The organism is Oleiphilus sp. HI0066 (genome assembly GCF_001635725.1).
The window spans coordinates 1-113760 of sequence record NZ_LWFH01001555.1 but is presented as its reverse complement, the minus strand read 5'-3'; the positions used below and the strand labels follow the sequence as shown (position 1 = coordinate 113760).

103 protein-coding genes and 4 pseudogenes are annotated in these 113760 nt (G+C 45.1%); 62 read left to right on the top strand and 45 right to left on the bottom strand.

Annotated elements, in window-relative coordinates; all coding sequences use genetic code 11:
- Together rne and A3738_RS30155 are read right to left on the bottom strand one after the other, a co-directional pair.
- Positions 1-2451, bottom strand: a 2451-nt coding sequence (gene rne / locus A3738_RS24585) for a ribonuclease E (RefSeq protein ID WP_082890138.1), incomplete at its 3' end; no start/stop codon positions are given.
- Between the two features lie 286 nt (positions 2452-2737).
- Positions 2738-2896, bottom strand: coding sequence for a hypothetical protein (locus A3738_RS30155; RefSeq protein ID WP_156502214.1), 159 nt, complete (start codon positions 2894-2896; stop codon positions 2738-2740).
- A gap of 216 nt (positions 2897-3112) precedes the next feature.
- On the opposite strand from A3738_RS30155, the gene A3738_RS24580 reads away from it, so the two are divergent.
- From A3738_RS24580 to A3738_RS24570, 3 genes are all read left to right on the top strand, one after another.
- Entirely contained in the window at positions 3113-4111 is a 999-nt protein-coding gene (locus tag A3738_RS24580) for an RluA family pseudouridine synthase (protein ID WP_156504475.1), read from the top strand.
- Positions 4111-4779, top strand: a complete 669-nt coding sequence (locus A3738_RS24575) for an HAD family hydrolase (protein WP_068481475.1) — start codon at positions 4111-4113, stop codon at positions 4777-4779. The genes A3738_RS24580 and A3738_RS24575 overlap by 1 nt, the downstream gene beginning before the upstream one ends.
- Positions 4780-4853: 74 nt before the next feature.
- Positions 4854-5837, top strand: coding sequence for a S49 family peptidase (locus A3738_RS24570; protein WP_068481477.1), 984 nt, complete (start codon positions 4854-4856; stop codon positions 5835-5837).
- A gap of 43 nt (positions 5838-5880) precedes the next feature.
- On the opposite strand, the gene A3738_RS24565 is transcribed toward A3738_RS24570, so the two are convergent.
- Positions 5881-6474 (bottom strand): nucleoside triphosphate pyrophosphatase, encoded by a 594-nt coding sequence (locus tag A3738_RS24565; protein ID WP_068481480.1) that lies wholly within the window; start codon positions 6472-6474, stop codon positions 5881-5883.
- A 150-nt stretch (positions 6475-6624) separates the two neighbouring features.
- Between A3738_RS24565 and A3738_RS24560 the strand changes: the two genes are divergently transcribed.
- From A3738_RS24560 to A3738_RS24495, 14 genes are all read left to right on the top strand, one after another.
- Positions 6625-7137: a YceD family protein gene (locus tag A3738_RS24560; protein ID WP_068481483.1), complete on the top strand. Its 513-nt coding sequence runs from the start codon at positions 6625-6627 to the stop codon at positions 7135-7137.
- A 63-nt stretch (positions 7138-7200) separates the two neighbouring features.
- Positions 7201-7380 carry a 50S ribosomal protein L32 gene (rpmF, locus tag A3738_RS24555; RefSeq protein ID WP_068476088.1) on the top strand — a complete coding sequence of 60 codons (180 nt, stop codon included), beginning with the start codon at positions 7201-7203 and terminating at the stop codon, positions 7378-7380.
- Between the two features lie 18 nt (positions 7381-7398).
- Positions 7399-8424: a phosphate acyltransferase PlsX gene (plsX, locus tag A3738_RS24550; protein ID WP_068476089.1), complete on the top strand. Its 1026-nt coding sequence runs from the start codon at positions 7399-7401 to the stop codon at positions 8422-8424.
- A gap of 24 nt (positions 8425-8448) precedes the next feature.
- A complete protein-coding gene (fabD, locus tag A3738_RS24545) occupies positions 8449-9390 on the top strand; it encodes an ACP S-malonyltransferase (protein WP_068481486.1) in 942 nt (313 codons plus the stop codon).
- The gene (gene fabG / locus A3738_RS24540; protein WP_068481489.1) at positions 9391-10149 is read left to right on the top strand and encodes a 3-oxoacyl-ACP reductase FabG; all 759 of its coding nucleotides are present in this window, start codon (positions 9391-9393) and stop codon (positions 10147-10149) included.
- 158 nt (positions 10150-10307) lie between these two features.
- Entirely contained in the window at positions 10308-10541 is a 234-nt protein-coding gene (acpP, locus tag A3738_RS24535; RefSeq protein ID WP_068479307.1) for an acyl carrier protein, read from the top strand.
- Between the two features lie 133 nt (positions 10542-10674).
- Positions 10675-11916, top strand: coding sequence for a beta-ketoacyl-ACP synthase II (fabF, locus tag A3738_RS24530; protein WP_068479310.1), 1242 nt, complete (start codon positions 10675-10677; stop codon positions 11914-11916).
- A 42-nt stretch (positions 11917-11958) separates the two neighbouring features.
- Entirely contained in the window at positions 11959-12828 is an 870-nt protein-coding gene (gene pabC, locus A3738_RS24525; protein ID WP_068479312.1) for an aminodeoxychorismate lyase, read from the top strand.
- Positions 12815-13876: an endolytic transglycosylase MltG gene (gene mltG, locus A3738_RS24520; RefSeq protein WP_068481492.1), complete on the top strand. Its 1062-nt coding sequence runs from the start codon at positions 12815-12817 to the stop codon at positions 13874-13876. Before pabC ends, mltG begins: the two co-directional genes overlap by 14 nt.
- Before the next feature lie 55 nt (positions 13877-13931).
- On the top strand, positions 13932-14552 hold the full coding sequence (tmk, locus tag A3738_RS24515) for a dTMP kinase (RefSeq protein WP_068481495.1): 621 nt from the start codon (positions 13932-13934) through the stop codon (positions 14550-14552).
- A complete protein-coding gene (locus A3738_RS24510; RefSeq protein ID WP_068481498.1) occupies positions 14549-15616 on the top strand; it encodes a low specificity L-threonine aldolase in 1068 nt (355 codons plus the stop codon). The genes tmk and A3738_RS24510 overlap by 4 nt, the downstream gene beginning before the upstream one ends.
- 363 nt (positions 15617-15979) lie before the next feature.
- Positions 15980-17071 carry a tRNA-uridine aminocarboxypropyltransferase gene (locus A3738_RS24505; protein WP_156502665.1) on the top strand — a complete coding sequence of 364 codons (1092 nt, stop codon included), beginning with the start codon at positions 15980-15982 and terminating at the stop codon, positions 17069-17071.
- Between the two features lie 125 nt (positions 17072-17196).
- Positions 17197-17553 (top strand): CidA/LrgA family protein, encoded by a 357-nt coding sequence (locus A3738_RS24500; protein ID WP_068477609.1) that lies wholly within the window; start codon positions 17197-17199, stop codon positions 17551-17553.
- On the top strand, positions 17553-18266 hold the full coding sequence (locus A3738_RS24495; RefSeq protein WP_068481504.1) for an LrgB family protein: 714 nt from the start codon (positions 17553-17555) through the stop codon (positions 18264-18266). Before A3738_RS24500 ends, A3738_RS24495 begins: the two co-directional genes overlap by 1 nt.
- Positions 18267-18317: 51 nt before the next feature.
- Here A3738_RS24495 and A3738_RS24490 read toward each other — a convergent pair whose 3' ends face one another.
- Both A3738_RS24490 and A3738_RS24485 read right to left on the bottom strand, forming a co-directional pair.
- Positions 18318-18896 (bottom strand): hypothetical protein, encoded by a 579-nt coding sequence (locus A3738_RS24490; RefSeq protein ID WP_068481507.1) that lies wholly within the window; start codon positions 18894-18896, stop codon positions 18318-18320.
- Positions 18897-18912: 16 nt separating this feature from the next.
- The gene (locus A3738_RS24485) at positions 18913-20541 is read right to left on the bottom strand and encodes a YdiU family protein (protein ID WP_231876753.1); all 1629 of its coding nucleotides are present in this window, start codon (positions 20539-20541) and stop codon (positions 18913-18915) included.
- A 273-nt stretch (positions 20542-20814) separates the two neighbouring features.
- On the opposite strand from A3738_RS24485, the gene A3738_RS24480 reads away from it, so the two are divergent.
- Positions 20815-21246: a TraR/DksA C4-type zinc finger protein gene (locus A3738_RS24480; protein ID WP_068481514.1), complete on the top strand. Its 432-nt coding sequence runs from the start codon at positions 20815-20817 to the stop codon at positions 21244-21246.
- Between the two features lie 59 nt (positions 21247-21305).
- Here the strand turns inward: A3738_RS24480 and A3738_RS24475 are convergent, their stop codons facing one another.
- The 4 genes from A3738_RS24475 to A3738_RS24460 all read right to left on the bottom strand — a co-directional run bounded on the left by A3738_RS24475 (position 21306) and on the right by A3738_RS24460 (position 26677).
- Positions 21306-22511, bottom strand: coding sequence for a permease (locus tag A3738_RS24475; RefSeq protein WP_068481518.1), 1206 nt, complete (start codon positions 22509-22511; stop codon positions 21306-21308).
- On the bottom strand, positions 22504-22920 hold the full coding sequence (locus tag A3738_RS24470; RefSeq protein ID WP_068475151.1) for a MerR family transcriptional regulator: 417 nt from the start codon (positions 22918-22920) through the stop codon (positions 22504-22506). The genes A3738_RS24475 and A3738_RS24470 overlap by 8 nt, the downstream gene beginning before the upstream one ends.
- 85 nt (positions 22921-23005) lie before the next feature.
- A complete protein-coding gene (locus tag A3738_RS24465; protein ID WP_231876752.1) occupies positions 23006-23623 on the bottom strand; it encodes a NapC/NirT family cytochrome c in 618 nt (205 codons plus the stop codon).
- Between the two features lie 270 nt (positions 23624-23893).
- Complete coding sequence (locus A3738_RS24460) at positions 23894-26677, bottom strand: bifunctional aconitate hydratase 2/2-methylisocitrate dehydratase (RefSeq protein ID WP_068475144.1); 2784 nt, start codon at positions 26675-26677, stop codon at positions 23894-23896.
- A gap of 499 nt (positions 26678-27176) precedes the next feature.
- Between A3738_RS24460 and A3738_RS24455 the strand changes: the two genes are divergently transcribed.
- The 3 genes from A3738_RS24455 (at position 27177) to A3738_RS24445 (ending at position 35438) form a co-directional block, all read left to right on the top strand.
- Positions 27177-32603, top strand: coding sequence for a glutamate synthase-related protein (locus A3738_RS24455; protein WP_068478124.1), 5427 nt, complete (start codon positions 27177-27179; stop codon positions 32601-32603).
- Between the two features lie 80 nt (positions 32604-32683).
- Complete coding sequence (locus A3738_RS24450) at positions 32684-34504, top strand: sulfite reductase flavoprotein subunit alpha (protein ID WP_068478126.1); 1821 nt, start codon at positions 32684-32686, stop codon at positions 34502-34504.
- A gap of 100 nt (positions 34505-34604) precedes the next feature.
- Positions 34605-35438, top strand: a complete 834-nt coding sequence (locus A3738_RS24445) for a hypothetical protein (RefSeq protein ID WP_068478128.1) — start codon at positions 34605-34607, stop codon at positions 35436-35438.
- A 31-nt stretch (positions 35439-35469) separates the two neighbouring features.
- Here A3738_RS24445 and A3738_RS24440 read toward each other — a convergent pair whose 3' ends face one another.
- The 6 genes from A3738_RS24440 to A3738_RS24415 form a co-directional block, all read right to left on the bottom strand.
- A complete protein-coding gene (locus A3738_RS24440; protein ID WP_068478129.1) occupies positions 35470-35883 on the bottom strand; it encodes a hypothetical protein in 414 nt (137 codons plus the stop codon).
- 234 nt (positions 35884-36117) lie between these two features.
- A complete protein-coding gene (locus tag A3738_RS24435) occupies positions 36118-36483 on the bottom strand; it encodes a pseudoazurin (protein WP_082878515.1) in 366 nt (121 codons plus the stop codon).
- A gap of 110 nt (positions 36484-36593) precedes the next feature.
- Positions 36594-37787 carry a putative manganese transporter gene (locus A3738_RS24430; RefSeq protein WP_068763644.1) on the bottom strand — a complete coding sequence of 398 codons (1194 nt, stop codon included), beginning with the start codon at positions 37785-37787 and terminating at the stop codon, positions 36594-36596.
- Between the two features lie 13 nt (positions 37788-37800).
- On the bottom strand, positions 37801-38295 hold the full coding sequence (locus tag A3738_RS24425) for a hypothetical protein (RefSeq protein ID WP_068478131.1): 495 nt from the start codon (positions 38293-38295) through the stop codon (positions 37801-37803).
- Between the two features lie 102 nt (positions 38296-38397).
- Positions 38398-39216 carry an SDR family oxidoreductase gene (locus A3738_RS24420; RefSeq protein ID WP_068478133.1) on the bottom strand — a complete coding sequence of 273 codons (819 nt, stop codon included), beginning with the start codon at positions 39214-39216 and terminating at the stop codon, positions 38398-38400.
- 27 nt (positions 39217-39243) lie between these two features.
- Entirely contained in the window at positions 39244-40623 is a 1380-nt protein-coding gene (locus A3738_RS24415; protein ID WP_068478135.1) for a lyase family protein, read from the bottom strand.
- Positions 40624-41273: 650 nt separating this feature from the next.
- Between A3738_RS24415 and A3738_RS24405 the strand changes: the two genes are divergently transcribed.
- From A3738_RS24405 to A3738_RS24375, 7 genes and pseudogenes are all read left to right on the top strand, one after another.
- Complete coding sequence (locus A3738_RS24405; RefSeq protein ID WP_068478139.1) at positions 41274-41882, top strand: tRNA-(ms[2]io[6]A)-hydroxylase; 609 nt, start codon at positions 41274-41276, stop codon at positions 41880-41882.
- Between the two features lie 212 nt (positions 41883-42094).
- A complete protein-coding gene (locus A3738_RS30150; protein ID WP_156502713.1) occupies positions 42095-42244 on the top strand; it encodes a hypothetical protein in 150 nt (49 codons plus the stop codon).
- Between the two features lie 6 nt (positions 42245-42250).
- Positions 42251-43303, top strand: a pseudogene (locus A3738_RS32745) (OmpP1/FadL family transporter).
- Positions 43304-43327: 24 nt separating this feature from the next.
- The gene (locus A3738_RS24390; RefSeq protein ID WP_068475615.1) at positions 43328-43732 is read left to right on the top strand and encodes a LysR family transcriptional regulator; all 405 of its coding nucleotides are present in this window, start codon (positions 43328-43330) and stop codon (positions 43730-43732) included.
- Positions 43733-43753: 21 nt separating this feature from the next.
- Positions 43754-44260, top strand: coding sequence for a LysR substrate-binding domain-containing protein (locus tag A3738_RS24385; protein ID WP_068475613.1), 507 nt, complete (start codon positions 43754-43756; stop codon positions 44258-44260).
- A 57-nt stretch (positions 44261-44317) separates the two neighbouring features.
- A pseudogene (locus tag A3738_RS32155) lies at positions 44318-44842 on the top strand (chalcone isomerase family protein).
- A 115-nt stretch (positions 44843-44957) separates the two neighbouring features.
- Positions 44958-45389, top strand: coding sequence for a secondary thiamine-phosphate synthase enzyme YjbQ (locus A3738_RS24375; protein WP_068478143.1), 432 nt, complete (start codon positions 44958-44960; stop codon positions 45387-45389).
- On the opposite strand, the gene A3738_RS24370 is transcribed toward A3738_RS24375, so the two are convergent.
- Complete coding sequence (locus A3738_RS24370; RefSeq protein WP_068478144.1) at positions 45386-47212, bottom strand: ABC transporter ATP-binding protein; 1827 nt, start codon at positions 47210-47212, stop codon at positions 45386-45388. The genes A3738_RS24375 and A3738_RS24370 overlap by 4 nt on opposite strands.
- 95 nt (positions 47213-47307) lie before the next feature.
- Here A3738_RS24370 and A3738_RS24365 point away from each other — a divergent pair, with 95 nt between their 5' ends.
- The 6 genes from A3738_RS24365 to zapE all read left to right on the top strand — a co-directional run bounded on the left by A3738_RS24365 (position 47308) and on the right by zapE (position 53248).
- Positions 47308-48639: a YihY/virulence factor BrkB family protein gene (locus A3738_RS24365; RefSeq protein WP_068478145.1), complete on the top strand. Its 1332-nt coding sequence runs from the start codon at positions 47308-47310 to the stop codon at positions 48637-48639.
- Positions 48640-48744: 105 nt separating this feature from the next.
- A complete protein-coding gene (gene traF / locus A3738_RS24360) occupies positions 48745-50070 on the top strand; it encodes a conjugal transfer protein TraF (RefSeq protein WP_068478146.1) in 1326 nt (441 codons plus the stop codon).
- Between the two features lie 289 nt (positions 50071-50359).
- Positions 50360-50902 carry a demethoxyubiquinone hydroxylase family protein gene (locus tag A3738_RS24355; protein WP_068478150.1) on the top strand — a complete coding sequence of 181 codons (543 nt, stop codon included), beginning with the start codon at positions 50360-50362 and terminating at the stop codon, positions 50900-50902.
- 13 nt (positions 50903-50915) lie between these two features.
- Entirely contained in the window at positions 50916-51203 is a 288-nt protein-coding gene (locus A3738_RS24350) for a hypothetical protein (RefSeq protein ID WP_068476927.1), read from the top strand.
- Positions 51200-51628, top strand: coding sequence for a hypothetical protein (locus A3738_RS24345; RefSeq protein ID WP_068478155.1), 429 nt, complete (start codon positions 51200-51202; stop codon positions 51626-51628). The genes A3738_RS24350 and A3738_RS24345 overlap by 4 nt, the downstream gene beginning before the upstream one ends.
- A gap of 159 nt (positions 51629-51787) precedes the next feature.
- Positions 51788-53248, top strand: coding sequence for a cell division protein ZapE (zapE, locus tag A3738_RS24340; protein ID WP_197474007.1), 1461 nt, complete (start codon positions 51788-51790; stop codon positions 53246-53248).
- 86 nt (positions 53249-53334) lie between these two features.
- Here zapE and A3738_RS24335 read toward each other — a convergent pair whose 3' ends face one another.
- Positions 53335-53730 (bottom strand): SirB2 family protein, encoded by a 396-nt coding sequence (locus tag A3738_RS24335; RefSeq protein WP_068478159.1) that lies wholly within the window; start codon positions 53728-53730, stop codon positions 53335-53337.
- A 1255-nt stretch (positions 53731-54985) separates the two neighbouring features.
- Between A3738_RS24335 and A3738_RS24330 the strand changes: the two genes are divergently transcribed.
- The 5 genes from A3738_RS24330 (at position 54986) to A3738_RS24315 (ending at position 58688) form a co-directional block, all read left to right on the top strand.
- On the top strand, positions 54986-55366 hold the full coding sequence (locus A3738_RS24330; protein ID WP_156493128.1) for a hypothetical protein: 381 nt from the start codon (positions 54986-54988) through the stop codon (positions 55364-55366).
- Positions 55367-55684: 318 nt separating this feature from the next.
- Positions 55685-55840, top strand: coding sequence for a DUF5993 family protein (locus A3738_RS32740; protein ID WP_369819829.1), 156 nt, complete (start codon positions 55685-55687; stop codon positions 55838-55840).
- A gap of 13 nt (positions 55841-55853) precedes the next feature.
- Entirely contained in the window at positions 55854-56393 is a 540-nt protein-coding gene (locus A3738_RS24325; protein WP_068478163.1) for a disulfide bond formation protein B, read from the top strand.
- 249 nt (positions 56394-56642) lie between these two features.
- Positions 56643-57518 carry a DMT family transporter gene (locus A3738_RS24320; RefSeq protein ID WP_068478164.1) on the top strand — a complete coding sequence of 292 codons (876 nt, stop codon included), beginning with the start codon at positions 56643-56645 and terminating at the stop codon, positions 57516-57518.
- Between the two features lie 270 nt (positions 57519-57788).
- Positions 57789-58688: a DUF502 domain-containing protein gene (locus tag A3738_RS24315; protein ID WP_068478165.1), complete on the top strand. Its 900-nt coding sequence runs from the start codon at positions 57789-57791 to the stop codon at positions 58686-58688.
- A gap of 309 nt (positions 58689-58997) precedes the next feature.
- Here A3738_RS24315 and A3738_RS24310 read toward each other — a convergent pair whose 3' ends face one another.
- The 13 genes and pseudogenes from A3738_RS24310 to xdhA all read right to left on the bottom strand — a co-directional run bounded on the left by A3738_RS24310 (position 58998) and on the right by xdhA (position 72838).
- Complete coding sequence (locus tag A3738_RS24310) at positions 58998-60218, bottom strand: sodium-dependent transporter (RefSeq protein WP_082878193.1); 1221 nt, start codon at positions 60216-60218, stop codon at positions 58998-59000.
- Between the two features lie 232 nt (positions 60219-60450).
- Entirely contained in the window at positions 60451-60786 is a 336-nt protein-coding gene (locus A3738_RS24305; RefSeq protein WP_068478166.1) for a zinc ribbon domain-containing protein YjdM, read from the bottom strand.
- Between the two features lie 68 nt (positions 60787-60854).
- A pseudogene (locus A3738_RS31485) lies at positions 60855-61070 on the bottom strand (cupin domain-containing protein); the annotation flags it as partial.
- A 151-nt stretch (positions 61071-61221) separates the two neighbouring features.
- Positions 61222-61896, bottom strand: coding sequence for a LysE family translocator (locus A3738_RS24295; RefSeq protein ID WP_082878194.1), 675 nt, complete (start codon positions 61894-61896; stop codon positions 61222-61224).
- A gap of 748 nt (positions 61897-62644) precedes the next feature.
- On the bottom strand, positions 62645-63835 hold the full coding sequence (locus tag A3738_RS24290; protein ID WP_068478170.1) for a urate hydroxylase PuuD: 1191 nt from the start codon (positions 63833-63835) through the stop codon (positions 62645-62647).
- Positions 63836-63847: 12 nt separating this feature from the next.
- Positions 63848-65143 carry a guanine deaminase gene (gene guaD, locus A3738_RS24285; RefSeq protein ID WP_068478171.1) on the bottom strand — a complete coding sequence of 432 codons (1296 nt, stop codon included), beginning with the start codon at positions 65141-65143 and terminating at the stop codon, positions 63848-63850.
- Between the two features lie 16 nt (positions 65144-65159).
- Positions 65160-65666, bottom strand: coding sequence for an ureidoglycolate lyase (locus A3738_RS24280; RefSeq protein ID WP_068478172.1), 507 nt, complete (start codon positions 65664-65666; stop codon positions 65160-65162).
- A 4-nt stretch (positions 65667-65670) separates the two neighbouring features.
- Entirely contained in the window at positions 65671-66012 is a 342-nt protein-coding gene (gene uraH, locus A3738_RS24275) for a hydroxyisourate hydrolase (protein ID WP_068478173.1), read from the bottom strand.
- A 284-nt stretch (positions 66013-66296) separates the two neighbouring features.
- Entirely contained in the window at positions 66297-66821 is a 525-nt protein-coding gene (gene uraD / locus A3738_RS24270) for a 2-oxo-4-hydroxy-4-carboxy-5-ureidoimidazoline decarboxylase (protein ID WP_068478174.1), read from the bottom strand.
- Between the two features lie 15 nt (positions 66822-66836).
- A complete protein-coding gene (gene alc / locus A3738_RS24265; protein ID WP_068478176.1) occupies positions 66837-67952 on the bottom strand; it encodes an allantoicase in 1116 nt (371 codons plus the stop codon).
- A 28-nt stretch (positions 67953-67980) separates the two neighbouring features.
- The gene (xdhC, locus tag A3738_RS24260; RefSeq protein ID WP_068478178.1) at positions 67981-68916 is read right to left on the bottom strand and encodes a xanthine dehydrogenase accessory protein XdhC; all 936 of its coding nucleotides are present in this window, start codon (positions 68914-68916) and stop codon (positions 67981-67983) included.
- A 36-nt stretch (positions 68917-68952) separates the two neighbouring features.
- Positions 68953-71352, bottom strand: coding sequence for a xanthine dehydrogenase molybdopterin binding subunit (xdhB, locus tag A3738_RS24255; RefSeq protein WP_068478180.1), 2400 nt, complete (start codon positions 71350-71352; stop codon positions 68953-68955).
- Positions 71345-72838, bottom strand: a complete 1494-nt coding sequence (gene xdhA, locus A3738_RS24250; protein WP_068478185.1) for a xanthine dehydrogenase small subunit — start codon at positions 72836-72838, stop codon at positions 71345-71347. The genes xdhB and xdhA overlap by 8 nt, the downstream gene beginning before the upstream one ends.
- Positions 72839-73335: 497 nt before the next feature.
- Between xdhA and A3738_RS24245 the strand changes: the two genes are divergently transcribed.
- The 9 genes from A3738_RS24245 to A3738_RS24205 all read left to right on the top strand — a co-directional run bounded on the left by A3738_RS24245 (position 73336) and on the right by A3738_RS24205 (position 84657).
- Positions 73336-74874: an ABC transporter ATP-binding protein gene (locus tag A3738_RS24245; RefSeq protein ID WP_068478187.1), complete on the top strand. Its 1539-nt coding sequence runs from the start codon at positions 73336-73338 to the stop codon at positions 74872-74874.
- Entirely contained in the window at positions 74871-75977 is a 1107-nt protein-coding gene (locus A3738_RS24240; protein ID WP_068478189.1) for an ABC transporter permease, read from the top strand. The genes A3738_RS24245 and A3738_RS24240 overlap by 4 nt, the downstream gene beginning before the upstream one ends.
- Positions 75978-75986: 9 nt before the next feature.
- A complete protein-coding gene (locus A3738_RS24235; RefSeq protein WP_068478191.1) occupies positions 75987-76913 on the top strand; it encodes an ABC transporter permease in 927 nt (308 codons plus the stop codon).
- 63 nt (positions 76914-76976) lie between these two features.
- Positions 76977-78056: a BMP family ABC transporter substrate-binding protein gene (locus A3738_RS24230; protein WP_068478194.1), complete on the top strand. Its 1080-nt coding sequence runs from the start codon at positions 76977-76979 to the stop codon at positions 78054-78056.
- 114 nt (positions 78057-78170) lie between these two features.
- Positions 78171-78950, top strand: a complete 780-nt coding sequence (locus A3738_RS24225) for a DUF5020 family protein (RefSeq protein WP_068478196.1) — start codon at positions 78171-78173, stop codon at positions 78948-78950.
- Positions 78951-79163: 213 nt separating this feature from the next.
- The gene (locus A3738_RS24220; protein ID WP_068478198.1) at positions 79164-80492 is read left to right on the top strand and encodes a uracil-xanthine permease family protein; all 1329 of its coding nucleotides are present in this window, start codon (positions 79164-79166) and stop codon (positions 80490-80492) included.
- A gap of 144 nt (positions 80493-80636) precedes the next feature.
- Positions 80637-81272, top strand: coding sequence for a TetR family transcriptional regulator C-terminal domain-containing protein (locus A3738_RS24215; RefSeq protein ID WP_068478055.1), 636 nt, complete (start codon positions 80637-80639; stop codon positions 81270-81272).
- A gap of 147 nt (positions 81273-81419) precedes the next feature.
- Positions 81420-82781 (top strand): 8-oxoguanine deaminase, encoded by a 1362-nt coding sequence (locus A3738_RS24210; RefSeq protein WP_068478200.1) that lies wholly within the window; start codon positions 81420-81422, stop codon positions 82779-82781.
- Positions 82782-83436: 655 nt separating this feature from the next.
- Positions 83437-84657 carry a methyl-accepting chemotaxis protein gene (locus A3738_RS24205; RefSeq protein ID WP_231876751.1) on the top strand — a complete coding sequence of 407 codons (1221 nt, stop codon included), beginning with the start codon at positions 83437-83439 and terminating at the stop codon, positions 84655-84657.
- A gap of 32 nt (positions 84658-84689) precedes the next feature.
- Here the strand turns inward: A3738_RS24205 and A3738_RS24200 are convergent, their stop codons facing one another.
- Entirely contained in the window at positions 84690-85730 is a 1041-nt protein-coding gene (locus tag A3738_RS24200) for an AraC family transcriptional regulator (RefSeq protein WP_068478204.1), read from the bottom strand.
- A 194-nt stretch (positions 85731-85924) separates the two neighbouring features.
- Here A3738_RS24200 and A3738_RS24195 point away from each other — a divergent pair, with 194 nt between their 5' ends.
- Complete coding sequence (locus A3738_RS24195; protein ID WP_068478285.1) at positions 85925-86782, top strand: metal-dependent hydrolase; 858 nt, start codon at positions 85925-85927, stop codon at positions 86780-86782.
- Positions 86783-86821: 39 nt separating this feature from the next.
- Here the strand turns inward: A3738_RS24195 and A3738_RS24190 are convergent, their stop codons facing one another.
- The 6 genes from A3738_RS24190 to A3738_RS24165 form a co-directional block, all read right to left on the bottom strand.
- Positions 86822-88042, bottom strand: coding sequence for a hypothetical protein (locus A3738_RS24190; protein WP_068478206.1), 1221 nt, complete (start codon positions 88040-88042; stop codon positions 86822-86824).
- Between the two features lies 1 nt (position 88043).
- Entirely contained in the window at positions 88044-89231 is a 1188-nt protein-coding gene (locus A3738_RS24185) for a methanobactin export MATE transporter MbnM (protein WP_082878394.1), read from the bottom strand.
- Position 89232: 1 nt separating this feature from the next.
- Complete coding sequence (locus A3738_RS24180) at positions 89233-90132, bottom strand: MbnP family copper-binding protein (RefSeq protein WP_068478208.1); 900 nt, start codon at positions 90130-90132, stop codon at positions 89233-89235.
- 176 nt (positions 90133-90308) lie between these two features.
- A complete protein-coding gene (locus A3738_RS24175) occupies positions 90309-90701 on the bottom strand; it encodes a hypothetical protein (protein ID WP_068501272.1) in 393 nt (130 codons plus the stop codon).
- Positions 90702-90840: 139 nt separating this feature from the next.
- Entirely contained in the window at positions 90841-91416 is a 576-nt protein-coding gene (locus A3738_RS24170) for a phosphoribosyltransferase (RefSeq protein ID WP_068478212.1), read from the bottom strand.
- 124 nt (positions 91417-91540) lie between these two features.
- The gene (locus A3738_RS24165; protein WP_068478216.1) at positions 91541-92968 is read right to left on the bottom strand and encodes a fasciclin domain-containing protein; all 1428 of its coding nucleotides are present in this window, start codon (positions 92966-92968) and stop codon (positions 91541-91543) included.
- Between the two features lie 337 nt (positions 92969-93305).
- On the opposite strand from A3738_RS24165, the gene A3738_RS24160 reads away from it, so the two are divergent.
- From A3738_RS24160 to sthA, 6 genes and pseudogenes are all read left to right on the top strand, one after another.
- Complete coding sequence (locus A3738_RS24160) at positions 93306-94082, top strand: dienelactone hydrolase family protein (protein WP_231876544.1); 777 nt, start codon at positions 93306-93308, stop codon at positions 94080-94082.
- A gap of 188 nt (positions 94083-94270) precedes the next feature.
- On the top strand, positions 94271-95323 hold the full coding sequence (locus A3738_RS24155; protein WP_082878492.1) for an ABC transporter substrate-binding protein: 1053 nt from the start codon (positions 94271-94273) through the stop codon (positions 95321-95323).
- Between the two features lie 58 nt (positions 95324-95381).
- Entirely contained in the window at positions 95382-96266 is an 885-nt protein-coding gene (locus tag A3738_RS24150) for a proline/glycine betaine ABC transporter permease (protein WP_068478219.1), read from the top strand.
- 2 nt (positions 96267-96268) lie between these two features.
- Positions 96269-97456, top strand: a complete 1188-nt coding sequence (locus A3738_RS24145) for a glycine betaine/L-proline ABC transporter ATP-binding protein (RefSeq protein WP_068478291.1) — start codon at positions 96269-96271, stop codon at positions 97454-97456.
- Positions 97457-97576: 120 nt separating this feature from the next.
- Positions 97577-98392: pseudogene (locus A3738_RS29575) on the top strand (HDOD domain-containing protein).
- Positions 98389-99765 (top strand): Si-specific NAD(P)(+) transhydrogenase, encoded by a 1377-nt coding sequence (gene sthA / locus A3738_RS24130; RefSeq protein WP_068478225.1) that lies wholly within the window; start codon positions 98389-98391, stop codon positions 99763-99765. The pseudogene A3738_RS29575 and the gene sthA overlap by 4 nt, the downstream one beginning before the upstream one ends.
- A 61-nt stretch (positions 99766-99826) precedes the next feature.
- Here sthA and A3738_RS24125 read toward each other — a convergent pair whose 3' ends face one another.
- The gene (locus tag A3738_RS24125; protein ID WP_068478227.1) at positions 99827-100816 is read right to left on the bottom strand and encodes an SGNH/GDSL hydrolase family protein; all 990 of its coding nucleotides are present in this window, start codon (positions 100814-100816) and stop codon (positions 99827-99829) included.
- Positions 100817-101247: 431 nt separating this feature from the next.
- On the opposite strand from A3738_RS24125, the gene A3738_RS24120 reads away from it, so the two are divergent.
- Positions 101248-101844 (top strand): CAP domain-containing protein, encoded by a 597-nt coding sequence (locus A3738_RS24120; RefSeq protein ID WP_082878494.1) that lies wholly within the window; start codon positions 101248-101250, stop codon positions 101842-101844.
- A gap of 59 nt (positions 101845-101903) precedes the next feature.
- On the opposite strand, the gene A3738_RS24115 is transcribed toward A3738_RS24120, so the two are convergent.
- A complete protein-coding gene (locus tag A3738_RS24115) occupies positions 101904-102308 on the bottom strand; it encodes an MmcQ/YjbR family DNA-binding protein (protein ID WP_068478296.1) in 405 nt (134 codons plus the stop codon).
- A gap of 282 nt (positions 102309-102590) precedes the next feature.
- On the opposite strand from A3738_RS24115, the gene A3738_RS24110 reads away from it, so the two are divergent.
- The 6 genes from A3738_RS24110 (at position 102591) to astB (ending at position 109410) form a co-directional block, all read left to right on the top strand.
- On the top strand, positions 102591-103133 hold the full coding sequence (locus tag A3738_RS24110) for a DUF2058 domain-containing protein (protein ID WP_068478230.1): 543 nt from the start codon (positions 102591-102593) through the stop codon (positions 103131-103133).
- 106 nt (positions 103134-103239) lie between these two features.
- The gene (locus tag A3738_RS24105) at positions 103240-104463 is read left to right on the top strand and encodes an aspartate aminotransferase family protein (protein ID WP_068478232.1); all 1224 of its coding nucleotides are present in this window, start codon (positions 103240-103242) and stop codon (positions 104461-104463) included.
- A 1-nt stretch (position 104464) separates the two neighbouring features.
- Positions 104465-105481, top strand: coding sequence for an arginine N-succinyltransferase (locus tag A3738_RS24100; RefSeq protein WP_068478235.1), 1017 nt, complete (start codon positions 104465-104467; stop codon positions 105479-105481).
- A gap of 28 nt (positions 105482-105509) precedes the next feature.
- The gene (gene astA, locus A3738_RS24095) at positions 105510-106544 is read left to right on the top strand and encodes an arginine N-succinyltransferase (protein WP_068478236.1); all 1035 of its coding nucleotides are present in this window, start codon (positions 105510-105512) and stop codon (positions 106542-106544) included.
- A gap of 9 nt (positions 106545-106553) precedes the next feature.
- Entirely contained in the window at positions 106554-108026 is a 1473-nt protein-coding gene (astD, locus tag A3738_RS24090; protein WP_068478238.1) for a succinylglutamate-semialdehyde dehydrogenase, read from the top strand.
- Positions 108027-108072: 46 nt separating this feature from the next.
- Entirely contained in the window at positions 108073-109410 is a 1338-nt protein-coding gene (gene astB / locus A3738_RS24085) for an N-succinylarginine dihydrolase (RefSeq protein ID WP_068478240.1), read from the top strand.
- On the opposite strand, the gene A3738_RS24080 is transcribed toward astB, so the two are convergent.
- From A3738_RS24080 to A3738_RS32735, 6 genes are all read right to left on the bottom strand, one after another.
- The gene (locus tag A3738_RS24080; RefSeq protein ID WP_068478242.1) at positions 109381-110415 is read right to left on the bottom strand and encodes a succinylglutamate desuccinylase; all 1035 of its coding nucleotides are present in this window, start codon (positions 110413-110415) and stop codon (positions 109381-109383) included. The two genes, astB and A3738_RS24080, sit on opposite strands and share 30 nt — an antisense overlap.
- A 29-nt stretch (positions 110416-110444) precedes the next feature.
- Complete coding sequence (locus A3738_RS24075; RefSeq protein ID WP_068478244.1) at positions 110445-111164, bottom strand: ABC transporter permease; 720 nt, start codon at positions 111162-111164, stop codon at positions 110445-110447.
- Entirely contained in the window at positions 111164-111865 is a 702-nt protein-coding gene (locus A3738_RS24070) for an ABC transporter permease (protein WP_068478246.1), read from the bottom strand. The genes A3738_RS24075 and A3738_RS24070 overlap by 1 nt, the downstream gene beginning before the upstream one ends.
- A 72-nt stretch (positions 111866-111937) precedes the next feature.
- On the bottom strand, positions 111938-112693 hold the full coding sequence (locus tag A3738_RS24065) for a transporter substrate-binding domain-containing protein (protein WP_068478248.1): 756 nt from the start codon (positions 112691-112693) through the stop codon (positions 111938-111940).
- Between the two features lie 63 nt (positions 112694-112756).
- Positions 112757-113527 carry an ABC transporter ATP-binding protein gene (locus tag A3738_RS24060; protein ID WP_068478251.1) on the bottom strand — a complete coding sequence of 257 codons (771 nt, stop codon included), beginning with the start codon at positions 113525-113527 and terminating at the stop codon, positions 112757-112759.
- A gap of 85 nt (positions 113528-113612) precedes the next feature.
- Positions 113613-113760: D-arabinono-1,4-lactone oxidase (locus tag A3738_RS32735; RefSeq protein ID WP_369819830.1), on the bottom strand; the 148-nt coding region annotated here is incomplete at its 5' end.

Below are 113760 nucleotides of genomic sequence, written 5' to 3'. Positions count from 1 at the left end.
ATTCGGTGTTGCACTTTCAGGCTCCGACGCTGCTTTTTCTGCTGGCTTTTCAGCGCTAGTTGCTTTTGCGTTAGCCGTTGCTTTTTCTGTCGAATCAGCAGTTGGCTGAGTGACTTTCTCAGCAGGCGCTGCTGTTTTGGCAACTGGTTCTGCTGCCGGAGCTTTTTCAGTAGCAGGCGTTTCAGTGCTTGCAGCTTCAGTTGCCGTCGTGTTTTCCGCTTTAGGTGCATTACGACGACGGTTGCGGCGACGATTGTTTGAGCGTGGCGCTTTCTCTTGCGTCGCGTTCGAGTCGTTTTGTGCTGCGTCCGTTGCTGCAACAGGTGCTTCTTGAGCATCCGTTGTCGCTTTTTCTGCTTCCGCTTTTGCTGGCGCTACTTTTGCCAACTCTTCATCAGAGATAGGCTCAGGGCGTGGCTTCTCGCGATACTTCTGATTGTTAGAACCTGCATTGCGTTGACGACGTGGTCGCTTGTTGGCGCTATCTGTATTGTCGTTTTGCTTGCTTTGATTCTGTTTATTGCGCGGCGCGTTTTGCTCTTTTTCAGCCGTATTTCGATCATTTGAACGCGCTTTATCATTGTTGCGCTTGTTATTGCGCTGACCTTGGCGTTCATCATTGCGCTCCCGTTTGTTATTACGGTTTTGCTGATTATTACGGTCATCACCACGCTTAGTGCGTTTAGCATTCGTTTGTCGATTACTGTTTTGGCGACGTTGGTTGTTGTTGCGATTTTTAGGAGAAGGTTTCTCTTCTTCTTTCTCGCTTTCTTCAGAGCTAAACATTGCAGAGAGCTTGCTAGCAATCTTTGCAAACAAACCGCCTTCGTTCGAAGAAGTTGGAGCTGGAGGACGAGGCGTAATCGTCTTCACTGCGGCTTCTTCTTTAACTGTTTCACGTGGTTGTGCAGCGGTGCTTTGCTCTTCTTCGTTTTGGCTAACTTCAAGTGTATAGCTTGGTGTGTCCTCAAGGTTTGCGTAATCATCTTCACGCAAACGTGTCACTTCGAAGTGAGGTGTTTCTAGATGATCTTTAGGAACAATAATGACATCAACGTTTTGCTTACTTTCAATCTCAACGATTTGCTTACGCTTCTCATTCAGAAGGAAGGTTGCAACGCTAACTGGGACGATTGCTTGTATCGCACCAGTTTTTTCTTTTGCACTTTCTTCGTAGATCAAACGCATGATCGATAGTGCAAGAGATTCAATGTCACGAATGGTGCCTTGTCCGTTACAACGAGGGCAAGTTTCTGAACGTGTTTCGCCGAGTGAAGGACGCAAGCGTTGGCGAGACATTTCTAGCAGGCCAAAGCGAGAGATCTTTCCGACCTGAACACGTGCGCGATCTAACTCAAGTGCGTCACGCATACGGTTCTCAACTTCGCGTTGGTTTTTGCTAGGGCCCATGTCGATGAAGTCAATAACAATCAAACCGCCCATATCACGTAAGCGAAGTTGGCGTGCTATTTCATCAGCGGCTTCAAGGTTTGTTTGAAGTGCTGTTTCTTCAATGTCGCTGCCTTTTGTTGCACGCGCCGAGTTGATATCAATCGAGACAAGTGCCTCTGTTGGGTCGATAACAATAGAACCGCCAGACGGCAATTTTACTTCACGTTGGAATGCTGTTTCGATTTGCGCTTCGATTTGATAGCGGCTGAATAATGGGATCTCGTCTTGGTAGAGTTTGATCTTGTTTTCATAAGCCGGCATTACAGCGCGAACGAAATTCAATACATCTTCAAATACTGCAGGTGCGTCGACCAATACCTCGCCGATATCTTGGCGCAGATAGTCTCGAATAGCGCGAATGATTACGTTGCTTTCTTGGTAGATTAAGAAAGGAGCGGGGCGGCTCTCAGACGCAGTCTTAATGGAATCCCAAAATTGAACAAGGTAGTCAAGGTCCCATTGTAGTTCTTCAGTACTTCGACCAACGCCTGCAGTGCGAACAATAACGCCCATGCTGTTAGGCATGTTTAAGCCAGACATTGCTTCTTTTAGCTGTGCGCGATCTGGCCCTTCAATTCGGCGAGAAATGCCGCCGGCTCTTGCGTTGTTTGGCATGAGTACCAAGTAACGACCAGCTAGGCTGATAAACGTAGTGAGTGCAGCACCCTTGTTACCGCGTTCTTCCTTTTCAACCTGTACGATTACTTCTTGGCCTTCGCTGATCGCATCTTTGATGTTAACGCGGCCTTTGCCAGCGCTTGGCTTGAAGTATTCTTTTGAAATTTCTTTAAGAGGAAGGAAGCCGTGTCGCTCGGCACCGAAATCGACGAAAGCAGCTTCTAGGCTAGGTTCAACACGGGTTACTTTGCCTTTATAAATGTTTGCTTTCTTTTGCTCGCGAGAGCCGGCTTCAATGTCTAGGTCGTAGAGTTTTTGCCCGTCAACGAGGGCTACACGCAACTCTTCGCTTTGAGTCGCGTTGATTAACATTCTTTTCATGAACAACGTCCAATATGGCGCTGTATACAGGAAGGGCAGAAAGATCGAGGGTTAGAATACCTACAACTGTGGCGTTAAAACGAGCATGCAAACACTAAACTCCAGGTTTTATAGCTGCTCTGTTGAACTAACATCTCATTGTAAACAGCAGGTCTTATGGTCTCTTTACAACGCAAGTCTTGTGAACTCACGGTGTCGGCCTGTGTCGTGATCATGCTTTGAATGGCTTACGAAGGCCTCTTTAAGCATCATCTAAAGATCTTTTGCGCTACGCTGTACAGCGTATTTATCCAATCATTTGTTTTGCAAACTGCGTAAAAACAAATGTTCCTTTGGGTGTTTCTCTTTTCATACCGTGAGCACAGTGAGCGCTATGCGATAGGCAGGCTTCAAGGCTTCGAACGATATGTATTACCAATGCATCACCATCATTCAACTTTGCCAACGCTTTTCTCATTGCTGTTTTTTTGCAACAAGTGCAAAGCGGCTATACTCTTTTTTCCTGCAGATTCTAGTGAAGAATGTGCGTATTTTACGGGGCTAAAGCTGTATGATTGCGGAAACGAAAATGTCGTTTCAAGCACCTTTGGATTTAAAAGGGGCCGACGCGGAAGCGAATATAGCAGTAATTGGTAGGTCGGGCAACGACTTAGAGGTGTAGGTGGCAGATCAAAAAGTAAAAGCTCAAAAACCTGAAGGACAAAAGAAGCCTTTGGGGCATGGTGTGCAATTAGTCACCATTACTGAGAAGAACGAAACTCAGCGGATCGACAATTTTTTATTGAGTGCGTGCAAGGGTGTGCCGAAGTCAAAAATTTATCGCGTGATTCGTAAAGGTGATGTGCGCATAAATAAAAAAAGATGTAAGCCAGAAACGAAGCTACAGCTCGGTGATATTGTTCGCGTTCCTCCTATGCACACAACGAACAGCGTTAACGGACAAGTTAAGGTTAGCGATTCTTTGTCTCAAGCGCTTAAAGATTCAGTTCTCTATGAAGACGATCAGCTTTTAGTGATCAATAAACCTTCTGGCTTGGCTGTTCATGGCGGAAGTGGTGTGAACTTGGGTTTGATAGAGGCTTTGCGTACAAAATACCCCGAACATCAGTTTCTTGAGCTAGTTCATCGATTAGATCGAGATACCTCTGGTGCTGTTCTGATTGCTAAGAGTCGTCCTGCCTTAAAAGCACTTCATGCGCAATTTAGAGATGATACGGTGAACAAGATTTACCATTTAGCGGTATTCGGTAAATGGCCAAAGTACAAAGTGATGGTGGATGCTCCGCTTCGTAAGAATGAGCTCAAATCTGGCGAGCGTATGGTGGTGGTGAGTGCTGACGGAAAACCGAGCCAAACGAAGTTTTCGATTCTGAATCGTTCGGATAAGTTTACCTTGGTTGAAGCAAAGCCGATTACTGGGCGTACGCACCAAATTCGCGTCCATGCCGCGTTTTCTAAACATCCAATTGTGGGGGATGTTAAGTATATTCAGAACTTGGTCGAAGATCAGGGCGGAATGGAGAAGGCGCGTTTGATGCTTCATGCGCGGGCCATAGAATTTGACTTGCCAATAAAGGGAGGCAAAACGCAACGCATGCGACTTGAAGCTGAATATGACGAGCGCTACATGCAAGCTCTTGAGAAAATGGAGTTACTTTAGTGCGATATTCAACGATTGTGTTCGATTGGGATGGAACCTTGGTAGATTCGGAGCGTCATATCGTTTCCTGCATCGCTGAATCTGCACAAGTGTGCGACCTGCCTGAGCTCAGCTACGCCCGCATGAAGAGTATCATCGGTCTCGGTATGAAAGAGGCTTTGTTTGAACTTTATCCCAATATTACTGAGGATCAGATTCAGACGTTGAGGGCGCACTATTCTAAGCAATTCCATAAGAATGAAGGTGCAGAGTTATCGTTGTTTCCAGACGTATTCGACGTGCTTAAAGAGCTAAAAGATCGAGGCTTTGTTTTAGCTGTAGCGACAGGTAAGAGTCGACGCGGTCTTGATATGGCGAAGGAGCAGAGTGGGCTAGGACAGTTTTTTGATATTGAACGGTGCGCGGATGAAACGCGATCGAAGCCGCACCCGCAAATGCTTATCGAGATTTCTGACCATTTGAAGGTGCCGCGAGATCAAATGTTGATGGTTGGTGATACGACCTTTGATATGGAAATGGCGCAGAAGGCACAGATGCCTAGTGTCGGCGTAAGCTACGGTGTGCATGCGGTGAAGAGCTTACGGCAATATAATCCGAAGCGCATTGTTGATGCGATGCCTGAGCTGCTAGCATGGCTCGTCGAATCACATGACGATATAAAGCTCTAGATTTTTTATCATGGGCGTTCTCAAGTCGATCGTTGATTAGTAATTTTGATAAAACAATAAACTAGGAGTTCCTTTTGGAAAACTCAGATAACGTAAAGGCAGTCCCTCAGCCAACTAGTTCCAACTCTAAAGAATGGAAGTTAATTGAAAAAACGGTAGCTACTTTAGGGGTTGAGCAGCGACGTACTCGTCGTTGGGGTATTTTCTTTAAGTTGCTGACCTTCGCTTACTTATTCATTTTGCTTGGCATGATGGCAAATGGTTTAAGTCCAAGCGGTATGCAGGTTGACTCCGAAAATTACACTGCCTTGATTGATGTGCGAGGAGTGATTGCAGATCAAGAAGATGCTAGTGCTGATGTGATCGTGACAGGTTTACGCTCTGCATTTGAGGCAGAAGGGGCTAAAGCGGTCATTTTGAGAATTAACAGCCCGGGCGGAAGTCCAGTTCAGTCTGGCTACGTCTATGATGAAATCAAGCGGTTGCGCGGCTTGTATCCTGAGAAAAAACTCTATGCAGTGATTACCGATTTGGGAGCCTCTGGCGCTTATTACATGGCAGCGGCTGCTGACGAAATTTATGCAGATAAAGCAAGCTTAGTTGGGTCTATTGGTGTAACAGCAGCAGGTTTTGGCTTTGTTGACCTGATTGATGAATATGGCGTTGAGCGTCGCACTTATACCTCTGGTGAGCACAAAGCATTTCTGGACCCGTTTAGTGAAGAGGATCCAGAAGAGGTGGCATTCTGGAAAACTGTATTAACTAGTACGCATCAGCAATTCATTGATAAGGTGAAAGAAGGGCGTGGTGATCGTTTGGTAGAAAACGATAAGTTATTTAGTGGATTGATCTGGAATGGGGAGCAAGCTCTTGAGTTGGGCTTGATTGACGGATTAGGTAGTTCTGGTTACGTGGCGCGCGAGCTTGTCGGTGCTGAAGATATTGTTGACTTCTCATTGCAGCCAGACCCACTCCAGCAATTTACAGAGTCCTTGGGTGTATCCATCGGCGGAGCGATCAGTTCAGTATTAGGTTTGAATACCATGCAGCTTCGTTAGATTTTTTAAAAAGCTATATAAGGCAGCTAATTAGCTGCCTTTTTTATGGGAGCATAATACCGAAGCGCTTAAGTATGTGGCATAGCTCTATTAATGGGAGGCCTATCAGAGCATTTGGGTCTTTTGTCTCAATCGCCTCAAACAACGTAACGCCTAAACCTTCGACCTTGAATCCGCCCGCACAATCATAAGATGGCTCTTTTTGCACATAGCTTTCAATTTGGGCGGATGTTAAAGGCTTAAATTTCACGCGCGTTAGATCGCAAGTGGTTTCTTCCTGCATTGTTTCGGTGTTAACGACCGAAAGAGCAGTAAAAAACGAAACCTCTTTGCCTGAGCAGAAGGCGAGTTGCTCGCAGTTCTTTTTGAAAGAACCTGGTTTATGAAGATATACTCCGTCGCAATAAGCTACCTGATCGCTACCGATAACAATGCTTTTGATTGGTGATGAGAGTGATGCCACCACATTATGCGCTTTTAGTGATGCGAGCTTTAGAGCTAAGTCTTTTGGAGAGTTGGCCGAAATAGATCTTTCATCGATCTCAGGAGCAATGCATTCAACATGAGAAAACAGCTTTTCTAATAGAGTTTTGCGGTATTTGCTAGATGAGCCAAGAATTATGCGATGGGTAGTCATTTAGTTTTCTTGAAATAGTTCGAATTGGCGCTAGTGTTTCATATTCCAAACTGATGCTGAAGCCTCAGTTGTGCACTGCTTTGAACGATTGTTAAAAAAATGTTGTTTTCTTTTGACAAGTACGGGTCTCGCCAATAGAATTGCGCGCTTATGTCGGATCACTCACTCCCAAAGACTGTCGATCCCCTTAAATACGCTGACCAAAACAAGGTTTTGCAGGGGAAAATTGCAGTGCAATGCATGCCTCGTTTGGCAGATATTGTGCTAAGTACTGAAGGGGATGTAGAAGTAATGCTTGAGTTTGATCGCGATGAGCAACATCTTAGAGTTCTCAAAGGGCACCTGAAAGCGGAATTAGCTTTGACCTGCGAGCGTTGCTTAGAAGCGGTTAACAAGGTAGTAGAGTCAGACTTTCAGCTTGGTATTGTCTTATCAGATGAGCAAGCTAAGAACCTACCTGGATACTACGAGCCGCTTTTGGTCGAGCCGGAAGTTATGCCGGTTTATGATGTGGTCGAAGAGGAATTGATCCTCAGTTTGCCGATGTTTTCCTATCATGATGATTGTAAAGCAGAGCAGTTTGGGGAAGAGCAAGAAATCGAAGAAGCACCGGAAAAAGAAAATCCTTTTGCTGTGTTATCTGAATTGAAGCTCATAAAATAGTTTATGATTTGCGCGCATTTATAGATTGCGCCACATGAGAAAGACACCTTTCGGGAGAAACGTATGGCTGTTCAACAAAATCGCAAAACTCGCTCTAAGCGTGGCATGCGCCGTTCACACGACGCGCTAACTGGTGCAACTCTTTCAGTTGACTCAACTACTGGTGAAACGCACCGTCGTCACCACGTAACTGCAGACGGTTTTTACCGTGGTAAGCAAGTTATCGAGAAAGCAGACGACTAAGCGAATTATTCGCACGCTATGACAGGAAACCTGCGCATCGCTGTTGATGCGATGAGTTGTGATCATGGCGCACAAGTGGCGGTTAATGCGTCACTTTCGTTCTTAGAACGAAACAAAACCTCTGACATTGTTTTGGTTGGTAATCAAAGCGAGTTGGAGGTTTTTTTGTTTCAGCACCCGCTCTATTCCTCATTAAAACATCGTCTTGAAATAAGCCCAGCTAACTCTGTTGTTCTTATGGATGACAAGCCCTCAGTGGTGTTGCGTCGAAAGCAAGATAGCTCAATGGCTGAAGCACTAAAGATGGCGCGTGATGGCTCAGTATCAGCAGTGGTCAGTGGTGGAAATACCGGAGCCTTGATGGCTTTAGGGCGCTCCATTTTAGGGACCTTTCATGGTGTTGATCGCCCAGCTATCACAAAGCTATTTCCGTCTCAAAATGGTGGAACCTTAGTTCTTGATCTTGGTGCAAATGTAGATAGCTCAGCTGAGCAGCTTATGCAATTTGCCTTAATGGGCCAGATACTTGCGCAAGTGATTAAAGAGAAAGAACAGGCGGACGTTGCGCTTCTTAATGTTGGTGATGAAAATATTAAGGGCAACGAGTTAGTTCGTTTGGCGGATTCTCTTATCAGAGAAGCGCCAGAAATTAACTATATTGGTTTTGCTGAGGGCGGCGATATTTTTCGAGGTAAAGCTGACGTTCTTGTTTGCGATGGTTTTGTTGGGAATATTGCACTAAAAAGCGCCGAGGGTGCGGCAAATATTATCCTTGATGGGGTGAAGGCCTTTTTTGAACGTTCATGGTTTACGCGCTTGTTAGCGAAGTTGTTGGCGCCACATATGGCTAGTGCGCTGAAACAGCTTGATCCCGATACGCACAACGGAGCAATGTTTTTAGGATTAAATGGCGTTGTGGTGAAAAGCCACGGCAACGCAAAGGTAGAAGCGTTTGTGCATGCAATTGAGCTTGCGGATCGCGAAGCACGCTCTAATCTACCTGAAAAAATTAACAAAGCACTAGAGTTCATCGCTTTCGACTAATTTGCGGTGATATAAGGAGGTTTTATGTCGTTGGTATTTATGTTCCCCGGTCAAGGATCGCAAAGTGTGGGCATGATGGCTGATTTGTTAGCATCATCAGAGAAGGCAAATCAGGTGTTTGCTGAAGCTTCTGACGCGATTGGTATCGATTTAAGAAAATTGGCGCTAGAAGGTCCTGAAGAGAGAATTAATCAAACAGAGATTACGCAGCCATTGATTCTCACCGCTAGTATCGCAGTATGGGAAGAGTGGTGTGCTCAAACAACGATTCGACCGGACTTTATGTGTGGCCATAGCCTCGGTGAGTACACCGCGCTCGTTGCCTCTGGCGCTATTTCATTGTCTGATGCCGTTAAACTTGTTCATTTGCGTGGCCAGCTTATGCAGCAGGCAGTTCCTCTGGGCCAAGGTGCGATGGCAGCTTTGCTTGGTTTGGATGATGAGACTGTTATTAAAGTATGTGAAGAGGCATCTAGTGTAGGTGTTGTATCAGCAGCTAATTTTAATTCGCCGGGTCAGGTAGTGATCGCGGGTGCGAATGATGCGCTTGAAAAAGCGATTGAGTTGGCTAGAGAAGCAGGTGCGCGCCGCGCAGCAATGCTGCCTGTGAGCGTGCCTTGTCATTGCGCTTTACTTGAGCCTGCGGGTGAAAAACTTGCAGAAGCCATCAATGCCATTTCGTTTAGCGAGCCGCAGGTTCCGATTGTTCAAAATTATACTGCGACCGTAGCAGAGTCTATTGAAGACTTGAAAGCGAATCTATTGCCTCACTTGTCTAAAGCTGTGCAGTGGACTAAATCAGTACGTTACTTGGCTGATCAGGGCGCAACGCAGTTTGTTGAATGTGGGCCAGGCAAAGTCCTTGCAGGTTTGACGCGTCGCGTCGACAAGTCACTAGAAAATTTCGCAATTTCAGATGGGCAGGGCATCACCTCAACGATTGCATCGCTCAGTGAGGAAGCGTAAATGAGTTTAAAGAAATCAAATGAGCGAAAGGTAGCTTTAGTAACTGGTGCAAGTCGCGGCATTGGTCAGGCGATCGCCAAGGCTTTAGCTTCTGATGAAAATATAACTGTTATTGGAACGGCTACCTCTGAAGCCGGCGCGTCTTCTATCTCTCATTATTTTGCCAAATGGGGTTTAGATGGTGATGGGATTGTTATGGATGTGAGCGACCCCGACTCGGTGAGCGATGGCATTGCAATGGTAACTTCAGCTTATGGAGCACCTTCTATCTTGGTAAACAATGCTGGCATTACCAAAGATGGTCTTATGCTTCGTATGAAAGAAGATGACTGGCAATCAGTGATTCAAACTAATTTGAGCTCTGTGTACCGCACATCGAAAGCAGTATTGAAGGGAATGACGAAGGCTCGCTGGGGGCGCATCATTAACGTGAGCTCTGTCGTTGCACAAATGGGTAACCCGGGGCAGGCAAATTATTGTGCTTCTAAAGCTGGGATTGAAGGTTTTACACGTTCGCTCGCGTCTGAAATCGGTAGTCGTGGCATCACGGTAAATTCAGTTGCGCCAGGTTATATTCAGACCGACATGACTGACGATTTGAGTGAAGAGAACAAGGACTTAATGTTGTCCAAAATTCCTGTGAATCGTCTTGGTAGTTCTGCGGAAGTTGCTTCAGCGGTCGCCTTTTTAGCTTCACCGAATGCATCGTATATCACAGGCCAAACCTTGCATGTGAATGGCGGAATGTATATGTCTTAAAGGCCTGATTGGAACTTGTTTCAGGGCATTGATTCAACTAGACTAACACGCAACATTACCTGACACGTGCAACTAGGGCGTAAGCAGGGAGCGTGCAGACCAGCATCAATCAAAACATAAAGCTGGTTAGCACTCCGATATAATGAAGAGAGGAAACTATGAGCACTGTAGAAGAGCGTGTAAAAAAGATTGTTTGTGAACAACTAGGTGTTAAAGAGTCTGAAGTACAAAATACTTCGTCTTTTGTTGATGACCTTGGTGCAGACTCTCTTGATACCGTAGAGTTAGTAATGGCGCTTGAAGAAGAGTTCGAAACTGAAATTCCTGATGAGGAAGCAGAAAAGCTTTCTACAGTTCAAGAAGCAATCGACTACATTATTGCTAATCAATAAGACTCGATTTGCTCTAGCAAACCGTCCATGGCGATAATGCTTTGGGCGGTTTTTTGGTTATTAAGTAAGTGTTTTTGTTATAGCTGCTGTTGGTCTTAATGCTGAGCTATAAAATCATAGGATGGAGATACCCATGTCAAAACGTCGCGTTGCTGTCACAGGTTTAGGTGCGTTAACCCCGCTCGGGAATACGGTTGCCGAAACTTGGGACAAACTAATAGCGGGAGAAAGTGGCATCGGTTTGATTGAGCGCTTTGACACGACAGATTTACCTGTAAAAATCGGTGGTGAAATCAAAGATTTCGATTTGTCAGAATACATTGATCGAAAAGAAGCGCGACGTATGGATGCGTTTATGCACTATGGCATGGTTGCTTGTATGCAGGCTGTGCAGGATGCAGAGCTCGAGTCCTTATCTGAAGAACAACTAAAACGGACAGGCGTTGCGGTAGGGTCTGGCATTGGCGGTATCGAAACGATCGAATGTACACGAGATACCTTCCATAAGTCTGGCTCTCGACGCGTATCACCATTCTTTGTGCCTAGTGCAATCATCAATATGATCTCTGGCAACGTTGCCATTAAGTATGGTTTTAAAGGTCCTAACATTGCGGTTGTGACGGCTTGTACGACAGGTACACACAATATTGGTTACGCTGCGCGAACCATCGCTTATGGCGATGCAGACGTGATGTTAGCAGGCGGAGCGGAGATGGCTACAACGCCAGTTGCAATCTCGGGCTTCGCTAACGCAAAAGCGCTTTCATCGCGTAACGACGAACCAACAAAAGCATCACGACCTTGGGATAAAGGACGAGATGGCTTTGTGTTATCAGATGGTGCGGCTTGTGTTGTGCTTGAAGAATATGAACACGCGAAAGCGCGTGGTGCGAAGATTTATGCTGAAGTGATTGGCTTCGGTATGAGCGATGACGCATTTCATATGACAGCGCCTTCTGAAGATGGCGAAGGTGCATTGACCTCAATGCAAAATGCCTTGAATGATGCAGGCATACCAGCCAGTGAACTTGATTACATCAATGCGCATGGTACTTCGACTCCCCTGGGTGATTTAGCGGAAGCGCAGGCAATTCAGAAATTAGTCGGCGATACCAATGAGAAGCTCTTAGTAAGCTCTACAAAGTCATCGACTGGCCATCTACTCGGTGCAGCTGGTGCGATTGAAGCGATCTTCAGTGTGCTTGCGATTCGTGACAATATTGCACCACCAACTATTAACGTTGAAGATAAAGAAGAAGCTGTCACGTTAGATATTGTGCCTAATCAAGCCCGCGAAGCAGAAATTAATACTGTGTTGAGTAACTCATTTGGTTTTGGTGGCACGAACGGCACCTTGATCTTTAAAGCTGTATAAGCGTTTATCTTTAGAAAACAACAATAAATTCAGAGGTTCTCAATGGGGGCGCTCCTGTATTCCTCGCTTGAGGAAGAATCTACATCTCCGCTTAGTTTGAGTAACCGCGGTCTCGCGTATGGCGATGGTATCTTCGAAACCATTCGTGTTGTTCAAGCTAAAGTGCCGTTACTAGATTACCATCGCGCCCGATTTCTCCGTGGTGTTGAGGTACTCTCTCTTGGTTCTAGTCTGGAGCTACTAGAAGCTTTTGATGATCAGCTAGAGAACGCCGTTCGTCAGCTACAATTGCACGGTCATGAGAACGGTCTGGTTAAACTCATCGCTACACGCAAAGAAGGTGGGCGTGGCTATGCGCCTATAAAGCCGAGTTCCGTTGATCTATTTATCCAAGTATTTGAATTACCTCACTACCAAGAATCTTATTATTCATCGGGGATTGAGCTTGCCTTGTGTTCGCATCGCTTGAGTGAGCAACCTATGTTGGCAGGTATCAAGCATCTGAATCGACTTGATCAGGTCATGGGGGCTCGCGAGTTAAACGGCGCGCCGGAAGGTGTCATGCTTGATCAAAAGAATCACGTTATTGAAGGCACCAAATCAAACTTAATCGCTTTGATTGATGGAACGTTTTACACGCCAGAACTGAGTGTTTGTGGAATTCGCGGTACCTTATTAAGTGCTTTGCTAGCAGGCGAGCTTGAGGAGTTCGATGGCTCTTTCACGATACAGGAGCGACAAATGACATTGGATGATCTGCATCAGGCAGATGCCTTACTCATGATCAACAGTGTATTTGGTGTATGGCCTGTTAGCCAGTTTCAGCAATCAAAATATGCGCCTTCTACACAAGTAAATAAGATGATGTCAACAGTAAAACAGCGCTTTGGTTTTGATTATGAAGTGGCTTAAATTTTTTCTCGGCTCAGTTGTTCTTTTCGCATTGCTTGGTGCGTTAGCAGTCCTTTCTTATCTGCGTTATCTCGAAAAGCCCTTACCAATCACAGAGCCTTTTGTATACGAACTTAAAAAAGGAAGCTCGTCCAACCGAGTGATTAATGATTTCCATAAATTGGGAATTATTGAATATGAAGAAGTGGCCAAGATATACGTTCGCCATAAAAATCTTAGTCCGAAACTCAAAGCCGGCGAGTTTGAAATTCAACGCGATATGACGCTGGTTGAGCTGTTTGCCTTGCTTACATCAAATCAGTATGTCAGCTATAAAGTCGTTTTAATTGAAGGATCTACATTCAAAGAAGCGCGTGCAGTGCTTGAATCAGATTCTCGCTTGCAACATGTGTTGGTAGGTTTGAGTGACAAAGAGGTACTGCAAAAACTCACAGGAAATAAATCAAGCGATCTTCCGCAAAAAGGCGATTTTGTTTTCACGCATCCCGAAGGGGCGATTTATCCGGATACTTACTTTTTCCACAAAGGTGAGAGCGATCTTTCCATTTTAAAGCGCGCGCATCAGCGCTTACTCAAAGTGCTAGACGAAGAATGGTCGAAGCGACAATCTAAACTGCCATTAGCAACGCCATATGAAGCTTTGATTCTCGCTTCAATAGTTGAAAAAGAAACCGGTAAGCCTAGCGAGCGTGAAGAAATTGCTGGTGTGTTCGTACGTCGGTTGAATAAAAAAATGAGACTGCAAACAGACCCTACGGTGATCTATGGTCTGGGGGATCGTTACAAGGGCAATATTACCCGCAAACATCTAAAAGAGCTGACGCCTTACAATACTTATCGGATTAATGATTTGCCTCCGACGCCTATTGCCTTAGCGGGTCGCGAAGCGATTCACGCTGCGTTAAATCCAAAGGCTGGAAAGACTTTGTATTTTGTTGCCAAGGGGGACGGTTCGCACGTGTTTTCCGAAACGCTGGCACAGCATAATAAAGCGGTACGAGAATACCAATTACGTCGACGAAGCGATTATAAGTCGATTTACAATTAGCTATGAGTAATAGGGGCAGTCATAAGCAGATTGGTCCCGACGAGAGAAAACGAGAATGCGTGGAAAGTTTATTACCGTCGAAGGCGGTGAGGGTGTTGGCAAGTCCAGCAATATTGAATTTATAGCGAATACATTGCGAGAAAAGGGTATCCATTGCATTGTTACCAGAGAACCGGGTGGAACGCCGCTAGCAGAAGAAATTCGTGAAGTCCTGATTGCACGCCGTGACGAGAAAGTTTGCCCAGATACCGAATTATTGTTGATGTTTGCTGCGCGTGCGCAACATCTTAACGAGAAGATCCTTCCTGCATTAGACGCGGGTACATGGGTTGTGTGTGATCGCTTCACCGATGCAACCTATGCCTACCAAAGTGGTGGGCGTGAATTACCGAGTGAAAAAGTTGCCAACCTCGAAAACTTTGTGCAAGGTGATCTGCGTCCAGATGTTACGCTATTGCTTGATGCGCCGATTGAAGTTGGTATGGCACGGGCAAGCAAACGTGCCGCGCTAGATCGTTTTGAAGAGGAAGAAATCGACTTCTTTAATCGTGTGCGTAATAACTATCTTGAACGTGCGAGCGAAGATCCTGAACGCTTCGTTATTCTTGATGCAAGCCAAACACTTGAAGAAGTACAATCTGATTTGGCACTTAAATTGAGTGAGTTGATTGAATGAATTTTGGAAGTGATAACCAAAGTGGAGCCTCAGAGCAGGTATTAAATGCCATTATTGCTGCAAATGCTGGTTCCAGCTCAAGCTATGGCACAGATGAGTGGACACACAAAGCCGAGCTGCTATTAGCCGAGATCTTTGAAACCGATCTTAAAGCCTACTTTGTTACCTCTGGAACGGCCGCCAACTGCCTTGCGCTATCCTGCCTCGTTCAGCCGTGGGATCAAATTGTCTGTCATGATCACGCACATATCTTGAATGATGAACTCACCGCTCCTGAAATGTATACCGGTGGCGCGCGTTTAACAGGTCTTGATATTGATCGTCCAAAACTAAGTCAGCAGGCATTGTTTGAGTACTTAACAACGTTTGAAGGGCATGAGCCTCATACTCCACAACCTCGCGCATTAAGTATCACGCAACTCAGCGAGAGCGGATGTGCCTACAGTTTGGAAGAAATTCAAGAGCTCACATCACTCGCTAAAAAGTATGATATGAATGTGCACATGGATGGCGCTCGTTTTGCCAACGCGCTTATCTCATTGAACTGCTCGCCTGCTGACATGACCTGGAAAGCCGGCGTCGATGTCTTGTGTTTGGGAGCAAGTAAAAACGGCGCGTTAGCGGCCGAAGCGGTTATCTTCTTCAATAAAAAACTTGCTAAAGACTTTGAATATCGACGTAAGCGAGCAGGGCATTTGCTTTCTAAAGGTCGATTATTGGGGGCGCAGTTTTGCGGTTGGCTTGAGCAAAATCATTGGCTCGATTTAGCGACACAGAGCAATGCGCAAGCACGCAAACTTGCTCAATCTATCCAGAGCAGTCGCTACTCTGAACTTGCTTGGCCAGAGCAGCAAGCAAACTTCGGAAACGAAGTCTTTGCGTTTATCGACAACGCTAAAATCAAGGAATTGCGAAACGCTAGCGCTGTGTTTTATGAATGGCCTAAGCGGTTTTTGCCAACTAAAGATCGTTCTGATGCAACGCTTGTGCGTCTTGTTGTCTCGTTTAATACCTCTGATAGTGAGCTCACTCAATTTGAGAATGTTCTTCATTCCTCTAAATAGAGAAAAAACCACAGCGGGTTCATAAGGTTTGAACCGGCGCTAGGTCTCTGACGTATCACTAACCTCACTATTACTATGTAAAGGGGTTGAAGCTTTGAGTCAGACACAACAAAATCAAACACCATCAAAGTCGCAAAATAATCAAAGCGTTAACGAAGCGAAGCGTTTGCCTTGCAGAGGTTGCACACCTTCTTGCTCAAATTATTCTAAATGCGATGGTAGACCATGGCGCATGGAACCAAGCGTTTAAATCTTGATAACTCGTCTTTCTTGAGAGAGCAGTCATTGTGTCAGGAAGCATCTTGAGCGAGTTGGCGTTACAATATGCTTTTGCATACAACGTTGCTTGCTTGAGAGCTAATTTTGAACTCACTCGAAGTCCTGTCTGAATGGGATAGTCTTCCCTCCAAATCTTTTACTAGAGAAAGCCATGTCGATGAGTTGGCGATTAGCTGTGACTGCTCAGGCTTGTTTAATCTTCTGTTGTCTCATCTTTCTATTACGCTTCCGTATCGACTTTCACGGCCCAAAGCAGTGCATTACTTTAATCTTCTGCAAGAGATTGGTTCAAACAAAATAAGTACGCTAAAGCCTGGACATTTGCTCGCATGGCGAAAAGATGTGTTGCCAAGTTCTGGAGATACTGGCCATGTGTTGATGCTGGAGAGCGAGCCAGTCCTATTGAGAGATAAGGTTTATTCAGTAAGTGTGTATGACGCGACTAAACGTTGTGATGGCGTATCGAAGCGAAGCATTGAACTGCACACGAATGAGCAAGGCGTGTTAATCGGAGCGAAGCTTCATCAAGATGAAAGCAAGGTAAAACGTATGCCTATCTATCACGCCAAGATCGAAGGCAGTCGTTACTGTTTTGGTTGCGCTTTGCCGCATAAGATGTGTATGTGTGGACACGTCGAAGCTAGCAAAGATCAAACCTCTGTCGTTATTTTTAGGCACCCAGAAGAGCGTAAAAAAACGATCTCTACGGTATCGTTAATCAAGCAGCGTTTTCCAAGCGTTTTAGTGAAAGATTCTGAGGTGTTTCCGGAGCCTCGTGCTAAAGAGCGTGAACAACAGGTGCTAATATTTCCTGGGGGCGACATTGTCGAGGCAGGCTTTGCTCAGTTAAATATGCAGGCAGAGGCTAAGAGTCTTGAACGTCAGTATATTCTCATTGATGCAACATGGCGTAAGGCGAAAAAGATACTACACCTCAATCCTTGGTTAGCAGAATTGCCAAGGGCCAGTTTGTCACTTGATAAATTGTCGAATTATTTGGTGAGAAAAGTACCATCGGAAGACGCGCTTTCAACGGTCGAGACATTTGCATCAGCGGTCGGGGATAGTGCCTTAACGACTTTGTTTGATCTGTTCATGCAAAAACAGATACAGATGATAGGTGCGGATTGTTATCGTCAGAATTACGCAGGTCATATCAATTACAGTGACGATTAAGCTGCATTGAATAACTTAGGCCTTTGTATGCCGGATATTCAGCAAACAGGCTTGAGCCGTGGATGATCTCCGTTATTATCTCGAGCTTGTGAATATTAATAATTAAAAGTTTTGGGCAGAAGAACATGGTGTTTGGCTTAGTTAGCCTGTGTCTTATTAGCGTGCTGGCCACATGGTTGGTCGATCAACTTAGTATTCCTATTCCGGGTGCGATTATTGGTTTGTTGATTGTGTTTGCTATATGTGTATTTCGTGGCAAGCCCGGCAAGTACCTAGAACGCTCTAGCCAAACCCTTACCCTGTATATCCCGCTGCTTATTCTGCCGTCTTGTATTGGCATCATGGATCACTGGCATTTAATCCAAAAAGAATGGCTGGCTATTCTGGTTGCCATCTGCGTCAGTGTACTGTTTACCTTGATTACAATGCCATGGCTATTCGCAAAGCTCGTTTCGAAAGATGAAAGAGAGCAGTCACTGTGATGGACTTTCTCTCAAATCTTGATGCTACTTCCTTACTAACAGATCTGGGGCTGATCTTGGCGACGCTGGCCACTTATTGGCTAGTGCGCAAAGCCTACGTGAAGTCGGGCTTACATCCGCTTTTACAACCCGTGTTAGCGGGTTCTGCTGTGATGATTTTGCTCTTAGTAGTGTTACAGATTTCCTATAAAGACTACTTTGCTTCGGTACAGATTATTCATTGGTTTTTAGCGCCCTCGATTGTGGCCTTGGCAGTGCCCTTGTTTTACGAAGCCAAGCATATGCGAAAGATTCTCGCCAAAATCAGCTTACTGGTGTTTGTGGGAGGGGTCGTCACTGTTGCCCTAGCTGTGGCAATTTTACTGCTCTTTTCAGCAAGCGATGAATCTGTTCTGGCAATGCTGACAAAATCCGTGACCACTGCTGTTGCGGTTTTAGTTTCAGAAGAAACAGGCGCGATTGCTTCCCTCGCTGCTGGGTTTGTGATGATTACTGGTGTCTTCGGCGCAGTCGTTGCACCCTATATATTTCAGAAGTTCTCTATCAAACGAGATGAAGAAAAAGGCCTCGCACTTGGTTTAAGTGCGCATGCGATTGGTACTGTCAAAGCCTTTGAAATTAGTCCGAAGTGTGGCGCGTATTCGATTCTCGCTATGATCGTCAACGCCATCTTCACCGCGATATTACTGCCGATCTGTTTTTGGTTGTTTTGATATCCGAAACTAAGGATCGGGAAGAAAATAAGTTTCGATTCAAACCCTTTATTATGGGCTTGCTATTGTCATAACTGTCGCAGCAAGAAATACCGAAGGAATTGTGGTGACGGCATCAATGGTTATCGTTGCTGGTGTAGCTACAATTTTTCCTGCAGTTTCTACAAACGTTGTTGGTTGTGCGATTGCAATAGGGTATTCATTCTCGAGTTTTTCTAGTGGTAACTCACCTTCGATAGTGAATAGTTTTCCACTTATTTCCCTAGATAAACGGTACTTTTTGATCAGCTCATCATTTTTGAAGCCTAGGGCTTTGATTTTTGATTCCAGCTGCTCAGGAGGGGTTGGCTCAATAAGCGTTAACGAAACTCTACCCGTGACCTGATTTTTATCATTAACTTTGAAATCTTCAAATGAAGGATAAAAATCGAAGTGTCTAGTAAGTAGTATGGCTTCAGCAAAATAGCTCTCAATTGGGAATATATATGCTTTATGTCTCGTTGTAACAACAAGCTCATTTGTTTGTTGATTTAAATAGAACCCGTTTACCCATTGTTGTTCATAGTTCGGTGCCCATAGGGCTGTTGTACATCCTGCGAGGAGTAATGTTGCGAATAAAATACGGTACATAATGACTTCTATTTATCTAAGACGAACAACTGTAATGCGACACACCGCCAGCATGGAAGTACTCGCGTGGTCTGAGCTGATAATACTTGTCTTCAATCTCTTTTGATTGCTCGTCGTAAGGATTAGAGAGTATTTCCTGTAGTTCGTGAATCAGCGAGTAATCGCCAGCTTCTGCTTGTTGATAGGCCGGAACAATGAGCCATTCACGCCAGATGTATTTCGGGTTCACCTGTTTCATTTCTTGAGCAATTTGAGATGGCTCTTTTGCCGATGCGCTCAGCGCGGCTTTCCATTGATCAAACCAAAGATTCCATTCATCCATCAAACTGTTTGCTGGCTCGCTGTAAAAACTCTTGTGCAGTGCTGAGCTGTCTTCGGGGATGTTCGAGAGCTCACGGAAGAATAGGGTGTAGTCGACAGGCGTGAGTTCCATTAGGCGAATAAGTTGCTTCACTAATGAAGGCTCGACACTTTCTAAACCTAGCTTGGATGCCCACATCTGATTGAGCTCTGCGCGCATTTTATCGAAGAACTCGGTACGTAGTTGTTCTATTACTGTATTCGCTGGTGAATCTGCATCTAAAAGCGGAGACAGTGCAGAGCTGAAGCTTTCGAAATTGACTTGCACGGCATTGGGCTGATTGAAGAACGAGAAGTGTTCTCCTCCGCCAGTCCAAGGCTGAAAGCGTTGCTCAAAGCGTTCGCAGAATCCGAATGGGCCGTAATCAAGCGTGAAACCGCCTGCCGCACAGTTGTCGCTATTGAAGTTGCCTTGGCAGTAACCAACACGCAACCAGTTGCAGACAAGTGAAATGAGGCGGTCACGAAAGGCCTCGACTAGTAAGGCTAATTGCTCATCAAAGGGCAGGGTGGTGTCGATTTCTGCAATGTATTCTCGACGGATTAAATGCTCGACGATTTGTTTTAGCTCTTTATGTGCATTGGGATGTGCATCGCTGCGTGCACGGCGTGCGAAGAGCTCGATTTGCCCAACACGTAAAAACGAGGGTGCAACGCGTGTTGAAATCGCAACCGGATTATCCACGAGTATTTCAGGATCGATAGAATCAGATTCCGGTAAATACCAAGGGCGCTCGACGACTTCTGTTTCTGATACAAATAAGCTCAGTGACCTAGAGGTCGCTACGCCAAGTGCGTGCATATGTTCTTGTGCCAAGAATTCGCGCACGCTTGAGCGCAATACAGCCCGACCATCAGCGCCACGGCTATAAGGTGTGCGACCACTGCCTTTTAATTGAAACTCCCAACGTTTGCCATTTAGTTCGGCTTCAACCACCGACAATGCGCGACCATCACCGTAGCCATTTCCCGTTCTGAATGGGCATTGCTGTGTGTATTCAGTTCCGTAAATAGAAAGGGCGTAGCCTGTGGCCCAACCATAGGGCTTCATTGGCGCAGGAAGATGTGAGGCATCTCCAGAGAACAATCGGTGAAAGTCTTCTGTGTGTGCAAAAGACTCGTCAAAGCCAAGCTCTTCAAAAAAACTTGGGCTATGCGTAATGTATTTTGGCGTTGCGATCGGAGTTGGTGTGACGCGAACATAATGCCCCGAGAATACTTGGCGTGGGCGGTGATCTTGCCCATCTTCGTTGGATTGTGGATCCGGACTTAACTCGTTTAGCAATGAGTAGTCTGTGTGTTCTGCGAGTTCAGAAAGCGATGTAATGCGCGTAGCGATGAGAATGCTCCAGGGTCATAGTAAAAACAGGGCTGACGAATTGGACAAATCATAACACTTCATAAGTGGTGTTCGTCTGTCATCGAGGAAATATTTAAATGTGTGTACTGATTATTTGCTGGGCTTGGATTACTAAACGTAATGATAATCTATTTGATATGTTATAACGTAACATTTTATAGTCACGGATAGTCTGTTTTTATTGCCTATGGGATTAGTATGAGTAAATCAAAAAAAGCCTCGGAGCAGTACACAATCGAAACGATTAAATTAGCCTCTGAAGACGAGTATATGAACGATGCGCAACTGGCGTTCTTCAAAGCATTGCTAATTGAGTTGCATGACTCTACACGAGAGAGAATTCAAGAGGCTAAAGATCAAATGTCGAGCCCTGTTGATTCGGCTGACGAAGGAGATCGTGCCTCGTGGGAAGAGCAATGTGCGATTTCTATGCGCATTGTTGACCGAGAGCAAAAGCTACTCCCTAAGATTCAGCAGTCCTTAGAGCGGATTCGGCTGGGCGAGTATGGCTACTGTATTGAATCTGGAGATCCAATCGGTATTCCGCGATTACTTTTAAGACCAACAGCTGAGTACTGCGCAGACGTCAAACAAGCACGTGAAATGCAGGAGCACGTGTTCAGAGATTAGTTAAGCTTGAGAGTAAACGAATGATGTAGCCTCGATGCTTAATCAAAGCGTTGGAAGCATTAACTTCCAGCGCTTTGATTAAGCAACCACGCAATCACAAACACTTGCGGTAGGGTTAACAGCGGTAAATAGAGTGCTGTTTTCCATGATTTGGTGGTGTCTTTGATGACCATAATTTCGGTGTAATCGGTGGCGACGCCGCCCATCAAAAAACCAAAACTATTACCGGGGGCATTGGCACGAGTCATCAAGTCGGCCGCGATAGGTGTCGAGCCTTCTGAGCAGACCTCAATGATGGTCGCAGCGACTAAGGTCGCAAATAAACCAAGCAGAGTAGGACCGAAGTAATCTTGGAAAAGCTCTAGGCTCACAAAGGCGCGAATAGCAGAAGCGAGCAACACGCCAAACAATATCCATTTGATGATAATGCGTGAGCCATTAATGCCTCCTTGAACAAAGCGTTTAAGAAGCGTTGAATTCCATGAAACACCATTCAGTTGGCGCTTAGCTTCGGGCCAGAATTTGAAATCGGGATCGTAAGGCAGTACGTTCGGGTTGCTTGGGAGTGTTCCGTTTTTTTCAAGTCGATCAAACATCCATCCGGCCGCAATTCCAATGAGCATTGAGAGCAGAATAAAGATGATCGTCCACTCTAAGCCGATTAATGCAATCATGATGATCGTGAGTGAAAGCGAGTTCCATGGGCTAGCGATCAAAAACGCCATGGTTTGCCCAAGGCTTGCGCCTTTTTTACGAAGCTCCATGCCAACCATAAGAATACCGTGACTACACAGATCGAGCAGGACGCCTGCGAAGGTTGCGCGTAATAGGCCTGTAAAGGTTCCGCCTTTACCAAGCATCGATTGCACGAAGCTCTGTGGCACTTGGCTGAGCACTCCGACCATAATCATGCCGAGTACTAAGCCCCACCACATCACATGCATTAAATCGCGTACGCTATGACTGAATGCGCCCAGCCAATGTTCGTGTGCGAGATCTAAAAAACTTGCGCCGTAAAACGCGACCACACCAAGAATAGAACCCCAAAGTAACCAATCTGTTTTATTTGGTTCAGGTGCGCAACAGTTGCTTTGTTCTTCGTCAGCTGGTGGTTTAGAGCCACAGCAAGAACTTGTCGTTTGTTGTGTGTTAGCTTCAGGTTTGGCTGCAGACTTTTCTGCGTTGCCACAGCATGAACTTTTAGTTGTTGGTTCTGACGCTTGATTAGAAGCCGAACCGCAACAGCTTGTTTTCGAATCACTCATTGTTCTCCTCCTTACTGCAGAGGGTGTTACTGCTTAGCCCTTCAATAATTGCACACTGGCTATCGTCGTTGTCATTGCAGCGTGAAGATAGCTGTTCGAGCGATTGCTTCATTTTGCTTAGCGCGGCGATTTGGGAATCTAGTTTCGTGAGTTTGTCGGTCACGAAAGCTTTGACATCGCGGCTGTGACGATTCGTATCTCGCAACAAGGCAAGCAGTGCCTTGCATTCATCTAAGGTGAATCCAGTTTGGCGTGCAGACGCCAGAAAATGGAGTTCATCAATCTGTTTGTCGGTGTAAAGACGATAGCCATTCGAAGAGCGCTTGGCACTTACAAGGCCGATGCTCTCATAGTATCTGAGTGTTTTATCGCTTAAGCCTGTTAGCTTAGCCGCTTCGCCAATATTCATATTTACACCTATCTCAATAGTGAGCGTCGGTAAGAATAAAGCTTATAGCTACTGGAAGGTCAAGCGATCTTAGAACGCTTTCTTTTTAATCGAGCGCTAGCCAGAATTTGGCATCTAGTTGCTCGGTTTCGGGTGATAAATCTGGGTTGTGCAGATCAAACTTGATATTGTTTTGGTATTTTTCCAACGGAAACGCTGCTGATGTAACAGGGTGGTTGGTCAGAAAGTCTTGCAGTGCTCCGCTACTTGAGAGAATTTGAAGTCCTTCTTCAACGCGCTTTGCCATTTGGTGCATTTTTGCAGCATCTTCGCTTTGCGCATAAAAGTCCATCGCTTCAAAGCTATGGCAAGAACGGCATGTTTCTGAAGCTTGACTCTCCATCTTATGCCACACCATTTCAGCTAGCTCTTGGCGATGTTCTTCAAACTTTTCTCCAGTATCGATTTTGCCGGTAATGAAATGATGGTAGAGGTCTTTGCCGGCCATGATCTTGGCCCAGAGCATACGGGTAGGGCTTTGTGGTATTTGGCAGTCGGCGCAGCCAGCGCGGATGCCTTCTCGGTTAATAAAGTAATGGGAGGATTGATATTCCTCAAATGGAATATCCATTTCATGGCAGCTGACGCAAAACTCGGTGGTCGAGGTTGCTTTAATGGCATAAATGCTTGTGCAAGCGAAGATCAGTAATGACAATGCCAACACCTATCAGCCCAAAAATGACGCTTTTCTTGTGTGTCATGATCCCTCTCTTTTCATACCGGTAAAGATTGGAAGCTCAGACTAGTAGATAAAATTGCTTGTATTCGGTTTTTTATTAACGAATTGTTGCTAGAACCTGTTTTTAGAGTGTATTGAACTTTAAGCGTTTTTTTTAATTATTTAGGTAATAAAAAGCCCGAGTACGTCTCCATACTCGGGCTTTCAAACGCTTTAGACCTTGGCATTTCAAGGTCTAATTTTTCTAGTCAATGACTAGCCAACAATCTTAAGTGGCACTGCCAAATCTTCAGAAGGTGGTGCGAAAGAAGTTAGGTTAATACCGTCAACCGCTTCTTTGTACTCTTCCAAAGTTGGGAAACGACCAAGAATCGTTGAAAGAACAACCATTGGCGTTGAGCCTAGTAGTGATTCACCTTTCTTCTCAGCAGAGTCTTCTACTACACGGCCTTGGAATAGACGCGTAGAAGTTGCTAGCACAGTATCACCTGCTTCTGCTTTCTCTTGGTTACCCATACATAAGTTACATCCAGGACGCTCAAGGTAAAGGATGTTTTCGTACTTAGTACGTGCTGCTTCTTTTGGATTGTCGTCGTCAAACGTGAAACCAGCGTACTTAGCTAGGATGTCCCAGTCGCCTTCTGCTTTTAGTTCATCAACGATGTTGTACGTTGGTGGCGCAACAACAAGTGGTGCGTTAAACGTAATAGGACCTTTCTTCTCAAGGTTACGAAGCATTGCTGCGATGATTTGCATGTCACCTTTGTGAACCATACAAGAACCAATGAAGCCAAGGTCAACCTGGCGGCCATCGTAGTAAGAAGTAGGACGGATAACATCATGCGTGTAACGCTTAGAGATGTCTTCGTTGTTTACGTCTGGGTCAGCAATCATTGGCTCTTCGATTGCATCTAGGTCAACAACAAGCTCTGCGTAGTACTTCGCGTTGTCGTCTGGAGCAAGTGCTGGAGCTTCGCCAGATTTCACTTCAGCGATACGCTTGTCAGCAAGCGCGATCAAGCCTTTAAGCATCTGTGCTTCGTTGTCCATGCCTTTGTCGATCATGATCTGGATACGTGACTTAGCAAGCTCTAGTGAGCCGATCAAAGTTTCGTTAGTAGAGATACAGATAGACGCTTTCGCCTTCATCTCTGCAGTCCAGTCAGTGAAGGTAAACGCTTGGTCAGCAAGTAGAGTACCGATTTGTACTTCGATAACACGACCTTGGAAAACGTTTTCGCCAGCGAACTTCTTAAGCATTTGTGCTTGAGTCGCGTGTACGATGTCACGGAAGTCCATGTGTGGCTTCATAGAACCTTTAAAGGTTACTTTTACTGACTCTGGGATTGGCATTGCTGCTTCACCAGTTGCTAATGCAATTGCAACTGTACCTGAGTCTGCACCGAACGCTACACCTTTAGACATACGCGTGTGTGAGTCACCACCGATAATGATTGCACGGTCATCTACAGTGATGTCGTTCAATACTTTGTGGATTACGTCAGTCATTGAGTGGTAAACACCTTTCGGGTCACGTGCAGTGATTACGCCGAATGCGTTCATGAATGCCATCAACTTAGGCGTGTTCGCTTTCGCTTTGTTATCCCATACAGAAGCAGTGTGACAACCTGATTGGAAAGCACCATCAACATCTGGAGAGATAGTAGAAGCAGCCATTGCTTCTAGTTCTTGGCAAGTCATTGGACCAGTAGTGTCCTGAGAACCAACGATGTTCACTTTAACGCGAACGTCTGAACCAGTATGTAGAGGAGTTTTAGACGTTACGCCAACTGCATTGCGGTTGAAGATTTTTTCAACGGCAGTTAGGCCTTGGCCTTTGTTTGAGATCTCTTTAGATGCTGCGTAAACAACAGGCGCTTCAACACCCAATGTTTCAGCTGCGAATGTTTGAAGCTTCTTACCGAAAGTAACCGCGTAAGAACCGCCAGCCTTCATGAACTCAACTTTCTGAGGCGTGAATGCGTCAGAAACGTCAGAAAGCTCTTCGCTACCGTTGTAAAGCTTCTTCGCTTTTGTATCGATAGTAAGAACAGTACCTGTCGCAACAGAGTATGCTTCTTCTAATACTGGATCGCCGTTTTCATCACGAACAACTTCGCCATTTGCGTCAGTTTTCTTAACCCAGTTTTTAAGGTCAAGACCGATACCACCTGTTACGCCAACAGTCGTCAAGAAGATTGGCGCGATACCGTTAGTACCTGCTACAACTGGACGGTTGTTGATGAATGGAATGTATGGAGAAGTCTTTTCACCAGCCCAAAGTGCAACGTTGTTAACACCAGACATACGTGAAGAACCAACACCCATCGTACCTTTTTCAGCGATAAGCATAACTTTCGCGTTCGGGTGCTTCTTACCAAGCTCAACGATTTCTTGTTGTGCTTCAGGCGTGATCATGCACTGGCCGTGAAGTTCGCGGTCAGCTCGTGAGTGTGATTGGTTACCTGGAGAAAGAAGGTCAGTAGAGATGTCGCCTTCTGCTGCGATGTAAGTAACAACGTCGATTTTTTCTGGGATATCGTCAAGCTTCGTGAAGAACTCTGCTTTTGCATAGCTTTCAAGAATATCTTTTGCGATTGCGTTGCCTACTTTGAACGCGTCTGCAAGACGTGTTGTGTCTGCATCGTACAAGAATACTTGTGACTTCAATACTTCAGCCGCTGCCGCTGCTTGCGCGTCGTCAGAAAGGGCGATGTCTAGAAGTGCTTCAACAGAAGGGCCGCCTTTCATGTGAGAAAGTTGCTCTAGCGCGAATTCTGGAGAAATTTCTGCAACTGTTTCATTGCTAAGCGCGATTTCTTTCAAGAAAGCTGCTTTTACGCCTGCCGCCGGAGTCGTACCAGGAAGCGTGTTGTAGATGAAGAAGTTTAGAGACGCTTCGCGTTCTGCATTGCCAGTGTCTTTGATTTGGGCAATGATCTCAGATAGCAATTCTGCGCTATCGATTGGTTTTGGGTGTAAGCCTAGGTCCTTCTTACGAACCTCGATCTCTTCTAAGTATTCTGAATATAAGCTCATACGAATCTCTCTCTGAAAGTTTTATTGATTGACCAGCAATCAATATTTTAAGACTAAATGGATCGGCGTCTTTTCGATGCTTCAACAGATGAAACGAGTCGCCTTGAGTAATCCTCATTATTTTAAGTTGTGTGACTGAAGAGAAACCCCAGTAATGGATTAGCCAAGAAATTTAGTCTGCACATGATTTTCTTGGGCGCGATTCTACTAATTTTTAAATTTATTGTTAAGAATAACTCGTGTTGATATTACCCATGTTCACTATACATCGGCCAAATAAGCGTTCATTTTTGTCAAAAATGTCAAATCCGAGCTAGGAACGGCGCTTTCGGCAAACTAAATGCAAATGAAAATAATTATTATTTGCGATATAGATATTCTATCGGTATTCTTCACGCCCCCGAAGATCAGCCAAATTTTGGCTTAGTAGGTTGTTTAATTATCTCCACTTGAAAATGAACAGTTAGTGAGTAGATACAGTGAAACATAGAGGTTATTGATGCGTTACTTATTTAATTCAGAGCAAGAACACTCTAGTTGCGGCGTAGGTTTTATTACGCATAAGCGCAGTGAACAAACTCATGAATTACTAGAGCATGCGCATCAGGCATTGTGCAGAATTCCCCATCGCGGAGGATTTGACGCTGAAGGTACTGGCGATGGCGCAGGTGTAAATATTGATATTTCGCTGAGTTTCTTTCGTTATATAACTGGCAACGAAAATCTAGAGCTTGGTGAGTTTGGTGTTGCTAATTTCTTCTATCCCAGAAAAGAAGAGCAGCATTCAGAAGCTGAACGTTTACTGCGCAATGTGTTCAAACAGTATCGTTTAAATATCATTTTATGGCGTGATGTTGATGTGGATACTGCAGCGCTTAATCAGAAAAGTGCGCAGGCCCAGTTAAAGATCCATCAGTTAGTATTTGAGCGTCCTTCCAATATCGATAATCAAGATGAGTTTGAACGGCACATTAATGATGCTCTCGAAGAAATCGAGTATCCGGCATTTAAGCGGCCAGAACTTGCAGGATTTTATCCCTTATCAATGAGTTCGCGAACGCAGGTTTATAAGGGGCGTTTAAATAGCTGGGAAGTTGTGCCTTATTTTAAAGATCTTAGTCATCCTAAGCACCAGATTCATACCTTATTTTTCCATACGCGTTTTTCTACCAATACAGCGCCGAATCCAATGTTTGCGCAACCATTTAGACGTATGGCGCATAACGGTGAGTTGAACACTGACCGTAAAAATCGACTGAGTGAAGATGCGATTGCACGTTCGCATAATCGAGAAATTATTTTCCCAGAAGGTCAGTCAGATTCTGCACGTCTTGACCAAACACTGGCTCGCCGCATCATAGAAGACCGTCTCGATATTGACGAAGCTTCCCTAATGATGATGCCGCCGGCATGGGAGAACGACGAGCGTATTCAAGGAAATCAGCGTGACATGCTTGAGTACTTCGCGCTTTCTGAAGAGAAGAATGACGGCCCAGCGGCACTTATCTTTAGTGATGGTGTAAAGGTTGGTGCGCGTCTTGACCGCTTAGGTCTACGACCTTTGCGAAGCGTTGAAACCAATGATTACTTAGCTGTGATGAGTGAAGCAGGGCAAATTGATTTTGCACCTGAGTCAATCATTCGTCGCGGACGTATTGAAGCTGGTGGTATGGTCTTGTTTGACCATGAGCGTAAGTGTATTGAGTATACGAACGATGTACTTGAACGTCTTTCGGACGAGCAAGACTATGGCCTTTTGTTAGAACAGGCGCGTATTCGTTTAAGCGATCTACATCCTGTCGCTCTAAGTGAAGTTGAAGTGCCGGGCAAACTAAGTGTTTCAGCCTTGCACGTGGCCTATAGCATGAACCAAGAGAGCTTTAAGTTCTTGCTTGATCCAATGCTGCAAAATGGCGGGGAAAAAATTTCAGCAATGGGTTATGGCCTAGCGCCAAACAGCTTCGCTAAAGAAGAAGGTGGCATGTCGCGCTTCTTCTCGCAGCGCTTTGCTCAGGTGACGAACCCTCCTCTTGATAGTATTCGTGAAGCGGACGGAATGACTTTGCGTGTATCGCTTGGCGCGAAACCCAACTTTGCTCAAAAAGGTGCCAAGCAGCTGACCTTACCCTCGCCTATTTTGCAACCTCAGCACCTTAAACAGATTGAGAAACAAGATGTTCTTCGTGTAGAGCGTGTTGAAACCTTATATGAGGTTGACTTGAATGACGCGACAAACAATCTAATCAAGCTTGAAGAAGCATTAGAGCGAGTTTGTAGTCACGTTGAGGCCTTAGCTCGAAATAACTGGGATATCATTGTTTTAAGTGACATCAACGTGAGTCATCATAAGGCCGCATTGCCTGCAGTATTGGTTGCTTCGGCTGCGAATCAACGCTTGATCAAACAAGGCCTGCGTTTTAACTCGAGCCTGCTGTTTGAAACAGGTCAGGCGGTAAGTACGCATGACGTTGCTTGTTTGCTTGGCTTTGGTGTCTCGGCTGTGTGTCCCTTGACCGTATTCTATCGCGCGTGCGAGCTTCATGGTGACCATGCAGCGGTTGAAGTTGCGCTTGGCAAGTATCAAAAAGCAGTCGAAAAAGCCTTGATGAAGACCATGGGTAAGTTTGGTCTCTGTACGGCTGAAAGCTATATCGGTGGTGAGTTCTTTGAATCGAACTTCCTTGATACTGAAGACGCTAAACTTAAGCAAATTTTCCCGAACATCCATGCGCCAGTTGGAGGCGTACGGTTTGCCGACATCGCACAAAGTGCAGCCGACTGGCATGCGCGTGTTGCAGATATTCAAAGCGAAAATGAGATTCCGCTACTGGGCTTGTTTAAAGAGCGTTCTGACGGTGCTGGTCACAGCTTTGGTACAACCGCTGTGCGTGAATTCGTCAATATGACGGAAGAGAGTATCGAGTATGCGGAGGAGCCAGAGTCAGGCCACCCATTACGTTTAGCAACAGATGTTAGCTATAAGAAAATGGGTTACGAGCCCTGTACGCCCGAGCAGATCGACGGTTTTGAAATCACTCCTGCATACAGACAGTTTTGTAAGGAAGTCTATCGTGAACGCGATTCACGACCTGCCGCGTTGCGTGATGTACTGTGCCTACCACTTGATTTTGCAACAGCTGCCACTGAAGAAGATTTTAAAGCACGATTAGACAGCGTTGACCTTAAAGGTAACGTGTCTTATTCGGCGCGCGGGTTGTTTGTCATCGCACGTGATGATGGTCGGTTTGAAGTGTCTCTTACAAGTTCTGACGAAGCCCGTTTGAAGGCATTACATAGCGCATTTGTTGCATTTCTGGGTGCAGAACTATGTCGCGCGCAAATAGAGAATGGTGCTTTGATTGTTGAGGTGCAGGGTGGTGAGATTGAGTTCTTTGAGTCGCTAATAACTGCGCCGGCGTCTATCGCATTAGGCGAAGTACAACCTGCGCACGAAATTACTGCAGCGCTTGCATCAGGCGCAATGAGTCATGGTGCTTTGGTTGCCAAAGCCCACGAAGCGGTTGCTCAGGGTACCAATATTGCCGGAGCGATGAGTAATTCTGGTGAAGGTGGTGAGAATTCACGTCGTTATAACACTGTAAAAGCCAGTAAGATCAAGCAGTTTGCGTCTGGTCGTTTTGGTGTTTGGGTTGGCTATCTAGCAGATCCATCGCTACAAGAAATTGAAATTAAAATCGCACAGGGAGCGAAGCCAGGTGAGGGTGGTCAGCTACCTTCTGCGAAAGTAAATGTAGAGATCGCAGCGGCACGTGGCGGTACACCTGGGGTAGAGCTAGTTTCTCCTCCTCCGCACCACGATACATACTCGATCGAAGACTTAGGCCAGTTGATTCACGACGCGAAAGCAGCGCGTGTGAAGGTAATCGTTAAACTAGTATCGTCAGAAGGTGTGGGCACGATTGCAGTAGGTGTCGCGAAAGCGGGTGCCAACGTGATCAATATTGCAGGTAATACAGGAGGTACTGGTGCCGCGCAGGTAACCAGTTTGAAAAACACGGGGCGTGCTGCAGAGCTAGGTATCGCAGAAGTACATCAAGCACTGACTGCAAATGGCTTGCGTGACCGCGTTGTGTTGCGTTGTTCAAACGCCCATCAAACAGGTTTAGATGTTGTTAAATCTGCAATGCTCGGTGGTGATTCCTTTGAATTTGGAACCACCGCACTGATGATGCTTAAGTGTGTGATGGCGAAAAACTGTAACGTGAAATGCCCAGCAGGTTTGACAACAAACCCAGAAGTATACGAAGGCGACCCACGAGCCTTGGCACAGTACTTTATTAACCTAGCGCACGAAGTGCGTGAAGTCTTGGCAGAACTCGGCTTTGCAAGTTTGCGTGAAGTACGTGGCCGTACAGATCTTTTACAACTTATTCGTCACCCGAACTTAATTGGTCAGTTGGATATGCGCGCCTTATTACGCGTACCAAATGCCAAAACGTTAGACGAAGAAGCGGTCGCGCTTGAAGCCAACTTTGAGCCAGACCAAGCTTATATCGACGAAGCCTACGAACGGTTCTTCGAAGCGCAATTGGCTTCGTTAGAAATCGAAGGCCCGCGTCTGACTAACTGTAATAAGACAACCGGTGGTCAATTCAGTATTGATGTAGAGCGCCATCTTAACTACGAACTTACTGAAGAGCAGTGCACTGCTCACCCTGCAATAGATACATTAAGCAATGGTCGAGTGGTATTGCGTGAAGACAGCTTAACGGTAGCAACACATAATTCAGCAGGTCAAAGCTTTGGTGCGTTCAATAACTCTGGTGTAACGCTTAAACACAGCGGTACCTGTAACGACGGAGTTGGTAAAGGCGCGAGCGGTGGCCGTATTATCGTTAGCAATCCTGGTGGTGGTGCGACATGCGAAGAAGGCAACGTACTGATCGGTAACTTTGCTTTGTTCGGTGCAACGGGTGGTGAGTTGTTTGTACAAGGCCAAGCGGGCGACCGTTTTGGTGTACGTAACTCTGGCGCAGTAGCTGTCGTTGAAGGTGTGGGTGACTTCTGCTGTGAATATATGACCAACGGCAGCGTGATCAATTTAGGCTCATATGGAAAAGGCTTCGGCAATGGTATGAGTGGAGGTACCGCTTATCAGTATGATCCAAGCGGCCAAATTGCAGAGCGTTGTAGCCGAGACTCAGTACGAGCGACGGCATTATCTGAAGATTCAAGCTTAATGCGTGCACAAGAAGACGCGTTGAAGTTGCACCTTGAACTGCACATTCAACATTGCGGCTCAAGCCTAGCGGCAAGCTTGCTAGAAAACTGGGACAAAGCGCGTCAACACTTCTATGTGCTGATTCCTTTATCTTTGTATCGCTACCACTGTGGTGAAGCGATTCTTGAAGCAAGTCCTCGTAAAGTCTTGTTGGAAGAGCTTTCTCAAGCATGGGGCTTGTGGCAGTTGCGTCGCATCGGTGACGCTTATAAGCGCAAGCAAGACATGTTCAATGGTGATGTTCCCGGTTATGGAGAGCGTGATAGCGGGCTTATTTACCAGTACGTGAATGCCATGGGCATCTTGCGCCGCGCCAAAGAGCTAGCAAGCAAGTCTGATTTAGTGAAATCAACACGTGTAACCAGCGACGAAATGGTGCGTCACTTAATTGAAAGCGAAGACCGAAAGCTAGTAGAGCAAATTCATAAAGACTTAAAAGCATCTTTTGAGGCCTACAGCAACGAAGCACTCGCAGCTTTGCTTGCTGATAAGCGCGTACGTGATTACAAAGAGTCACTGATGTTGCGTGAAGTGTGGGATACCCGTGCATGGGGTACAACGGTGTGGATTATTGAACGTGACCGTCAAAACAAAGCCGAGTTGGCCGAGTTTCCACCGTTGGAAGAAGCCTTAGCCAGACATTATTTACAGACCATCGCGAGCGTCATGCAACAGGCAGCTTAAGACTCTGAAGAAAAGAATTTAATAACGATTGAAATGTGCGAAGCCTCGTTTGAAGTATCTCGAGGTGAGTAGGAGGAAATATGAACGACATCGTGAATGACGTAAACCAAGTGGGCGAAAACGCCGCTACGCGTGTACCTTATTTACCGCAGGACTTGCCGTTTAACGAAGATCAAAAGCAGTGGATGGGCGGTTTTCTTGCTGGCCTACATACGCGTTTATTGATCAACAACGATGGCGCGCAAGCAGGTGCAAGTCAATCTGCGCCAGTCGCACAAAAAGCGATATCTATTATCGTTGGCACCCAGACTGGCAACTCAGAAACTGTTGCGGAAGATGCTGCCGAGCTAGCACTTTCTCAGGGTTTAGCACCTACCGTTTACGACATGGACGATGTAACGCTAGACATGCTGTCTGCCACTGAGCGCTTGCTTGTTGTAACGAGTACTTACGGCGAGGGTGAAATGCCCGACAACGCACAAAACTTGTGGGATCAGGTTGAGGCAGACGACGCGCCGCGTTTCGAGAATATGTTCTACTCAGTACTTGCCTTGGGTGATACCAACTACGACGACTTCTGTTTAGCTGGCCAGCAATGGGATGAGCGTTTGGCAGAACTTGGCGCAACGCGCGTTGAAGATCGTGTTGATTGCGACATTGACTTTGAAGCTGCTGCTGAAGCATGGATCGAGAAAGTGATCCCGACCATTGCAAGCAAAGGACGTGACGGTGGTGTTTCTGGTGCGGCCGCAGAGCCTGTGTCAGCGAAAAACGAAAAATCTAAGTTCAATCGCAACAACCCTTTGCAAGCGAAGTTGGTCAACAAGCGTTTGTTGAACAAAGAAGGCTCAAGTAAGGAAATCGTGCATTACGAATTCTCTTTGGGCGATAGCGGCGAAACCTACAATGCAGGGGATGCACTAAATGTTATTGCGTTGAACCAACCTAGCCTTGTTGAAGCCTGCTTAGCCGTGTTCGGTGTTGATGATGCAGAGTCTGTTCCATACAAAGAGCAAAACTATACAGCCGCAGACGTACTCAAAGCGCATCTAGAAATTCGCACTCCGTCAAAAGATTTAGTGATTGAACTGGCGAAGCGCAGTGGCGACCAAGAGCTGACGCGTCTAGTTGAAAATAACGATACAGAAGCATTAAACGACTTCTTATGGGGTAAAGATGTTGTTGATTTGTTGAAGGCCTATAAGGGCGACATGCGCTTTGCCGAATTTGTTGCTTTGTCTAAGCCTTTAGCGCCGCGTGCTTACTCGATTTCATCAAGCATCAATGCGCATGAAAACGAAGTACACCTGACCATCGGTAGTGTGCGTTATGATCATGATGGTCGTGATTATATGGGTGTGTGCTCAACCTACTTGGCAGACTTAGTTGAAGACGGCCAAGAAGTAGCATGTTACTTCTCGCCAAACAAAAGCTTCTCCGTACCAGAAGACAACTCAGCGCCTATGATTATGGTTGGCCCTGGCACTGGTATCGCGCCATTTAGAGCTTTCTTGGAAGAGCGTCAGGCTCGCCAAGCAGGTGGCGACAACTGGTTATTCTTTGGTGATCGCAACCGTGCCACGGATTACATCTACGAAGAAGAAATGGAAGCAATGAAGGCGTCAGGTCTTTTAACCACGCTAGACCTTGCCTTTTCGCGTGACCAAGAAGAAAAGGTATACGTACAAGACCTCATGAAGCAGAGTGGTGCAGAGTTCTTTGAATGGCTTGAGCGTGGCGCCTATTTCTACATCTGTGGTGACGCCTACCGCATGGCTAAAGATGTGGATGCAGCCTTGCATGACATCATTGCAGAGCATGGCAACATGAGTGCTGAGCAAGCAGACGCCTATTTGGCAGACCTTAAGAAACAAAAACGTTATGTGCGTGACGTGTACTAAGCACTTACTTAAGTAGGTGCTTAGTACACCGTTAAACTAAAAATCCTACAGGTCGAGAGAGGTGCGGGATTTTTTATGTTTCAAATTTAGGGAAGAAAAAGTGAATAAATTTGGATTTAGTCTTGAAGAGATGCGCTCGGCGGGTGTTGAGTGTATCTACAAAAAAGAAGACGCTCCAGAGCAGTTGGCTAGCAAAATATTTGACTTCAAAACGGGACCTGATGTGCTTTCGCCGCTTGCTGCAGGAAAAGAGCAGTTTTTGGAGCATTTGGTAAAGCACCAACCGAAAACGGGGCATGCACTTTTGGATGGTGGAGAGCTATTTGTGGCTCTTAAAGGAAGAATTAGGCCTGCGCTGCGACAAGGCATGGCGCCCGGCGTGTCAGCTGGACTTTACATTGAGGCGCAAGGGCGCGTGATCGAGCTAGGCGCGATGTCATGTTCTTTCGAGAGCGCGGGTTCTTCGATGAACTTAGGTTTGCCTAGTCAATTAAGAGAGGCATACTATCTTGATGGTCACGTGCAAGGTATGGGTCTGCTTGTGAATCCTTCTGATTTGTATAATACCGATTTTCTACCCACTAAGTTGTCCAACGGATGGCCGTATACTAATACGATTGTTTCAGGCCTTCGTGGTGTGAAAACCATATTGGCGCGGCTTGTCGAACGTTTTGACTTAGAGGCCCAATCTAGTGGCGATTACTATGGTCTAGGGTGTTTCCTAAAGAGAAAAGGCAACGACAAAGATGTCGAGGAATCGCTTTTGCTTCATGTACCGACCCAAGAAATATTTCATATGACAGGTCGAGATATCCTCGGCATGCGAGCGCTACAAAACCCCGTAGAAGCCCTAGACGAATACTGCTCTCACATCATCACCACCGGAATGAATGACTTCTCATTCGATGCGTATTTAGGCGATAAGGTGTTTTAGTTGAATAGGGACTGTCCCCAGCTGAATGTCCTTACACTAACGCGACGATTTTTCCGTCGCCAAGCAAGTCGCATTGCGCCTGAATATCGAGTTCTAATTCGTTGATTGCGCGACGACACCAAACCTTAAACACATCACTTCGGCCTTCTTGTTCAAACTCGGTTTGAAGTTTATTTCGTGCCCAAAAAAACGTATCGAGGGGGTGATGTTCAGATGCTGGAAGTTTAAATACGGCGGCTAAAGTATGGACCGCTTCAATAAATTCATCGATGGTTACAGGGCTCACGTGTTGATGACGAAAGCGCATAGCTTTGAAGCATAAATTCGTATTGGCATGCTCGTACTTTCGTTTGTATTCATCGCGTTCTTCGAAGTTTATTTTTGGCTTGTCTTGCACAGTGTTTATCCAGTCCTGCTCTATTGTGAGAGAGTTACCATTTAGCATTTTTTAAATCTAAATGAGAATCGTTATTATATAGAATATGAATGTAAACCGCTAGAAATAATCGAAGAAGACTCGCCTTAAGAAACTTAAATTAGTTGACTAGGTATTGCAGAAAATGCGAATTATGCATCGTGCTGAAAAAAGCAGGCGATAGCTGATTTGGGAAATCGTTGGAAGGTTGGGCGTTACATTAATTTGCTATATAACACCCGATTCTAGCTATTGATGAATGGCTTATTTTACTTGTGCTAAATACTTGTCTAAGCGGTCTTTATTAACAACGAATTTACTTGTTAGAGACGAAGCATTCGTTTTTACCGCGTCTAGATTTGTTGGCTTGCCTGCAACGATTACGCCGACCATCGCCAATACCGAATGGGGTAGGCATTGGTAAACGTACACGCCTTCTTTATCGATCGTCACCGACACTTTTTTGTTCATATCTCCTTTCCAAGGTGTCGCGCCTTCTGGAATTAATCCTGCAACGGATTCAGAATTATGCGCTGGATCGCTTGGTAAAAAATGTACCGTGTCGCCCACTGCTACATGAAGCACGGCTGGTGTGAATACCATTGGGCCGTCCGCTCCTACGTTTTTCATTTCTACGCTGTGTTCCGCTGCTGATAACACTAAGGAAAAGGACTGATAAAAGTTTCATATTCATTATATTTCTCCGATTATTTATTTGAAAAAAGAACCATAAATAATAGTTACCAGCCTAAGAAGTACGCGCAATAGCCTAATAGCAATGCAGGAATGGCGCTGTAGAGGGTCGCGTTAAATGCGGCTTTAGGCGCGAGTGCTAGTGCTGGAAATAATCCGTCGCCATCGTTGCTAATTGCGTTTGCCAATTGAGCTGACAGAGGAATGACACCGTTAAGGTAAAGAGTGGTTGTTACGATTTGTGGGCCGCAACCGGGAATGAAGCCGATTAGAACAGCAAAAAGGATCACCAGACCACCTAATTGTTGGAACACAGATTGTAGATCAAGGCCATAGCTATATACCAGAAATTCATAGCTGAGAAAGCCTAAAATAACCCAAACTGAAATAAAGCTGGTTTCTGCGACGACGGTCTCTTTCAGGTGTTTGATATCGGTTTTTTCCGCAAAACGTGCCGACCAAGAGTCTAATGGTTGACCAACCCAAACAGAGATGCAGAGCAAAGCCCCAATAAAACCCAACCAAGTAACGGGCTGATAGTCAGTCCATGCGCCAAATAAAGCATTAGTGTCTACCAGAAAGGCCTCAAGTAAACCAAAGATTACACCCGGAACAAGTACCCCTATAAATGCATATACCTTGAGAGGGGTTGTACGCGAGAAGCTGAATGTATTCAGTTGTGTTTCGTCAGATTTCCTCTTTAGATAGTCGTGCCCATGTACGGCGTTAATGATATAGCCAGAAACAATTCCTGCGCATAAACTTAATCCATATACGAGTGCGGCGGTTTCCGCCTCTTTCGCGATGAGTAAGAATGCGGCATCCCCCATTGTTGCAATCAATACTGCGACAAGTGCACCGAAGCTCATACTGCCATTCACGAACTGAGTGACTACAATAATAGCGCCACCGCAACCTGGTAGTGCACCTAAAAAAGCAGCTACTGGGACTTGGAGAATAGATTTTCGATTAAGTAATTCTCGAAGATCCGCTTTTAAGTGACGGTCAAGGTAGTAGAAGCCTGCTAGCGTGATCGAGACAAAGACGCTGACAGCGATATATGCATCGCTCATGGTTTCAACGATAAGCCCAAATAAGGTTTTGTCGACGATATATATTATGCCGATCAAGCATAGAAAGGGTGTAAGAAGTATTAGTTCTTTGACCAGTAAACGCGGTGTTTCCCGCCATGTTAAATCTGGACTTGGGTAGTTTATCTTTGCGAGTAGCCACGTTGTCATAAAGAGTTGTGCCTTAATGTGTAAGAGGATGTTGGCAGTGAGTGTTTAGTGCCTCTTCTACAGCGTCGAGGTGCACAATGTTTTCATGCATGTTGCGATAGGCAAGATCGAATAAGCGATAGTCTTTTTCTAGGGTCATGGTGCAAATTTCAGAGTAGGCTTGAACTGAAGAGGCTTCGCTTAAATAGAGGCTTTTAAGTAACTTAGAAAAAGAGCTTTTTAATTGTGTGCTAGGGTAGTGTTTGTTTCTCGTTTTTGTGGGCGCTTTCGGGCCTTGGATAAGTTCAATGCAATGCTCAATGCATTGGTAGTGATCTTTATCTTCGGTCAAGGCTGTGTGAAAACAAGATAATAAATGCTGGTCTCTGCCCACATGACACGCATGATGCTTTATTAATTCCGAGTAAAGCAAATGCGTTCTGATCTCGTTATTGGCGATAAGGTTCAATAAAGTGAGTAAGCGTGGTTTGGTGTCCGAGTCGAGTGTCTTTCTTAGGGTGATTTTCATGCGCTTTTCCTTGCTTGTCCTATCGTAACCAACTTATGTTATTTCGATTCGGTACTGACAACGCGCGTGAGTTTTGTCAGCGCGCTGTCGTTGTTATGTTAATTATGGTTTCATGGTGTCGAGCATGCGCGACATCTTATCCATGACCGATGTCGCGCCAGTTTGACTCCATCCTCCGTCTACTGGGAGCACAATGCCTGAAATATACGAGGATTCTTCAGCGCATAGCATTCCAGCTGCATGGGCAATGTCGTGGACTTCACCAAGGCGTTTTAGCGGTACCGATTTTGCGACAGCAGCCTGTAAGTCGGGGGTTGGAGACAGGCGATCCATTCCTTCTGTGCCGGCGATCGGGCCAGGTACAATCGAATTGACGCGCACACCATCTTGCCCCCACTCCATACTTAGTGTTCGCGTCACCATGTCCACGCCTGCTTTGGCTGCACAAACATGTGCTTGATGAGCCATGGGAAGAAAGGCTTGCGGAGCAGAGATGTTAATCACGCTTGCGCCGGGTTTTTTGAGATAATTAAACCCAGCGCGCATAACGTGAAATGTACCTAGTAGGTCTATTTCAAGCACTGAGCGGATCGCATTAGGCGACATGTCGTTAACGCGAGCAGGGAAGTTTCCTGCTGCGCCTGAAATGAGGATATCAATGTCGCCACCTAAGAATTTACAAGCGCTTTCAAATCCGTCTTCAACTTGCTCGTAATCTCGGACGTCTAGTGTCACGCCGTTTGCAGAGGCGCCCAATGCTTTTAGTTCTGCGACTGCATTCGCAACTTTTTGTTCTTTGCGTGAGGCAACGACTACATTGGCTCCCCAGCGCGCGAAGCCGCTAGCTATTCCGAAGTTAATACCGCTCGTGCCGCCAACTACAAAGACGTTTTTTCCGGTGAAGTTAAATGTGGTACTCATTTTGTTTTCCTTTTCGGGTGTTGTCTCTTAAAGGCCGCCCTGCGTCAGCTTGGCTGGGTCGAGTAATTTGCTCAACTCGTCAACGCTTAGTTCTGTGTTTTCTGCGGCAACGTCAATGACTGGTCGGCCCTCTTTATATGCCTGTTTTGCGATTTCCGCTGCTTTTAGATAGCCAATGATGGGATTTAGAGCTGTCACTAAAATTGGGTTGCGTGATAAGGCTTCTCTGAGTTTATCTTCGTTTACCTTGAAGCTAGCAATTGCTTTATCAGCAAGAAGGCGTGATACATTTGCCAGTAACTCAATGCTTTCTAATAGATTATTCGCAACCAAGGGCAGCATGACGTTTAATTCGAAGTTTCCGGATTGTCCAGCCACGGTAATCGCCGTATCGTTACCGATTACTTGTGCAGCGACCATTGCTGCGGCCTCAGGAATAACTGGGTTTACTTTTCCGGGCATGATCGAGCTGCCAGGCTGCAATGCTTCAAGTTCTATCTCGCCCAAGCCTGCAAGCGGACCTGAGTTCATCCAGCGTAGATCGTTCGCGATTTTAAGCAGAGAAACCGCAGTTGTTTTTAGTTGACCAGAAAGTGCAACCGCGATGTCTTGAGAGCCAATATGGCCAAAGAAATTATCAGCAGGCGTAAATGCTATTCCAGTATCGTCACTTAGTATCTTGCTGAATTTAGCGGCGAACTCTGGGTGTGCGTTGATACCTGTGCCGACGGCAGTTCCGCCTTGCGCAAGGGACTGCAAGCTAGGTTGAAGTTGGCGTAAGTGTAGGATGTTTTGTTCAATTTGAGTTGCCCAGCTGTTTAAGCTTTGGCTCATGCGCACTGGCATTGCATCCATCAAATGGGTGCGACCTGTCTTAACGTATTGATCTACGCTCTTGGCTTTCTCTCTTGTGGTTTGAACAAGGTACTCTAAAGCAGGAAGGAGCTGTTCGTTTAGCTCGATAGCCGCACTGATATGAATCGTCGAAGGAATGATGTCGTTGCTGCTTTGACCGCAGTTAATGTGGTCATTAGCGCTAACGGAATCTTTGTAGAGTTCGGTTGCCAATGTGGCAAGTACTTCGTTTGCGTTCATGTTTGAGCTTGTGCCAGAGCCCGTCTGATAAACATCAACAGGGAAGTGCTGCATTAAATCTTCGCTTACTAAAAGCTTATCTGCCGCGTCGGAGATCGCCTTTGCCATGTCACTGGGGATTTGTTCTAGTTCTCCATTCGCTTTGGCCGCCGCAGTTTTCGCTTTAACTAGTGATCGTATAAAGGCTTCGGGCATTCTCCTGCCACTTACTGGGAAGTTGTGCACAGCGCGTTGCGTTTGTGCTGCATAAAGTGCATTTTTGGGTACAGTTAGTTCACCCATACTGTCGCGTTCAGTTCTTGTTTCAGTCATGTTACTTCCTTAAATTTTCTAAAATATTATCGGTTTCTGATGCGGCCGATTGTTGGCTTATAAGTCCGGTTAAACTGGCGTTAAAATAGCTACTCATCAGTGCTAGTTCTGAAAACATTGTTTGTAAGCGTTGCTTGCTATCATCGTCATTACAGATTTTTTTTAAGTTAAAGAGAGGCTTATATATGTGGTCAAGACAGGTGCAACGCCACTGTAGCGGCACTAGCTCGTCAAGAACGGCCTCTAGCAAACAGCGGAATTGGAGCTCAAGATAGGATTGTTGTTCTTTTATACAGCAAGTGCTGCAAACGCCATGATAAAACCCTTGGTAGCAGCAACGATCAATTGCAAGCCACTCATTAATCAGGGCGGGAGAATCTGGGCTGAGGCCGTATCTCACTTGTTTTCTCAGTTGTTGGGCGAGCAAAGGGGTAGCCGGTGTGACCATTTAGTTGACTCAAATTATTTAATTAAATGCTAATGATAATAATTATCATTAGCATTGCAAGTTCAGTTAAGCATTGAGTCAAAATAGATATTGCGTTTTAACGCAATTAATTCCCCCTCGATTAAGAGATGAACTTCGTTATGGGTGTGGATATAATGCGCGCCTGTTATGTATGTAGTTTTGAGCATCTGGATGAGTAAGTATGAACACTGACGCTTTAGCCGAAATTCATGAATTTCTTGGGTGTGAAACACCGGATTTATGGATTACAAACGCATTGGCCAATCAGGATATCATGCTGATTGATCATGCCCATTGTGAAAAGAAAGCGGCAATGACGGCCTTGAACAACATTCATCGTTACCCTGATGATAACGAACTGCTGAATAAGATGTCGCGATTAGCGCGCGAAGAACTTCGTCATTTTGAACAAGTGCTAAAGATTATTAAAAAGCGCGGCCTGATCTACGGCAAGCTATCTGCTTCGCGTTATGCAAACGGCTTACGTGATCAGATGCGCAAGACGGAAACGGAAAAGCTAGTAGATGTTCTTATTATTGGCGCATTCATCGAAGCCCGTTCATGTGAGCGTTTTGCCAAACTTGCGCCGTTCTTAGATGAAGAGCTTAAAGATTTCTATGAGTCTCTATTGAAGTCTGAGGCTCGTCACTACCAAGACTATTTAAAACTTGCGACCAAGTATGCAGGTGAAGATATTTCAGAACGCGTGGCAGAATTCAAAGTCATCGAAGCGGCGTTGATAGAAGAGCCTGATACGGAGTTTCGTTTTCATAGCGGGCCAGTGCACTAAACAATACACCTAATATTCCTCCTAGAAACCTTCTTTTAGTCCTCTTGACCGGTGCTGCCTCTTGCTCTATCGATTCCTTTCTGGAAATTAGATTTTTATATTCTTTCTTTTAAGGAATATTTGTTAGTCCTTTTTGTCATTATTTTTCTCGGTATCGCGTCCTTACACTGAGCTCAAGTTGTTAAGAAATGCAGACTTCAGTGGAGAAAAATATGAATGAAACAACACTCGTAAGTAAGAATCTTTTTGGGTTGGCAATGCTCTCTTTGGCGGCATCATATGTTTATGCCGCCGGTCTACAGGTGACACCTGGGACAGCTGTTTTTGGCACGGCAGGAGCAGGACAAGCGGCTCACGCTTGAGACGCGATGGCTTCTTGGTCAAACCCGGCGAATATGACACAACTAGAAGGTAATCAAGTGGCTGTTGGTGTTGTCGCAGCTGAAACTGATAATAACTTTGAAGCAGAACAACCTAAGGTCGGCCCCGCAAAGAAGGACGGTGGGGATGCCGGCGGGGTTGTTCACATACCATCAGTAGCTTACGTACATAGTTTGTCTGATGACCTCAAAGTAGGGGTGTCTTTGATGGTGCATTACGGAAACAGTATTGATTATGCCGATGATTGGGCTGGTGTGAATGTCGCGAAGTCTGCCAGCATGGAGACAATTCAGGTGCAGCCATCCGTTGCCTATCGTGTAACAGATAGTTTGTCATTGGGCGCAGGTATTAACGCAAACTATATCAAGGCTGAGCAAGAGCTAACGGTAATGGGGCAAGATCTTGGCTTAGATGCTGATGATGTTGCGTATGGCTGGACAGCCGGCGCAACGTGGGATCTTAATCAGTCGAATCGTCTTGGATTGGTATATCGCTCAGAGGTCAATGCAGATCTATAAGGAGGTGACAGCCTCAACGGTACAAGCGACTATGCCTCTTTGAACTGGGATAACCCGGCGACAGTCATGTTGAGTGGTTATCACCAAGTCAGTGATAACTCAGCATTTGTATGGGATGTGGGTCGTGTGTTCTACAGCTCTTTTGAAACCACCACTATTTACTCTGGGCTTTTAGGTATGGAGCTAGATATAGATCGTCATTGGCAAGACGCCAATCCATATGCAGTCGGTTGGGAATATGCCTTGAATTCCGATTGGACCTTACAAACAGGATTTTCTTTAGATGAGAGCCCTGTAGATGACCAGCACCGTTCTGCCGATATGCCGCTTGATGAAATCAAACGCTGTACCGTTGGCGCGCTCTATAGAGCAACTCCAGAGGTGGATGTGGCATTCCGTTTAGAGTATGCCGATTTGGGAACGCCGAGCGTTGCGCATGAGTCAGGCTTGTTGGCGAACCCTGCAGGCGAGTACAACAATTCAGCAGTCGCTGGAGCGGTGTCAATGAATTATAAGTTTTAAGCATAAATATGACCGAGGGGTGTTATGAAGTTAGAGAATCTAGCTCGTTGCGATATTAAGTTGTTGGTTGCCTTACAAGTTTTACTTGAAGAGGAGAGCGTGTCTCGCGCCGCTGAGCGCTTGCACGTTACACAATCTGCAATGAGTAAGATGCTCACCCGTTTGTCGGACTTATTTGGCGAAGAACTGTTTTTTCGTGGTACGCAGGGAATTCGCGCAACCGAAAGGGCGCTTGAATTGCAAACACCTTTAAGCGAATTGCTTGAGCAACTAGGCCGACTTGTATCACCACCGGAGTTTGTTGTGAGTGATTGCGATCGAACCTTCAGGATCTCTTTGTTAGATAGTGTCGCGGCACGCTTATGCCCGCCCTTGTTGGCGCGCATAGTAGATGAAGCACCCAAAGTGAACATTGAAATGAAGCCTTGAGGGAAAACAAGTTTTGATGATATGGCTAATGGGCAGCTTGATCTTGCACTTAATGTGGTTGAGGTCGATAAGGCGAATTTTTATCAACAAGTCCTTAAAGAAATTGATTTCTGTGTTTTGATGAATGTTCGCCACCCTTTGGCAAATAAAAAGCGTTTGTCACTCGATGAATATGTGTCTTACCCCTATATCAAAATCATCGTGCCAGAATTCAACGAGAACCATGTGAAGGATGAGCCTATTTTATTTAAACATGGTTTTTCGCGCCGTGTGGCTTTTGAAACAAGCAATATGCACACGGCAATGTCATGCCTAACTACCACAGATTATCTGATGCTTGGTGGGTCTGCAATGAGCACACAAGCGTTAGCGGAACAAGGTTTAACGAGCGCTTTGTTGCCAGAAGAAATAGAGTTTCCACCTTTTAATTACAAGATGATTTGGCATCAACGGCAAAACAAGCCTGCAGAACACCAATGGTTTCGCTCTTTGGTGTTGCGTGAGTTGATGGCGCTGGCACAAAAATAAATATAGAAGTGAGTAAGGAATACTATTAATAAATTTGGCGCAGTACTGTCGTTTTTTATGTTGATGACAGGTGTTGTATACGCAGATTCAAGCACATCTAAACCGTCTATTAACGTCAGCGCTCAAACCCTTCAGCTGCAAGGCAGTGGCATGCGAACTCGTATGTTCATAGATTTATATGTAGGAAGCTTGTATCTCTCTAGTAGCCCTGAGCAGGCGAGTAATATTGTTGAAGACAATGCTCCTATGGCAATTTGTTTAGAAATTGAATCAAGCTTAATTAGTAGTGACAAGCTTCAAGAAGCGACCCGTGAAGGCTTTGAGCAATCAATTGGTGATATCTCTGCAATGGAGCCAAGAATTGAACAACTTCTCTCAGCCTTTGATGAGCCTATTGATGTCAGCGATACCTTCTTATTGTCTTGAGACCCTGCAAAGTCAGTCATTCAGGTACATCGTAATAACTTTGTTATTTCAGAGGTGCCGAGTTTAGATTTTAAACAAGCATTATTTGGTATTTGGTTGGGCGATTCGCCCGTTCAAGATTCGTTGAAAAATGAGATGCTTGGCTTGTCATCTTAATTCCTCTCGTTTTATCTCGGCACGGCACTAGGTTTTGAGTCTTCCTAGTGGCCAGTGCCTTTTTCTTTCTGGCACACTAGTCTCTCGTGTAAATTGATTGTTGGGTGAGAGCATTATGTGGCTTCAACGTACGATTCGGCTAAAAGCGCAAAAAAGAGGCTTTTATCTCGTTACGGATGAGATTGTTCAGCAAGTACCTGAGATAGCAAACTTCGAAGTCGGGCTTGCACACTTATTCATCAAACATTCTTCTGCGTCTTTATGCATTAATGAAAATGCAGATCCGAGTGTGCGCAGAGACATGGAACGTTACTTCTTAAAGCTTGTTCCCGACGTGGGGCAGTGGAGTTTTGTTTATGAGCACGACTATGAAGGTGCTGACGATATGCCAGCACATATTAAGTCGGTCATGCTTGGATCTTCTCTGACGATTCCGATCACTAATGGGCGTCTTGCTCTAGGCACATGGCAAGGTATTTATCTTGGTGAGCACCGTATTTCAGGCGGACCGAGAACGCTCATCATGACCCTGCAAGGTGACTCTTAATCGCCAATAAATCCGCCAGATTGACGTTGCCATAACTGAGCATAAATGCCATTTTTGGCAATCAGCTCTAGGTGCGATCCTTCTTCAACAATACGCCCTTCATCTAGCACGATTAAGCGATCCATCGCGGCGATTGTTGATAAACGATGCGCGATCGCAATAACTGTTTTACCTTCCATTAATTTATAGAGGCTTTCTTGAATCGCAGCTTCGACTTCAGAGTCGAGTGCAGATGTCGCCTCATCTAAGACAAGAATCGGTGCATCTTTTAATAAGACGCGTGCGATCGCAATACGCTGACGCTGACCACCACTCAGTTTTACACCACGCTCGCCCACGTGGGCTTCGTAACCGGCGCGGCCTTTGATATCACTAAGGTTTTGAATGAACTGATGCGCTTCGGCTTGCTCTGCCGCCGCAATCACCTGTTCTAGAGTCGCCTCGGGTTGGCCGTAGGCAATGTTGTCGCGCACAGAGCGATGCATGAGCGAGGTATCTTGTGTTACCACACCTATTTGCGCCCTAAGGCTTTCTTGTTGAACCGCACTAACGTTTTGCCCATCGACAAGAATTTCGCCTTTCTGAATATCGTGAAAACGCAGCAGAAGATTGATGAGTGTTGATTTCCCAGCACCAGAACGGCCTACCAGTCCGATTTTCTCTCCCGCTTTAATTCGCAGAGATAAATCTTTAAGCACTGATTCACCGGCATTGTATTCAAAACTGACCTGATTAAAGTCAATTTGGCCCTTAGCCATCGCAAGCGCGTTTGCATTGTTTTTATCTTGAATTAGTTTGGGCTGTGAGATGGTATTGATGCCGTCTTGCACCGATCCGATATTCTCAAACAATGCCGACACTTCCCACATAATCCACTGCGACATGCCGTTCAAACGCAAGGCTAAACCAATGGCCACTGCAATCGCACCTGTGCTCACCGCATCAACGGACCAAAGATAAATGGATAAGGTCGCTACCGAAAACAGCAGCAGTGAATTCAGGAACCATACGCTGACATTTAGCTTGGTGACTAAACGCATCTGTGGGTAAACGGTTTGAAGAAAACCATCCATCGATTCGCGTGCATAGTCAGCCTCGCGGTTTGAATGGCTGAATAGCTTAACCGTTGAAATATTAGTGTAGGTATCAACGATGCTGCCGGTCATGGCAGAGCGAGCATCAGCCTGTAAGGTAGAAATTTGTCTTAGTTGCGGAATAAACAGGCAAAGTACTCCAACATATGAAGCAAACCAAAGTAAAAGAGGGATGCTTAGCGTCGGGTCATTCATGGCGAGCACACTGACCATGCCAATAAAATAAACGCTTACATAGAGCAAGACATCGAGCATCTTCATCACAGCTTCCCGCACGGATAACGCTGTCTGCATGACTTTTGTGGCAATTCGTCCAGCAAACTCATCTTGGAAAAAGCCAAGGCTTTGTCCAAGCAAATAGCGGTGTGCATTCCAACGAATGCGCATAGGATAGTTGCCAAGCAAGGCTTGATGAATCACGCTAGAGTGAAGAAGAACGGTGATCGGTAAAACCAAAAGAACAATGACGCCATATCCCGTTAGAGTAGAAGAGTGTTCTTCCCAGAGAGTAGCCGGTGTGCTTGCCGTTAGTAGGTCGACGAGCTCGCCCAAGAAACGAAACAGACTGACTTCCATTACCGCAATGCATGCCGTTAGACATGCCATTATTAAAAGATGCGGAATGACACCACGTGTATAGTGAATGCAAAACGCAACAAGACCTTTGGGTGGTGTTGTTGGTGTGTCAACAGGGAAGGGCTTAACGAGCTGTTCAAAAAAACGAAACATCAAAAATAATTCAATTACGTAAGTTATGGTTGGCGTTGGCTAGTATAGTCTTTTGTTCAACTATACTCACTTAAAGATCTTTGGAGACGTAGTAGTTGTTACCTTTTATTTCTGAAAAACAGGCACTTATATACGATTGGTTGATGCGTCCGGTAAGTTCGGACAAAAGCTCAATTGAACGATTAGGGCATCGTACAGCACGTGTATGCTTTGCGATTGTACGAGACATAATGCAAGGCAATGTCTCTTTGCACGCAATGAGCTTGGTGTTTACCAGTATTTTATCCGTTGTGCCGCTCTTAGCGCTGAGCTTTTCATTGCTGCGATATTTCAACGTACAAAATCACTTCATGCCTGCGATCGAGCATTTTCTCTTACCGATGGGAGAAAAAGGCCAAGAAATTCTGAACTCGATCCTTCAGTTTGTCGACAACGTGAAAGTCGGCGTTCTGGGTGCAGTTGGTCTGGTCTTATTGCTGTACACAGTGGTTTCCCTAGTACAAAAGGTTGAACACGCATTTAATCAAATTTGGTATGTCGCAAGTACGCGCTCAGTTAGTCGTCGTTTGAGCAATTACATGAGCATGATCTTTGTAGGGCCCATTCTGCTGGTGGCTGGTATCTCTCTCGCAAGTGGGGTTTTAGATAGCGCTATTGTGACAAAGCTTCGTCTTGTGGAACCGCTTGGCTTTGTTTTTTCGCTTGTTACCGCTGTTATGCCAGTTGTGGTGTTGATCGCAGCCTTTACTTTCTTTTATACGCTCGTACCGAATACGCGGGTCAAAACTTCTAGCGCCTTAATCGGTGCCATTGTTGCAGGCATTGCGTGGCAAATAGCGGGCAAAGCCTTTACGGCATTTGTGGTGAGTTCGGCGCGCTATGACATGATTTATTCTGGCTTTGCTGTCGGTATCGTTGCTTTGTTGTGGTTGTATGCAAGTTGGTTAATTTTATTACTAGGCTCTGTTATAGCGTTTTATGTTCAGAATGATAATTACATTACACGCTCGCTTGATATGCGCGGGTCACCCATCGCATTAGAGAAAATTGCCTTGCAGGTCATGGTCTCAATTACTCAGGCTCAAGAAAAAAACGGTAAACCGATTAAACAAGCAGAGCTTGAAACAACGCCAAATATTCCGGGCTTATTAATTCGCCAAGTTGTCGAAACACTGCTTAAGAAAAAGCTGATTATAGATGCGGGCTCAGAGGGCGATCGTTTTGTCTTAGCACGCTCTAGTGATTTGATTAGCGTGGCAGATATTTTATCTGCGATTCGAAAATCTCCGCCTATTTATCGCGCTTTTCCACAATCAGGAGCTCAGAAGAATATCGCTGATGTGAGCCAAGTATTAGATGGTTTCATCAAGGAAAAGTTTGCTCAAGTCAGTCTACGAGAACTCGCCGAAGGCAAGGTCGTCCGTTAAGTTTCTGCCAATCTAAGAAATCACCGAGCGTTTTCATTCTTTCAATCTATACTCAAATTATCGCGCCTAGAAGAGGCGAAATAATAACGATTGAAAGGATGAATCATGACATACATTAAAAAGAGTGCCTTGTTTGTTTCAGGCAGCTTTTTCTTTGCAGCACAAGCATTTGCAGGTGCACCAAATTTTATTGATAGTCGCGCGATGGCGATGGGTGGTGTAGGCGTTGCGTCTGCACGTCCTGCTGCGGCAGGCTTTTTTAATCCGGCTTTACTGGCGGTAAAACAGCCTGAAAAACGCGATGGATTTGGCATGTTACTTCCATCAGTAAACGCAATAGCAAGTGATGAAGCTGAGCTTCGCGATGTCGTGGATGACTTCGATGATGATTTCATCAAACCATTTGAAGGTGCGATTACTGACGTTGAAAACAATATTGCGGGCGGTGGTGCAGGCTTAGCCGCTGCTCAAACAGAATTAGCGAATAGAACGCGTGCACTGAACAACGAGCTTCAAAAAATTGATCAAGAACAAGCGCGTGTCGATCTCGGCATGGGTGTGTCAGCGTTGATACCTAGCCAGCGTTTCGGCGCAGGTTTGTTTGTCTCTGGTTCTGCTCGTATTGCAGCAAAAATCAATTACAACGATCAAACCACGCTTGATCAACTAGAAGACCTAGCGCGTAACACCGTGATTACAGACATCGATGATGTTAACGCTCTGTATGACACAGCGAATGACGCGGATCAGTTACAGTCAACCGTGCGCGCCGTTGGTTCAGCATACTCGCAAGTTGGTTTGTCGATGTCGCATAACTTTACGTTTTTTGGTCACGACTATGCGCTAGGCGTGTCACCTAAAATGGTCGATCTACGTGCTTATGACTTTGTAACGAGCGTTGATGAGTTTGAATCTGACGATCTTGAAGATACCAAAGTGAGTGAATCGAAATTCAACCTTGATCTAGGCGTGGCGAGTTTCTTAGATGATGACGAGCAATTATTGGTTGGCCTCTCAGTGATCAACGTTGTGCCAATGGAGATCACCACCAAACCGGGTCGAGACAACACTAACTTGGGTCCGGGTTTTGCACCGGAGGGAATCGATATTGAGCTAAAACCAAAAGTCTTGGCTGGTATTTCTTACCAAGGAGCATCTTACGAGTTAGCCGCTGATCTTGAGTTAACCAAAACAGAAGAAGTATTCGGTGAGGGTGATACGCAATACTTGGGTGTTGGCGCAGAATATGATTTGGCAGAGATTTTTCAACTTCGCGCAGGCGCTCGATATAACATTGCTGAAAGTGAAGATGTGCTTCTAACAGCTGGCTTTGGCTTGCGTGCAGCGGGCGTTACGCTAGAACTTGCTGCCTTAGGCAGTACAGATGCAAATACAGTCGGTGCAGGCTTGCAGTTTGGTGTAACTTTCTAAGCCTCAGTTAGCTAAAAGATAAGTCAGAATTTTTATTGCAAGAAACCGCTATTGGGAGACCAATAGCGGTTTTTTTGTAATGAGCATTTGTCGCATTGCCAATAAAACGAGACCATGTCAGTCCGACACTATTACTCATAAATCACTCCACTTACAGGAGATGTTGCCCATTCTTATGACCTGTGAGTGAACTTTGTCTTGCCCTGAACCGTAATCATTGCATGCGCCAGAATTGTTTTAGAAAGACACCTTAGCGCGCACGTTCTTGAGGATAAGTGAGCGAGGCGATATGCAAAACGAAGTAAGTTACTCACAGACAATGCCAAACGAACTAAAAATGGAATTGCGTAGCAGCCATGCTGGTGAGATGGGGGCCGTATTTATTTACATCGGCATATTGAGCGCAAGTTGCGATCCGTATGTTCGCGCCTTTGCTCGAGAACACCTTCGCACTGAATACCATCATCTATGTTTATTTGAGGAGCTTATCCATTTGTATCGAGGAAGCTTGGTGCTGCCTCTTTGGGTGATTGCCGGATTCCTGACCGGTTTCCTCCCAGCATTGCTTGGGAGAGATTGGGTGTTTCGTACTATCGAGACAGTGGAGACCTTCGTAGAAGCACACTATCAGTCACAAATTAATCGCTTTGAGGATTTCCCGAATTGGACGCACTTAATTACAATGCTGTCACAATGCCGAGAAGATGAGATGGCTCATCGAGATGATGCGGGCGCGAGAGTGCGCGAACCGGCGAGTCGCCTATGTCAAATTTGGCTCGCTATGGTAGCGCGGGGTTCAGCAGTGGCTGTGTCTATCGCAAAACGAATTTAGGGGCATTTTATCGATGAAAAATTCAGATAGATCTGGTGGTTGTATGCTCTGCGATCGTGTCGTTCCACTGACTTTTCATCACCTTATTCCGAAGAAAGTACATCGCAGAAAACACTATCGTAAACATTTCTTGAAGGAACAATTACAAAGCGGAATTTTCATATGCCGAGCTTGTCATAAGGCTATTCATACACTGTATGACGAGATGACGCTAGCAAAACAACTGAGTTCGCTAGAAGCACTGCAAGCAGATCGTGCATTGATTAAACATGTCTACTGGGTGCGTAAACAGAAAGCATGAGTGAGATAAAGGACACAGAGATATTGCCTCTGATCGACAAGGTGTTCGACTTTAACTCTATCTCTCTTGTCGAACTACTAAATTTGCGTGTGCTGCTGCATGATCAAGATCCAATGGTTGATCTTGAGCGGGATTTGAAGGAGCTGTCTCTATACCCCGAGCGCTTAACAGGAAGCTATCAATACGAATGGCTCACCTACTGCAGACGTGCTTTATTTAGTAAGTGCAAAGAGCAAAAATTCTCATCTATTGAAACGCTGAATACTTTTCTGCTCGATTACAAGCATACGTTGGTAAGGTTAGAGCATGTCACCTCGGACACCGAAGTTAAAATTACCCAAACCTTGAGGCTGCTGAATACAGAGAACATACGTTTATTTGAGTCAGCTGCGAGTCGACGAATTCGCGAATTTATCCAATCTTGAGAAGCACGTGTTTCCACCAGCCATAACCTCCGCTGTACTAGTTTTGTACAAGTTGAACTGCGAAATTTGAGCCTCTAATACAAATCCATTTGATACCCATACAGAGTACTTTATCGTCGAGTTTATAAACTCACTGACTCCATAACTAAGAATATGATGATGAAGACGATGATAGAAAAACATCGCGTCGCTCAGCGGTGCTTTTCGATAGGCCCTGTGTCTGCGGCTTATGAACTCATGGTGGACGCGGGGGAGGTGCGACGAGATGACGCGCAAGTCGCTCTAGCAGCAAAATTAGATGACTTGCATGAGTCTCTTGCCTCGCTCCCGCCAGTACCCTTGCTTACCGACGAGCAGATAGAGAGCAGCCGTTCAAGCAGCAGACCACTGTTACTGGCACGATCTATGGCATCCGCCCAGTCTTTTCTTCGAAAGAAGTTTCATTTATGGTCCTTTGGTCTACCACCTCGGGGGATTTACATTCATGGACCGGTCGGGGTCGGCAAGAGTTTTCTAATGGATCTCTTTTACGCGTTGGTTAATGTTTTTGATGATTCGCGCTGCAATAATGACAGATTCAAACACGCAAAAATTACCAAACGCCGCGTCCACTTTCATGAATTCATGCTAGACGTCCATCATCGAATCTTTGTCTACAAACAGAAGCACCCACGAGGTGATGCGATTCCCATCATTGCGCAGCAATTAGCACAAGAAGCCCAACTCCTGTGTTTCGATGAATTTCAGGTGACAGACGTTGCCGATGCCATGATTTTGAAAAGACTGTTTTTATTATTATTGGATTGCAATGTCGTAGTCGTGGCCACCTCGAATCGCTCCCCTGATGCCTTATATGAGGGAGGCATTAACCGGTCCCTCTTTTTGCCATTCATAGATATGTTGAAACATACGTTCGACATTATTTCGATGGAGGGCTCCACCAAGGATTATCGACTCGAAAATCGAGCGGATGGTCAATCCTATTTTTGGTCAAACAAGGATGTTCAGGGCGATAATAGTAGTAATAACGACATGCAGGCGCAGTTGGAAGAAATATTTGGTGGCACTGCATCCGGAGCTGAGTCTGAGATCATTAAAGTTCGCTTCGGTCGCACCGTCCAGGTCGCCCGATTGAATGACCGGTGCGCCTGGTTTGACTTTTCCGAGTTGTGCTATCAACCGCTCGGTGCGGCCGATTATCTTTCTCTCTGCGACCGATTTCCGGTCCTCATCATGGACAACGTCCCCCAATTGGATGCCAACCATCTCAACGAAGCGCGACGCTTCGTGACCCTCATTGATGCGTGTTATGAATCTCGCACCCGCTTGGTGCTAGCGGCACAAGTCCCACTCGACGAATTATTTGTCGATTTTGAAGCGCAAGTCGAAAGCAGTGATGGGGATGAAGAATTGTTTGTCAGTGAGAAGGGGGGAAACTCGAGTTCCTTTGCGACGACCATGATTCGCACCAAAGATGGGGAACATATGGAGTGGTCGGCGACGGGTCTAATTGGAGTGTCACTGGCACAATTTTCGTCCGCCAATGATCTCGCCTTTTCTTTTCGACGAGCCGCGTCTCGATTAGTAGAAATGGGTGGAAAGGAATGGGGGCGCGAATGACGGATCCGAACGTAGCTTAAATCCCGTCGAGCACGCAAGCGATCCGAGTCGCCTTTATATAAAGCTCGCTGCGTTTAGTTCTTCCTCTATATGAAACTAAAAACCGACCAAGCAGATTTGCTATGCGCTGCTCCAATAATAAATACATAACAGCTTAGCCCTGCGAGCAGGCCGACAAGGCGGTTGCGGGTTGTGTTACCCCAATGCAGTATCATCAAGCCAAATCCGATATACAACAATAACGCAATGATCTTCGCGACTAGCCAAGGCTGTTCGCTCGGCCACAATGCCCACGTTACCATCATGATTAAACCTGACAGTAGTATAAATGTGTCGATGAGGTGAGGGAGTATTCGGGTGAGCTTATGCTCGAGCAGTGCTCTTTGCTTTGATGAGAGAATGCCTCTTAGTAGAAAGCCTAATCCTGTGAGGTAGGCACAACTTACGTGAAATCGCGGTTGCTTAAATAGTACCGCAGAAATGCAAAAGTACGCTGGCGTTGCGCTGGGTGTAGATAACAGCGGGAAGACAATCTGGATTCATTAGTGCTGGAAATGCGCCAAGTTTATACGGCAAACATTGGTGGAGAGGGTAGAAAAGTCAGTGCATGCATCTGACTGGATAGGTTCACACTAAATCAACAGCGGACCAAAGGTTTATTACAAAACGCAGCAGTGCGAGCTTAGGCGTTCAATTGGATATGGATTATTTATCGTTATTGGAAAACGAGAACCCCATAAAACGAGTCAAAATAACGGAAGTTCTTGCAAGCGAAAAACTTACCATTACTTGCTTAAAAATGGTTAGCAAATGATTCAGGACGTGAAGCTGATTTTGAATAAGCTTTTTGATTAATCACCGGCTCTGAGAGAGTTGAGGTTATGTTGCTCTGTTGAAGCCTCAAAACAATCGACTTGGCCAACAATAAAACATCCGAATTATGCGCTCAAAAACGTGTATTAATTAACATTTGTAATGAAATTACAAAGAATCGGATTTACAACTCCTCACGAAACCTGTGAGATAAGATGCGTTTTTCCCAGACCTCCTTCTTATATTGTTTAAAAAATTGCTTAAAAGTTTGGTATTGAGTTTAAACGGCCCCTTGTCAATCCTAATCACTCTTTCTCGCAAAGAATATCTTGATTATTGGAGAGGGGATAATGTTTTAGTGTCTGATTTATTAAAATAAAAATTATTTTTTATAATTCGTAGCGATGCAATATTGTCTGCAGTTTATACGGAATTATGTAAGATTTTTTGTTATGCATAAGAATATGGAAGAGAAAGCCATATTCATATTTTCAGGGCCATGTCTAAGAGTATTCCCAAGGATAGTTATATACAACTTTCTCCATACAAATGATGTGTCATCAATGTTAGAGAAGTTTGAATTACGCTATCTAGCTGAAACAAATGTAAATCTTATTTATGCAAAAGGTAGAAGAGGGAGGATCCACAGATATCGTTGAACACTTTAAATCCCTGATTGAAACCAATTTCTAAGCTTTACCGATAACGTTAAAGTGTTTATTGATCTGATTAAGGTACTTTTAATAAAGTTAAACAGTATTGGAACAAAGAGTGTAAAAGAGAGCGCTTACCAGAATTAAATTCAATTTTTGAAAAATCCTAGCACGCATAAGCTGCGCAAGTAGCAAGCTACATCCGATTGTTGGACAAAGTTAAAGCAATGTCATTAATGTGGGCGTTAGTCAAACTCAGGACAACTATTACGTGTCATATAAGATAGGTTGGATTAAAAACGGAGTTTTAGTCGAGTTTGTAGGTGAGACTTCGATAGAAGATATAGATGAGGCGAATCAAAAGCTTTACGAAGACGAGCGCTTGTATTCTTGTTTGTTTGTTGTTTTTAACTTTGATTCAGCAGACCTCTCAAAAGTCACATTAGAACAAGTAAGGATTACGGTCGAAAGTGATAGAAATATCTCTTTAGAGTTCCCTGATCCAATACTTGTTATTACCTCCAATCATCCAATTACAGATGCCCTGATCTTCTACTATCAGTTAACCGCAGAGTCGTTTGATGTAAAGTGGGATATAAAAAGATTTGGTAGTGTAAAAGATGCATTGCGATGGTGTTATGAATTGGCCTAACAAGGTCAGCTAGCATGCCATCTTTCCGTTTTCTTGGTATTTATATTGATAGGTCATTGTAGTTATTTGATCTTACATATGATCCTACGCTAGGTGTTAAGGATGTATTCTTGCAACTTGTTGGTAAGTTTTTTGATGCTAACTTAATCCAAACAAATCAATTATCGAAAAACTAGAAGTAACATAAACTCATTCTTTGAATGGATAAGCGTCTATAATTTTGATCGCTTTATTTCGCACTGGACGTTTGTACTAGGCAATGACTATATTCTTGTAGAGTTAAAACCCTTGAACTCTGTAATTCGGGTTATATAAACCATGATGACACTAATTTTTTTTATTTTGTTTGCTGCAATATTAGCTATATTCTTCGATAAGAAAGCACTGGGAAATGGGCTTTTTGGAGTTGCCTTAATAATCAGTTTATATTGGTTAAATTACCACGCTACAGACCCGCTTTCGATTCTGTTGTGAGGAATCAATTACAATGAACCGTAATCACATTATTGTTTTAAATATATTTGCTTTATTGGGCCTGAATATTGTCTTAATAGTGGGATTGGCGCTTCAGATATTGCTTAATGAGTTGCCTTGCCCTTTATGCTTACTTCAACGTATTGGCTTTGTAATGGTTATGTTTGGATTTATGCTAAATGTAAGGCACGGGATTGAGCAACGTCATTACGGTGTCATTCTTTTGGGAGCTATATTTGGTGCGGCGGCGGCACTTCGACAGATGGCCTTACATGTTATTCCTGACACTCCCGCTTATGGCAGTCCTATCTTTGGCATGCATTATTATACTTGGGCTTTTGTTTTGTTTAGCGCGACCGTACTCGGAGTCGCTATATTGCTAATTTTATGGAAAGAGGAATGGCAGTCAAAAACATATGAAATTACGATCTGTGGTCGTTGGGTATGTTTGCTCACTATTGCAACTGTGGGCGTGAATCTCCTATCAACTTTTGTAGAGTGTGGTCCATTTGAATGTCCGGCAAATCCAGTACGCTATTGGTTATTCAATTAGTCTCCAATCCAACGATTTAATTCTCTGTGGCATCTGATTTATCCACACTAACTGAATGTCGAAAAAATCGTAATTTATTCAATATATTTGCTGACTGTTATATTCGGAGATTATTTTAATTGCAATCCATTGCATTGCGACAGCAAATAGGAAAATAGAGATTTTCAATGGGTACTGCATTCGGTTTCTCATGCCCTGTCGTGCATTTTATTTCACTTCTGCCGTTATCACCAAATCTAAGCGAGAAATATGAATAATGATTCAAAAGGGATGTTATACGGTCTGATTGGTATTCTCTCATTTGGTTTGACATTGCCTGTCACGCGCTACGTAATAGAGTATTTTTCTCCGATGTTCATAGGCCTCGGTAGAGCTACCGTGGCTGGTATTTTTGCGGCATTATTACTCATCATAACGAGGCAATCTGTCCCTTCAAAAGAACAGCTATACAAATTAATTATTGTTGCACTGGGCGTAGTCGTCGGTTTTCCTGTTCTTTCATCCGTTGCAATGCAAACTGTTCCTGCGTCACATGGAGGGGTTGTACTAGCAATACTACCTTTAGCAACTGCTATTGTTGGAGTCGTGATATCCAATGAAAAACCATCATTTGGATTTTGGGTTACAAGTGTTTTAGGAAGCATGCTAGTCGTTATTTATTCAGTACTTAATGGCGCTAATGCTCTTCATTGGGGTGATATTGCGCTATTTTTCGCCGTATTGAGTGCAGCTATTGGCTATTCTGTCGGAGGGTTATTGTCGAAAGAAATCGGTGGCTGGAGAGTTATATGCTGGGCACTTGTCATATCTACACCGTTCATTTCTATATTTGCACTTTATCATTTCCCGCCAGAATGGAGCTCGGTACCAATAAATATTTGGCTGGGCTTTCTTTATCTTGCACTAGTTAGCCAGTTAATTGGTTTTTTCTTTTGGAACAGAGGATTAGCCATTGGAGGAGTTGTGAGAGTTAGTCAAACACAATTATTACAGCCCTTTGTCACCATTATTGCATCTGCTTTACTTCTTGATGAAATTCTTAAGCTTGAAACTGTAATATTTGCATTGTTAATAGTGATCCTCGTGGCGATAGGAAAGAAACAACCGATATCTGTAGTAGACTAGCTAATTAGTTAAGCTGATTTGAGAGTAAGAATGATCTCCCATGTGTAGGAAAAGTTATGATGCGTGATTATCTCCGTTATTTTTGGAAAGGTCCTAGGAAAGCGGGGTGATTATACTTCACGTGTAATTTGACTATGTGTTATGGATATTAGAAAGAGACCATATTTTTGTCGTAAATCATCAGTATTGTACGGATGTCCCTAAGGATTTCGAAGTGACTAATACTTATCAGACTTTTAATTGACGGACTTTGTTTAGAGATATCAATCAATGACTCAAATAGATAGAAAAGATTTCGCGAAGAAAACACTTCTTGGTGGGGTGGTTATTCTATTACCAGTTGCTCTTTTGGTGATGGGCTTTAGATGGTTGTTCCAATTAGTAACGGATCTTATTAAGCCGCTCGCGAATCTAATCATCAATGTAGTAGGTATGCCAGAAATTTTTGCAGATATTCTAGTCTTAACAGGCATGGCTGGTTTGTGCTTTGTAACTGGGTGGCTGGTGACAACAGCTGGCGGTTCATGGTTCCATACGAAATTTGATACCCATTTAGCTCGCTACGCTCCAGGTTATCGTATCATGAAAGATATCGTAGGCCAGTTTTTTGGTGATGTCAGTAAATCCCCATTTGCTAAAGGAGAGGTTGCATTGGTCAAGCTTTTTGGAGACTGCACTACCGAAGTGACGGCACTTGTCACAAGTAAGCATGATGATGGACGATATACTATCTTTATGCCGACCGGTCCGAACCCTACTTCGGGAAATATTTATCATGTTAAGCAGGAACAGGTAACGCTTTATCCTGAGATTTCCGTGAGTGATGCAATGAGGACTATTATCGCGTGTGGTGCAGGCTCGGGAGAGTTAATAGCAAATACGAGTGCTGTTGGATCCAATGTAAGAACGTCGACAAAACAGGAAACCTCAAAAGGTGATAGTTCCTCCGATGATTTGGGGGATTTAATTCAAGATACGCTTTTAGATAAGCGCATTAAACTCTGCTTGCTTAAACACGGTATTGAAACTTTGAATGACTTGCGCCAACTAAGTGAGGATGAGCTGAAAAATATAAAAGGCCTAGGGCCAAAGCGTTTGGAACTAGTGAAGACTTATTTGAATGCAGTGTCTACAGAAACAAAACGTAAAAACTTTAATAAAAATGTCTGAGGTTCTCGGGGACCCTATTAATAATGTAAATGTTTGTTAGCTGACATGCAGGCCTCTCTAGTAAACGTGATCTGCTTTTAGCTTATTAAACAAAGTAAACGTGAACCATTAATTTTTGGTGTAGTCAGGATACTTAGCCTATCAATCGAGTTAGTATTTTGAATCGTCAATAATTCCATAGTTTCTTTTTAGTTCGATAAACTAGCAAATGAGAAGTATTTACGATGCGATATCGTCGCGTGCGAATGCGTGTGATTGTATGATTTTGAATATGCGCCTTCAATTTCTCAAAACTAAAAAATGACCAACTTACAGCAGCCCCAAACCATTTAGCATAACAAGGGCAATGCAAACTGGCGCTATGAAGCGAATTGCTAGGAACCATGATTTGAACCAAAATGTTAATTTCAATGCGAGTACTTCTTCGATTTCGTTTCTATGCATTCTCCAACCGATCAATACTGCGACAAGTAGTCCACCAAGAGGCAGCATATAGTTTGCTGTTGCGACATCTAAGAAGTTGAATACGTCGCCAGAAGCTGCAGAAGCTGCAGAAGCGGCCGCACCAATCCACGCAATCGCACATAGACCTGTCACAGAAACAACACGCTTCACGCCTTTGCGCTCAAACCATGCTGCAGAAGGTTCGATCAATGAAATTGAAGAACTTAGTGCTGCGAGAGTTAGCAATACGAAGAACATAAGCCCGATGAACTGACCACCAAACATTTGGCTAAATGCATTGGGTAGTGTCACGAATACAAGGCCTGGACCTGCGCTTGGCTCTAGACCATGCGCGAACACAAGTGGGAAAATCATCATGCCAGCAATAAGCGCCACTAGTGTGTCGACTAAACCGATTGTTAATGCGGTCTTGCCGATGTTGACGTCTGTGCCCATGTACGCTCCATACGCCATGATGCTACCCATACCGAGAGATAGCGTGAAGAAAGCTTGACCCATCGCGGCTAGTACAACGTCCATGGTGATTTTAGAAAAATCTACCTTCCACATGAACTTCATACCACGCGCGACATCACCGGCGAATAAGGCGTAACCAAGCAAGATTAGAAGGATAATAAACAGGGCAGGCATCATCACTTCAACCGCTTTACCAATTGACTTTGCGCCACCGACAACCAACAAACCTGTTAAAACAATAAAGATAGTGAGGTATATAAGCTGTAAGCCAAAGTTAGAGGTGAGTTCGCCAAAGTGACCGCTGATAGCCTCTGCAGGTGCATTCATGTAGCTGCGGCTCAGCGAAGCAATGATGTAATCTAAGGGCCAACCAGCGACCACGCTGTAGAACATCAAGATCATAATGCCTGCGCATAAGCCCATTGCCGGTAGTAAGAACCAGTTTTTCGATAAACCATTATGTGCTGCATGATGCTCGACTGCATCAATCGGGTTTGCTTTAGCACTTCGGCCTATAGCGATCTCTGCCATCATGATCGGCAGACCCAACAATAAAATAAACGCGAGATAGATCAGTACGAACGCGCCACCGCCGTATTCCCCAGTCATGTAAGGGAATTTCTAAATATTACCTAAACCGACGGCAAAACCTGTTGCTGCAAAAATGAACGTGAGTTTTGAGGGCCACGTAACGGTAGGGCTAGCAAACATAATCGTCCTTCTTTCGAGGTCTTTTAAACGCGAAAATAATAGTCTTGCTTGAGCGAAATTAAAGCCCGCATTGGTAAATAATAGAAAAAGCTTATTTTTTGATCAGATGCGTTATAAGCGCCTGAGCTCGTTAGGCTTTTTTTACATATTGTGCGGTCACCATCATTTCACCGGCGCCATCTACACGGCAGTCTAACTGATGGTCTTTTCCATCTTTGATACGCCAAATGAGGGCCTTGGTTCCTACTTTTAATATTTGAGAGCTGCCTTTCACTTTTAGATCTTTAACCAAAGTCACTTTGTCGCCTTCGGCTAATAGCGTTCCATTAGCGTCTTTCACTTTTAGCATGTCTTCTTCGGCTTGCTCGGCAGGGTTCCACTCGTATCCACACTCTGGGCAAATGAGTAGGTCTCGGTCTTGATAGACATATTCAGAGTTGCAACTAGGACAGGGCAGCAGTGACATGATTACTTAAATCTTCGATTGGGCGATAGGGTTGGGAGAATAGCGCAATCTATCGGGGCTTCCTAATATTAAGCGGATTCATAGTTTTCAGTAATAAAGCGAGGTGTGCAGATTGCCATAAAGATTAAGTCTTCTTCGCCAATGTTTGTGATGCGTTGTCGATCCATAGGGGGGATGCTGGCAGTATGACCTTGGCTGACTTCTCTTGGTCGGTTGTCACCAATCTCGACCAAACCAGTTCCTGAAACAATTACATAGCGCTCAGTTGTATCTTTCAAACGATGCCATGTGGTAGCAACGCCTGCCTAAACGCGAGCCTGAGTAATAGACACAACTGGGTCTTCAGGATTATTTGATAATTTTGTGATGTAACAGCATTCGGCTTCGAACAGGGGTTCTTGGGGTATATAGGGAGCTTATTGGTTTTTGTTCTGATTAAAGCATTGCACCAATCGCTACCCCAATAAATAGGGTCGCAGAGACGAAATCTAATCGGCGCTGGTTTTTAGGATTCGTGAATAACCCCGATACAGATTTCGCCGCTAGGCCATAGCTTAATTTGCATAAGCAATCAGCTATAAACCACGATCCGACGATCACGGTAAGTTGAACGAGCAAGCTTTTTTGAGGATCAACAAACTGAGGCAGTAGGGCGATAAAAAACAAGATGTCTTTCGGATTACTAATCCCCATTAAAAATGCTTGATGAAACAGTGGCATTTTTTTATCCGGATGACTTATTTGATGAGAAGTTTGATGGGATGCTTGATTTGTTTCTGTTGTTGGCTCGCTTATTTCGCTGGAAGGTTGAATCAGTTGAATTCCTAAGTACAGCAAATAGGCTGCACCGGCGTAACGGATGATATTGAACAATAACTCTGAGCTGACAACGATCGCACCTAGGCCTGATGCTGAAATAATTAGCAATACGCTTGAGGCCAAGCTGCCACCGAAGAGCACTGGTGTAGAAGCACGAATGCCTTGTTTAAGCGTGCTGTTTACCATTAATAACGATAAAGGGCCCGGTATCGCGATGACGATGATGATCGCGGTGAAGTAGAGGAGCCAAGTTTCAATTTGCATTCGATACCCGTTTTCTGTTGGTGTCATGCCGGACGTGATCCGGTATCTTTCAGCCTTACAGGCTGGTTTAATTTAGTACTACTTATCTTGTTTTTATGTTCTTTCTTGCTCGCACAAGAAAGAACCAAAGAAGTGCGTACCTGCTCTTCGGCCCTTCGGGTTCATTCGTAACTTGGTTAAAAATGGCGCTGCGGAACTTATCCGCTTCGCGGATTTCGGACAGTCTTCGCTGTATCCATTTTTAACTTGCAGTTACTCATCCTTCGAGAAGGCAATTTTGCTTCGATAAAGTTGGTGATTACACCAATTTCCTTTCGCGACTCACCTAGTCAGAAAGGGTAGTGTAGGCTTCGATTAAGCTTTACGAATACTCCTAGCTTTATCGGAGTAGCCTCTTTCCCCATCTCGAAGGGCGAAAACTCGCTAGTTCAAATCGGATTAAGCGAGGACTATTTGAGCGTAGCGAGTTCCGCAGCGCCGATTTGAACAAGAGTTTAAGCGTAGCCGAAGACCCTGAGAGTTTGGGTCGCCTTTAGATTCCAAAGACCTTTGGCGATGCAAAGGTCTTTGGGCGCGGTCGGCCGCCGCCGGCAGGATAAATGGAAATAAATCTGTCATGCCGCGAGCCAACGCATAGCCCTTAACTCGACCTTTAGGTCGAAACCTGAAATCGCATCCTGTGGCAAAGCCACAAAAACAAAAAAAGGGGCCAAAGGCCCCTAAAAATTATCAAGCTCAGGAGTTGTGCTTAATAAGGAGTCGTTAATAGCAAATGCTATTTAGAAGCCATCCAATCGATGATTTGCTGACGTTCTTCGTCAGTCATCTGAGTCATGTTGCCAAGGGGCATGTAACCCGTTTGGGTAACTTCAATAAGTTTCTGTTTCATTGCAACAACCGTGTCGATGCTTTCTAGCTCAACGCCTGCTGGTGCGCCCGCTGCTTCAAAACCTGGTTGTGTTGGTTGCGCTGCGTGGCAGGTTGCACAACGTGCCGCCATGATATTCATTGCTTGCTCGTCGCTGATCACAGTTGCGTTCTCTGATGGAGCAACCACTTTTTGTGTGTGCGCCATAACGCCAGCAAGTGCTACAAGCATGACCGCTGCAATCACTAGGATCACAGGCTTGAACTCGCCACGGTGACGCAAGTTAAAGAAGTGACGTGCGAAACCAGTGATAAAGATTATTGCTGCCAATACTGCCCAGCCGTACTCGTGCGAGTAAGTCATTGGGTAGTGGTTGCTGATCATGATGAAGATCAACGGTAGCGTTAAGTAGTTGTTGTGCGTGGAACGCAACTTCGCAAATGCACCGTACTTAGGATCAGGCGCTTCACCACGTTGTACCGCTTCAACAAGCGCACGCTGTGAAGGCATGATGCCGAAGAATACGTTACCCGCCATGATAGAACCGATCAGCGCACCTACGTGGATGTATGCACCACGATCTGAGAATAGTTGGTCTGCAACCCAAGCCGAGAAAGCTAGGAAGGCAAATAGTACAAGACCAAACGCACCGTCTTTATAACGAAGAGGCGTTTTAACAAGAATCTCGTAAACTGCAAAACCGATAGCGATGAAGCTCATACCAAGGCCAATTGCTTCCCACTGGCTAAGTTCAAGCTTGCTGTTGTCGATTAAGAAGCTCTCTGCACCAACGTAGTATACAATCCATAGCATCACCATACCGGTTAACCATGTTGTATAGGCTTCCCACTTGAACCAGTGAAGGTTCCTAGGCATCGCTTCTGGCCCAAGCTTGTACTTGGCAACTTCATAGAAACCACCACCGTGGATTGCCCAAAGGTCACCACCGATGCCTTTGTCTTTTTTCCACTGCGGCGGATTTTCAAGGCTGTTATCAAGCCATACGAAATAGAACGACGCGCCAATCCACGCGACACCCGCGATGACATGGAACCATCGGAAGAATAGGTTTAACCACTCTAGGAAATAAGCTTCCATTGTAAATATCCCTTATTGTTTCTCGTGGGCAAGTTCGCCCGCGACATAAGTTGCTTTAACTGAGCGGTCGTCGCCCAAAATGATCATTGCGAACAGCTTCTCGAAGAGTGTTTTACACTTCGACTGCTTCAAACTCATCAATGGTGTTGAATCGTAATCAAGTACCGCAAAGTCAGCTTCGCGATCTGCCTGGAATGAACCAATCTTGTCGTCTAGTTGAAGTGATTTTGCGTTGCCTAAGGTCGCCAAGTACAAGCTCTTAAGTGGGCTTAATTTTTGACCTTGTAGCTGACAGATTTTGTAAGCTTCGTTCAAAGTTTGAAGCATAGAGAAGCTTGTGCCACCACCAACATCTGTTGCAACGGAGTAGCTCACTTTCTCTTTTTCAAGCTTTTCTACATCTAGCAAGCCACTACCTAGGAATAGGTTAGAAGTGGGGCAGAAGCTCACGCTTGCGCCTGTTTCGCGAAGACGTTCGTGCTCGCGAGGCTCAAGGTGAATACCATGAGCAAACACTGAGCGAGGGCCTAGCAAACCGTACTGGTCGTAAACGTCTAAATAGTCTTTGGTTTCAGGGAAAAGCTCACGAACGAAAGCGACTTCGTCTTTGTTTTCACTGATGTGTGTTTGCATGAACGTGGTTGGGTGCTCTGCCATTAACTGGCCAGCTTTTTCCAATTGCTCATGCGTAGAGGTGATCGCAAAACGCGGTGTGATCGCGTAAAGCTGACGGCCTTTCTCGTGCCATGCTTCGATCAACTCTTTGCTGTCTTGGTAAGAGCTTTCTGGTGTGTCGGTGAGGAACTCTGGCGCGTTGCGATCCATCATTACCTTACCGCAGATCATACGCGTATTGCGTTGCTCTGATGCTTCAAAGAAAGCTTCAACACTTTGCTTGTGCACCGTACCGAATACAAGCGCTGTTGTAGTACCGCACTTCAATAGCTCGTCTAAGAAGAAGTTAGCGATTTTAGACGCATATTTTTTGTCTTCAAATTGACGTTCAGCAGGGAAGGTGTAGTTATTCAACCAGTCTAATAGCTGTTCGCCATACGATGCGATCACTTCAACCTGAGGGAAGTGAATGTGTGTGTCGATCATACCTGGAATGATAAGTTTGCCAGAATAATCAACGACATCCGCATTGTCGTATTTGCCAGTAAGTGCTGAAGCTTCGCCAGTTTCTAGCACTTTACCGTCTTGAATTACGAGTGCGCCATCTTCAAAGTACTCATAAGCTTTCTCGCCGTCGACATCAGGGTCTGACAAGAAATGGAGAATAGATGCGCGATAAAGTTTGATACTCATAGTTTAATCTTTACAGCTATAGTGAAATTTCGATTTTTACGTCGTCGTCAAGGTAGATTTCTTCACAGTTGTGGCCATCACCAGAACGGTCTACAACAAGAAAATCACAGACTTTGTATAGGCCAAGCACAGGGTGATGCCAAGTGTTCTTTCTGTAGTTCACACCTTGGTCTTTGGTTGCTAAGAACAGGTGTAAATTTTCCGGCTTCAAGTCTTCAACCGGATCGCCTACCAATACCAAGTAGTCTTCGCCAGAAAGTGGCTGAAATGATTGAGATCCAAATGGGTGGCGCTCCATCATCTTGATTGGCATTGGCAGCGCACGTGGTTGTGCACGGAAAATATTAATGATCACTTTGTCATCAGCAGGGTTCTCAACTTCAGTCGTAACCAAGTTATGAAAACGCTCTGTGTTGCCATCATTGATCATGATTGGCTTGTTGCCATCGCACTGAACCACTTCACCGAAAGGCGCAAATGCCTCAGCTGTAAGTGGCTTAGGTGTGAGTTTGTAAGTCGCCATGCGCTTAGCTGCCTCGGTACGTAGAGATGCCGTAAGCAGAAACTAGAAGTGGCACGTGGTAGTGCTCTTCAGGCTTCTCGATACGGAAGTCAAAGTTTACGCTTGGGTAGAAACAGGTTTTGCCTTGCTTCTCGAAGTAGCTATCCGTATCGAAAACGATGCGGTAGATGCCTTTTTCACGGTCTTGGCCTTCGAGCCAATCAGTGATGCGGCCATCGCTGTTAGTCACTCCAGAGGCGATCTTTGTCCACTCGCCGTCTACTTGCTTGAAAAGCTCAACTGCGATGTCTGCTGCTGGGCCGCCTAGGTTAGTATCTAGTACATGCGTTGTAATAGGACTTGCCATGGTAAGTTTTCCTACTTTCGTAAATTCTCGTTTGCTTTATAGAAGGCACCATATGCTTTGTTAAAACTGTACTCGCTCTGTCACGTACTTGCGTGTACGCTCCCTTTCTGCGCGCAGTTTTGCCTTGCCTATGGCGCTCCTATTTCAGCACCGTAACCTTGGGTGACAGTGCTTCTTTCAACTTGTTTAATGCTTTCTATCGCAGCACCGAAACTATCTCAGGACAGTGCTTAATTCCTTCGTCGTTCCCGCGCAGGCGAGAACATATCTGTCTAACTTTCGAACTATGCGCTTGGAAGCAACTTATCAATACGAATTGCGGTGATTAGTGCTTGCTGACCCGCTGCATTCTGAAGCTCAGTCTCACGGTCGTTCGGTAGACGTTGCTGAAGAAGTTCGTTCATTTCAGCGGCGCTTTTACCGGTTGCACAGACGATGAAGATAAAGCCAAACTTTTCTTCGTAGTCGGTGTTACCTTGCGCAAGCGCTTCAATCGTCGCGTCATCTGCTTCGTTTACTGAAGACTGTTCACCTGAAGCAAGCTTCTTGGTGTGCGCGTACTTTTCACGAAGACTAGTCACGTCACCAATTTTTGGGTGGCCTTCGAAGGCTTCCAAAAAGTCTGCTTCGCCCATGTTTGCCCAAACGTCTTTCGCCGCTTGATGACACGCTTCGATCGATGCGAAAGGACGTGCTTCAACCATGCCTGCTACCCAGCGTGAGCTGGTGCAGCAGTTTGTGAATGCGAAAGTTGCGTCTTCTGCGTTCAACGCGTTTAGTGCGTCGATTGTGTAAGTTAAATCTGCCATGTTCGTATCAGTCCCTTACTTCGCTTCTGGGTAGCCCCAGAGACGTAAGCGACTGATGCCACCATCTGGGTACATTTTGATGCGAATGTGCGTGAAGTTTGTTTCAGTGTTTTGAACTTCTGCAGTGAAGGTGTGCTCACGGTCTGCGTGAAGCACTGTGCGCGGCATGATTTCAGTCCACTCGATTTGGCTCGCTTCTTTACGACCAGCCGTCAATGCGTCTTGATGTGCATCTTGCTCAAGCATGTCAACGTCAGCAGATTGTTCTGCAGTCAGTACAGCGCCTTCTAGTGAGAAACCGTTAGGGTAGTTGCCTTTAAAGTGGCAAGTGTCTACCAAGATCTTGTTGATGCTGCCTTTTGTCGCAAGCTGAAGAACCAACCAGTCATTGTTGCGATCAACAGTCTCATCGCCAACAGTACGACGACGCTTAGTTTCCCAACCGTCACCCATGTTTACGCCACGCTCTGGCATCACAAGGTTTTGCATGTGGCTGAAGAACATGTCTGAACATACAAGAGGGCGTGCGCCATTTTTGATGTATGCAAGGTCTACTGGCTCGTTTGGTAGGAAGTGTGCAGGATCAACAACGACGTCACCGTATACACGCAAACGTGCAACACCACCGTCTGGATACATGTTGAAGCGAACGTGTGTCCAAACTTGCTCTGAAGATTGGTCAGCTACTTCGATAAGGTTTTCGCTACCTGGCTCAACCGCAGTTTTTGGGATGATTTCAACCCATTCAGTGCTGTCGGTAGGCTCGCCAACGATGATTGCAGCTTCAAGAGAAACGTGTTGTGGCGCGTTACCTAAAAAGTGGTTTGTGTCAGCGTTGATCGCTTTGATCACGCCTTGTGCACCTAGCTTGATGATACACCAGTCGTACATCAAGCCATCGTCTGATGATCCATCAGGAAGGAAACGACGACGGCGAGATTCCCAGCCGTCCATCCACTTACCACGATCTGTAAATTTGTCGTCGATAAATACGCCACGGCCTGGCTTAAGCAGGTTTTCCATTTCTGCGAAAAAGTCGTTACTGCAAGATAGCGTTTGACCGCCAAGACGACGCGAAGCAAGGTCGGTGTAACGTAATTCGAAACGGTTCATTTGCGTATGTGGAAGCATGTTCGTTGTTTCTCTCTATAAATAGGTGCTAGTCAATGTTTGTTGAAGTTGATTCGTCTGCACTTGGCGCATTGTTCTCAGTAGGCAGAGAATCAAGCTTCAAGCGATAACCTTGTTCTTGGTTATCTACCTCACCACCAAGCTCTTGCTTGATGTCTTTCCATGCGAGGCCGCGTCTTACTTCAGTTTGTTTGTCGCTGTTTTGGATGGCGATCAGCTCACCCGCAATCGAAACTGCGACTTCCATTGGCAACTTGCCCGGTACTTCTGCAAGTCCAACAGGGGATTTAATGGTCGCGATTTGCTTTTCGCTATAACCGCGATGCGCTAGGCGTTTTACAAAACGCTCAGCTTTTGTATCTGAACCAATCAAACCAATATGGCGCAATTGGCCGTGATCAAGCGCTGCCATACTTAGTTCGAAATCTAAAGCGTGGTTATGCGTCAAAATCAGAATGTCGGAGCCTGCTGGCAAGCTCGCGATTTCATATTGAGGTTCTTCGCTGACAATTTTGGTGACATTGGCAGGCATGGTTTCTGGAAATAGCTCTGGACGAGGGTCAATCCAAGAAACACGACAAGGCAGGGCGCCAAGAATTTTAATCAACTCTTTTGCGACATGACCTGCGCCAAATAAACCAATATGAAAACGGCATGCGCCAAAGGTCTCAATGAGCACTGTTGCGCTACCACCGCAGCACTGGCCTAAAGAAGCACCAAGCGGAAAGTGGTGAATTTGTTGACTGTCTTCATTGGCTGTTAACAGTTCACGCGCTTTGTTGGTCACCACAAATTCTAAGTGGCCACCACCAATGGTGTCGTAGGTACTGTCAGCTGTAATCACCATCTTGCTGCTGTTATCACGTGGCGTAGAGCCCGTGCAGCCAAGAATAGTCACCAAAGCATAAGCGCTGCCAGAATCCTGACATCGCTTTGCTGCATCGAACCATGTTTGTGAGCGCATATGAGTTACCTAAAGTTCCTTTGTCCTAATGTCGTATTAGGAGTTCGCTATGTGCTTGCGAGTTTCGTTCACCGCATTCAATACACACTCAGGCGTTGCTGGTGCGTTCATTGGCGGGCTGAACTTGTATTCCGCCATGCTTGAAACGGCATCGCGTAGTGCTGACCACGCTGAAATACCCAACATGAACGGAGGCTCACCCACAGCTTTCGAGCGGTAGATAGTCTCTTCTTTGTTTGGAAGTTGTTCCATAAGCTTCACGCGGAAGTCGATTGGTGTATCGCCAACTGCTGGAATCTTGTAGGTCGCTGGGCCGTTTGAAAGTAGGCGGCCGTTGTCGCTCCATACGAGATCTTCCGTGGTCAACCAACCCATGCCTTGAATGTAAGCACCTTCGATCTGACCGATGTCGATCGCAGGGTTAAGTGACGCACCAACGTCTTGTAGGATATCTACGCGTGTGACTTTGTATTCGCCGGTTAGGGTGTCCACAATCACTTCTGACACAGATGCGCCGTTTGCGAAGTAGTAGAACGGACGACCTTTACCTGTGTTGCGATCGTAGTGGATCTTAGGCGTTTGGTAGTGACCGCTTGAGAACAGTGGTACACGCGCCATGTAAGCGTTTTGCGTGAATTCCGCAAATGGTGTCCACACTTCTTCTCCGTCTGCTTTTACTGCAACAACGTGGTTGCTTTCAAAGCGAATCTTGTCTTCGCTTGTACCGTGAAGTTCAGCTGCGTACTTGATCATGCCGGCTTTGATGCGCAAACAAGCGTCGCGTGCTGCCATGCCGTTCAAGTCAGAACCTGAAGATGCAGCCGTTGGAGACGTGTTAGAGACTTTGTCAGTACGTGTTGCTGTGACCTGAATAGTGTCTAGGTCGACTTGGAATTCGTTGGCAACAACTTGTGCAACTTTCACGTACAAGCCTTGGCCCATTTCCGTCCCGCCGTGGTTTACTTGGATCGAACCGTCTGTGTAGACGTGAACCAATGCACCGGCTTGGTTAAGGAACTGAACAGTAAACGAAATACCGAATTTAACAGGAGTCAGCGCCAAGCCTTTTTTCAAGAACGCAGAGTTTGCGTTGAATTGCTTGATCTCTTCGCGGCGCTTCCAGTACTCAGAGCTTTCTTCAAGCTGAGAGATCAATTCTGGAAGTACTTCTTGCTCAACCGTTTGGCCGTAGTGTGTTTCGTTACGTGGGTCGATGCTGCCATCTTCCAAGCGCATTGAATCGTGCTTCACGCCGTAAAGGTTGCGCTTACGAATGGTAAGCGGGTCTTCGCCAAGGTGACGCGCAATGTCGTCCATCATTAGCTCAGCCGTGATCACACCCTGTGGGCCACCGAAACCACGGTAAGCGGTCGCAGATACAGTGTGTGTTTTACAACGGTAACCAGTAATGGTTGCATTGTTTAAGTAGTAGGCGTTGTCGCTGTGGAACATCGCTCGGTCAACGATCGCGTCTGACAAATCAGGCGAGTTACCACATTGGCCTGCCACATTAATAACGGCACCTTGAATAAGGCCTTGTTCGTTGAAACCAACTTTATAATCGTTTTGGAAAGCGTGACGCTTACCCGTCATGATCATGTCATCGCCACGAGACATACGGTATTTCACCGGACGCTTAGTGTGGTGCGCTAGCAATGATGCGATACATGCAAGTGGTGCTGCTTGGGTTTCTTTACCACCGAAGCCACCACCCATGCGGCGTACTTCAACGTTTACTTTGTTGATGCTGATATCAAGCACTTCTGCAACGAGCTTTTGTACTTCAGTCGGGTGCTGGCTAGATGTAAAGACATCCATACCGCCGTCTTCTGTCGGTACAACTGTTGAGATCTGACCTTCTAAGTAGAAGTGCTCTTGGCCTTTTACGTAGAAGTCGGCAGAAATAACATGCTCTGAATCAGAAAGTGCTTTGTCTGCATCACCACGTTGGTGTGAGTGCGTAGGGCGAACGAAGAACTGATCCTTCATTGCTTTATCAACAGTAAGTGTTGGCTCAAGTTCTTTGTATTGAATCTGAGCCAAACCAACAGCCGCTTTCGCTTGTTCGTGTGTTTCAGCCGCAATCGCAAAAATAGGTTGGCCGATGTATTCACACTCGCTTTCAACTAATACTGGATCGCCCGGGAAAACTGGGCCAATGTCTGTATGACCCGGAACATCTTTCACTGTAATAACTTTTACAACACCGGGTGCTTTTTCAACAGCGCTTAAATCCATTGATTTGATAAACGCGTGTGCGTATTGGCTACCACCGACCGCTACGTGCAGCGTGTTTGGCAGTTCTGGCATATCGTCAACATATACGGCAGTACCGGCAACTTGTTTCGCCGCACTTTCGTGCTTCATACTTTCGCCAGTTTTACCCTTTGCAGGACGCATGCGTTTGTTATCTTCTACATCAATCAACTTACGCATTGTTATTCTCCTGCGGGTCGTACGTGTTTACTACATCTTTCGCAGAAAGTGTGGTGGTAAAGATTTGCTCTACACGGCTAACGCTTTCTGGGTTAAGAATCTCTAATGCTGCTTTCTCAAGAAGACCTTGTGTTACCTGAATACGGTAACCTGCCGTTGCACGTACATCGCTGAATGGCTGGAAGTCTTCAGAGGCTTTTTCTCCTGCTTTGCGGAAGGTTTCAACCGTCATTGGTTGGTTGATCAATGCTGCTTCAATTGCTGCACCCGCTTTAGGGATGGCAGCCATGCCACCAAAGCCTGTGCGTACAGCCGTAATTTGGCCACCTTGTACTTTTACTTTGATCGCAAGAAGCACTGCTGAAATATCGTCTTCGATACGCTTAGAGATTTTGTACACTTTCAAGTGCTCACACGCTTCGCGGCGTGGAATACGGATCGCGCGGATGTATTCGCCAGTCTGAAGAAGTGTTTTCTTGTAGTCCAAGTAGAAAGTGTCTAAAGGAATCCAGCGATTGCCATTTGCACCCGCGATTTCGATATCTGCATTTAATGCAATTAATACTGGTGGCGCGTCACCGATTGGTGATGCGTTTGCGATGTTGCCGCCCATGGTTCCGTTGTTACGAACTTGGCGTGCTGCGAAACGCTCTAGTAGCTGAGCGAACTCAGGGAAGTGCGCTTCTAATACTTTTTCGCAATCAGTCAGAGATGCTGCACCACCGATGGTGATGTAGTTAGCGTCTTCACTAATTGTTTTCAAGCTATCGATTTGATTGATTGCAACAAGCTTATTAATGCGACGATTCATTTGCGTCACTTCAAGTGCTAGATCGGTTGCACCGGCAACGATTCGTGCATCAGGATGGTGCGCAAGAATCTCTTTAAGCTCTGATTCGGTGCGAGCACTCCAAGATTGACCTTCTTCATTGGAGGTTTCACCTTTGTTTGAAGGTGATGTGCTAGAAGGTGTCCAAATTTCTGCTTTCACTTTGCCTGGGTATGATTTCATTGACTTCGCTGCGTCAATAATTGGCTTGTAGCCAGTGCAGCGGCAAAGGTTGCCAGAAAGTGCGTCGTAAATTTCGTGAAGTGTAAAAGTCTTATCTGAAGGTGTGTTTTCAAATAAAGCGGTTAAAGACATGATGATGCCAGGAGTACAGAAGCCGCATTGTGATCCATGCTTATCTACCATTGCTTGCTGCGCAGGGTGAAGCTCTGAACCATTAGCTAATGCTTCAACAGTAATAAGGCTTTTTCCGTCAATCTGTGCGAGGAAAGTGATGCATGAGTTGATCGCACGGTAATGCCATTCACCATTGTGCATTTCACCCGCTAGTACTGAACATGCCCCACAGTCACCAGAGCCGCAGCCCTCTTTAGTGCCAGTTAAGGATTGGCGTGTTCTCAGATAGCGAAGAACGGTCATATCAGGCTGGATGTTATGTTCGCTAACTTCCTGACCATTTAAGAAAAAAGTAATCACGTCTTTACCTCAAGTTGCTGTAATGCGAGTAAGACTCGCGCAGCAATAGTTTTAGTTCGTTTGACGCCGTTCGCAAATAATACATATTTGTGAAATCAATAAAGGCGTTTTATGCATAAGTTTCACGAGTGTACATTAAAAAACTGACCGAATGGTAAGTGAAATTTGTAAATTCGTTATTTTTTTTGGCTAAATCCCGAACTAATCAACACTTTGAAGCTGTGATATGGATCAATCAAGTCTCAAAATTGAATCTATATAATTACAAATATAACCAAATGGTCAGCTAATTTTCTGAATTTTATCGAATCTCTTATATCTTTTGTTTATAGATGTTATGCGTTGATTTTGGTTTTTATGTGTTTATATTTTCTGACCGAATAGCCAAGGATGATGTGTTTATAAGGATGTAGTCGGTTGGTAGGAGTTGGCAAGGTACTTGCTTATGAAAATAAAAATTAATTTCAGTGCCGCTGTCTTGACGGTTAGGTAAAACAATGAAACGCATACAATTAAGCGGAATCACCAAGCGCTATCCGGGAACGGTCGCGAACAATAAGGTTTCTCTCAATGTAGAGAAAGGTGAGATCCATGCGCTGCTTGGCGAGAACGGTGCAGGCAAAAGTACGCTGATGAAAATTATTTACGGAGTGGTCAAGCCTGATGAAGGTGAGATGCTCTGGGAAGGAAAACCTGTTTCAGTAAAAGGCGCTTCGCACGCTAGGGAACTTGGAATAGGGATGGTGTTTCAGCATTTCTCTTTATTTGAAACGCTTACCGTGGCTGAAAACATCGCACTCAGTATTCCGAAAGACCAAGTCGGGTCGATGGATGGCTTGAAGCAGCGTATCAGTGAAGTATCTGAACGCTATGGAATGAAGCTCGATCCAGATCGTTATGTTCACACCTTATCTATCGGTGAGCAGCAACGCGTAGAAATTGTTCGCTGCCTACTTCAAGACGTTAAACTACTCATTCTCGACGAACCTACCTCCGTACTGACCCCACAAGAAGTTGAAACTCTCTTTAAGACACTTCAGACATTGAGTGCTGAAGGCTGCAGTATTTTGTTTATCTCACACAAGCTTGATGAAGTGCGTGCTATTTGCACAGGCGCAACGATTTTGCGTGGCGGTGTGGTGACAGGTGACTGTAATCCGCAAGAAACAACAACGGATGAAATTGCGCGTTTGATGGTTGGCGATGACACTCCATTGAATCAGGACTACCAGAAAGCGGTCGGTGGTGATGTATTCCTTCAAGTTACTAACTTGAGTCACCAATCAGACGATCCATTCTCTACTTCACTTAAAAACATCACCATGGATGTGCGCAAAGGTGAGATTCTGGGTATTGCTGGTGTTGCAGGAAATGGGCAAGAAGAACTGCTCGATATGATCGGTGGCGAAGAGCTAGGTGAAGCCTCTGTCATCAAGTTTGAAGATCTGACAGTGGGTAAATTAGGACCTGCCGAACGACGCGCTTTAGGTTTAGGTTTTGTCCCTGAAGAACGTCTAGGACGTGGTGCGGTTCCAGATATGTCCTTGGAAGACAATGGTCTACTCACGGCATATCAAACGGGTGATTTGGTCAATAAAGGTTGGATTAATCGCTCCAAAGTCAAAGAGTTCGCCAACACTATTATCAGTAACTTCAAAGTAAAAACACCGGATGCGCAAGCGCAAGCGAAGTCTTTGTCTGGTGGTAATCTCCAAAAATACATTATCGGTCGTGAGATTCTTCAAAATCCTAAGTTATTAGTGTGTTCGCATCCTACGTGGGGTGTGGATATTGGTGCTGCGATTTTGATTCGCCATGAACTCATCAAATTACGTGATGCCGGTGCTTCGATCCTAGTAGTGTCTGAGGATATCGATGAGTTGTATCAAATCAGTGATCGTATCTGTGCGATTTGTGATGGTGAGTTGTCACCTGTTGCAGCGACAGAGAAGGTTAGCATTAACCAACTTGGTAAATGGATGGCGGGTGACAAGACTCCTGTAGAAGATAACGAGCAAGCGGGAGCGGTCGCATGATCTTTAAATTAGAAAAGCGTCCTTCAGACTCGAAGGCAATGGCCTATTTATCGCCAGTGCTGGCGGTGCTATTAACCTTGATTAGTGGTGCAATCGTATTTGCTTCCTTAGGGCATGATCCACTGGGTTCTCTCTATGTATTCTTCTTACAGCCGCTCGAGGACTTGTACGGTTGGACTGAACTCGGTATCAAAGTTGCGCCACTATTATTGTGTGCAATGGGCTTAATGCTTTGCTTTAAAGCACAGGTATGGAACATCGGTGCAGAAGGGCAGTTTATTCTTGGCGGCCTAGGCGGCGGTTTCTTAGCATTGCAACTGGGTGATGTTGAAAGTTACTGGGTGCTACCGGCTGTACTTCTATTCGGTAGTTTATGTGGTTTGGCGTGGGCAGCGCTGGCGGCGTGGTTAAAAACGCGTTTCTCTGCGAATGAAATTCTAACCACCATTATGCTCAACTATATCGCTTTGTACTTCTTATACTATGGCGTACATGGCCCCTTAAAAGATCCAGACGGATTTAACTTCCCCGAGTCGGCTTTATTCTCTGATTTCGCGATGCTTCCGGTTATTTTCGAAGACTATCGTTTGACGATCTCTATCTTATTCGCTTTGTTTGCCGTGGCCGTCATTTGGACATTTATGTCTCGTGCAATGCTCGGCTTCCAGATTAATGTGCTGGGTCAAGATCCTTCAGCAGCAAGTTTTGCAGGGTTTAAAGATAAAAAGCTTGTTTGGTTGGTGCTGCTAATTTGTGGTGCTTTGGCGGGGCTCGCTGGTGTGTCTGAAGTCACTGGTCCTGTCGGGCAGTTGAATCCATATATTGCACCTGGCTACGGCTATGCTGCGATTATTATTGTGTTCTTGGGCCGTATGCATCCTGGCGGTATTGTGATTGCCAGTATGCTTCTCGCACTCACTTACATGGGCGGTGAAATGGTTCAAATGGACCTGACACTTCCGAAGTCTATTACGGGCTTATTCCAAGGTATGTTGCTGTTTTATCTCTTAGCGTGTGACTTGTTGATCTCATATCGCATCGTTCGAGATCGTCCGGTTCAAACTAAATCATCTAGCAATCAACAAGAAACAGCGCAGGCGTAAGGGGCAGTCGTGGATATTGAATTAATCACTAACATCTTATTTGCGACCATTCGCACAGGTACGCCGCTTATTTTGATCGCATTGGGTGAAATGGTGTGTGAAAAGTCTGGTGTATTGAACTTGGGCCAAGAAGGCATGGTGCTAATGGGCGCAGTGCTTGGTTTTGCTGCCTCAGTGATCACCGGTAATTTGGGCTTGGGTCTTGTGGCATCAGTTATTGCTGGTATGTTTATGTCATTGCTATTTGGTTTCTTAGCGATTTCGCTGGTCGCAAACCAAGTCGCTACGGGTTTAGCCTTAACGATATTTGGTACTGGCTTAAGTGCCTTTATTGGCGCGAGCTACGTTGGGGTAGGCATCGAAGGTATTCAGGCGTGGACGATTCCACTACTGAGCGATATTCCTGTTATCGGCAAAATCTTTTTCTCGCATGACCCGTTGGTTTACCTCAGTTGGGTTCTGTTCGGCTTGGTGTTCTGGGTATTTAAGAGCACGCGTCTTGGCCTCACGATTCGTTCAGTTGGCGAAAATCCAGAAGCGGCTAACGCCATTGGTATGAGTGTATTCAAAGTACGCTACGGCGCAGTCATGTTTGGTGGTGCGATGGCTGGTCTTGCAGGTGGATACTTATCACTCGCTTATACACCTCTTTGGTCTGAAGGTATGTCTGCAGGACGTGGCTGGATTGCACTTGCATTAGTTGTATTTGCAAGCTGGAAAGCAGAAAGAATTATGTTGGGAGCTTATTTGTTTGGTGCGGCGAGCATCATGCATTTGGTTCTTCAAGGACTGGGCTTTGAAGCCTCACCTAATTTGTTAGCAATGCTTCCTTACGTTGCAACAATTCTTGTTTTGGTTGTTCTCGCGAACGATGCAATCAAAGCAAAACTAAGTACGCCTTTGGCGCTGGGTCAACCATATAGACCTCAGCTTTAAAGCGTCACGAGAGTAGCGTTTGATCGCTACTCTCTAGATAAAAAAGAAACTCAGGAGTTAATAATGAAACTAAAAACAATTAGCAAAGTGCTTGCGACGGCAGCACTAGCTGGTGGCATGAGCGTAGCGCAAGCGGAAGACCCAATTAACATCGGCTTCGTTTACGTTGGTCCTACTGGTGATGCGGGCTGGACTTACGCGCATGATGAAGCACGTAAGTATGTTGAAGAGCAACTTGGCGACAAAGTAAAAACAACTTACGTTGAATCTGTGCCAGAAGGCGCGGACGGTGAGCGTGTTATTCGTCAGTTGGCATCAAAAGGCAACGACCTAATCTTCACAACCTCATTCGGTTACATGAACCCAACTCTTAAGGTTGCTAAGAAGTTCCCTAAAGTAGCGTTCGAGCATGCTTCTGGTTACAAGCGTGCAGACAACATGGGTACTTACTTCACGCGTGCGTATCAAGGTCGTTACTTGACTGGTTTGATCGCAGGCAAGATGACTGAATCTAACGTACTTGGCTACGTTGCTTCATTCCCAATCCCAGAAGTAATTCGTGGTATCAACGCATTCACTAAAGGCGCGAAAGAAGTAAACCCAGACGTTCAAGTAAAAGTTGTTTGGGCGAGCACTTGGTACGACCCAGCCAAAGAGCGTGAAGCTGCAGAAACCTTGATCCTTCAAGGTGCAGACGTTCTTACTCAGCACACTGACTCAGCAGCAGTTATTCAAGCAGCTGAAGCGAAAGGTAAGTACGCGATCGGTTATCACTCAGATATGTCTGAGTACGGTGAGAAAGCACACCTTACAGCAGCTATTCACAACTGGGGTCCTCTTTACTTGAAGAAGGCTCAGCAAGTTCTTGATGGTACTTGGAAAGCTGAAGATCTATGGCCTGGTATCGCTGAAGGTACTACAGATCTAGCACCATTGAACGAAGCTATTCCGGCTGATGTTGTTGCGTTGGTTGAAGAGAAAAAAGCGGCCTTGAAAGCGGGCGAAATGCGCGTATTTGATGGTCCTGTTATTAACCAGGCTGGCGAAGAAGTTGTACCAGCTGGTAGCACCATGGATGACGGTGCGCTACTAGGCTTTGGTTTCTACATCGAAGGTGTAGAGGGCAAATTGCCTCAGTCGTAAACCGGGACGTTTAAAGTATCGGGAGCTTTGTTGAGCTTATTGCACAGCAAGCTCCCATTTTCCGGAAAAAGGCACAACTAAAAAGTGCCGTGATGTAATTACTAAGGTAGAAAAATGAAACAACTAAAAACTCTTGCAAGTGCAGCAGCACTTTCTGCAGCGGTAGTCGCTGCTCCAGCTCAAGCAGAACAATTCTGGGCAGACAACAGTGTAACTGTTCTTCACAGTGCTGATTACTTCAATGTAGGTTACAACTTCGGTGCTCCGAATAAGACTCAAGAAATGACTGTGATGACAATTGAGCACGCTTCTGGCCACGATTGGGGTGATGCGTTCTTCTTCGTAGATCGTCTAAACGGTAAAGGTTCAGCTTCTAGCTTCAACGAAACTTACGGTGAACTTTCTCCTCGTTTCAGCCTTAGTAACTTAGCAGGATCAGACTTAAGTGTTGGTCCGATTAAAGATGTACTTCTTGCTACAACTTACGAATTTAGCTCTAACTCAACTGGTTTTAGTCAAGACAATTACCTTTACGGTGTTGGCTTGAGCTGGGATCTTCCAGGATTTGCGTTTTTCGGCACTAACGTTTTCTACGCTGATAATGAAAACAACAAGGATGACGTTCAGTTGACAGTTACTTACGGTGTTCCTTTCGCAGTAGCAGGTGTTGACTTCATGTTCGACGGTTACATCGACTGGTCTTCAGCAGAAGCTGATCACGCGTCTGATTTCCACTTCAACCCACAGCTTCGTGCTGACGTAGGCAAGTTCATGGGTATCACCAAGTCTAAGCTTGAAGTTGGTATCGAATACTCTTACTGGAGCAACAAGTTCGGTGTTAAGAGTGACGAAAACGAGTCTGCAGTTAGCGGCTTGATCAAGTACCACCTATAAGTCGTACTTAAGGTTTGATAAAAACCGTCTTCTTTTTTGCTGCAGTGCCTCAAAGCACTGCAGCATTTTTGAAGCAGGAAGCTTATAAAAAGAACATGAATACAATTAAAAGTCACAAATAAACAAAGTACTAAATTTTTAATTACTTACTTTAGGTAGTTGATCAATTAACTAACCAAAATAATTGATTGTGTGTTTAGCGAGGAAAGTAGCATGACGAATTCAGAAATCATCTATGGCATAGATGATCGACCGCCTGCGCCCGTCGCAGGACTCACCGCCTTGCAGCATGTGCTTGCAAGCTTCGTTGGAATTATCACGCCCACCTTAATTATTGGCGGTGTCTTAGGATTAGGTTCCGAAGTACCTTATCTTATAAGCATGGCACTTATCGTTTCGGGTGTAGGAACGTTTATACAAGCTAGACGCTTTGGCCCAGTAGGTTCGGGCTTGATGGCTCTTCAAGGCACTAGTTTTGCCTTTTTAAGCTCTATCTTAGCGGCTGGATTTATCGCGAAAGGTAAAGGTGGTGGTCCTGATGAGATCTTAAGCTTGATCTTTGGCGTTTGTTTCCTTGGCGCATTTATCGAAATTTTTCTAAGCCAGTTTTTACACAAGCTTAAAGTGTTTGTGACCCCTCTAGTGACAGGCATTGTTATCACCACGATTGGGCTCTATTTAATCAAAGTCGGTATGACGGATCTGGCTGGTGGTTTTAAAGCCCCAGATTTAGGTAGTTTAGAAAACCTAGCCCTTGGCGGTTCAGTGTTGTTGATTATTATCATATTGAATCAAAGTTCTAAGCCGATACTGCGTTCTGGCGCGATTTTCTACGGTTTGATCATCGGTTTTATTGCCGCTTGGTTTATGGGTAAGGTCGATTTTTCTATGCTTGCCGATATGGATTTGGTTGCGATACCAACGCCGTTTAAATATGGGTTTAGCTTTGATGTTGAAGCATTTATTCCTGTAGCTTTCATTTATCTTATTACGGCGATTGAATCTTCTGGTGATTTAACCGCTACATCGATGCTTTCTAAGCTCTCAATTGACGATGATAGCTATCGCCAACGTATCAAGCGTGGCGTACTGGGTGATGGTGTTAATTCTTTGATCGCAGCGACCTTTAATACCTTTCCAAATACCACATTTAGTCAGAATAATGGTGTTATTCAGCTAACGGGCGTTGCAAGCCGATATGTAGCATATTGGGTTGCGGGGATTTTAGTTGTACTTGGCTTATTTCCAATTATAGGTGGAGTATTCCAGCAGTTGCCTAAACCCGTTTTAGGTGGTGCAACTTTGGTAATGTTTGGTACCGTTGCCGCGGCAGGTGTACGTATACTTGCAACGGTAGAGATGGATAGACGCGCGATGCTGATTATGGCGCTTTCATTTGGAATGGGGCTTGGTGTTGCTGCGGTTCCAGATGTGTTGCAAGAAATGCCAAAACTAATTCAAACGATTTTTGGTTCGGCAGTGACAATGGGTGGATTAACAGCCTTAATTCTCAACTCATTGTTACCAAAAGAAATGAAGTAAGTGAGCGTTTAATTTAGCGCCTTGCGAAGGGGACGCACAGCGTTCCTTTCGTTTATAATTTACGGCCAAGTTTGCTTTAAGCAGGTTTGGGGGAACTACCGTCATCAGTGGCGGCTTAATAAGAAACGAACAAGTAGTATTACCATGGATATCGCAGAAGCTCCGCAAAAAACAGGAAAAATTCGTGCACAAAATCGTAAGAATATTCTTGCAGCAGCAGAAGATTCCTTTGTAAAGAATGGCTTTAAGGGCACAAGCATGCAGTCAATTGCTGATGCAGCCGGCCTTCCAAAAGCGAATGTGCTGTACTACTTCAAAAGCAAACAAGCACTCTATCTTGCGGTACTTGATGAAATCATTAATCGTTGGGACGAAACGATTGAAGATATGAGTGAAGGGGATGACCCTGCTGAAGTTTTACGCGCGTATATCTGTGCCAAAGTCGACTTGGCGATTCAGTATCCAAGTGCCTCTAAAATTTTTGCTTTAGAAATCATTCAAGGCGCGCCAAATCTTCAAGAGCACTTGCGCACAAACTTGCGTACTTGGGTACGTGAGAAAAGCAAAATCATTCAATCATGGATTGATCAAGGCAAGATGAAAGCGATTGATCCTGAACATTTGATCTTCATGATTTGGTCAACGACACAGCATTACGCTGACTTTGATGCGCAGATTCTTACTGTGACGAATAAGCTTGAGTACGACGACGAAGACGTACAAAGAATTAAAGAACTGCTTTGCACAGTCATTTTAGGCGGCTGTGGTTTAAACGTATAACGAATATTGGGGTCAGAGTAAAAGTACTCTGACCCCAAGTTCAAGCTGTTCATATTTCATCGGCAGATTAACACGCTGCTCATTGAGCATTCCCTTAGGAAGTCACTGCCATCCTGTTCTATTCACAATAAATAGGAGTGACTTTTCATGTCTAATCCCAAAACGACTTGGATTAAAAATCCGCTTTCCGTATTTACCGCCAATGATGAAGATGCGCGTGGCGGTATTGTTGTTAGTGGCAATAAAATCGTGGAGCTTATTGCCCTCGGTCAAGTACCCCAAACGTCTTATCATGAAGTGTTTGATGCTTCAGAGTCGGTCCTATTACCTGGTCTGATTAATACTCATCATCATCTCTATCAAACGCTTACGCGCGCATTTCCGCCAGCACTTAACAAACGTTTGTTTCCTTGGCTTCAAACCTTGTATCCGGTGTGGGCGAGGCTTCAACCAGAGATGCTAAGTGCTGCGACTGAATTAGGTTTGAGCGAGTTGCTTCTTTCTGGCTGTACTACGGTTTCAGATCATCATTATTTGTTTCCTGAGGCATTAACTGAAGCGATTGATATTCAAGTTCAAGCCGCTTCAAAAGTGGGAACGCGCGTTACCCTGACACGCGGCTCAATGAGTTTAGGGCAAGACGATGGTGGCTTGCCGCCGCAATCGACTGTGCAATCTGACGACGCTATTTTGAAAGATTCTGAACGTTTGATTCGTCAGTATCATGATGCCTCAGAAGGATCTATGGTGAATATCGCGCTGGCGCCATGTTCGCCGTTCTCTGTCACTACTGATTTGATGAAGCAAACAGCCTCTTTGGCGCGCGATCACGGTGTTCGATTACATACCCATTTGGCTGAAACTGAAGATGAAAATAACTTCTGCCTTAAAACATTTGGTATGCGCCCCGTGGACTATTTAGAGTCCGTCAATTGGATGAGTAATGATGTTTGGCTTGCGCATGGCATTCATTTTAATGACGACGAGTTGCATCGCTTAGGTAGGGCGGGTGTGAGCGTTTGCCATTGCCCTTCATCCAATATGGTGCTTGCTTCTGGGATATGCCGAACCCTTGAATTGGAGGAACACGGTTCGCCAGTCGGGCTGGGTGTTGATGGATCTGCATCTAATGATGGCTCAAATATGATCCAAGAAGTACGACAAGCCATGTTAATCAATCGACTGCGTTATGAGGCCGATGAGGTGACGCACTTTGATGCCCTCCGTTGGGCAACGAAAGGTTCAGCGTCTGTTTTAGGACGTTCTGATATTGGAGAGCTCGCAGTTGGAAAGCAAGCGGATATTGCCTTATTCAAATTGGATGAGGCACGATTTTCTGGAAGTCATGATCCTCTTGCTGCACTCCTGTTATGTGGTGCGCACAACGCGAATGCAGTGATGGTCGCTGGTGAGTGGCGAGTATTGGATGGTGGTTTGGTAAGTGGTGATCTATCGGACTTGATATCGAGCCATTCAAGTTTGTCGAAGCGACTTGTTAGTGACTATTAATTGATTTCTTGCGTGAAATCAGAGCAGTGAAGAGTTGGCGCGTCACTACTCTTTGATTGGTTTTAACTGGACTTAATACATTAAAAATGTGTCGTAGTCTCTCGAGATATAGAGTGCCCAAGCGGCTGCGAGCATAGGAAATGCTGCAAAGAAAAGCATGTTGTTCCAAGGGTCTATATACTTAGAGAAGGAGATAACGGTAGACTCTACATGAATTAAAAGTATGAGCCTTTAGGCGAGACGCTTTTTGTAGGCTACTAAAAAGCCAAACTCAAAGATTAGATGGAGCACGGCAACGATCACTAAAAGGTTAGAGCGGAGTGAAGCAAGCTCTTAGAACTTTGCAGATATCTTTGCGACAAGGACGGGGTTGATGATTCTATCAATTGACTAAAGTAAAAAATGATTGAGATCTTTTAAATATTAATGATAATCATTATTATTTAATCATGCGTAGGTAAAAAAGGAAGAGTTTTACATGTTAAATAAAGGGAGTTATAGGAGGTGGCGCCGTTGACTAGTCCAATTGAAATTGGGCTTGACGCAGCGTCTAAATAGTTAGGCAAGAAAATATTCAAAAAGTATCGCGAGTGGCAGTTATGAATCGATCGGTTACTTATATACTTTATGGGTAGTTTTAAAGAGAGAGCATATGATGGCTGATGTAAAGATTGGACTTAGGGATCGTATTTTAATGAATGTAAGTTTAAAGGCGAAACTGCTTTTACCTGCTTGCTTAACTTTGCCCTTGGTCGCATTTGCCCTGTATCAATATAATCAAGCTATTTCTGAGGCAAGCTCAGAGGGGTTAATGTCCACCTTGGAGTTGAGTATGTGGCTGTTCGCTGGTAGTGGCTTCATTATCTTTTTCGCGCATTCTGTTATGTACAATGTTATGCCTTTACTGCAGCATATTATTGGTGTGATGAAAAATATTTTATCGGGCAATACTGATGATCGTATTGGATTTAGTGGCTCGGATGAATTTGGTCAAATCGGCTCATCGGTAGATGCAACTGTCGGTCATCTTTCTACGCTGATTACTTCTGTGAATGAAGCGATTGAGACGCTCACTATTCAGGTTGAAGATATTGATGAACAGTGTCGGTCAAGCACGAGCGAATTGATGCTTCAAAATGATAGTTTGATTCGTAGTTCCGCAGGTATTACTCAAATGGCACAGATTGCTAAAGATGCTTCTGCACGTGCTCAAAGCGCCGATGCCTTAGCCCAAAGTTTGGGAGACAGCATGTCACAGACGGAAACTACTATTGATCAGTTAGTTGCGAAGATGCATGGACTAAGCGGGCGTATGTCAAACTGTTCAGATTCAAGTCATGCCTTACGTGAAACATCTCAAAGTGTGAAAAATGTGTTAAAGGTGATTACTGATATCTCTGAACAAACTAATCTTCTCGCTTTGAATGCTGCGATTGAAGCAGCCCGAGCGGGAGAGGCTGGTCGTGGTTTTGCGGTCGTGGCAGATGAAGTGCGAACGCTTTCAGTGAAAACCCAAGACGCGACGGTTGAGATTCAATCTATGGTCGCTAGCCTAGAAGATACAACTGATCATTTGATGAAAATGATCGACGAAAGCAGCACTGAGACAAACAATGTCAGTGAGCAGTTTGTGGCGACTAAAGAGCAGCTTCAGTCCGTGTTCTTAAATACACAGGAGTTGAAATTGATTAACGCTGATGCAGCGAATGCGGCCACTGAGCAAAGTGCAGCGTCAGATGAATTAGCGCGCGACATTACTGCAACGCAAGATGGCGCTCAAACCTGCGTAAATAGCATGCACACCATTGAGCAGGCAAACGCACGTTTGCGCGAGACTGCAAATAATTTAGCCCAGGGTCTGCGCAAAGGCGCTTAGGGAAGTAAATAAAAGCACGCTTTTGCGTGCTTTTATTTTTGTTCAGTAGTTCTGTATTGCTTGGGCGTTAGCCCTGTTTGTCTCTTAAAAAACTTGGCGAAGTTAGAGTTATCGCTAAAGCCCAATTGATCAGCGATCAGCTCGATGGGTAGTTCGCTAGAAGACAGTTTTTCTTTTGCCGTGAAAAGTCTCACTTCATTTTTTAAGTCTTGATAGGTGTAATCAAGCTCGCCTAGTTTTCTCTTTAGAGTCGCCGCGGACATAAAATTTCGTTCTGCCACCACATCAATGCTGGGAAGGGCGCCTTCTTGTAGAGTGAGAAAATTCCGGACGCGATCGACCAAATCTTGCGGTTTTACTTTTCTTAGCTCCTCTTCGCATTGCGCTAAAGCGGCCTGACAAAGCGCCGTGTTCGCACTTTCAAATGGGGCGTCTAACCATTGGGTAGGGAAGTGCATCGCGCATTGTTTTGCGTTAAACGTGAAACAGCAATAATCCAAAACATGGTGCGGAAAGCCAGCTGGTTCAGGTGCATCGATTTCAATAATGACTTGTCCCTCAAGTGCGCACGAAGCACCAAGAGAGAGATGAACACTCTGTGCCATGCTAACCATCGTACTTAAATCAAAGAAACGTTGTACGTCTGGTGAATGCCCCATACCTTTCAAATCAGTAATTAGCGTCAAAGATACATGTTCTTCTCCGATGACGATTTTCGGGTATTGCGCAGCAAGCCTAGTGTTGTAGTACTTCGTTAATAAAGACAATCCCGCGCGTAAGGATGCGGATGTTTGAATTGCAACACCCAAAGCTCCGTGGCTTGATGGGCGCACCTGCAAACCATAGTAGACGGCATCAGCAATGGGCTGTTTCAGTTTTGCGTAGAGATTTTGCCCAACGCGATTGACGATAAAGTTGCTGACGAGTTCGGGGGGCTGAATGAAATCTGCGGCACTGAGTTCGCTGCCTTCTAAAAGTTCAGAAGGTTGAATGCCTCGGCTCAATGCGAAATCGCGAACAACAGGCAAGTAGTCGCCCGATGCAAGTGTAAGTCCGACGTTATTGTTATTCATATCAATGCGACATTCCCTACATATGAAATGAGCTCAAATGACTTTTTTTTGAAACCTTATCACCTATTGTCAAAGGCTTCAAAAGCGCACTATAGCTTTAACGCAATAATGACTGTTCCATAGTTGGAAAGTCGCAGGTTTAGGTTGTCGTTAAAGATGGCCTGATAATGATTACGCAGCTTAAGGTGAAAGTGATGACAAATACGACCGCTTCCAACAAGACGCCTTTGGATGTCCGTCCTCGTCATATGGAGTTCCCATATGCAGACATGTCGACGCGGGACTTCTTTGATAATAATTGTTTAAAAAGTGCTTATATTGCTGCGATGTCAGCGACCTTTCCAGATGGAGAAGCGGAGTTTATTAAGTCTGTGCGGCCTTATCGTAATGATACGAAAGACCCCAATTTAAAAGAACAAATTAAGGGGTTTATTGGACAAGAGGCACATCACAGCTTGCAACATAAGCGCTTCAATGAACAGTTGCGTGACAAAGGCTATGACGTCCCGCGCTTAGAAAAGGTCTTTTTGAAGGACTTAGAATGGTCGATCAAACGTCGCTCAGATAAACAGCGTTTGGCATTTACTGTGTGTGTTGAACACTTAACGGCAGTGTTTGCCTGTGACTATTTGAATCATAGAGAGCACTGGGCTGGCATGGAAGAGAGCATCGACCAATTGATGCATTGGCATGCAGTGGAAGAGATTGAGCATAAAAGCGTCGCGTTTGATTTGTATATGGAAATTTTTGGAGATCGTCGCTTATTGAAAAAGTCGATGTGTATTGCTTTGATTCTGTTGCCATATCGCTTCATGAAATACCAAGCGCGTTTACTGTGGTGGGCGAAGCGCATGCCACGCTGGTCTGAAGTAAAAGGGTTTTGGAAGTTTATGTACGGTAAACAAGGCATGACACGCCGCATGGCACCGCATTTGAAAGACTTTTTTAGAGATGATTTTCATCCATGGGATCAGGACGATTCTCATTTCGTCGATGAATGGAAAGAGTCTGTCTATAACCCGGATTATGATTTAAAGGCTAAGGCGGCTTAAGTATCAAAAAGCGCATGATCAACATGCGCTTTTTTCTTTTTAAAGTGCGTACTGGTCTCCCCAATATAAAGCTAATCGAGCAAAGTCTTGTGCATTTTGTGTCGTTTGATCATCGATATACTCAACGCGAAGCATGAGGCCCTCTTGTATTGAGTAGCTATAAGAGAGGCTTGCTCTCGATGACGTATGATCCGCGTGTTGCAATCCAGCTTGCTCGCCGAGAATCGGAGCGCCAGGGCCGCTGAGTCCGTTATCGGTTGATAATTCTTCATAGCCAATCGACAAGTTGTGTTTCTGATATTGAATCGATACGTTTATGTTGCCACCACGCATACTTGCATCAAGGCTCGACACTCTTGTTGCATCAGATAACTCTCCATCACTGTGTCTCTGTAACGCGGAGATTTCTAGTTGATACGAAAGCTCCGAAGACTGCTGCCATTTAATGATGCTTTCAAGGCCATAAAGGGTCTCATTACCTGTAAAAAGAGTCGGTGTTCGAACTGTGCCTGATGAGTGAATGTGGTCATCGGGAATATTATCTCTGCGACGTTTTACATCTGTGAAAAGACCCCATATACCAACAGTAGCTTGTAGTCGTTCAACGGTATGTTGGTAACGTGCAAACAGATCAAATGCAGGCTGATCGCTGTGATCGCTTCCTGGGTAATTCTCTCCATCCCAAATTTCAATGCCATAAGTACTTAAGCCCTGCGCTCCATGCCAGTTCATGAATTGTGCGCGGAGACCGATATTAGAGTATGTGCCTTCCAATGCGGTGAGAGCTGAAAGTGTTGGCTCAGTGAACGCCCGTTCATTAGGATGCTGGCCATTTTGTAGCGAAAAAGCGCCTTTCATTTTACCTGCTTCTAATTTGATATGTCCTGAAGTATGTGTCCAATGATAACCAAAGAAGGCTTGTTCGATTTCAGTTTCCACATCGCTTGAATGTTCATGAGCGCCAAGCTCTGTGTTTGTGAAAAAACCTGATTCATTAGCCCAAACAAAACCCAGTGTTGCGTCGTTGAGGCTCAAACCTTCTTCACTGGCGTGCATGGCTTCATTGCGGAGTATACCCGGGATATTCCAGTCATCGTTCTGAATATGATCTTGTGTTTGCCACGAAGCATAAATGCTTGAAGTGAGCGTTGCCTGTGGCATGTAGAGAAAGTCACCATGCGCATTGGCATTCATTGCCAAAAGCCCGTTAAGCGCACACGATAGCGTAATGCATATTGCCTGTTTTTTAGTGTCTATCATGTTAATTCCATGGGTTGCTAAAGCGTGGATCGCTTACGAAGCTGTTGTCAGTCAAGCTTTGGAGGAAGGCAATCACATCATTTTTGTCTTGCTCGGACATGTTAAAACCCGTCACAAAACTACTTTTGAAAGGGTTGAGTCTTCCATCTCCAGCATGAGGACCAGTTGTGATTAAACGTCCGCCGGCTGCATAGATTTCGAGGACTTCTCCTAATGTTGCCGCGCTACCATCATGTAAGTAGGGGGCAGTGAGAGCGACATTTCTTAGAGAAGGTGCGCGAAATTTTCCCATGTCGGACGGATCAGCTGTGATTTCAAATAGTCCTGTGTTGTCGTGCGGATAATCGCCCGTACCACCAATGTTGAATAATCCAGTATTGTGAAAGGGACGATTCACGAAGCTCATACTTCGATCCATCGTGGAGTCGCTGAGATGATAGCCGCCGTGGCAGTGGAAACACTCAAGCTCTTCGCTAAAGAACAATTGTCTGCCTCGATGTGCAGCAGCGCTTAGAGCAGTGGCATCGCCTTGTTCGAAGCGATCAAACGCTGAGTTGAAAGACACCATACCTCGAACAAAGCTCACGATCGCATCGCGAATGGTATTAAATGCGATAGGATCACCGAGCTCGGGATAGGCATCGTTAAACAAACTTTGGTAACGCGCCTCGTTTCGGATTCTATCAAGTACTTCTTCTTTGTTGCTGTCATCAATGCCATGCTCAATCGGATTCTCACCGAATAATGGCACAAGGGCCTGTTCTTCTAGGGTAATTAAGGCTGAGTTGGCCCAAGTTTGTGTTGCGTTATAAGCTACGTTCATTAAGCCCTGAGAGTTACGCGCTAAGAGTTCTCCAGTAGAACCTGTTGGCAATGCAATGCCATCACTAAAACCATGTTCTTGGATATGGCAGGACGCGCATGCTTGAGTGCCATTGCCTGAGAGGCGCGTATCGTAAAAAAGATGGCGGCCTAACTGGAACTTTTCTTCGCTCATTTGATTCGCGATGGGCTCGACAGGTAGGGGATATCTCTCTGGCAGATTCCATTCAAAACTTGTTTGGCTTGCATTGTGTGAGGTGTCGACAAAGTCACTTGAGCTACTGCTACATCCAGCCAGAGAAAGCATGAATATTGCGAAAAAGAGGCGCTTATTAAGCGCCTCTCTACAGACTAATAGCCGAAACATATTAACGAACACTAAAGACGGTTTGTGTGACGCTGCTATGCTCTGAGCCGATCGCGACATCTAGACCGAGTGCTTCAAATATTGATGCGCATTCTGGATCGGTCGCGCCTGACATGCACCCTGGCGCTCCATCTAGATCTTGAGTCAGATCTGAATTGCTCACTAGGTTGTCGAAGTTCAGTACGATTTGTTGGCTGCTTGGATCGAAGTTTGTTAAGGCTATTTGAGGGCGATTCGGACGCGCACATGTCACGGTTTCACCGAGTTGAGGATCTCCAGAACAATTGGTGCTCCCGAGATGAAAGTTCCATGAAGAAGCTGAAAAGCCAAGGTCGCTTGGTCGAATGATTCCGCCGACTGGTGCTACGTCGAGTCGCGCAAACTTGTAACCATTTTGCCAATTCCAATGCATGCTCGTCTGATCTAATGGTGCTACGGCCGTTGCTCTATCTGCGTGATTCAATTCAGAGGGAATGCCAAGTGAAAAGGTAATGCCTGTGAACGCGACATTGGCTGGAGCGCTCACGATTCCTTCAACCTGAGTGTTTGTATTTTTCGTAGCGCCCGAACAGCTCGTATCTTTGTTCATGAAATCGAGCAAGCCCACGTTCTCGTGGTTCCAAGAGTTGTCTTCTAAGTCCAGTGCATACTCATTACTCTGATCATCTGTAAGTCTGATGTCATGCACATAGAATCTAAACTCTCTGATATCAGCATTGGTATTGTTTGTGCCTAGGCCTGTCAGTTGTGTATCGCAATCAATTGATACGTTATTGGCTTCTGCTGCAAATGCGATGGAAACATCTTGTTCTTGTAGGGCGTTGACGTTAGTAGAGCCGCCTGATGAGCAGGCAGCCAAAAGGGCGCATGTTGAGATAGCAGTAAAGTGTGAAAGTTTCATGATGCTCTTGTCCTAATAAAATGAATAAATATTGGCTTTAGGTGGAGCACAGGTCTGAATCTAGAGGATGTCTTCATCAAGCATCAAGCACAATGTATGCACGCGCATGCTTAGAAAAATAAGCAGGCTGACACTGGCTTAGCAATGAAGTTAAATCTAATTGTTGATGACTGTGCTCAAGAGAGCGTCATAGGAGGGGCGCGCGCGCGTTGAAAACTTGTTTTACGCGAAATCGCATTAATTGATCCTGAGCGGATGAAGTCTTGAGTAGGCGAGAATTGCGTGTGCGACAAGTTGCTCGCCAAATGGGCTAGGGCACCTGCCGAAAAGCTACATTGTTCATCTGCGTCGTGAACATTGTGGTTCTGTTCAGAATCACTATCTGTAATAAATACTTGTTTAATGCCTGCGTCGGCCGTACACAAGCTAACCCATGAACCATTTTCCGACAGTGAACCTGCCATTGTGCCTGTCGCGAATAAGGCTTTTTGCATAAACAGCAAAAGCACTGTCAGCACAACTTTGTACTGAAAATCGCTCTGGCGCATGGTGTTAAGGGAGAACTTCATTTTTATAGTTTTTTAAACTTAGTTCAATCTGGGTTCAAACAGACTAACGTGAAATGAAATGCGAATGCAAAATAAAAAAGTAGGAAGGCCGACATTGTCTACTGAATGTTAGGAGGCTCAATGTCGGTTTATTGGTGCATTACTTATCGAATGCGCCGAGTTCTTCAAGCTTGTCAGTAATCGCCGCAGACTCTGGACGATTTGCGATAAGTTCTTCTTTTGTTAAGCCATCTAATTCATGCGGGAATACCAGCCACTCATCGCTCTCATATAAGAAGTAATCTGGGATGCGATTAGTCTTGTTGTTCTTAGGCTTGTAGTAGGGGGTCGCAACTTTAATAGTTGGAGTGTTCTTTTTACAGCGAGCAGTAAGATCAACAATAGTTTGATCAATACTCAGACCGCTGTCGTGTACATCGTCAACAATTAACAGGTTCTGGTGGCTTTCAACGCGATTAATGAGATACGTTAAACCGTGCACTTTTACTTGTTTAGCGCGTTCGCCAATGGCCGTATAGCTCGAAGTACGAATAGCAATGTGGTCGCATTTGACGCCAAGCACTTCAAACATTTCTTGAACAGCGATGCCTACTGGAGCACCACCACGCCATACGCCTACGATGTAGTCAGGGCGGAAGCCACTTTCATAAATTTGAATTGCTAGCTTGAATGAGTCTTCAAGAAGTTGCTGGGCGCTGATAAAAGTTTTTTCCATTGTTCGTACCAAATACAAGTAATAAGTAATCGGCGCGAACTATAGCCAAAAAAGGATTAACTTTCATTAGAAATAAAAAAGGTCGGGTATTCCCCGACCTTATAGTACTGATCTAATGTCGCACTTAGTTAGTGCTGAGAATAACTGAATCGATCAAATGGATCGTACCATTGCTCGCTTTAATATCAGTTTCGATTACTTTAGCGCCTTCAATCAGCAAATCACCATTTGAAATTTCTACTGACACTGATGAACCTTCTCGAAGTGTTGCAACGTCAGAGCCATTAGCTGCGTATGCTGCCAATGCACTGACCTCTGAACCCAAAACGTGCTGCAGCAAAATATCTTGCAAACCTTCGACGGCACCAATGTTATTTTCATCGAAACCTGCTGCCGCGAATGCTGCATCAGTAGGAGCAAATACAGTGAATGTACCCGCACCAGATAGAGTACCAGCTAGATCAGCTGCAGTAACAGCAGCTAGCAAAGTTGTTAGATCGGCATTCATAGACGCGCCAGCTGCCGCTGTAACAATTGCAGCAATACTGTCTGTCTCGTCTGATGTATCTATCGCAAGTTCTGGTGGAAGAAGAACTTTATCGATAACGTGGACAACACCATTCGTTGCTAGGTTATTAGCTGATGTAACTGCAGCGTTGTTTACGTATAGCGTTGACCCGGTTAGGGAGAGTGAAATTTGAGTGTCTGTTAAGGCTGTATCTGCCATCGGCATGCCACCAGACACGAGGCTTGTTGCTGCTTCAGAAGGAACGAAACCAGGAACTACGTGATAGTTAAGAACGCGTGTTAGTAGGTCGTCAGGGATTGCGTCAACATCTGCAAAGCCGTTAGCGCTAAGGAAATCAGCAAACGCTGCATCGGTAGGTGCGAATACGGTTAACGTAGCATCTGCATCAGTTAGAGCATCTGCCACAGACATTTCAGCACTGCCAACTGCTGCGACTAAAGAAGCCAGGCCAGCTGTCCCAGCTAATGTCGCAATGTTTTCAGTAGGAAGAGTCATTGGAACCATGACTGCATCAATTTCATGGATGATGCCGTTAGATGCGTTGATGTCTGTGTCGATCACTTGTGCGTTCTCAACGAATAGATCGTCTCCGCTAAGACTTACATCGATGTCCTCGCCTAGAAGAGAAGTTACTGAACCTCCTGCTGCTGCGACTGCTGCCTCGGCGTTAATTTCTGAACCGACAACGTGGTATTTGAGAACACTATATAAGGTAGAAAGTGGGATGTCGCTGAGTTCGTCCCAGCTCATGTTGCTGTCAAGTAGCGCAGTGAACGCGTCATTATTTGGCGCAAACACTGTAAGTTCGGCTGAATCGTCATCCAATGTGCCTGCAAGACCGGCATCAGTGACGGCTGTCGCAAGACTTGAGAAGTTAGGTGTAGAAGACGCAATGTCTGTGATCGATGGTGTTGCAGCAGGGCTGTCATCACTGTCACTACATGCAGAAATGAATGGGATTGCACCCAGAATCATTAAAGGCGCCCAGCGCTTCACGTTGGTGCCAAAGCTAATCATGCTCATGGTAAATTCCTTAAATTGTTCGGAGACGCGAAGCGAACTCCCTTGACTAAAATTGTTCTTATCTTTCACAACTTGATAAAAAACTTCGATTTTTATGAGCGCTCGGGTCGGGTTACGGGGGGGCGTTTAACAATGGATCACATTTGTTCGGAAAATTCGTTGCAAATCATTTTTTTTGTCAGATCGCCCTCAAATGAGGTGATTTGCATGAAAAATAGTCATCTAAGTAGAATCTAACTGCGTAGCAAAATTTGGTCTAAAGCAAGTGGCTGACAATGAAGCGCAGATACTTGAATCGAAAACGATATAAAACGCAATCGAAATAAAAGGGGTGACTATGAATATTTCTCGTGGGTTGGTCGGGGCTGCTGCGGTAGCTGTTTCAATAGGTGCTAGTGTTGCTGTGGCTGATGGGCACGGTATGAAGCACGCCGGTAAAAATGTTGATTTTGAGTTGAATGGCACAGCGTATGAAAGCTACTTTGTTGTAGGCGATAATAAAGATGCACCGTTAGTTTATTTGATTCACGACTGGGATGGCCTAACTGAATACGAAGTTAAGCGTAGCGAAATGCTGCACGAACTTGGCTACTCAGTATTTGCTGTCGATTTATTTGGTAAAGGCGTGCGTCCAACGGAAGCGGCTGATAAAAAACAGCATACTGGTGAGCTATACAAAGATCGCGAGAAAATGCGCGCAATCATGCAAGCAGGTTTAGCTAAAGCAAAAGAGCTTGGTGCTGATACGAGTAATGCCGTTGCGATGGGCTACTGTTTCGGTGGCGCAGCCGTGTTAGAACTGGCGAGATCAGGTACCGAACTAAAAGGATTTGCTAGCTTTCACGGTGGTTTGACGACCCCAGAAGGGCAAGGCTACAGCAATACAAAGGGCTCAGTTCTTGTGATGCATGGTACGGCAGACTCGATTATTCCAATGTCAGATTTCGCGAATCTAGCGGATGAGCTTGAGGCTGCGAAGGTGGATCATGAAATGGTGACTTATGGCGGCGCGCCTCATGCCTTCACTGTATTTGGTTCGGAAAAGTATCAAGAAAGAGCGGATATCCAAAGCTGGACGCTATTCACTGATTTCCTCAAAATGGAAACGATGTAGTTTTATAGTCTAGGTACGATTCGTTACAGCCCTGCTTTGATAGTCTCAAGGTGGGGCTTTTTATTATTTGAATAATAAACATGCCTTTTGCTGCAGCATTAGGGTTCGTCTTTGGAAACCTGTCGTAGCTATGTTAGGGTTAAAAGACAGAATAACAATCAAATACAAATCAATCGAAAGGGGTCAAAATGAAGAAGTCTCTTGTCGCTGCGCTTTCTGCTGCAGCTTTGCTTTCAGCTTGTGGTGGTAACAACTCTGAAGAAACTAATTCTGTTCAAGAATCGGCATCAGCATCATCAGCTAATGAATGCGGATCAGTGACTATTGCTGAGATGAACTGGAACTCTGCTGCGTTGATGGCGCATGTAGATAGTTACATTCTCAAGAATGGTTACGGGTGCGATACGCAACTTGTGGCGGGTGACACAATGCCAACAGGCACATCAATGATCGAGAAAGGTGAGCCAGATATTGCACCAGAGCTTTGGAGTAATGGTCTGCGCGAACCTCTCGACAAAGGTGTTGCAGAAGGTCGATTAAAGTATGCGGGCAATTCTTTGTCTGACGGTGGTGAAGAAGGTTTTTGGGTGCCGAAGTTCATGGTTGACCAAGATCCTAGCCTTGCAACAATCGCAGGCGTGAAAGCGAATGCTGCATTGTTTAAACACCCAGAAGATCCAAGCGCAGCGATGTTCATGGGTTGCCCAGCTGGCTGGAACTGTCAAATCTCGGGTGAAAACTTGTTCAAAGCGCTTGATTTAGAAAGCGCAGGATTCAAAGTGGTTGATCCAGGTTCTGGCGCGGCATTATCAGGGGCGATTGCAAAAGCTTACGAGCGTCAGGAAGCTTGGTTCGGTTATTACTGGGCGCCAACTGCTGTACTTGGTAAGTACGATATGGTGAAAGTAGATTTCGGTTCTGGTGTAGACGTTGATCACTACAAAGCTTGTATCACACAAGCAGAATGTGCAGAACCAAAACCGACGATGTACCCACCTGCAGCTGTTCAATCTGTCACGACATCAGGTTTCGCTGAACGCGCTCCAGAAGCTTTTGAGTATGTTGCAAAGCGTGCGTTTACCAACGCAAAAATGAACAAGCTATTGGCTTGGATGGAAGACAATCAAGCCGACGGTGCAACAGCCGCAGAGCACTTCCTTATTTCTGACACGGCAACATGGACTGCATGGGTTGCGCCAGAAATCGCTGAGAAAGTAAAAGCGACACTGATTAATAAGTAAGTACCCCGAAGCCGCTTTTAATAGCGGCTTTTTTATTTCCCTTTATTTCGAGGTTTATATGTCTTTTTGGACGGAGTTTCCTGAACTGAGCCGTGAAACGATGGTTGAGTTGAGGAAATCCCTCGATCAAGGTTATCGAAGTTTTTCACGTGAATATGGTGAGAGTATCGAGGCCTTTTTCGAACCCCTTCTTCAGTTTCTAATTTGGTTTGAGAAATTATTGTTAGCAACCCCATGGCCGATTGTGATTGCGGTAATTGTTGCTATTTGTCATTTAGCTGCACGCTCGTGGAAATTGTCACTTGCTGTTGCACTTGCACTATACGGGATCGGCTTGTTTGGTATGTGGGAAGACACCATGAGTACCTTAAGCATTATCACCGTCAGTACTTTGTTATCGATCATTATTGGTATTCCTATTGGTATCGCGATGGCGCGTTCTGATCGTATTCAATCGGTTTTCACACCGATACTTGATGTCATGCAAACAATGCCGGCATTCGTGTACTTGATCCCAGTGGTGATGCTACTCGGCATCGGTAAAATCCCCGGAATGATCGCCGTTATTATTTATGCCATTCCTCCTGTTATTCGCTTAACAAACTTGGGTATTCGTCTCGTAGATAAAGAAGTATTAGAAGCAGCAGACGCCTTTGGCACGACCTCGTATCAAAAGCTATTTCAGGTTCAGCTTCCTCTAGCGATGCCAAATATCATGGCCGGAGTAAATCAAACTATTATGATGGCGCTGGCAATGGTCGTGATAGCATCAATGATTGGTGTTGCAGGCTTAGGGCAGCAGGTCTTGCGTTCGATTAACAACCAGTTCTTTGCTTTGGGCTTATTTAACGGTATCGCGATCGTGGTGCTGGCAATCATCTTTGATCGGGTATCTCAAGCGTATGCGAAACGCTCTCAAGCACATCTTGGGGGGCAGCAATGAACATGAGTGATACCTTCATTGAAATTAAATCGCTCTACAAGCTTTTCGGTGATCAAGCTGAAAAACATATGGATCTTGTTTTACAGGGGAAAACCAAAGCAGAGATTCTTGAAAAAACTGGACATACGCTTGGTCTTAAAGACATTAACATGGAGATCAAACGGGGTGAGATCTTCGTAATTATGGGGCTTTCTGGTTCTGGAAAGTCGACCTTAATTCGTCACTTTAACCGTCTGATTGAACCGAGTGCAGGGCAGATCATGTTTGATGGTGACGACGTGATGAAGCTTGATGCGAAACAGCTTCAGGAATTTCGTCGAACACGCATGTCGATGGTGTTTCAGCACTTTGGTTTGTTACCCCATAATTCGGTGATCGATAACGTCGCCTTTGGTTTGAAAACACAGGGCGTTGCGAAAGCTGAGCGACTACAGAAGGCTAAACAATGGTTAGCTGACGTCGGTTTAGAAGGGTATGAGGGACTATACCCATCACAGCTTTCAGGCGGTCAGCAGCAACGTGTTGGTCTAGCGCGAGCTTTGTGCACCGACCCAGATGTATTGTTGATGGACGAGGCTTTTTCTGCATTGGACCCTCTGATTAGAAGCGAGATGCAGGATCAATTGATTCATCTGCAAGAAAAACTCCACAAGACAATCGTTTTTATTACCCATGATTTGGACGAAGCCTTGCGTGTTGGTGATCGAATCGCGATTCTCAAAGATGGTGAGCTGGTTCAAGTCGGCGAGCCTAGTGAAATTCTTCTGCAACCCGCTGACGCCTATGTAGAAGCGTTTGTGCAAGACGTGAATCGAGCACGTGCTCTGACTGTTGAAAACGTGATGAAATCGCCAATGAATCGTATTACTGCAACTACGATCGGCGAGGCCTTAGAGCAAATGCGTAATATGCCGAAAGACTATGCCTACGTTGAATCGGATGATGGCTTTGAGGGAACTGTTCTGCAAGAGACCTTGGAGCAAGCTGTTGATAGCGAAGACGTATGTAGTTCAGAGCCTCTGACTGACGAGTACTTTGAAGAAACGGTTGAGATCTCACCTGACTCTCTTCTAGAAGAAGTTATTCCTGAAACACTCGACACTAGTCACCCTTTAGCTGTAGTCAGTGAGGAGGGAGAGCTTGAAGGTGTCTTGTCGAGAAAACGTTTAGCGAAAATTTTAGGTAGATAAACGCGTAGTCGAAAACTTGGACTAAACTCAGCTCAGTTTTAGTCCAAGCGAGGCCCGACGTTGATTACGGAAGAACAACAAGACGATGCGATATTCGAGTTATCTGCCGACTTGCGCGAAGTGGGTAAACAGATACTCAAGCTGCTGAGAAAAGGCGCTGTTGATGTGCCGCTCTTTCCCAAAATCGCAACGGACGTTATGCGTCTCGCAAAGTCTCCAGACACTGACGCAGCGACCTTAGCGGACTTAATTCAACGCCACACTACGCTGGCGGGGCACGTCATCCGTGTTGCTAATTCACCACTTTATACACCAAATGCTTCAATGGTCTCATTGCAGCAAGCCATCGCGCGCTTGGGTCTAAACGCGATATGCGAAATATCTTAGGGGATCGCCTTAAACGCGAAGCTTTTTAATGCACCAAAATTTGAAGATCGACTTGTTGCCATTTCACAGCACGGTTTTTGTTGCGCTATTTGGGCGAAAGAGCTGGCGCGAGCGCTTCAAGAGAGTGTTGAAACAGCATTTTTATGCGGCCTTTTGCATGGCATAGGTAGACCCGCATTTTTGCAATTCTATTCAGACATGAGCTCCGCCGAACAGCTCAAATTGACGCCAGCTCAGGTATTGGAATTAGAGGACGTGTTTCATCCTCTATTCGGACAAGAGATTAATAAAGCGTGGGAGATACCAGAGGCAGTGTGTGATGTTGCGCTATTTAGTCAGACGCCTTCTCAATCAGAAAAGTATCAAACCCAATGTGCATTGGTACAGGCTGCATCGTTGCTCGCCAAAGCGAGTTTAGAAGATCAAGATTTAGAACCTTTAAAAGCAAAAGCCATTTTTTCAACGCTAAATTTATACACCGATGCGCTCAACGATGTCTTGAGTAAACGTGATCACATCGTCTCAACAGTGAGGGCTAAGCAGCAATGAAGAGCTTTCATGTTGTCGTTATTGGTAGTGGCCCAGCTGGGCAGAAAGCAGCGGTTCAAGCAGCAAAAGCCGATCAGTCGGTTGCTATTATCGAACAGGACAAATTCTTAGGTGGCGCATGTGTTCATCGAGGCACTATTCCAAGTAAAACTCTGAGGGAAAATGCCTTACGTGTGAAAAAGATGCGTGAAAACGCGACGCTTTGTAATTTCGAGGTCGCTGAAGACACCGAAATGGCTACTTTGATCGACCGTCTAAATGCTGTCGTTCAATCGCATGATACCTTCATGGTGAATCAAATAGAGCGAAATATGATTACGCGTCTGCATGGGCGCGCTCATTTCGTTGATGCCAACACGCTTAGTCTTGAATCACCGAATGGGTCTACCGAATTAATTGAAGCGCAAACCTTTGTCATTGCCTCGGGTTCTGTTCCGCGTCATCCTGAAAATATCCCCGTTGATCATGAGAATATCCTAGATAGCGACTCAATTCTGAGCATGTTGTACTTGCCTCCAAGTTTGATCGTTTTGGGTGGTGGTGTCATTGCCAGCGAGTATGCCTCGATATTTCAGGCACTCGGAGTCAAGGCGATGATGATTGATCGTTATGAGCGCCCACTTGGCTTTATGGACGAAGATCTTATTGAGCGTTTTATGGGTACTTTTGCCGAAATGAGTGGCAAATGGGTGGGTGAGACGGAAGTTAGCTCTGTCGCTTGGAACGGTGTTTCTGAAGTAGTTGTCTCATGTGCTAATGGGAAAGAATATCGCAGCTCAAAGCTACTTGTGGCAGCAGGCCGTGTTGCCAATGTATCAGGCTTGAGTCTTGATAAAGCAGGCGTGGTGTTGACCAATCAAGGGCATATTCAGGTAGACAACGAGTTACGAAGTAGTGTTTCCAATATATACGCGGCTGGTGATGTAATTGGCCCGCCATCTTTGGCTTCGGCTTCGATGGAGCAGGGGCGCCGTGCAAGTCGAAATGCCTTAGGTATTAGCGTTGGTAAAATGGCAGATTTCATTCCAGCAGGTATTTACTCCATTCCTGAAATTTCAGGCATTGGGCTCACTGAACAACAGGCTAGAGCCAAGGGTGATGTCATTGTCGGTGTTGCCAAATTTGAAGAGATTTCTCGAGGTCAGATCAGTGGTATAGAAGATGGTTTGTTGAAAATCATTTGCGATGAACAAGGGAAGAAAATCTTGGGTGTTCAGATAGTTGGTGAAGGGGCTACGGAACTCGTTCATATTGGTCAGATGGCGATGCTATCCGACAGCCCTGTTGATATTTTTGTAGAGAATATTTTTAACTATCCAACACTCGCAGAAGCCTATCGTGTTGCAGCTCTATCGGTGTTAGGGCAAAGGTAAACGGATATGAATATAGATTGGGGTCAGAGTTTTTTCACTCTGATCCCAATCCAAGAGCGGATTATTGGCTCAATACAGCTTCAAGAAATTCTTGACCAGCTTGCGTGTGAACGGTACTGCTTGGGTGGAAACCATCAGAGAAAACAAATGCTGAGCAATCAGCAAGTGCGGGTACTGATTCAACACAAGGAGTTGTTGTGTTCAAACCGGCTTCTTCACCTTCTTCAATTGTACGATCTAAGAAGTCTTGTAGTGAGTATTCAATAATATCAATACCTGTTGCTGCTTCAATATTGCGAACTGATTTACGAAGTTTACGATTGAAACGATCCACAAGACTTGACACTTTTTCTGGGTACTCAAGAGCACGACGTTCGTTTTGGGGATTACCTGATGCTACAGCTGCTTGATACAGGTCGTTAACATTTGCTCTAAGAAGAGGTGTTTTGCTGATATCTGGAGCGTCTGCTACCGCGATAGCTGTTGCGCCAGTCGCGATCAAGGTTTGGATTTGATTACTGATTACATCTACTGCTGCGTCAACGCGATCCTTAGATCCTTTGCGAGCTGCCTGACGTTCTGCACCTGGAGCTGTAAATACGCCTTGTGCACGAATTTGCGCAGCAGCGTTCAAATCGTTACCACCGATAACAATAACGTATAGGCCGTTTGCATCTGCTACACCACCAGTCGACAACAAGTGCGCGCCAATCTGGATTGGAAGACTCGTGTCGTTGTTAGGATCTGATGGGATTGCGGCAGCGCCTCCGACAGCATAGTTAGTGCCGACGTTTTGGCCTAGCAACCACTTTGACGGGTTGTTTGTTAAACCCAGACCTGCAGCAAGCGCATCGGTTGCGATCGTTGCTTGTCCCGTGAACGGAGAAATATTGGTGAACTTAACTTCAACTGGCGATTGGAATACTTCCGTTAAGTTGCCAGAGTCAGACAAGCTGTCACCAAATACATACATGTTGTCATATGCGCTCGCACTTGCAGAAAGAACTGCGCCACCTAGGAAAGCGGCCATTTTTTTCATAGTAAATTTCATTTCAGTCACCTAATTATGGTTTTTATTGTTATCCAAAACTTGAATTTAATTTTTTTGGGGAAAGTCCATATTTATAAATGGCCGACTTCCACACTGTCGACATTGGAAGCTAAGTCTGCCATTACGTGAGCTTATTCGATAAATCTGAAGGCGTACTTTTTATGCTTACTGTTCGCTTTTCGCTTGTTATTTTAGTGGGTGAGTGTTGATTTGGTGGGGTTGAGGGTTGGTTCTCATTCTTTAGTTAACTTAGACGTTGATTTTTAGGCGTAATTGAATGCTAAAGAAGTCCATGCAACATTGTTTAACAATCTGTCACGCGTTGGCTATTTAGCCCCTTAGCAATTTACAAAAGCATACGGGGTAACAACGGAAGGTTTTCGTTAGTAGTGCTGAACTTAAGGGTATTCATGTATTAATACCTTTAAGCGATGTTTAAGATTCAAAATTCCCTAAAGCCTACTTCTTTACTTGCAAGTCTTACTTTACTGGCAGCGTGTTCATCTGGTGCACAAGATCAAAGTGTCGAAGTACACAACCTCAGTCAAACGGGTGCTGTTTCTCAAGGGCAAACGGCTAGTATCGAAAATCCAAGTTGCTTAACCAGTGAGTTAGATGACGAGCTATTGGTTGCTTTGAATGAGGCGCGTTCACAAGCAAGATTTTGCGGACAGGATTATTACCCCGCGGTTGGTGCGGTGACTTGGAATTGCCAGTTAGAAGATGCTGGTTTAGCGCATTCAATAGATATGGGTACCAATAATTTCTTCAGTCATACTGGTTCAAATGGTTTGCGTGTCGGTAGTCGAGCAACTCAAGCGGGCTACAACTGGACCATGGTAGGTGAAAACATCGCCGCGGGCTTCTATACCGTGCCGTCTGTCATGCAAGGTTGGTTAAATAGCCCGAGCCATTGTTCAGCGATCATGAGTCCAAATTATGAAGAAGGCGGTGTGGCCGTCTACATCGCAGACAATGCCGATTATGAAGTGTATTGGACAATGGTGCTAGGAAAGCTGATCCCTTAATGAAAATGTTTAGGCAATAAAAAAGCACCTTTATACCGGGTGCTTTTTTATTGAATTGATTAAGCCACAATTTGTAGCTCAAGTTCCTTATAGAGTTCGTCAGTTTCGTAGTCTTCTTCTAACAGCTTACGCTGAGACTTTTTCAGTTTCTTCACAACGAGTGAATAACTGTGATCGATTAGCCGCTCGATTTCAGACTCTGGAATGCTTCCATCTAAGATGAGTGTATTCCAATGGGTCTTGTTCATGTGATGCCCAGGAACAATCGATTCATACATATCTCGAAGTTCTTCGGCGTGGTGAGGGTCGCATTTGAGATTCATGTGAGGAATCCCATCTTGCTTGGTTAAGGTGGCGAACATGCTACCTTTAATTTTAGGTACTAACACCGGAGGCCCAAAAGGATAGTCTTCCCTTGCTTCTGGTTTTCCTAATAAATATGCCTTTGCAGCTTCATAATTCATAGCTGTTTCTCCATTGCGATGTCTTATCGTTTTATGAGCAACAAACAACTACAGGTTGCTAAAAATATGGGTGACTCGAGGTCACAAAATTTTTTTTTCTCACGCTCAGTATAGACCCTGTTACACTTCTGTGTGGCGGATCGTACATTCTGTTACGTTTTTAAACATAAAGCCTTTCTAACTGAGATCGAGATCAAGGTTTAATCTGGAAGACTGTGTAGTTGGTGCGTTTAATTTGATGCACATATCATTTCTTATTGATGGATTGTTAGGAGTCAAAAAATGGCTAAGTCCCTGCAAGAGCAGTTGTTGGGTGCGGGTTTGGTAGACAAAAAGAAAGCCAAAGCCATTAAGCAAGAACAAAGAAAGACTAAAAAGCAAAAGGGTAGAGTGGGCTTGGAGTCTGAGGCAAACGAGAAGAAGCAACGTCTAGACCAAGAGCGTCAAGCGAAAGCGGAGAGAGATCGCGAACTTAACGCAGAGCGCAATGAAGAGTTAAAAGAGCGCGAAATTATCGCGCAGGTCAAACAATTGATCTCGGTCAATAAGTTGAGTGTTGATGGTGAGTTAGGATACCAATTCGCAGATGGTTCCAAAATTCAAAAACTCTATGTCGATGAGGCTAGTCAAACAGCTTTAGCCAAAGGGCGACTTTCTATCGTGCGCGATGCACAAAGTTATGCAGTGGTAGCCAGCCAAGTCGCAGAAAAAATTAAACAACGCAAGCCAGAGTTTGTTGTTGTGTTGAACGAAAAGGCATCTCAAGAAGTTGATGAAGATGATCCTTATAAGGATTATCAAATCCCTGACGATTTAATGTGGTAAATCGCCTGATTTTTTATATTTGCGCTATCTTTAGTGCAGCGTTACAACTCGTCGCTTTTACTGGGCTTGTAAGACGGCGATTGACAATGATAGGTAGAAGATAAATATGTCTGAGAATACTCCATTAGATAGAAGTGTTTTTGATCAAGTAATGGTGCCGAATTACGCACCCTCGGCCGTGATTCCTGTTAAAGGGGCCGGTTCTCGTGTTTGGGATCAAAACGGTCGTGAGTATATTGATTTTGCGGGCGGCATAGCAGTGAGTGCTTTAGGGCATACGCATCCGAGACTTGTTAGCACCTTAAAAGAGCAAGCTGAGAAGCTATGGCATGTCAGTAATGTGATGACAAATGAACCAGCGTTGCGTTTAGCGAGCTTGCTGACAGAACGAACATTTGCAGAACGAGTGTTCTTTGCGAACTCAGGAGCAGAGGCAAATGAAGCTGCATTTAAGTTAGTGCGTAAATACGCGCATGATCACTACGGCGAAGATAAAAACGAAATTCTATCTTTCTACAGCAGTTTTCATGGCCGTACATTGTTCACAGTTTCTGTAGGAGGCCAAGCTAAATATACGGAAGGGTTTGAGCCTGTTCCTGGCGGTATTACGCACGCGAACTATAACGATCTAGCTAGTGTTGAAGCGGTGATTTCAGATAAAACCTGCGCGGTTGTGATCGAGCCAGTGCAAGGTGAGGGCGGTGTGATGCCGGCTGATCCTGAGTTTCTTAAAGGTCTACGCGCTTTGTGTGATAAGCACAATGCTCTATTAGTGTTTGATGAAATTCAAACGGGTGTCGGACGTTCTGGTGAGCTTTATGCGTATATGAAGTATGGCGTGATGCCTGACATTCTTACGACCGCAAAGTCTCTTGGTGGTGGTTTTCCGGTAGCGGCGATGCTTACGACCGAAAGTATTGCTCAAAGTTTTGGCATTGGAACGCACGGTAGTACATACGGCGGTAATCCTTTGGCATGTGCCGTGGCAGAAGCATTATTGCTCGAGCTTGAAGAGAAAAAAGTGATCGAGCAGGTCCCAGAAAAGAACGCACGTTTTGTGAATGCTTTGGAAGAGATTAATGCTGAATTCCAAGTGTTTAAAGAGATTAGAAGTTGCGGCTTATTAATTGGCTGCGAGATGAATGAGAAATATCAAGGTAAAGCGAAAGACATTATGGCTAAAGCGATGGAGCAAGGCTTGATGGCCTTGATCGCAGGTCCAAATGTACTTCGCTTAGCGCCATCATTGATTATCGCGGACAAGGATATCGATGAAGGTATGGCTTTACTTAGAACGGCTGTAAGGGAATTCGTTAATACGGAGGTGTAGAATGCACCTAGTGCGTCCATGCACACTTGATGATCTAAGCAGTATTGAATCGCTAGTTCGTGATAACCAAGCACGAATAGCGTCTCTTCCTCGGAAACGAGCTCGATTAGCGGAGCGCATTGAACAATCAATGCGTTCTTTTCAGTCCCCAAATTCGCCCAGCGATGAGGGGAAGTTCTTTTTATTTGTTCTAGAAAATACTCAAACAGGAGAGCTTGTTGCCTGTTCGGGTATTGCTATGAATAACGAACTTAAGCGACCGTTTTATAACTATCGTTTGGGTGAGCTTATTCATGCCTCAGAAGAATTTGACATTCATACGCCAGTGTCTGTCTTGCATTTAACGCATGAGTTGACCGGCCGAAATGTCTTGTGTTCATTGGCTATACGCGATGACTTGGTTGATACAGATTGTTTTCAACTCATTGCGCGTGCTCGGTTGATGTTTATGCGTCAATTTGCCGAGTACTTTAGTGATCAGGTTGTCGTTGAATTGCAGGGTGTTTATGGCGAAAAAGGGCAGTCTGTATTTTGGGATGATTTAGGACGAAATTTCTTCAACATGGATTTCGCAAATGCGAATTATCATGTCGCGACAAAGAGTCGTACTTTTCTTGCAGAGCTGATGCCCGCGCACCCAATCTACGTGACGATGCTGTCTGAGCGAGCTCAAGCCGTATTAGGAAAATATGATCAGCATGCTGAGCCGGTTCATTCTTTGTTAATGAATGAAGGATTTAAGACATCCTCATTTGTCGATATTTTTGATGGCGGCCCGGTTTTATTGGGTCGCCTTGAAAAGTTGCGCACTTTCAATCAAGCACATCAAAAAACCACGCATATTGGTGAGGTAACGGCTGGGTCACCACATTTAGTCTGTAACGATCAGTTTGAAGATTTTCGATGCGGACTTGTTCCTTTGCCTGGGGGCACTCATGACGTGGTCCGTGTTAGTCAATCTGATATATCTGCCTTGAATTTGAATGGTGGCGCTGAATATTTCTTCAGTGCTCTTTAGTAGCTTTCTGTCTTAGGAGAGTAACTCAATGATGGTGATTCGACCTATCCATGGTCATGATCTGCAAGCGCTTGTTGACCTAGCTGAAGGGGCTGGAGTCGGCGTGACGACTTTACCTAAAAATCCCCCTTTGCTAGAGCAACGGATTTTCAATTCGGTACGCTCTTTTCGCTGCTCTCAACCTAAAGAACGCGGAAACTATGTTTTTGCTCTTGAGGATACCGAGACAGGAAAGGTGGTCGGAGTCAGTGCTATTGAAGCAGCCATTGGCCTCGAACAGGTTTGGTACAATTATAGAATCTCAAAAGTTATTCACGCTTCACGAGAAATTGGTGTGCATACATCAAACGACATGCTCGTGATATCGAATGATTTAACCGGAGTGTCTGAACTGTGCACACTGTTTTTAGATGCTAGCGCGCGGTCAGGGAACAATGGTCGTTTATTGTCGAAGTGTCGCCTTCTCTTTTTAGCCGAGTTCAAAGAGTATTTTAGTGAAAAAGTGATTGCAGAGATGCGTGGCTACTCTGATGAGAATGGCATCTCTCCATTTTGGGAATCCTTAGGTAAGAAGTTTTTTCAAATGGAATTTTCTTTAGCGGATTATCAAGTCGGGCTTGGTAACAAAGAATTAGTCGCAGAGCTGATGCCCAAGTACCCCATTTATTTGTTCTCTCTTACTAAAGAGGCGCGTGCAGTGATTGGCAAAACGCATGACAACACGCGTCCAGCATTAGAAATGCTCAAGAAAGAGGGTTTTCATTTCAATCAATTGATAGACATTTTCGATGGTGGCCCAGTCGTTGAGAGCTTCGTTGAAGATGTGCGCGGCGTTAGTGAAAGTGTGCTTTTGCCTTATCGCGTAGATACTAACTATGACGCTGAAATTGGTGCCCGTGACGATTGGGTTGTGTCTAATCGGCGGATGGAACATTTCCGTACAATTCTTGTCAGTAAAGATCAGATTCACGCTGATCATATAAGACTAAGTTCAGAACAATTCGATGCTTTGAATATCGATGATCAAGCTGAGCTTAGAGCTGTCCCACTTCGTTATATTTAGGATAAAGCTATGAGCCAATTAGGAGCTTTCATTGCAGGACAGTGGCATCACTGTTCAGGACCATCGTTAGCTAGCCATAATCCTTTTAATGGTGAGCTTGTTTGGCAGGCAAATAGCGCAAATAGCGATGATGTATCGCGTTCTGTTGAAGCGGCGAGAGAAGCGTTTTCAAGTTGGGGGCGCACCGCATTCGATGAACGTGTGGCTTTAGTAGAAAAGTTTAAAGAATGCCTTCAGGCACGCAGTGAAGAGTTAGCGATCGCGATCGGTAAAGAGACAGGCAAGCCATTGTGGGATGCGAGAACCGAAGTCGGCGCGATGGTTGGCAAGGTCGCTATTTCTCAGCAGGCCTATTTAGATCGTACAGGACATTCAAGTAAGGAATTGCCAGCAGGCTTGTCTTCTTTAAGGCATCGGCCGCATGGTGTTGTCGCGGTTTTTGGACCTTATAATTTCCCTGGCCATCTACCAAACGGACATATTGTGCCTGCGTTATTAGCCGGCAATACGGTTGTCTTCAAACCAAGTGAACAGTGCCCTTTGGTTGCGCAAATTACTTTAGAAATTTGGATTGAGGCCGGTTTACCTGAAGGAGTGATTAATCTCGTCCAAGGCGAACGACTAACCGGTGAAGCGCTCGCACAACATCCGGATATAGATGGACTGTTTTTTACAGGAAGCTCCAGAACCGGAGCCATTCTTCACCAACAATGGGCAGGTCAGCCCGCCAAGATCCTTGCTTTAGAAATGGGAGGCAACAATCCACTGATTGTTGATCGTGATAGCCCTATTGAGGCGACTGTCCATCACTTATTATTTTCGAGTTTTGTCTCAGCTGGTCAGCGCTGCACATGTGCTCGACGCGTTTTTATTCCGACTGGTGAGTACGGCGATCAGCTTGTATCTTCGTTAATTAGCTCAACACGCGCATTACAGGTTGGCGCATTTGATGCAGAACCTCAGCCTTTTATGGGATGCCTGGTTTCGGAAGGCGCAGCGCAAAGTATCGTGTCGGCTTATCAGAATTTATTGAGTATCGGCGCTAAACCCTTATTGGAACTCGCAAGAGATAATGAGGTGCCAGCGATGCTGCGTCCTTGTATCGTCGATGTGACGGGGCTTGACGTACCTGATGAAGAATATTTTGGTCCTTTGATGCAAGTCATTCGTTATGAGAACTATGAAGACGCGATCAAGCAAGCGAACGCCACGCGTTTCGGACTGGCGGCAGGTTTAATTAGTGAGAACGAATCACTATGGCAAGACTTTTTGCTAGATAGCCGTGCTGGTATCGTAAATTGGAATATGCCTCTTACCGGAGCAAGCAGTGCTGCACCATTTGGTGGTATCGGTGAGAGTGGCAACCATCGAGCAAGTGCGTTGTATGCAGCAGATTATTGCGCGTATCCTGTTGCATCAATGGAATCTAAACAAGCAAATGTACCGGCAACATTATCGCCCGGTATGACTTTGAAACCTTAATAAGTTCTTAACTACGTAAATCGCAATGGATGAGCAGAGGTAAGCAATGAAGGCATATGAAGTAAATTTTGATGGGCTTGTGGGTCCTACTCATAATTATTCTGGCTTGTCGTTTGGCAACATCGCTTCAGAGCAAAGCCTAAAAGATGTATCTAACCCTAAGTTGGCAGCTCAGCAAGGCTTGGCGAAAATGAAAGCCTTATCCGACAAAGGATTGAAGCAAGGTATTTTATTGCCTCACCATCGCCCTGAGATTGATTTGTTACGACAACTTGGTTTCGCGGGTAGCGATGCGCAAGTGCTTGCGCGTGCAGCCAAAGAAGCTCCTGTAATTTTGGGATCGGTGTATTCTGCCTCATGCATGTGGACGGCGAATGCCGCAACGGTGTCTCCAAGTGCTGATAGCCGTGATGGACGAGTACATTTCACGGCGGCTAATTTGAACGCCAAGCTCCACCGAGCGATTGAACACAAAACAACGAGTCGTATGCTCCAAGCGATCTTTTGTAATGAGAGCTTTTTTGCGCATCATGCTGCTTTGCCTAGTGTGAGTCAGTTAGGCGACGAGGGCGCTGCAAATCACACGCGCTTTTGCTCAGAGTATGACAAGCGCGGCGTGCAACTTTTTGCATACGGTCGGACCGCATTTAATGAGTCGGAATTAAAACCTAAGCGATATCCTGCACGTCAAACTTTAGAGGCTTGCCAAGCCGTTGCACGATTGCACGAGTTAGATGATGCGAACGTTGTATACGCTCAGCAAAAGCCAAGCACGATTGATGCTGGCGTGTTTCATAACGATGTTATTTCTGTAGGAAATAGAGATGTATTTTTCTGTCATGAACAAGCTTTCTTGAATCAAGATCAGGTATTTGCTGAGTTGCAGAAAAAGCTTGGGGATACAGAGCTGAAAGTTATTTTAGTGCCTGAGAGTGAAGTTCCGCTTGCAGATGCGGTTTCTAGCTACTTGTTTAACAGTCAGCTATTAAGTATTTCGGATGACAAAATGGCCTTAGTCGTGCCATCAGAGTGCGACTCTACACCTTCAGTTGCCGCCTATTTGAAGCGTCTTGTTAAAGCGGATAATCCGATTGCAGAAGTCATGAGCTTTGATTTAAAACAAAGTATGAAAAACGGAGGTGGCCCAGCATGTCTTCGTTTGCGCGTGGCACTAAATGAAAATGAGCTAGCAGCGATTCACCCGGGTGTCCTGTTTACAGATCAACTATACGAAACGCTGATGGCATGGACCGAACGTCATTATCGCGATCAACTAGCGCAGAGCGATTTGGCTGACCCACGTCTGATTGATGAATCTAAAACTGCATTAGATGAGCTAACGCAACTACTTGGTTTACCCGCTATTTATGCGTTTCAGCATTAGGCCTGCGCGCTGACCGATCGGCACTTTGCTGTTTGGAAAAATTAGAAGCTCTTCTGTGTTCTCCACTTCATAAATTTTGAGTGGAGACTTTTCCATTATCGTCCCCTGATTGTAGCGCGAGAAATTAGGGGCACCTTCATCAACATACAATACATATTCTGTATGGTCTACGATCAGCTCATGACACACTTCGAATTCATTGAGTTGATCTTGCGCGACAGTTATGAGCTCACCACAGATCATTGATTTAAGACATTGATAAGTGTTTGCGTATTCGCTGAGTTTGTTGAGCCCAAATGGGTACACTTTACCTAGCTCAACCGTGTATGCATCGGTGTTAAAGCTGCGCGCGGTAAAAGAAGAAAACGTTGTTGCTGGCTTATGCTGATAGACCAGTGCCGTACAGCCAAGTGCAGATAGAATCCCACGAGCTTCATCTGAAACATTGTTAGCGTGCTCGGTTTTAGGTTTGAGCGCGAAGCGTTCAACATAGGAATCGCGAATTGCGGTGTGAAGATCTAAGTGTTGGCTGAGGCCATAATCTTCAGCGAATTCAGAGACATATCTCTCTAGTAGTTTTGCTCTTCTAGCATCAATGCTCCCACAAAAATTATCTTCATTGTGAACTCCCATAAACAGCCGATTCATATTGAACTCGATAAAGCGGCTTGCTTTGCGCATTGCTTTGGGGTGCCCAAGTATTAAAAGAGTGGGGCGGGCTATGGAGATGTCTTTGCTAAGAAGCTCTGTAACGAGTTGATCAATTAACTCTATTGGAGCCGTTTCATTTCCGTGAATACCAGCAGATAGCAATAGACCTTGATGCTGCGCCGCTGTTTGAGTTTTGTTTTGCTTCGGAATAAGTCGCAGCATGCCTTCGGCGAGTAGTTGTGCCGTGAAACAAGAAGTCTCATACGTAGCTGAATTTGTTTTAGCTGGATCTTGAGACAAGGTATGTGACAGAAATGAGTTCGCTGGAGAAAAGAGCGAGTTCAAATCTGTCATAGGAGCACACCTCAGTGGCGATCTTTTGATTAAGAGAGCGGCTTAGTATGCGCCATGATTTTATCTTCAACTTTTCGGAAGATATAAATCAAGGTAAATGTCATGCAGAGGTAAATAGCCGCAACGAATAGGAAAGCTTCAAATGGCGCATAATAGCGCGCGTAGATATCACGAGCTGCACCGGTCAAATCGACGATTGTTACGACGCTGGCAATTGAACTGGCGTGAAGCATAAAGATCACTTCATTGGCATAAGCTGGTAATGCTCGGCGCATCGCTCCAGGCAGAATAATACGGCGCATTCGTTTAGCGACACCCATACCATAGGCTTTTGCAGCTTCAATTTCGCCACGAGGTGTTGCCTCAATGGCGCCTCTAAAAATTTCTGTTGTATAGGCCGCCGTATTCAATACAAACGCTATCAAGCAAGGGTAAAAGGCCTCTGAAAGTATGTCCCACAAGAATGTTTGCTGAATGCCTGTGATCTGCGCAGTGCCGTAATAAATAAGGTAAAGCTGAACAAGTAGGGGGGTTCCTCTAAAAAAGTAAACAAATGCCCAAATAGGAAGGTTGATCCACTTGTTTTTCGAGGTTCGCAAAATAGCTAAAGGCAAAGAGATAACAAAGCCAATAAGCAGAGAAAGAAATACCAATTGCACTGTGGTCACAAAGCCTGACCAGTAGTGCATCAAAGTAGGCGGGTTAAAAATACTATTGTCTGCAAACAGACTTAAAAACGCTTCCATCATTAAGCCCTCGTTGTTCCGGCACTGTATTTAATTTTCAGTCTGTTGAGTAATAACTCTGAGACCGCTGTGAGGGATAAGTACACAAGCGCAACAGGGATTAAGAAAGTAAAGGGTTCGTGCACAGCTTTGGCTGCCTCGGAAGCAAGACGCACCATATCAGCTAGACCAATGATCGATACAAGTGCAGTGGTTTTCAGCATAACAAGCCAATTGTTACCTAGGCCAGGTAGTGCATGACGCATCATTTGAGGAAACGAGATGCGGCTAAATACTTGCCATCGAGTCATACCGTAGGCATATCCGGCTTCTATTTGACCTGCATTTACGGACTGAAATGCGCCACGAAATGTTTCTGCCATATAGGCACCAAAGATAAAGCCAATGGTGACAACTCCGGCAATAAATTCATCGATGTTAAAAAAGACATCGATATCAAATTCTTCATATAACCAATCTGAGAACTCATTCATCATCATTTGACCGCCAAAGAAGATGAGTAACATCAGTACAAGATCGGGAACGCCTCGAATTACGGTGGTGTATACCGTTGCGATAGCGCGAGGAATAGGGTTGCTTGAAAGTTTGGCGATCGCGCCGAGTAGCCCTAAAAATAAAGCCACAAGCAATGATAATACGGCTACTTCGATGGTTAAAATAGCGCCCTGAAATATAGATGGGCCGTAACCGTGAAGATCTATCATTGAGTAAGTTCCGTGAAAATTAATCGTCAATCAGACGTCAGGCATATAGCGCCTGACATCTGACTTTTAGCATTAAATCTTAATGCTGTAAGAGAAGTACTTGTTCATGATCTCATCGTAAGTACCGTCTTCTTTGAGCTTTTTAAGCGCAGCATTGAATTTTTCAGCAAGGTCTTTGTCACGCTTGCGGAATGCAGCGCCAACGCCCTCACCACCAACTTGCATGGTGTCGCCGACTGACTGGTAGTTTTCATCTTTAAGGATGGTTGATTCACCTACTGGGAAGTCTAGGAATACTAAGTCTAGACGGCCACCTGTTAGATCAAGAACAAGGTCGTCAGCCGTGGTGTAACGCTTGATTTCAACAGTGTCTGCGCCGATATCTTTTGTCACGTAATCATCTTGAACTGTGCCACGCTGAACGCCAACGCGAAGGCCTTTGAAGGCAGCCTTGTCAGTCACGTCCAGATCAGTACCTTTTTTACCAAACCATGCAGAAGGTGTGTTGTAGTAACCTTCAGAGAACAATACTTTTTCAGCACGCTCAGGAGTGATAGACATAGAAGAGAAGATAACGTCGTATTTACGCGCTAAAAGTCCTGGAATAATGCCGTCCCAAGCTTGGATAACCCACTCACATTCCGCTTTGATTTCAGCACATACAGCGTTGCCAAGGTCAATTTCGAAACCAGTAAGCGTGCCGTCTGGCGCTTTATATTCGAACGGCTCGTAAGGTACATCAACAGCTAACTTTAGTTTGTCAGCTGCGAAACCAATGCTGCTGCTCGCAGCTAAGATACAACCCATTAATAGCGATAGTTTTTTCATAGTGAGGTCTTCCTCTTATTTAATGTCAGCTCTCTAAAGGGAGCAGTTTGTTTGTACTGAATATTAGTACTTCGGTTGAAGAAACTGTTTCACACGTTCTGAATCAGGATCTTCAAAAACTTTTTTAGGTGTTCCTTGCTCTTCAATTTTTCCGTCATGCAAAAATACAACTTGTGACGACACATCGCGCGCGAAGGCCATTTCGTGTGTCACGACAATCATGGTGCGGCCCTCTTCAGCCAAGCTGCGCATGACCTTTAATACTTCACCGACGAGTTCTGGGTCGAGTGCAGATGTCGGCTCATCAAATAGCAGTACTTCTGGTTCCATCGCTAATGCGCGAGCAATTGCTGCACGTTGCTGCTGGCCACCAGACATCTGACTAGGATAGTAGTCGCGACGCTCGTAGATGCCTACTTTGTTTAAGAGCTCTGTAGCGTGTTCAATGGCTTGTTTCTTAGGAATACCTAATACATTGATCGGTGCTTCGATGATGTTTTCTAGCACTGTCATGTGAGACCACAAATTAAAACCTTGAAATACCATAGATAGCTTCGAACGCATCTGTTCGACTTGCTTGGTGTCGGCTGGCATTCGTTCGCCGCGTTTATTGGTTTTGAATTTGACGGTGTCGCCGAGAAGTTGGATATCACCTGAGGTAGGAATTTCTAAGAGATTGATGCAGCGAAGGAAGGTACTTTTGCCTGAACCTGATGAACCGATCATCGAAATGACGTCACCTTTTTGGGCTTCTAATGACACACCTTTTAATACTTTGTGGCTATTAAAACTTTTATGGATGTCCGTAACCACCAGCGGTGCGTCTTGACTCATTCTTGGCTCCGTTGCCTACATTCAATTTCAGTGTTTAAAAATAAACTACAGAGGCAGTGGAAGCAAATTTATGGCCAATAAATACTTAGGCTTTAAGCATTGTTTTTAAATAGGGGTTCAATAGCTGATCATCTGGATCTAGGGCCTGACGCACTTGTTTAAAATCTTCCCAGCGCTCGTATGCGTTTGCACATTGTTCTGGCGTAAAGGTGTTGAGCTTGCCCCAATGTGGG

Excerpts from the sequence above, each read along its gene's own strand:
- A3738_RS24565 (WP_068481480.1), bottom strand. The coding sequence starts at position 6,474 with ATGACTACCCATCGCATAATTCTTGGCTCATCTAGCAAATACCGCAAA.
- A3738_RS24560 (WP_068481483.1), top strand. The coding sequence starts at position 6,625 with ATGTCGGATCACTCACTCCCAAAGACTGTCGATCCCCTTAAATACGCT.
- rpmF (WP_068476088.1), top strand. The coding sequence starts at position 7,201 with ATGGCTGTTCAACAAAATCGCAAAACTCGCTCTAAGCGTGGCATGCGC.
- plsX (WP_068476089.1), top strand. The coding sequence starts at position 7,399 with ATGACAGGAAACCTGCGCATCGCTGTTGATGCGATGAGTTGTGATCAT.
- fabD (WP_068481486.1), top strand. The coding sequence starts at position 8,449 with ATGTCGTTGGTATTTATGTTCCCCGGTCAAGGATCGCAAAGTGTGGGC.
- fabG (WP_068481489.1), top strand. The coding sequence starts at position 9,391 with ATGAGTTTAAAGAAATCAAATGAGCGAAAGGTAGCTTTAGTAACTGGT.
- acpP (WP_068479307.1), top strand. The coding sequence starts at position 10,308 with ATGAGCACTGTAGAAGAGCGTGTAAAAAAGATTGTTTGTGAACAACTA.
- fabF (WP_068479310.1), top strand. The coding sequence starts at position 10,675 with ATGTCAAAACGTCGCGTTGCTGTCACAGGTTTAGGTGCGTTAACCCCG.
- pabC (WP_068479312.1), top strand. The coding sequence starts at position 11,959 with ATGGGGGCGCTCCTGTATTCCTCGCTTGAGGAAGAATCTACATCTCCG.
- mltG (WP_068481492.1), top strand. The coding sequence starts at position 12,815 with ATGAAGTGGCTTAAATTTTTTCTCGGCTCAGTTGTTCTTTTCGCATTG.
- tmk (WP_068481495.1), top strand. The coding sequence starts at position 13,932 with ATGCGTGGAAAGTTTATTACCGTCGAAGGCGGTGAGGGTGTTGGCAAG.
- A3738_RS24510 (WP_068481498.1), top strand. The coding sequence starts at position 14,549 with ATGAATTTTGGAAGTGATAACCAAAGTGGAGCCTCAGAGCAGGTATTA.
- A3738_RS24500 (WP_068477609.1), top strand. The coding sequence starts at position 17,197 with ATGGTGTTTGGCTTAGTTAGCCTGTGTCTTATTAGCGTGCTGGCCACA.
- A3738_RS24495 (WP_068481504.1), top strand. The coding sequence starts at position 17,553 with ATGGACTTTCTCTCAAATCTTGATGCTACTTCCTTACTAACAGATCTG.
- A3738_RS24490 (WP_068481507.1), bottom strand. The coding sequence starts at position 18,896 with ATGTACCGTATTTTATTCGCAACATTACTCCTCGCAGGATGTACAACA.
- A3738_RS24480 (WP_068481514.1), top strand. The coding sequence starts at position 20,815 with ATGAGTAAATCAAAAAAAGCCTCGGAGCAGTACACAATCGAAACGATT.
- A3738_RS24475 (WP_068481518.1), bottom strand. The coding sequence starts at position 22,511 with ATGAGTGATTCGAAAACAAGCTGTTGCGGTTCGGCTTCTAATCAAGCG.
- A3738_RS24470 (WP_068475151.1), bottom strand. The coding sequence starts at position 22,920 with ATGAATATTGGCGAAGCGGCTAAGCTAACAGGCTTAAGCGATAAAACA.
- A3738_RS24460 (WP_068475144.1), bottom strand. The coding sequence starts at position 26,677 with ATGAGCTTATATTCAGAATACTTAGAAGAGATCGAGGTTCGTAAGAAG.
- A3738_RS24455 (WP_068478124.1), top strand. The coding sequence starts at position 27,177 with ATGCGTTACTTATTTAATTCAGAGCAAGAACACTCTAGTTGCGGCGTA.
- A3738_RS24450 (WP_068478126.1), top strand. The coding sequence starts at position 32,684 with ATGAACGACATCGTGAATGACGTAAACCAAGTGGGCGAAAACGCCGCT.
- A3738_RS24440 (WP_068478129.1), bottom strand. The coding sequence starts at position 35,883 with ATGCTAAATGGTAACTCTCTCACAATAGAGCAGGACTGGATAAACACT.
- A3738_RS24435 (WP_082878515.1), bottom strand. The coding sequence starts at position 36,483 with ATGAAAAACGTAGGAGCGGACGGCCCAATGGTATTCACACCAGCCGTG.
- A3738_RS24430 (WP_068763644.1), bottom strand. The coding sequence starts at position 37,787 with ATGACAACGTGGCTACTCGCAAAGATAAACTACCCAAGTCCAGATTTA.
- A3738_RS24425 (WP_068478131.1), bottom strand. The coding sequence starts at position 38,295 with ATGAAAATCACCCTAAGAAAGACACTCGACTCGGACACCAAACCACGC.
- A3738_RS24420 (WP_068478133.1), bottom strand. The coding sequence starts at position 39,216 with ATGAGTACCACATTTAACTTCACCGGAAAAAACGTCTTTGTAGTTGGC.
- A3738_RS24415 (WP_068478135.1), bottom strand. The coding sequence starts at position 40,623 with ATGACTGAAACAAGAACTGAACGCGACAGTATGGGTGAACTAACTGTA.
- A3738_RS24405 (WP_068478139.1), top strand. The coding sequence starts at position 41,274 with ATGAACACTGACGCTTTAGCCGAAATTCATGAATTTCTTGGGTGTGAA.
- A3738_RS30150 (WP_156502713.1), top strand. The coding sequence starts at position 42,095 with ATGAATGAAACAACACTCGTAAGTAAGAATCTTTTTGGGTTGGCAATG.
- A3738_RS24390 (WP_068475615.1), top strand. The coding sequence starts at position 43,328 with ATGAAGTTAGAGAATCTAGCTCGTTGCGATATTAAGTTGTTGGTTGCC.
- A3738_RS24385 (WP_068475613.1), top strand. The coding sequence starts at position 43,754 with ATGGCTAATGGGCAGCTTGATCTTGCACTTAATGTGGTTGAGGTCGAT.
- A3738_RS24375 (WP_068478143.1), top strand. The coding sequence starts at position 44,958 with ATGTGGCTTCAACGTACGATTCGGCTAAAAGCGCAAAAAAGAGGCTTT.
- A3738_RS24370 (WP_068478144.1), bottom strand. The coding sequence starts at position 47,212 with ATGTTTCGTTTTTTTGAACAGCTCGTTAAGCCCTTCCCTGTTGACACA.
- traF (WP_068478146.1), top strand. The coding sequence starts at position 48,745 with ATGACATACATTAAAAAGAGTGCCTTGTTTGTTTCAGGCAGCTTTTTC.
- A3738_RS24355 (WP_068478150.1), top strand. The coding sequence starts at position 50,360 with ATGCAAAACGAAGTAAGTTACTCACAGACAATGCCAAACGAACTAAAA.
- A3738_RS24350 (WP_068476927.1), top strand. The coding sequence starts at position 50,916 with ATGAAAAATTCAGATAGATCTGGTGGTTGTATGCTCTGCGATCGTGTC.
- A3738_RS24345 (WP_068478155.1), top strand. The coding sequence starts at position 51,200 with ATGAGTGAGATAAAGGACACAGAGATATTGCCTCTGATCGACAAGGTG.
- zapE (WP_197474007.1), top strand. The coding sequence starts at position 51,788 with ATGAAGACGATGATAGAAAAACATCGCGTCGCTCAGCGGTGCTTTTCG.
- A3738_RS32740 (WP_369819829.1), top strand. The coding sequence starts at position 55,685 with ATGATGACACTAATTTTTTTTATTTTGTTTGCTGCAATATTAGCTATA.
- A3738_RS24325 (WP_068478163.1), top strand. The coding sequence starts at position 55,854 with ATGAACCGTAATCACATTATTGTTTTAAATATATTTGCTTTATTGGGC.
- A3738_RS24320 (WP_068478164.1), top strand. The coding sequence starts at position 56,643 with ATGAATAATGATTCAAAAGGGATGTTATACGGTCTGATTGGTATTCTC.
- A3738_RS24315 (WP_068478165.1), top strand. The coding sequence starts at position 57,789 with ATGACTCAAATAGATAGAAAAGATTTCGCGAAGAAAACACTTCTTGGT.
- A3738_RS24310 (WP_082878193.1), bottom strand. The coding sequence starts at position 60,218 with ATGACTGGGGAATACGGCGGTGGCGCGTTCGTACTGATCTATCTCGCG.
- A3738_RS24305 (WP_068478166.1), bottom strand. The coding sequence starts at position 60,786 with ATGTCACTGCTGCCCTGTCCTAGTTGCAACTCTGAATATGTCTATCAA.
- A3738_RS24295 (WP_082878194.1), bottom strand. The coding sequence starts at position 61,896 with ATGACACCAACAGAAAACGGGTATCGAATGCAAATTGAAACTTGGCTC.
- A3738_RS24290 (WP_068478170.1), bottom strand. The coding sequence starts at position 63,835 with ATGGAAGCTTATTTCCTAGAGTGGTTAAACCTATTCTTCCGATGGTTC.
- guaD (WP_068478171.1), bottom strand. The coding sequence starts at position 65,143 with ATGAGTATCAAACTTTATCGCGCATCTATTCTCCATTTCTTGTCAGAC.
- A3738_RS24280 (WP_068478172.1), bottom strand. The coding sequence starts at position 65,666 with ATGGCGACTTACAAACTCACACCTAAGCCACTTACAGCTGAGGCATTT.
- uraH (WP_068478173.1), bottom strand. The coding sequence starts at position 66,012 with ATGGCAAGTCCTATTACAACGCATGTACTAGATACTAACCTAGGCGGC.
- uraD (WP_068478174.1), bottom strand. The coding sequence starts at position 66,821 with ATGGCAGATTTAACTTACACAATCGACGCACTAAACGCGTTGAACGCA.
- alc (WP_068478176.1), bottom strand. The coding sequence starts at position 67,952 with ATGCTTCCACATACGCAAATGAACCGTTTCGAATTACGTTACACCGAC.
- xdhC (WP_068478178.1), bottom strand. The coding sequence starts at position 68,916 with ATGCGCTCACAAACATGGTTCGATGCAGCAAAGCGATGTCAGGATTCT.
- xdhB (WP_068478180.1), bottom strand. The coding sequence starts at position 71,352 with ATGCGTAAGTTGATTGATGTAGAAGATAACAAACGCATGCGTCCTGCA.
- A3738_RS24245 (WP_068478187.1), top strand. The coding sequence starts at position 73,336 with ATGAAACGCATACAATTAAGCGGAATCACCAAGCGCTATCCGGGAACG.
- A3738_RS24240 (WP_068478189.1), top strand. The coding sequence starts at position 74,871 with ATGATCTTTAAATTAGAAAAGCGTCCTTCAGACTCGAAGGCAATGGCC.
- A3738_RS24230 (WP_068478194.1), top strand. The coding sequence starts at position 76,977 with ATGAAACTAAAAACAATTAGCAAAGTGCTTGCGACGGCAGCACTAGCT.
- A3738_RS24225 (WP_068478196.1), top strand. The coding sequence starts at position 78,171 with ATGAAACAACTAAAAACTCTTGCAAGTGCAGCAGCACTTTCTGCAGCG.
- A3738_RS24220 (WP_068478198.1), top strand. The coding sequence starts at position 79,164 with ATGACGAATTCAGAAATCATCTATGGCATAGATGATCGACCGCCTGCG.
- A3738_RS24215 (WP_068478055.1), top strand. The coding sequence starts at position 80,637 with ATGGATATCGCAGAAGCTCCGCAAAAAACAGGAAAAATTCGTGCACAA.
- A3738_RS24210 (WP_068478200.1), top strand. The coding sequence starts at position 81,420 with ATGTCTAATCCCAAAACGACTTGGATTAAAAATCCGCTTTCCGTATTT.
- A3738_RS24205 (WP_231876751.1), top strand. The coding sequence starts at position 83,437 with ATGGCTGATGTAAAGATTGGACTTAGGGATCGTATTTTAATGAATGTA.
- A3738_RS24200 (WP_068478204.1), bottom strand. The coding sequence starts at position 85,730 with ATGAATAACAATAACGTCGGACTTACACTTGCATCGGGCGACTACTTG.
- A3738_RS24195 (WP_068478285.1), top strand. The coding sequence starts at position 85,925 with ATGACAAATACGACCGCTTCCAACAAGACGCCTTTGGATGTCCGTCCT.
- A3738_RS24190 (WP_068478206.1), bottom strand. The coding sequence starts at position 88,042 with ATGATAGACACTAAAAAACAGGCAATATGCATTACGCTATCGTGTGCG.
- A3738_RS24185 (WP_082878394.1), bottom strand. The coding sequence starts at position 89,231 with ATGTTTCGGCTATTAGTCTGTAGAGAGGCGCTTAATAAGCGCCTCTTT.
- A3738_RS24180 (WP_068478208.1), bottom strand. The coding sequence starts at position 90,132 with ATGAAACTTTCACACTTTACTGCTATCTCAACATGCGCCCTTTTGGCT.
- A3738_RS24175 (WP_068501272.1), bottom strand. The coding sequence starts at position 90,701 with ATGAAGTTCTCCCTTAACACCATGCGCCAGAGCGATTTTCAGTACAAA.
- A3738_RS24170 (WP_068478212.1), bottom strand. The coding sequence starts at position 91,416 with ATGGAAAAAACTTTTATCAGCGCCCAGCAACTTCTTGAAGACTCATTC.
- A3738_RS24165 (WP_068478216.1), bottom strand. The coding sequence starts at position 92,968 with ATGAGCATGATTAGCTTTGGCACCAACGTGAAGCGCTGGGCGCCTTTA.
- A3738_RS24160 (WP_231876544.1), top strand. The coding sequence starts at position 93,306 with ATGAATATTTCTCGTGGGTTGGTCGGGGCTGCTGCGGTAGCTGTTTCA.
- A3738_RS24155 (WP_082878492.1), top strand. The coding sequence starts at position 94,271 with ATGAAGAAGTCTCTTGTCGCTGCGCTTTCTGCTGCAGCTTTGCTTTCA.
- A3738_RS24150 (WP_068478219.1), top strand. The coding sequence starts at position 95,382 with ATGTCTTTTTGGACGGAGTTTCCTGAACTGAGCCGTGAAACGATGGTT.
- A3738_RS24145 (WP_068478291.1), top strand. The coding sequence starts at position 96,269 with ATGAGTGATACCTTCATTGAAATTAAATCGCTCTACAAGCTTTTCGGT.
- sthA (WP_068478225.1), top strand. The coding sequence starts at position 98,389 with ATGAAGAGCTTTCATGTTGTCGTTATTGGTAGTGGCCCAGCTGGGCAG.
- A3738_RS24125 (WP_068478227.1), bottom strand. The coding sequence starts at position 100,816 with ATGAAATTTACTATGAAAAAAATGGCCGCTTTCCTAGGTGGCGCAGTT.
- A3738_RS24120 (WP_082878494.1), top strand. The coding sequence starts at position 101,248 with ATGTTTAAGATTCAAAATTCCCTAAAGCCTACTTCTTTACTTGCAAGT.
- A3738_RS24115 (WP_068478296.1), bottom strand. The coding sequence starts at position 102,308 with ATGAATTATGAAGCTGCAAAGGCATATTTATTAGGAAAACCAGAAGCA.
- A3738_RS24110 (WP_068478230.1), top strand. The coding sequence starts at position 102,591 with ATGGCTAAGTCCCTGCAAGAGCAGTTGTTGGGTGCGGGTTTGGTAGAC.
- A3738_RS24105 (WP_068478232.1), top strand. The coding sequence starts at position 103,240 with ATGTCTGAGAATACTCCATTAGATAGAAGTGTTTTTGATCAAGTAATG.
- A3738_RS24100 (WP_068478235.1), top strand. The coding sequence starts at position 104,465 with ATGCACCTAGTGCGTCCATGCACACTTGATGATCTAAGCAGTATTGAA.
- astA (WP_068478236.1), top strand. The coding sequence starts at position 105,510 with ATGATGGTGATTCGACCTATCCATGGTCATGATCTGCAAGCGCTTGTT.
- astD (WP_068478238.1), top strand. The coding sequence starts at position 106,554 with ATGAGCCAATTAGGAGCTTTCATTGCAGGACAGTGGCATCACTGTTCA.
- astB (WP_068478240.1), top strand. The coding sequence starts at position 108,073 with ATGAAGGCATATGAAGTAAATTTTGATGGGCTTGTGGGTCCTACTCAT.
- A3738_RS24080 (WP_068478242.1), bottom strand. The coding sequence starts at position 110,415 with ATGACAGATTTGAACTCGCTCTTTTCTCCAGCGAACTCATTTCTGTCA.
- A3738_RS24075 (WP_068478244.1), bottom strand. The coding sequence starts at position 111,164 with ATGATGGAAGCGTTTTTAAGTCTGTTTGCAGACAATAGTATTTTTAAC.
- A3738_RS24070 (WP_068478246.1), bottom strand. The coding sequence starts at position 111,865 with ATGATAGATCTTCACGGTTACGGCCCATCTATATTTCAGGGCGCTATT.
- A3738_RS24065 (WP_068478248.1), bottom strand. The coding sequence starts at position 112,693 with ATGAAAAAACTATCGCTATTAATGGGTTGTATCTTAGCTGCGAGCAGC.
- A3738_RS24060 (WP_068478251.1), bottom strand. The coding sequence starts at position 113,527 with ATGAGTCAAGACGCACCGCTGGTGGTTACGGACATCCATAAAAGTTTT.